This window comes from Sorangium sp. So ce363 (assembly GCF_051520435.1).
Classification (GTDB): domain Bacteria; phylum Myxococcota_A; class Polyangia; order Polyangiales; family Polyangiaceae; genus Sorangium; species Sorangium cellulosum_B.
The window spans coordinates 2,880,194-2,993,748 of the sequence record NZ_CP150333.1 but is presented as its reverse complement, the minus strand read 5'-3'; the positions used below and the strand labels follow the sequence as shown (position 1 = coordinate 2,993,748).

General features: G+C 69.8%; 98 protein-coding genes and 4 pseudogenes (2 of these 102 running past the window's edge). 45 read left to right on the top strand and 57 right to left on the bottom strand.

The features are described from left to right. Positions 1 to 374, bottom strand: the beginning of a protein-coding gene (locus WMF12_RS11675) for a M12 family metallopeptidase (protein ID WP_437870775.1). It extends 1,180 nt beyond the left edge of the window; only the first 374 of its 1,554 coding nucleotides appear in the window; the start codon lies at positions 372 to 374; its stop codon lies off the left edge, out of view. Between the two features lie 466 nt (positions 375 to 840). Further along, positions 841 to 1,755 (bottom strand): helix-turn-helix domain-containing protein, encoded by a 915-nt coding sequence (locus WMF12_RS11670; RefSeq protein WP_437870774.1) that lies wholly within the window; start codon positions 1,753 to 1,755, stop codon positions 841 to 843. Between the two features lie 123 nt (positions 1,756 to 1,878). On the opposite strand from WMF12_RS11670, the gene WMF12_RS11665 reads away from it, so the two are divergent. After that, positions 1,879 to 2,484, top strand: coding sequence for an ATP-dependent Clp protease proteolytic subunit (locus tag WMF12_RS11665; protein ID WP_437870773.1), 606 nt, complete (start codon positions 1,879 to 1,881; stop codon positions 2,482 to 2,484). Positions 2,485 to 2,568: 84 nt separating this feature from the next. Here the strand turns inward: WMF12_RS11665 and WMF12_RS11660 are convergent, their stop codons facing one another. The 4 genes from WMF12_RS11660 to WMF12_RS11645 all read right to left on the bottom strand — a co-directional run bounded on the left by WMF12_RS11660 (position 2,569) and on the right by WMF12_RS11645 (position 7,073). After that, entirely contained in the window at positions 2,569 to 4,206 is a 1,638-nt protein-coding gene (locus WMF12_RS11660) for a basic secretory protein-like protein (protein ID WP_437870772.1), read from the bottom strand. A gap of 931 nt (positions 4,207 to 5,137) precedes the next feature. Beyond that, positions 5,138 to 5,629 (bottom strand): SRPBCC family protein, encoded by a 492-nt coding sequence (locus WMF12_RS11655; protein ID WP_437870771.1) that lies wholly within the window; start codon positions 5,627 to 5,629, stop codon positions 5,138 to 5,140. Next, positions 5,626 to 5,955 carry an ArsR/SmtB family transcription factor gene (locus WMF12_RS11650; protein WP_437870770.1) on the bottom strand — a complete coding sequence of 110 codons (330 nt, stop codon included), beginning with the start codon at positions 5,953 to 5,955 and terminating at the stop codon, positions 5,626 to 5,628. Before WMF12_RS11650 ends, WMF12_RS11655 begins: the two co-directional genes overlap by 4 nt. Before the next feature lie 125 nt (positions 5,956 to 6,080). Further along, entirely contained in the window at positions 6,081 to 7,073 is a 993-nt protein-coding gene (locus tag WMF12_RS11645) for a quinone oxidoreductase family protein (protein WP_437870769.1), read from the bottom strand. A gap of 91 nt (positions 7,074 to 7,164) precedes the next feature. Between WMF12_RS11645 and WMF12_RS11640 the strand changes: the two genes are divergently transcribed. Beyond that, positions 7,165 to 8,103, top strand: coding sequence for a LysR family transcriptional regulator (locus WMF12_RS11640; RefSeq protein ID WP_437870768.1), 939 nt, complete (start codon positions 7,165 to 7,167; stop codon positions 8,101 to 8,103). A gap of 118 nt (positions 8,104 to 8,221) precedes the next feature. Here the strand turns inward: WMF12_RS11640 and WMF12_RS11635 are convergent, their stop codons facing one another. The 3 genes from WMF12_RS11635 to WMF12_RS11625 form a co-directional block, all read right to left on the bottom strand. Then, entirely contained in the window at positions 8,222 to 8,599 is a 378-nt protein-coding gene (locus tag WMF12_RS11635; RefSeq protein WP_437870767.1) for a hypothetical protein, read from the bottom strand. 275 nt (positions 8,600 to 8,874) lie between these two features. Further along, the gene (locus tag WMF12_RS11630; RefSeq protein WP_437870766.1) at positions 8,875 to 9,345 is read right to left on the bottom strand and encodes a dihydrofolate reductase family protein; all 471 of its coding nucleotides are present in this window, start codon (positions 9,343 to 9,345) and stop codon (positions 8,875 to 8,877) included. Positions 9,346 to 9,352: 7 nt separating this feature from the next. Continuing rightward, entirely contained in the window at positions 9,353 to 9,874 is a 522-nt protein-coding gene (locus WMF12_RS11625) for a DUF1552 domain-containing protein (RefSeq protein WP_437870765.1), read from the bottom strand. Positions 9,875 to 10,240: 366 nt separating this feature from the next. On the opposite strand from WMF12_RS11625, the gene WMF12_RS11620 reads away from it, so the two are divergent. Continuing rightward, the gene (locus tag WMF12_RS11620) at positions 10,241 to 12,289 is read left to right on the top strand and encodes a rhamnogalacturonan lyase (RefSeq protein WP_437870764.1); all 2,049 of its coding nucleotides are present in this window, start codon (positions 10,241 to 10,243) and stop codon (positions 12,287 to 12,289) included. A 124-nt stretch (positions 12,290 to 12,413) separates the two neighbouring features. Here WMF12_RS11620 and WMF12_RS11615 read toward each other — a convergent pair whose 3' ends face one another. From WMF12_RS11615 to WMF12_RS11605, 3 genes are all read right to left on the bottom strand, one after another. Then, entirely contained in the window at positions 12,414 to 14,396 is a 1,983-nt protein-coding gene (locus tag WMF12_RS11615; RefSeq protein ID WP_437870763.1) for a sensor histidine kinase, read from the bottom strand. 212 nt (positions 14,397 to 14,608) lie between these two features. After that, positions 14,609 to 16,633, bottom strand: a complete 2,025-nt coding sequence (locus tag WMF12_RS11610; RefSeq protein WP_437870762.1) for a bifunctional serine/threonine-protein kinase/formylglycine-generating enzyme family protein — start codon at positions 16,631 to 16,633, stop codon at positions 14,609 to 14,611. A gap of 205 nt (positions 16,634 to 16,838) precedes the next feature. Beyond that, a complete protein-coding gene (locus tag WMF12_RS11605) occupies positions 16,839 to 19,229 on the bottom strand; it encodes a glycoside hydrolase family 9 protein (protein ID WP_437870761.1) in 2,391 nt (796 codons plus the stop codon). Positions 19,230 to 19,547: 318 nt separating this feature from the next. On the opposite strand from WMF12_RS11605, the gene WMF12_RS11600 reads away from it, so the two are divergent. After that, positions 19,548 to 19,814: a hypothetical protein gene (locus tag WMF12_RS11600; RefSeq protein WP_012234867.1), complete on the top strand. Its 267-nt coding sequence runs from the start codon at positions 19,548 to 19,550 to the stop codon at positions 19,812 to 19,814. 122 nt (positions 19,815 to 19,936) lie between these two features. Here the strand turns inward: WMF12_RS11600 and WMF12_RS11595 are convergent, their stop codons facing one another. Continuing rightward, positions 19,937 to 21,253 (bottom strand): metallophosphoesterase, encoded by a 1,317-nt coding sequence (locus WMF12_RS11595; protein WP_437870760.1) that lies wholly within the window; start codon positions 21,251 to 21,253, stop codon positions 19,937 to 19,939. Between the two features lie 258 nt (positions 21,254 to 21,511). Here WMF12_RS11595 and WMF12_RS11590 point away from each other — a divergent pair, with 258 nt between their 5' ends. From WMF12_RS11590 to galK, 3 genes are all read left to right on the top strand, one after another. Beyond that, complete coding sequence (locus WMF12_RS11590) at positions 21,512 to 22,414, top strand: bestrophin family protein (RefSeq protein ID WP_437870759.1); 903 nt, start codon at positions 21,512 to 21,514, stop codon at positions 22,412 to 22,414. A 176-nt stretch (positions 22,415 to 22,590) separates the two neighbouring features. Then, positions 22,591 to 23,415: a shikimate dehydrogenase gene (gene aroE, locus WMF12_RS11585; RefSeq protein ID WP_437870758.1), complete on the top strand. Its 825-nt coding sequence runs from the start codon at positions 22,591 to 22,593 to the stop codon at positions 23,413 to 23,415. A gap of 127 nt (positions 23,416 to 23,542) precedes the next feature. After that, positions 23,543 to 24,664 (top strand): galactokinase, encoded by a 1,122-nt coding sequence (galK, locus tag WMF12_RS11580; protein WP_437870757.1) that lies wholly within the window; start codon positions 23,543 to 23,545, stop codon positions 24,662 to 24,664. Between the two features lie 76 nt (positions 24,665 to 24,740). Here galK and WMF12_RS11575 read toward each other — a convergent pair whose 3' ends face one another. The 6 genes from WMF12_RS11575 to WMF12_RS11550 form a co-directional block, all read right to left on the bottom strand. After that, positions 24,741 to 25,733, bottom strand: a complete 993-nt coding sequence (locus tag WMF12_RS11575) for an NAD-dependent epimerase/dehydratase family protein (RefSeq protein ID WP_437870756.1) — start codon at positions 25,731 to 25,733, stop codon at positions 24,741 to 24,743. Positions 25,734 to 25,760: 27 nt separating this feature from the next. Then, positions 25,761 to 26,621, bottom strand: a complete 861-nt coding sequence (locus WMF12_RS11570) for an ABC transporter permease subunit (RefSeq protein WP_437870755.1) — start codon at positions 26,619 to 26,621, stop codon at positions 25,761 to 25,763. 143 nt (positions 26,622 to 26,764) lie between these two features. Beyond that, complete coding sequence (locus WMF12_RS11565) at positions 26,765 to 27,847, bottom strand: ABC transporter permease (RefSeq protein WP_437870754.1); 1,083 nt, start codon at positions 27,845 to 27,847, stop codon at positions 26,765 to 26,767. Next, a complete protein-coding gene (locus WMF12_RS11560; protein WP_437870753.1) occupies positions 27,840 to 29,360 on the bottom strand; it encodes a sugar ABC transporter ATP-binding protein in 1,521 nt (506 codons plus the stop codon). The genes WMF12_RS11565 and WMF12_RS11560 overlap by 8 nt, the downstream gene beginning before the upstream one ends. A gap of 9 nt (positions 29,361 to 29,369) precedes the next feature. Continuing rightward, entirely contained in the window at positions 29,370 to 30,398 is a 1,029-nt protein-coding gene (locus WMF12_RS11555; RefSeq protein WP_437870752.1) for an ABC transporter substrate-binding protein, read from the bottom strand. A 906-nt stretch (positions 30,399 to 31,304) separates the two neighbouring features. Next, on the bottom strand, positions 31,305 to 31,721 hold the full coding sequence (locus tag WMF12_RS11550; RefSeq protein ID WP_437870751.1) for a hypothetical protein: 417 nt from the start codon (positions 31,719 to 31,721) through the stop codon (positions 31,305 to 31,307). On the opposite strand from WMF12_RS11550, the gene WMF12_RS11545 reads away from it, so the two are divergent. Then, positions 31,720 to 31,848, top strand: a complete 129-nt coding sequence (locus WMF12_RS11545; RefSeq protein ID WP_437870750.1) for a hypothetical protein — start codon at positions 31,720 to 31,722, stop codon at positions 31,846 to 31,848. The genes WMF12_RS11550 and WMF12_RS11545 overlap by 2 nt on opposite strands. A 306-nt stretch (positions 31,849 to 32,154) precedes the next feature. Further along, positions 32,155 to 33,351, top strand: a complete 1,197-nt coding sequence (locus tag WMF12_RS11540) for a vWA domain-containing protein (protein ID WP_437870749.1) — start codon at positions 32,155 to 32,157, stop codon at positions 33,349 to 33,351. Positions 33,352 to 33,626: 275 nt separating this feature from the next. Here WMF12_RS11540 and WMF12_RS11535 read toward each other — a convergent pair whose 3' ends face one another. Next, positions 33,627 to 34,142: a hypothetical protein gene (locus WMF12_RS11535; protein WP_437870748.1), complete on the bottom strand. Its 516-nt coding sequence runs from the start codon at positions 34,140 to 34,142 to the stop codon at positions 33,627 to 33,629. Positions 34,143 to 34,821: 679 nt separating this feature from the next. On the opposite strand from WMF12_RS11535, the gene WMF12_RS11530 reads away from it, so the two are divergent. Beyond that, a complete protein-coding gene (locus tag WMF12_RS11530) occupies positions 34,822 to 35,580 on the top strand; it encodes a hypothetical protein (RefSeq protein WP_437870747.1) in 759 nt (252 codons plus the stop codon). A gap of 117 nt (positions 35,581 to 35,697) precedes the next feature. On the opposite strand, the gene WMF12_RS11525 is transcribed toward WMF12_RS11530, so the two are convergent. Both WMF12_RS11525 and WMF12_RS11520 read right to left on the bottom strand, forming a co-directional pair. Beyond that, the gene (locus WMF12_RS11525) at positions 35,698 to 36,678 is read right to left on the bottom strand and encodes an alpha/beta hydrolase (RefSeq protein ID WP_437870746.1); all 981 of its coding nucleotides are present in this window, start codon (positions 36,676 to 36,678) and stop codon (positions 35,698 to 35,700) included. A gap of 237 nt (positions 36,679 to 36,915) precedes the next feature. Then, positions 36,916 to 39,387 (bottom strand): DUF3656 domain-containing U32 family peptidase, encoded by a 2,472-nt coding sequence (locus tag WMF12_RS11520; protein WP_437870745.1) that lies wholly within the window; start codon positions 39,385 to 39,387, stop codon positions 36,916 to 36,918. Positions 39,388 to 39,758: 371 nt separating this feature from the next. Here WMF12_RS11520 and WMF12_RS11515 point away from each other — a divergent pair, with 371 nt between their 5' ends. The 3 genes from WMF12_RS11515 (at position 39,759) to WMF12_RS11505 (ending at position 44,704) form a co-directional block, all read left to right on the top strand. Further along, on the top strand, positions 39,759 to 42,527 hold the full coding sequence (locus tag WMF12_RS11515; protein ID WP_437870744.1) for an MXAN_6577-like cysteine-rich protein: 2,769 nt from the start codon (positions 39,759 to 39,761) through the stop codon (positions 42,525 to 42,527). Positions 42,528 to 42,776: 249 nt separating this feature from the next. Further along, on the top strand, positions 42,777 to 43,655 hold the full coding sequence (locus WMF12_RS11510; RefSeq protein WP_437870743.1) for an alpha/beta fold hydrolase: 879 nt from the start codon (positions 42,777 to 42,779) through the stop codon (positions 43,653 to 43,655). Positions 43,656 to 43,810: 155 nt separating this feature from the next. Continuing rightward, on the top strand, positions 43,811 to 44,704 hold the full coding sequence (locus WMF12_RS11505; RefSeq protein WP_437870742.1) for a CPBP family intramembrane glutamic endopeptidase: 894 nt from the start codon (positions 43,811 to 43,813) through the stop codon (positions 44,702 to 44,704). Between the two features lie 111 nt (positions 44,705 to 44,815). On the opposite strand, the gene WMF12_RS11500 is transcribed toward WMF12_RS11505, so the two are convergent. From WMF12_RS11500 to WMF12_RS11490, 3 genes are all read right to left on the bottom strand, one after another. After that, positions 44,816 to 46,282, bottom strand: a complete 1,467-nt coding sequence (locus WMF12_RS11500) for a glucuronyl esterase domain-containing protein (RefSeq protein WP_437870741.1) — start codon at positions 46,280 to 46,282, stop codon at positions 44,816 to 44,818. A 275-nt stretch (positions 46,283 to 46,557) separates the two neighbouring features. Continuing rightward, a complete protein-coding gene (locus WMF12_RS11495; protein ID WP_437870740.1) occupies positions 46,558 to 47,262 on the bottom strand; it encodes a glutathione S-transferase family protein in 705 nt (234 codons plus the stop codon). Further along, positions 47,259 to 48,776 carry an isochorismatase family protein gene (locus WMF12_RS11490; protein WP_437870739.1) on the bottom strand — a complete coding sequence of 506 codons (1,518 nt, stop codon included), beginning with the start codon at positions 48,774 to 48,776 and terminating at the stop codon, positions 47,259 to 47,261. The genes WMF12_RS11495 and WMF12_RS11490 overlap by 4 nt, the downstream gene beginning before the upstream one ends. Before the next feature lie 763 nt (positions 48,777 to 49,539). Here WMF12_RS11490 and WMF12_RS11485 point away from each other — a divergent pair. From WMF12_RS11485 to WMF12_RS11460, 6 genes are all read left to right on the top strand, one after another. Continuing rightward, positions 49,540 to 49,908 carry a response regulator gene (locus tag WMF12_RS11485; protein ID WP_437299247.1) on the top strand — a complete coding sequence of 123 codons (369 nt, stop codon included), beginning with the start codon at positions 49,540 to 49,542 and terminating at the stop codon, positions 49,906 to 49,908. An 85-nt stretch (positions 49,909 to 49,993) separates the two neighbouring features. Continuing rightward, entirely contained in the window at positions 49,994 to 50,671 is a 678-nt protein-coding gene (locus tag WMF12_RS11480) for a GAF domain-containing protein (RefSeq protein WP_437870738.1), read from the top strand. Beyond that, positions 50,668 to 51,192, top strand: a complete 525-nt coding sequence (locus WMF12_RS11475) for a chemotaxis protein CheD (protein ID WP_437870737.1) — start codon at positions 50,668 to 50,670, stop codon at positions 51,190 to 51,192. The genes WMF12_RS11480 and WMF12_RS11475 overlap by 4 nt, the downstream gene beginning before the upstream one ends. 5 nt (positions 51,193 to 51,197) lie before the next feature. After that, positions 51,198 to 52,916, top strand: coding sequence for a chemotaxis protein CheA (locus WMF12_RS11470; protein WP_437870736.1), 1,719 nt, complete (start codon positions 51,198 to 51,200; stop codon positions 52,914 to 52,916). Continuing rightward, entirely contained in the window at positions 52,913 to 54,679 is a 1,767-nt protein-coding gene (locus WMF12_RS11465) for a methyl-accepting chemotaxis protein (protein ID WP_437870735.1), read from the top strand. The genes WMF12_RS11470 and WMF12_RS11465 overlap by 4 nt, the downstream gene beginning before the upstream one ends. Beyond that, positions 54,676 to 55,263, top strand: a complete 588-nt coding sequence (locus WMF12_RS11460) for a chemotaxis protein CheW (RefSeq protein WP_437870734.1) — start codon at positions 54,676 to 54,678, stop codon at positions 55,261 to 55,263. The genes WMF12_RS11465 and WMF12_RS11460 overlap by 4 nt, the downstream gene beginning before the upstream one ends. 93 nt (positions 55,264 to 55,356) lie before the next feature. On the opposite strand, the gene WMF12_RS11455 is transcribed toward WMF12_RS11460, so the two are convergent. From WMF12_RS11455 to WMF12_RS11435, 5 genes are all read right to left on the bottom strand, one after another. Further along, positions 55,357 to 55,893, bottom strand: a complete 537-nt coding sequence (locus WMF12_RS11455) for a hypothetical protein (RefSeq protein WP_437870733.1) — start codon at positions 55,891 to 55,893, stop codon at positions 55,357 to 55,359. Between the two features lie 133 nt (positions 55,894 to 56,026). Continuing rightward, complete coding sequence (locus WMF12_RS11450) at positions 56,027 to 56,593, bottom strand: hypothetical protein (protein ID WP_437870732.1); 567 nt, start codon at positions 56,591 to 56,593, stop codon at positions 56,027 to 56,029. A gap of 96 nt (positions 56,594 to 56,689) precedes the next feature. Then, positions 56,690 to 57,067 (bottom strand): hypothetical protein, encoded by a 378-nt coding sequence (locus tag WMF12_RS11445; RefSeq protein ID WP_437870731.1) that lies wholly within the window; start codon positions 57,065 to 57,067, stop codon positions 56,690 to 56,692. A 106-nt stretch (positions 57,068 to 57,173) separates the two neighbouring features. Continuing rightward, positions 57,174 to 57,374, bottom strand: coding sequence for a hypothetical protein (locus WMF12_RS11440; protein ID WP_437870730.1), 201 nt, complete (start codon positions 57,372 to 57,374; stop codon positions 57,174 to 57,176). A 125-nt stretch (positions 57,375 to 57,499) separates the two neighbouring features. Beyond that, entirely contained in the window at positions 57,500 to 58,045 is a 546-nt protein-coding gene (locus WMF12_RS11435) for a hypothetical protein (protein WP_437870729.1), read from the bottom strand. A gap of 153 nt (positions 58,046 to 58,198) precedes the next feature. Here WMF12_RS11435 and WMF12_RS11430 point away from each other — a divergent pair, with 153 nt between their 5' ends. The 4 genes from WMF12_RS11430 to WMF12_RS11415 all read left to right on the top strand — a co-directional run bounded on the left by WMF12_RS11430 (position 58,199) and on the right by WMF12_RS11415 (position 63,629). Continuing rightward, positions 58,199 to 58,819: a glutathione S-transferase family protein gene (locus WMF12_RS11430; RefSeq protein ID WP_437870728.1), complete on the top strand. Its 621-nt coding sequence runs from the start codon at positions 58,199 to 58,201 to the stop codon at positions 58,817 to 58,819. 65 nt (positions 58,820 to 58,884) lie between these two features. Beyond that, a complete protein-coding gene (locus WMF12_RS11425) occupies positions 58,885 to 62,298 on the top strand; it encodes a DNA methyltransferase (RefSeq protein ID WP_437870727.1) in 3,414 nt (1,137 codons plus the stop codon). 293 nt (positions 62,299 to 62,591) lie between these two features. Beyond that, complete coding sequence (locus WMF12_RS11420; RefSeq protein WP_437870726.1) at positions 62,592 to 62,981, top strand: hypothetical protein; 390 nt, start codon at positions 62,592 to 62,594, stop codon at positions 62,979 to 62,981. Between the two features lie 3 nt (positions 62,982 to 62,984). Further along, the gene (locus WMF12_RS11415) at positions 62,985 to 63,629 is read left to right on the top strand and encodes a hypothetical protein (protein WP_437870725.1); all 645 of its coding nucleotides are present in this window, start codon (positions 62,985 to 62,987) and stop codon (positions 63,627 to 63,629) included. 10 nt (positions 63,630 to 63,639) lie between these two features. Here the strand turns inward: WMF12_RS11415 and WMF12_RS11410 are convergent, their stop codons facing one another. Together WMF12_RS11410 and WMF12_RS11405 are read right to left on the bottom strand one after the other, a co-directional pair. Then, complete coding sequence (locus WMF12_RS11410) at positions 63,640 to 64,500, bottom strand: hypothetical protein (protein ID WP_437870724.1); 861 nt, start codon at positions 64,498 to 64,500, stop codon at positions 63,640 to 63,642. A 10-nt stretch (positions 64,501 to 64,510) separates the two neighbouring features. Further along, on the bottom strand, positions 64,511 to 64,717 hold the full coding sequence (locus WMF12_RS11405) for a hypothetical protein (RefSeq protein WP_437717130.1): 207 nt from the start codon (positions 64,715 to 64,717) through the stop codon (positions 64,511 to 64,513). A 1,171-nt stretch (positions 64,718 to 65,888) separates the two neighbouring features. Here WMF12_RS11405 and WMF12_RS11400 point away from each other — a divergent pair. Then, positions 65,889 to 67,019 carry a hypothetical protein gene (locus WMF12_RS11400; RefSeq protein ID WP_437870723.1) on the top strand — a complete coding sequence of 377 codons (1,131 nt, stop codon included), beginning with the start codon at positions 65,889 to 65,891 and terminating at the stop codon, positions 67,017 to 67,019. 115 nt (positions 67,020 to 67,134) lie between these two features. On the opposite strand, the gene WMF12_RS11395 is transcribed toward WMF12_RS11400, so the two are convergent. Beyond that, positions 67,135 to 67,833: an alpha/beta hydrolase family protein gene (locus WMF12_RS11395; protein WP_437870722.1), complete on the bottom strand. Its 699-nt coding sequence runs from the start codon at positions 67,831 to 67,833 to the stop codon at positions 67,135 to 67,137. A gap of 455 nt (positions 67,834 to 68,288) precedes the next feature. Here WMF12_RS11395 and WMF12_RS11390 point away from each other — a divergent pair, with 455 nt between their 5' ends. Next, positions 68,289 to 68,999, top strand: a complete 711-nt coding sequence (locus WMF12_RS11390) for an L-type lectin-domain containing protein (RefSeq protein ID WP_437870721.1) — start codon at positions 68,289 to 68,291, stop codon at positions 68,997 to 68,999. A gap of 378 nt (positions 69,000 to 69,377) precedes the next feature. Further along, a complete protein-coding gene (locus WMF12_RS11385) occupies positions 69,378 to 70,724 on the top strand; it encodes an endo-1,4-beta-xylanase (RefSeq protein ID WP_437870720.1) in 1,347 nt (448 codons plus the stop codon). Between the two features lie 317 nt (positions 70,725 to 71,041). On the opposite strand, the gene WMF12_RS11380 is transcribed toward WMF12_RS11385, so the two are convergent. From WMF12_RS11380 to WMF12_RS11370, 3 genes are all read right to left on the bottom strand, one after another. After that, complete coding sequence (locus WMF12_RS11380) at positions 71,042 to 72,181, bottom strand: hypothetical protein (protein ID WP_437870719.1); 1,140 nt, start codon at positions 72,179 to 72,181, stop codon at positions 71,042 to 71,044. Between the two features lie 156 nt (positions 72,182 to 72,337). Next, a complete protein-coding gene (locus WMF12_RS11375; RefSeq protein WP_437870716.1) occupies positions 72,338 to 73,579 on the bottom strand; it encodes a FecR domain-containing protein in 1,242 nt (413 codons plus the stop codon). Next, positions 73,576 to 74,274, bottom strand: coding sequence for an RNA polymerase sigma factor (locus WMF12_RS11370; protein WP_437870714.1), 699 nt, complete (start codon positions 74,272 to 74,274; stop codon positions 73,576 to 73,578). Before WMF12_RS11370 ends, WMF12_RS11375 begins: the two co-directional genes overlap by 4 nt. A 480-nt stretch (positions 74,275 to 74,754) precedes the next feature. Between WMF12_RS11370 and WMF12_RS11365 the strand changes: the two genes are divergently transcribed. Next, positions 74,755 to 75,327, top strand: a complete 573-nt coding sequence (locus tag WMF12_RS11365) for a hypothetical protein (protein WP_437870712.1) — start codon at positions 74,755 to 74,757, stop codon at positions 75,325 to 75,327. Positions 75,328 to 75,405: 78 nt separating this feature from the next. Here WMF12_RS11365 and WMF12_RS11360 read toward each other — a convergent pair whose 3' ends face one another. The 4 genes from WMF12_RS11360 to WMF12_RS11345 are packed head-to-tail and all read right to left on the bottom strand — an operon-like array spanning position 75,406 to position 78,821. Further along, on the bottom strand, positions 75,406 to 76,569 hold the full coding sequence (locus WMF12_RS11360; RefSeq protein ID WP_437745614.1) for an NAD(P)/FAD-dependent oxidoreductase: 1,164 nt from the start codon (positions 76,567 to 76,569) through the stop codon (positions 75,406 to 75,408). Beyond that, complete coding sequence (locus WMF12_RS11355; RefSeq protein WP_437870708.1) at positions 76,566 to 77,300, bottom strand: methyltransferase domain-containing protein; 735 nt, start codon at positions 77,298 to 77,300, stop codon at positions 76,566 to 76,568. The genes WMF12_RS11360 and WMF12_RS11355 overlap by 4 nt, the downstream gene beginning before the upstream one ends. A 4-nt stretch (positions 77,301 to 77,304) precedes the next feature. Continuing rightward, positions 77,305 to 78,420: a type III polyketide synthase gene (locus WMF12_RS11350; protein WP_437870704.1), complete on the bottom strand. Its 1,116-nt coding sequence runs from the start codon at positions 78,418 to 78,420 to the stop codon at positions 77,305 to 77,307. A gap of 29 nt (positions 78,421 to 78,449) precedes the next feature. Beyond that, positions 78,450 to 78,821, bottom strand: a complete 372-nt coding sequence (locus WMF12_RS11345; RefSeq protein WP_437870703.1) for a hypothetical protein — start codon at positions 78,819 to 78,821, stop codon at positions 78,450 to 78,452. 568 nt (positions 78,822 to 79,389) lie between these two features. Here WMF12_RS11345 and WMF12_RS11340 point away from each other — a divergent pair. Next, positions 79,390 to 80,865, top strand: a complete 1,476-nt coding sequence (locus WMF12_RS11340; RefSeq protein WP_437870702.1) for a basic secretory protein-like protein — start codon at positions 79,390 to 79,392, stop codon at positions 80,863 to 80,865. Positions 80,866 to 81,182: 317 nt separating this feature from the next. On the opposite strand, the gene WMF12_RS11335 is transcribed toward WMF12_RS11340, so the two are convergent. Together WMF12_RS11335 and WMF12_RS11330 are read right to left on the bottom strand one after the other, a co-directional pair. Then, complete coding sequence (locus WMF12_RS11335; protein WP_437870701.1) at positions 81,183 to 82,088, bottom strand: hypothetical protein; 906 nt, start codon at positions 82,086 to 82,088, stop codon at positions 81,183 to 81,185. A gap of 263 nt (positions 82,089 to 82,351) precedes the next feature. Then, positions 82,352 to 83,074, bottom strand: coding sequence for an SAM-dependent methyltransferase (locus WMF12_RS11330; protein ID WP_437870700.1), 723 nt, complete (start codon positions 83,072 to 83,074; stop codon positions 82,352 to 82,354). A gap of 363 nt (positions 83,075 to 83,437) precedes the next feature. Between WMF12_RS11330 and WMF12_RS11325 the strand changes: the two genes are divergently transcribed. Both WMF12_RS11325 and WMF12_RS11320 read left to right on the top strand, forming a co-directional pair. Then, positions 83,438 to 83,794, top strand: coding sequence for a YciI family protein (locus WMF12_RS11325; protein WP_437745607.1), 357 nt, complete (start codon positions 83,438 to 83,440; stop codon positions 83,792 to 83,794). A 102-nt stretch (positions 83,795 to 83,896) separates the two neighbouring features. Continuing rightward, positions 83,897 to 84,397 (top strand): annotated as a pseudogene (locus WMF12_RS11320) (RNA polymerase subunit sigma-70); the annotation flags it as partial. A gap of 182 nt (positions 84,398 to 84,579) precedes the next feature. Here the strand turns inward: WMF12_RS11320 and WMF12_RS11315 are convergent. The 3 genes and pseudogenes from WMF12_RS11315 to WMF12_RS11305 all read right to left on the bottom strand — a co-directional run. Next, positions 84,580 to 84,669, bottom strand: a pseudogene (locus WMF12_RS11315) (flavin reductase); the annotation flags it as partial. Positions 84,670 to 84,672: 3 nt separating this feature from the next. Continuing rightward, on the bottom strand, positions 84,673 to 85,146 hold the full coding sequence (locus WMF12_RS11310; RefSeq protein ID WP_437870697.1) for an SRPBCC family protein: 474 nt from the start codon (positions 85,144 to 85,146) through the stop codon (positions 84,673 to 84,675). A gap of 41 nt (positions 85,147 to 85,187) precedes the next feature. Next, positions 85,188 to 86,057 (bottom strand): SDR family oxidoreductase, encoded by an 870-nt coding sequence (locus tag WMF12_RS11305; RefSeq protein ID WP_437870695.1) that lies wholly within the window; start codon positions 86,055 to 86,057, stop codon positions 85,188 to 85,190. A gap of 103 nt (positions 86,058 to 86,160) precedes the next feature. Here WMF12_RS11305 and WMF12_RS11300 point away from each other — a divergent pair, with 103 nt between their 5' ends. After that, positions 86,161 to 87,054 carry a LysR family transcriptional regulator gene (locus WMF12_RS11300; RefSeq protein ID WP_437870692.1) on the top strand — a complete coding sequence of 298 codons (894 nt, stop codon included), beginning with the start codon at positions 86,161 to 86,163 and terminating at the stop codon, positions 87,052 to 87,054. Between the two features lie 21 nt (positions 87,055 to 87,075). Here the strand turns inward: WMF12_RS11300 and WMF12_RS11295 are convergent, their stop codons facing one another. Continuing rightward, a complete protein-coding gene (locus tag WMF12_RS11295; protein ID WP_437870691.1) occupies positions 87,076 to 87,429 on the bottom strand; it encodes a hypothetical protein in 354 nt (117 codons plus the stop codon). A gap of 177 nt (positions 87,430 to 87,606) precedes the next feature. Between WMF12_RS11295 and WMF12_RS11290 the strand changes: the two genes are divergently transcribed. Continuing rightward, entirely contained in the window at positions 87,607 to 88,116 is a 510-nt protein-coding gene (locus tag WMF12_RS11290) for a hypothetical protein (protein ID WP_437870690.1), read from the top strand. Positions 88,117 to 88,326: 210 nt separating this feature from the next. On the opposite strand, the gene WMF12_RS11285 is transcribed toward WMF12_RS11290, so the two are convergent. From WMF12_RS11285 to WMF12_RS11265, 5 genes are all read right to left on the bottom strand, one after another. Continuing rightward, on the bottom strand, positions 88,327 to 88,788 hold the full coding sequence (locus tag WMF12_RS11285; protein ID WP_437870689.1) for a DUF4440 domain-containing protein: 462 nt from the start codon (positions 88,786 to 88,788) through the stop codon (positions 88,327 to 88,329). 244 nt (positions 88,789 to 89,032) lie between these two features. Continuing rightward, on the bottom strand, positions 89,033 to 92,017 hold the full coding sequence (locus WMF12_RS11280; RefSeq protein ID WP_437870688.1) for a penicillin acylase family protein: 2,985 nt from the start codon (positions 92,015 to 92,017) through the stop codon (positions 89,033 to 89,035). A gap of 713 nt (positions 92,018 to 92,730) precedes the next feature. Then, positions 92,731 to 93,822, bottom strand: a complete 1,092-nt coding sequence (locus tag WMF12_RS11275; RefSeq protein ID WP_437870687.1) for an SDR family oxidoreductase — start codon at positions 93,820 to 93,822, stop codon at positions 92,731 to 92,733. Positions 93,823 to 93,983: 161 nt separating this feature from the next. After that, positions 93,984 to 94,568 (bottom strand): malonic semialdehyde reductase, encoded by a 585-nt coding sequence (locus tag WMF12_RS11270; RefSeq protein WP_437870686.1) that lies wholly within the window; start codon positions 94,566 to 94,568, stop codon positions 93,984 to 93,986. Positions 94,569 to 94,626: 58 nt separating this feature from the next. Then, positions 94,627 to 95,055, bottom strand: a complete 429-nt coding sequence (locus WMF12_RS11265; protein ID WP_437870683.1) for a DoxX family protein — start codon at positions 95,053 to 95,055, stop codon at positions 94,627 to 94,629. A gap of 77 nt (positions 95,056 to 95,132) precedes the next feature. Between WMF12_RS11265 and WMF12_RS11260 the strand changes: the two genes are divergently transcribed. Further along, a complete protein-coding gene (locus WMF12_RS11260) occupies positions 95,133 to 96,119 on the top strand; it encodes a LysR family transcriptional regulator (RefSeq protein ID WP_437870682.1) in 987 nt (328 codons plus the stop codon). A gap of 102 nt (positions 96,120 to 96,221) precedes the next feature. On the opposite strand, the gene WMF12_RS11255 is transcribed toward WMF12_RS11260, so the two are convergent. Both WMF12_RS11255 and WMF12_RS11250 read right to left on the bottom strand, forming a co-directional pair. Beyond that, the gene (locus WMF12_RS11255; protein WP_437745598.1) at positions 96,222 to 97,124 is read right to left on the bottom strand and encodes an SDR family NAD(P)-dependent oxidoreductase; all 903 of its coding nucleotides are present in this window, start codon (positions 97,122 to 97,124) and stop codon (positions 96,222 to 96,224) included. A 31-nt stretch (positions 97,125 to 97,155) separates the two neighbouring features. Further along, positions 97,156 to 98,145 carry an AraC family transcriptional regulator ligand-binding domain-containing protein gene (locus WMF12_RS11250; RefSeq protein WP_437870679.1) on the bottom strand — a complete coding sequence of 330 codons (990 nt, stop codon included), beginning with the start codon at positions 98,143 to 98,145 and terminating at the stop codon, positions 97,156 to 97,158. Between the two features lie 475 nt (positions 98,146 to 98,620). Between WMF12_RS11250 and WMF12_RS11245 the strand changes: the two genes are divergently transcribed. The 3 genes from WMF12_RS11245 (at position 98,621) to WMF12_RS11235 (ending at position 100,537) form a co-directional block, all read left to right on the top strand. Then, the gene (locus tag WMF12_RS11245; protein ID WP_437870677.1) at positions 98,621 to 99,352 is read left to right on the top strand and encodes a hypothetical protein; all 732 of its coding nucleotides are present in this window, start codon (positions 98,621 to 98,623) and stop codon (positions 99,350 to 99,352) included. A 462-nt stretch (positions 99,353 to 99,814) separates the two neighbouring features. Further along, positions 99,815 to 99,964 (top strand): hypothetical protein, encoded by a 150-nt coding sequence (locus WMF12_RS11240; RefSeq protein WP_437870676.1) that lies wholly within the window; start codon positions 99,815 to 99,817, stop codon positions 99,962 to 99,964. 144 nt (positions 99,965 to 100,108) lie between these two features. Continuing rightward, on the top strand, positions 100,109 to 100,537 hold the full coding sequence (locus WMF12_RS11235) for a rhodanese-like domain-containing protein (RefSeq protein ID WP_437870675.1): 429 nt from the start codon (positions 100,109 to 100,111) through the stop codon (positions 100,535 to 100,537). A 530-nt stretch (positions 100,538 to 101,067) separates the two neighbouring features. On the opposite strand, the gene WMF12_RS11230 is transcribed toward WMF12_RS11235, so the two are convergent. Continuing rightward, positions 101,068 to 101,640, bottom strand: a complete 573-nt coding sequence (locus WMF12_RS11230; protein WP_437870671.1) for a TetR/AcrR family transcriptional regulator — start codon at positions 101,638 to 101,640, stop codon at positions 101,068 to 101,070. A gap of 99 nt (positions 101,641 to 101,739) precedes the next feature. On the opposite strand from WMF12_RS11230, the gene WMF12_RS11225 reads away from it, so the two are divergent. The 7 genes and pseudogenes from WMF12_RS11225 to WMF12_RS11195 form a co-directional block, all read left to right on the top strand. Then, on the top strand, positions 101,740 to 102,648 hold the full coding sequence (locus WMF12_RS11225) for an NAD(P)H-binding protein (protein WP_437870667.1): 909 nt from the start codon (positions 101,740 to 101,742) through the stop codon (positions 102,646 to 102,648). A gap of 764 nt (positions 102,649 to 103,412) precedes the next feature. Next, positions 103,413 to 104,003, top strand: a complete 591-nt coding sequence (locus WMF12_RS11220) for a VOC family protein (protein ID WP_437870665.1) — start codon at positions 103,413 to 103,415, stop codon at positions 104,001 to 104,003. A gap of 4 nt (positions 104,004 to 104,007) precedes the next feature. Further along, positions 104,008 to 104,211, top strand: coding sequence for a hypothetical protein (locus tag WMF12_RS11215; protein ID WP_437870664.1), 204 nt, complete (start codon positions 104,008 to 104,010; stop codon positions 104,209 to 104,211). Between the two features lie 259 nt (positions 104,212 to 104,470). Next, a pseudogene (locus WMF12_RS11210) lies at positions 104,471 to 104,685 on the top strand (IS3 family transposase); the annotation flags it as partial. Between the two features lie 114 nt (positions 104,686 to 104,799). Then, a complete protein-coding gene (locus WMF12_RS11205; protein WP_129576712.1) occupies positions 104,800 to 105,000 on the top strand; it encodes a hypothetical protein in 201 nt (66 codons plus the stop codon). Positions 105,001 to 105,702: 702 nt separating this feature from the next. Then, complete coding sequence (locus WMF12_RS11200; RefSeq protein ID WP_437870663.1) at positions 105,703 to 106,125, top strand: transposase zinc-binding domain-containing protein; 423 nt, start codon at positions 105,703 to 105,705, stop codon at positions 106,123 to 106,125. A 116-nt stretch (positions 106,126 to 106,241) separates the two neighbouring features. Further along, a pseudogene (locus WMF12_RS11195) lies at positions 106,242 to 106,793 on the top strand (transposase); the annotation flags it as partial. A gap of 131 nt (positions 106,794 to 106,924) precedes the next feature. On the opposite strand, the gene WMF12_RS11190 reads toward WMF12_RS11195, so the two are convergent. The 3 genes from WMF12_RS11190 to WMF12_RS11180 are packed head-to-tail and all read right to left on the bottom strand — an operon-like array spanning position 106,925 to position 107,964. Beyond that, positions 106,925 to 107,419, bottom strand: coding sequence for a hypothetical protein (locus WMF12_RS11190; protein ID WP_437873990.1), 495 nt, complete (start codon positions 107,417 to 107,419; stop codon positions 106,925 to 106,927). Next, positions 107,409 to 107,831, bottom strand: a complete 423-nt coding sequence (locus WMF12_RS11185; protein ID WP_437616374.1) for a transposase — start codon at positions 107,829 to 107,831, stop codon at positions 107,409 to 107,411. Before WMF12_RS11185 ends, WMF12_RS11190 begins: the two co-directional genes overlap by 11 nt. Further along, entirely contained in the window at positions 107,764 to 107,964 is a 201-nt protein-coding gene (locus tag WMF12_RS11180; protein ID WP_437328969.1) for a hypothetical protein, read from the bottom strand. Before WMF12_RS11180 ends, WMF12_RS11185 begins: the two co-directional genes overlap by 68 nt. A gap of 47 nt (positions 107,965 to 108,011) precedes the next feature. On the opposite strand from WMF12_RS11180, the gene WMF12_RS11175 reads away from it, so the two are divergent. Then, complete coding sequence (locus tag WMF12_RS11175) at positions 108,012 to 108,302, top strand: hypothetical protein (RefSeq protein WP_437747501.1); 291 nt, start codon at positions 108,012 to 108,014, stop codon at positions 108,300 to 108,302. Between the two features lie 722 nt (positions 108,303 to 109,024). Further along, positions 109,025 to 113,555 carry the 5' portion of an amino acid adenylation domain-containing protein gene (locus tag WMF12_RS11170; protein WP_437870660.1) on the top strand. The gene runs 692 nt beyond the window's last position, so only the first 4,531 of its 5,223 coding nucleotides appear in the window; the start codon lies at positions 109,025 to 109,027; the stop codon falls past the right edge of the window.

Here is a 113,555-nt window from a genome sequence, read left to right as displayed (position 1 = left end):
CCGCCCGCGGTGAGGTGGACGACGAGATAGCCGTTCGTGTTCGAGCCGCAGGGGCCCCAGTCTTCGAGCTTGATGTCTGCCGCGCGCTGCCACGAGTCGTCGACCGCGCCGCGGGCCCGAGCGAAGTACTCGAAGCGCCGCTGCCGCTCGCCGCTGGATACCAGATCGTCGATGCGATAACACACCGGCACCCAGCCGCCGGGCCAGGGGGTGCCGACCAGCTGGAGCGCGTCGAGGGTCGACGCGATCAGCTCCTCGTTCGCGGCCGCTTCGTCGCCCGGCTCGCTCGGTGCGCAGCCGGCCATGGCGGCGGAGACCGCGGCGATGGAGGCAGCTGAATGGCGTAGGACGAGCGATGAGAGTCTGCGTTTCATCGAATGTGTTCCTTCGTTCTGCTGGCGGCATGAAATGTCGAATTGAATCGCACGGACCAGCGAGCGCTCGGATGCGCTCCGCGCCGCGGGCGCCTCGCCGTCGTCGAGAGAGGCTTATGCGCGCCGCGAGCGCCTCGCCGTCGTCGAGAGAGGCTTATGCGCGCCGCCCGCCGCCGCTGACATCACGGGTCGTTTCGTTCATCGCTCGCTCCCCGGTGGCCGCGCCGCCGCAGGCCCGAGGCGCCCCGTCGGAAGGGGGGTATCCCCGGCGGGGTTGCGCTCGCAGGTTCCCTTACGGTCCCCAGATGCGCGGCTGCCGCAGGCCCCCGGCTCGCGGGTCGCAGCCAGCGCGCTCCGCTCCGCCGCCGCGTGGATTCGTACGCCGGGTCAGCGATCCCTGGCGGGACGGTTCAGCGGCGTAAGTAAGGCAGCCTTCCCTACATCCCGCTCCGCCCAGGCGGAGCGCTCACGCCGCCGCGCGGACCGGCGGCAGGCGGAACGCGGCCCCCTCGGAGCGGCTGCGCCGGCGGAACGCGCCCGGCGCCTCGCCCGTGTGCCGCTTGAACGCGCGGCTGAACGCGAACTCCGAGTCGTACCCGACCTCGGCCGCCACGGCGGCCAGCGAGCCGTCGCCCTCGGCGAGCAGCTCGGCCGCCCGCTGCATGCGGAGCTCGGCGAGGTAGCGGAGCGGCGGGACCCCCAGCTCGGCGAGGAACCGCCGCGCCAGCGCGGCGCGGGAGAGGCCCGCCGCCTTCGCGAGCGCCTCGACGCTCCAGCGCTCGGCCGGCTTCTCCTGCATGAGCCGCAGCACGCGCGCGACGCGACGGTCGAAGGCGCGCGCGCCGCGCCGGTCGAGCGCGCGCGACGCGCGCCCTTCGCGCGCATGCTCGTGGCAGTGCAGCGCATAGGCGAGCAGCGGCTCGAGGAGCGAGCGCGCCAGCTGGGCCTGCCCCGGGGAAGCCTCCGCGAGCGCGGCGCGCAGCAGGCCCACGACCGCAGAGAGCCCCGGCGCGCGCCGCACCTCGCCGGCAGGCAGGTGGACCAGGGGCGCGAGCGAGGCGAGCGCCCCGCCGGGCGCGGCGGCGTAGGTCGCCGAGATCAGCTCCGCCTCGGCGGGAGAGCGCCCGGGCGGCGGCGCGACGCAGCGGAGGCTCTGCTCGCGGGGCCCCGCGCCGCGCGGGCCGAACCCGAGGAGCACGACGTCGCCGGCGTCGAGCTCCAGCGCGCACACGCCGTCCTGCGAGAGGCGAAAGGCGCCCTGCACGACGACGTGGAGGCTCGGCGGATCACCCGCGCCCGCGCGCCAGGGCGCGCCGGGATGGCCGTGATGCCGGGAGACCACCACGCCGCGGGGAAGCAGCCGCTCCAACTCGTCCGCCATGCCCCATGGTTGCCCGCGCCGAGGCCGCTCGTCCAGCGCTCGCTCGCGGATCGAGACGCGCGAGCATGACTCCGCGCCTCGCGGTCATGGCGCGCGGGCGAGGGCCGCCGGAAGCTCGGGGCCATGACACGCCTCGATTCCACGCCGGATTCCACGCCGAACGAAGAGCCGCACCCGCGCGCGCTGTCCGAGAAGGTCCAGAGCAGCCTGCTGAGGAGCCGGACCGTCCTGATCTTCGGGGAGATCACCAGCGAGCTGGCGCAGGTGACCACCGCGCAGCTCCTCGCCCTCGCGAGCGATGACGGCGAAAAGCCGATCCGGATCCTGATCCACTCGCCGGGCGGGCACGTGGAGTCGGGGGACACGATCCACGACGTGATTCGCTTCATCCGGCCCGAGGTCAAGGTGATCGGCACCGGCTGGGTCGCCAGCGCGGGCGCGCTGATCTTCGTCGCCGCGCGGCGGGAGAACCGGTTCGCGCTCCCGAACACGCGCTTCCTCCTGCACCAGCCGCTCGGCGGCGTGCGCGGCCCCGCGTCGGACATCGAGATCGAGGCGGCCCAGATCATGGCCGCGCGCGAGCGGCTCAACCGCATCTTCGCGGAGGCGACGGGGCAGACGGCCGCGAAGATCGCGCGAGAGACCGAGCGCAACCTGTGGATGACGGCGCCCGAGGCCCAGGAGTACGGCCTCGTGCATCGCATCGTCGAGAGCGCGCTGGAGGTCTGAGCGGGCCGACGTGCTGGTCGCGGAGGATGGGTATGCTGCGCCGCGCGCCGTGAGGGCGCGCGGCGCGGTCAGGGGAGGTATCCCTCAGAGGCTGCCGGGACCGGGGAAGTCCACGCCCCACCAGTAATGGTCGCGGAACTCGTTCCAGAGCGCCGCGCGCGTCTGCCCGGTCTCCGTGACGAAGACGCTCTCGTCGTACGGGAGCGCGTCGTAGGGCGCGAGGCTCCTGTTGAAGGCCGGGATGAACCCGGGCTTCTTGAACTGCTCGATCCAGAGGAGGAACGTCGCCATCTCGCCGTCGTTCTGCACGAAGTTCCCGGCGGTCCGGACGGTGAGGTCGTGATGCCCGGCGCGCAGGCGCAGCGAGTCTGCGAGGCCCTCGATGATGTATCCGTTGCCGGTCCCCACGTCGTCGAGCTGATAAACGTGCGCGAGCTCGTGGTAGAGCGTGCCGATGATGACGCGCCGCACGTCGTCGCCGCTGTTGTACACATCATTGATCCAGAACGCGCTGAACGACACCGTGGCCACATCGCCGCTGTACTCCGCCCAGGCGTACCCCGACTGGTCGACCACCCTGACGTTCAGGGTGTTCCTCCGCTTCCAGAAGGCGCCGGGCTGTGTATAGAGCCCCTCGACCACCTCGCGCGAGATCTCGCGCACGTCCCGCACGAGGGTGCTGCCGATCGCGTCGTTGAAGCGCTGTCCGCCCGTGGTCGTGGACTGGTTCTGATACTGGACCGTCTGCGGGAGGACGGCGCGGTACGGATCGTCGGTCCGGAGGAGCTCGATCTCGCTGAGTTGCAGGACGGAGGTGTCGCTGGTGAAGTTGAACCGGTACTTCTTGTACGCCGTGGCGTTGTTGATGAAATAATGGTTTCGCTGGAACCTGTTCGTGAAGCTCTGGCCCGCGCGGGTGTCGAGCGTTGTCCAGGTCACGCCGTCGTTGGAGCCCTGGAGCGTCCAGGACCTCGGGTCGCGCGCGGGGGAGTCGTTCGCAGAGGAGATGGCGTACCCGTCGATCGTGAACGCGTTGGGCAGCTCGTAGCGGATCCAGCCGGTGCTGCTGAACGTGAGCCACTTGCTGATGGGGCGGCCGTCGAAGGCCCTCGCCGCGGTCTCCTGCGGGCCGTTCTCCCCGCTCGCGGTGATCACGGGCGGCGTCGGCAGGACCGGCGTGCCCGGCGACCCGAAGAGCGCGAACTCGGAGAGCTGGATCTGGGCCCAGCCCCCGAGGTTCTGCTGGATCTCGAGGCGGAACTTCCTGTACGCCTGCGCGCCGGCGACCGTGTACGATTTCGTCTGGAAACGCGCCGAGAAGCTCTCGTTCGAGCGCGTGTCGAGCACCGTCCACGTCATGCCGTCGTTCGAGCCGAGGAGCTGCCAGGCGCGCGGATCGCGCTCCGGGAAATCGTTCGCCGAGGAGATGCTGTACGAGCCGAGCACGTACGCCTCATTGTTCGGCGAGTCGTACTGGAGGAAGCCCTGGCCCGCGAAGATGAGCCATTTCGTCCCGACATCCTCGTCGAAGGCGTTGTCGAGCCGCTCGCCCGCGGGAGAGTCGTAGGTGCTTGCATAGAAGGTGCCGCCCTCGAGCCGCGCATCCACGAGCGCCTGCTCGGCGGCCTCGATATCGCCGTCGCCGAGCTCCTCGCCGAGGGCGCACGCCGAGAGCGCCGCCATGGCTACCAGGGCCGCGGTGTGTTGAAGAATCTTCGTCATCGCGTTTGCCTTCCTTTCCTGTTCGGATCGCTCGGGGCCAGGACGAGCGACGTCGTCGCACGCCACGCCAAGAGCGCCGGGCTGCCTCAGGTCAGCCAGACACGCCCCGCGGGCCGCGCCGCCTCGACGAGGCTCGCAGATCCCTGGGATTGTCCCGTGGATGCATGCCCACCGGGCGCGACGAGCTTCAGCCGTCCCGTGTTCTCCCGGAGACGCCTCTCGAGCTAACGAGATGATCGCCGCGCTGCGCGAAGCGCGCTGTCCAACCTGGCAGGGCGGCAATATGGCACCTCTTGTCGGGGGCGCAAGGCGACACCGGCGCGAGGCCCGTTGAGCCACACGATCTCGGCGCGAACGCGCGCCGATCCCCACGTCTCATACAGCTCTTGACAAACCAGCTTCACACTTCTTAATGCGAGCACCAGATAAAGAGAGTAGAAGTCCCCCGCCGTTCGGCAATACTCGGCGCCCTCATGACGCCGCTTCCTGGAATGGAGTACCGCGCTCGACGAGATGTACGGAATCCGGGATCGGGGGAGGGCTGGACTCCGGCGCTCGCGGCGAGGCGTCGTGGAGGAGCAGCTCGCAGGGGCGAGACCCCTCCCGCCATGGCGGAGAGCCCTGGCGGGAGCGTCCGGCTCACCAGCCCGTGGTACTCGTGGATCGCTGCATATCCCCCGCTGTGGCCGCCGGCGCCTTGGCGACGCTCGATCTCGAGGGCGTGCCCGTATGGATTCACGTGGACCGGCCACCGGCTCAGCCCTTGTCTTACTCGTCGTGGCGGCGAGACAAGGCGCCCGTCTCGTTGCGTCCCCTGGGGGCGCGGTCGAGCCCCTGCGCGGGAGCCTCAGGGCCGCTCGGACGCGGCCCTCACCGAGGCCAGGCTCAGGCGGCGAACGGCGGGGCCCAGCGGAACCCCTTGACGGTGATCCTATCCATTCGAGGCCTCGGCCGGCGCGGCGCCGTTCTCGCCGGTGATGGCGTCGATCTTCTGGAGAACCTTCGGCCATCCCCCACTCATGTTGCGGAACGCATAGTCGTTCTTCGGGGTCTGGAAGCCGGAGTGCACGAGGCGCAGCCGGGTGCCGCCGCTGACCTTGGTGAGCGTCCAGGTAACGACCGTCTCCAGACGCGAGCCATAGTCGGCGTTGGCGACGTGTCCGCCCTTCCAGGTGTAGACCAGGCGCTCGTTCGGCGTGACCTCCAGCACTTCGCACTGGATGACGCCATCCCACTCGCCGGCCGGCGTGGTCTGGTAGGTGAAGCGGGCGCCCTTGGTCGGCTCGAAGCCGATCGGCGTCATCAGCCAGCGGCCCATCAATGCGGGCGTGGTCAGCGTCTTCCACACCTTTTCGGGCGTGTGGGGAAACACCTCGTCAACGACTATCTCTCGGCTGTCGGCCACGATGGCGGCACTGTTCATGGATCAATCTCCTTCAGGAGGGTTCTGAGGTCGGCGAACCGCTCGCGCCAAAAGACGCCGTAGTGGCTCATCCAGTCGACCAGCGGCGCCAGCCCCTCCGGCTGGGCGCGGTAGTAGACCTTGCGCCCCTCCGGGCGCTCGGCGACCAGGCCGGCCTGCTTCAGGGACTTCAGGTGCTGGGAAATGGCGCCCTGGGTCACGCCGCTGCCCCGCGTCAGCTCCACCACGGTGATCTCGTCGGAGCTGACGATCCGCTCGAACACGGCCCGCCGAGTGGGATCGGCAAGCGCGCGCATGACGGCGTCGAGCGCGGCGGCTTCGGCCATGCCCCATACATTAGTCACGACTCATCAATTAGCAAGCGCTAATTGATCGTGTCACACCCCAGGGCGCGGCCTGAGCCGGCACCTCTGCGCCTCGGCCCCGGCGCGGTGCCTCCGTCGCCGCGTCCTCAGGCAGCGCAGCGCAGCAGGATCTTCCCCTGAACAACGCGCGCCCGCAGCGCATCGAGCGCGTCGGCGGCGCGCTCGAGCGGCCATGTCGCGTGAACGACCGGCTCGAGCGCTCCGCCCTCGACGAGCGAGAGCACCTCTTCCATCGTGCGCGAGAACCGCTCCGGCGCCTCATCGACCACCGTGAACAGGTCGCTCATGGCGAGCGATACGCTGCGTCCGAAGCCGTCCGCGAGCGCGGCGCCGAGCTCGACGCCTGGCGGCCCTTCGAGGAAGCCAAAGGACACGAGGCGGCCGAAGGGAGCGAGCAAGCCGAGATCGCGCGCGAGCGTCGCGCCGCCGGTCGCGTTGAGCGCCGCGTCGACGCCGCGCCCATCGGTCAGCGCGCGCACCCGCGCCGCGACGTCCTCGCGGCCGTGGACGATCGCAGCGGCGGCGCCGTTGCGCGTCGCATGATCCACCTTGGAGGCGTCGCCGACGAGCGCCACCGCGCGCACGCCGAGGTGCCGCGCGAGCTGCAGCGCGGCGGTCCCAACGCCGCCGGCCCCGCCGTGCACGAGCACCGTCTCGCCGGAGGCGATCCGGGCGCGCTCGCGCAGGAGCACCCACGCCGTCGCGTAGTTGACGATCGACGCGGCGGCGCGGTCGAGCGGCACACCGTCGGGCACGATCGCGGCGCGGCGCGCCTCGACGTCGGCGAGCTCAGCGAACGCGCCGGTGTGCGGCGTGCCCATCGCGACGACGCGCGCGCCCACCGCCGGCCCGCGCGCGCCCTCGCCAAGCGCCTCGACCGTGCCCGCGAGCTCGAGGCCGAGCCCCACGGGCCTCGGCGTGAGCGGGAGCTTCCCGTCGGCGAGGAGCAGATCGATGTGGTTCACCCCGGCGAACGCGACGCGCACGCGCACGTGCCCGCGTGGAACGGGGCCGAGCTCCCGCTCGCCGATCACAGCGCCGCCCGCGCCCGGGCCCGGCCCCAACAATGCAGCTCTCATCCGTGCTGTCCCTCCGCGTTGAACAGGCCCGAGCGTGCGGGCGCGCGGTCCGCCGGTCCAATGGATGCACCGGATGCTATGCATTCACGCCGTGAATCTCTCTGCGCTCGACCTCAATCTTCTCGTCGTCCTGGAGGCGCTGCTCGAGGAGCGCAGCGTGACCGCCGCCGGCAAGCGCGTGGGCCTGAGCCAGCCCGCGACGAGCAACGCCCTCGGCCGGCTCCGCGCGCTGCTCGGCGATCGCCTGCTCGTCCGGCGCGGCCGCGCGCTCTTCCTGACGCCCCGCGGGGAGCAGCTCCGGCGCGACGTGCGCCCGGCCCTGGACCGCCTGCGGGCGGCGCTCGCCCGCCGCCCGGCGTTCGACCCCGCGGCGCTCTGCGACGAGCTGCGGGTGGGCATGAACGACTACGCCGCGTACGTGCTGCTGCCGCGGCTCGTCCGGCGGCTCCGGGCGCGCGCGCCGAGGGCCAGGCTCGCGGTGCTGGCGTTCGAGACGCGCGACGCCGCCCGGGCGCTCGACGCGGGCGAGGTCCACGTCGGCCTCGCGGTGGAGGGGCCCGGGCTGACCGGGCTCGAGTCCCGGCCGCTCCTGCGCGACGACTTCGCCCTCGTCTGCCAGCCGCCCGCGCCGCGCACGCTGCGCTCGTTCCTCGCGCGGCCGCACCTGCTCGTCTCACCGCACGGCGGGCGCGTCGGGGTGGTCGATCGCGCGCTCGCCGCCCAGCAGCTCGAGCGCGACGTCCACGTCACGCTGCCGCACTTCCTGATGGCGCCGCACCTGCTCTCGGGCACCGATCTCATCGGCGTCCTGGCTGGCGAGGTCGCGCGGGACATCGCCCCCGCGCTGAAGCTCGTCGTCGCGCCGCCGCCGCTCGCTCTCCCGGGCTTCACGCTCTCGGCCGTCTGGCACCCCAGGCTCACGGACGATCCGGCGCACGCTTGGCTGCGCGAGCAGCTCGCGGAGGCCGCGGCCGAGCAGCAGGCGTCGCGGCCGGCCTCCGCGCCCGCCCGGCGGTCGCGCGACGCCTGACGCGGCCCTCCACGCATCGACGATGAGGCAGCCTTCACTCCACGGCCCGCGGGTACATCGTCTCGGCGCGCCCGGGCGGCCCGCGTCGGCGCGGTGACGCCGGGCAGCGCGACGTCGCCTACAGAGGGGCGAACGTGCACGCACCGCCGGCGCAGACGGGCCTGGATGCGAGGCACGCAGGCGTGCCGTAGGGGCAGCCCATCCTCCGATGCTCGCGACATACGGTCGCGTCGAGGTGGACGATGAGGCGCCTCATCTGCTGGACGCCCGCCCGGTTGACCACCTCACCACAGGTGCCGCCGCAGTCGGTGCTCGTATCGACCATGACGCAATCGTTGTCGGTACCGCATGCCCGGTAAGCGGCCCGGACACGCTCCACCTGGCCGGAGGCGCGGGCATGCAGCTGTTGACAGGCCCTCCAGTCCACCTCTCTCTCGTCCTCCGTGCGTTCCATCGTGTCGGTGAAGCCCGCGATCGCGAGCCCGAATGAAGCCATGGCAAAGAGCGCAGAGATCCCCAGACGAGTCCGGTTCGTTTTCATGCTGCCTCCATCGCGCGCGTGCTCGCAGTCGCCGGCGACGCGGGCGCATCGCGCGGCTACTCGCCTGTCATGAGGCTCCACCCGCGGGAACGGAAGGCGCTCGATGGCGCGTGCCCCGGCACAATCCGGGCGGCCAGGAAGTCCAAGCGCTTTTGTGGATGTCAGGAAACTTCGGTCTTTCCGGGTTCAACTGGATCGATGTCGCCGGTGAACTCGAGCGGCCCGGGTGGCTACCTTCTCGGCTCATACCGCATCGCCACCGCCCCCGAGGCAAACTCCAGCCGGCTCACGAGCTTCAAGTCGACATGCTTCGATAGCCCCGCGAGCAACGTCGGCCCATGGCCCGCCAGCCTGGGATGCACCACGAACTCGTACTCATCGATCAATCCCAGCTCCGCGAGCGCCAGCGGGAGCTTCATGCCTCCCACGAACAGTCCCTTACCCGATTCCCGCTTGAGCTGCTGAACGGCCGTCCCCAGATCCCCGCGCACGAGCTCCGCGTTCCAGTCGACCCGATCCAGGGTGCTCGATACGACGTACTTCTTCGACGCGTTGATCGTCCGGGCGAAGGGTTCCGTCCAATCAGGCCTCGCCGCCTCCGGCGGCGGCCGCCGCCACGCTGCCTCCATCAGTTCGTATATCACCCGGCCAAAGAGGACGGCATCGGCCTGGGCGAGGTTCTCGACCGCGTGACGATGCAAGTCTTCGTCAGCGGGTATTGCACGATGATCGCAGCACCAGCAGGTACGCGATCTGCTCCGAGTACCAGGCGTCGATCTGCTGGAGCTCCTGGCGTCGATCCCGCCCGTCGTGGGACATGGTGTGGTGATCGCTGGTGTGTCCGAGCCACGAGTGCAGGATATGGCTGAAGGCGTAGCTGAGCTGGAGGCTCATGACGCGCGTGATGTCGCAGGAGAACGCGGCCACCGCGATGTCCATCATGCTCCTGATCTCGGTCGGATAGTCCGAGCCGCGGCCGCTGGTCTCCACCGGCGCCTCCGGGACCGTGCAGCTCAGCGCCGGGTCGGCAGGCTCCGCCGACTGGTTCAGCCTGCGCTCCATGGCCAGCAGCCCCTCGAGGTGCGCGTCGAGCTTGTGGTAGTCCTCCTTGCCCACCCGCCTGCGGATCCTGGTGAGATCGTTCTTGAGCAGGTCGACGATCGCCTTGCGCTCCGTCCGCTCCTGCTCCGCCCCCTGATCGACCGCGGGCGCCTCGCCGCTCGACGTCACCCCGGCGAACAGCCGATTAATATCAGGAAATGGTAAAAATACAGGAACAGACCACTAGAGTTCCCGAGGCTCGCCAGACCACAAAGTTGCACTCCTGTGGTTCTTCCAGGATGCGCCATCGAAAAAAAGCGAGTGGACGCCTCAGAGTGGTGACCGAAAGCCATCACCTCATCCCACATACCCGTCGAGCTCTGGAAACGGTGATCTCGGACGTTCCGTAGCGGCGGCTCAGCGGCCGCTCGATTGCGGGGTGATCCGCGACCAGCTCACGCACGCCACGTCCGGCAGCGCCGGCGTCGGCGTTCGGCTTACTTTCGACTGGCTTGAAAGGCGAACACTACAATGAGAGACATTGCGTATGGGACGATGGCCCTGGTCGTGGCGGGAGCCCTGAGTGCGTGCAGCGGGTCCGAGTCGGGCGATGACGGTTCCGGTGGCGCTCCGAATGCAAGCGGCGCGTCGGGGCAGACTTCCAGCGGCGCGGCGGGGCAGACTTCCAGCGGCGCTTCGGGGCAGACTTCCAGCGGCGCTTCGGGGCAGACTTCCAGCGGCGCTTCGGGGCAGACTTCCAGCGGCGCTTCGGGCGGTGGAGCCTCCGGCACGGGCGGCACCGACAATCCAGGCGAGTCGATCTGCGGAGTGACGCCGGCCGCCGCGGCTGGCCACGTCACGCTGGAGAACCTGTGCCGCGGCGTGGTGGCCGTGCGCTCGGGCGAAGGCAACTTCATCAGCTGGCGGTTGATGGGCTACGAGGATCCCGAGATCGGGTTCAACGTCTACCGCGACGGCGCCAAGGTGAACGACACGCCCATCACCGACTCGACCAACTACTTCGACCCGGGGGCCCCCGGAGACGCCAAGTACACCGTCCGCGCCGTGATCGATGGCGCCGAGCAGGGCGACTCGGCCAACACGCGCGACGGGGACGCGGGCACACCCACGTGGGAGCGAAACTACCTGACCATCCCGCTCAAGACGCCCGACAACTACGAAGCCGGTGACGCCTCTCCCGGCGATCTCGACGGCGACGGCGATTACGAGCTGGTGGTCAAAGAGCAGAACAGCCCGCGCGATCCGTCGCAAGACGGCCGCACCGGCCAGCCCAAGCTCGCGGCCTACGACACCGACGGCACCTTCTTGTGGCGCATCGACCTGGGCATCAACATCCGCGAGAGCGAGCACACGACGCCCTTCGTCGTGTACGATCTGGACGGCGATGGCCGCGCTGAGATCGCCGTCAAGACCGCGCCCGGCACACGCGATGGGAAGGGAGCGTTCCTGCACACCGGTCCCGCCGCCGACGATGACGACTCGCGAGACTACCGCAACAGCGCGGGCAAGATCTTGAGCGGGCCGGAATATCTCACGATCTTCAGCGGCGTCGACGGCTCGGAGCTCGCGACCATCGCGTACCACGCCCCCATCACGAGCGGCAGCTTCGGCGACAACAACGGCAACCGCTCGGATCGCTACAACGCCACGCTGGCGTTCCTCGATGACTCGGGCCAACCGAGCGTCGTCATGCAGCGGGGCTACTACGCCCGAACGACGTTCGGAGCGTACAACTACCGCGACCGCAAGCTGAGCCTCGCGTGGAGCTTCGATTCGTCCGCGGACGGCAACGGCGCCTACGCCGGCAAGGGTGCTCACAGCATGATGGTGGCGGATACGGACGGCGACTTGAGGCAGGAGATCATCCCGGGTGCCGCGACGATCGGTCCCGACGGCAGGGGCAAGTGCGCCGTCAACCGCATCGGACATGGCGATGCGCTTCACATCGCCGACCTGGTCCCCTCACGCCCCGGGCTCGAGGTGTTTCAGCCGACCGAAGCTAGCGGCCAGCCCGCGTACTACGTTCGGGACGCGGAGACCTGCGAGGTCCTGTGGCGCGGCCCCAACAGCGACGGCGAGGGACCGGGCCGCGGCGCCGCCGACGACATCTCTCCCGACAACCCCGGAGGTGAGGCCTGGACCAACACCGCCGGCCTGTTCAACGCGGCCGACGGTCGCAACATCGGATCCCGTCCCCGGCAGGTGAATTTCTTGATCTGGTGGGACGGCGACGAGAGCCGCGAGCTGCTCGACGGCAACACCGTCACGAACTTCGACGGCGAAGGCCGGGGCTTCACCGCGAGCGGCTGCACCGCGATCAACGGCAGCAAATCGGTGCCGACGCTCAGCGCGGATCTGTTCGGCGACTGGCGCGAGGAGGTCGTGTTCCTGTGTGGCAACAGCCTGCGCATCTACACCACCGATCAGATCACCGAACGCCGCATCTACACGCTGATGCACGATCCGCAGTACCGCGCGAACGTGTCGGCGCAAAACGCGACCTACAACCAGCCGCCGCACACCAGCTTCCACATCGGCGACGGCATGAGGGAGCCCCCCAGACCCGACATCACGGTGCGGTGATGCCCGAGCGCCGTCGTGCGGCCGGAGCGCTGCCGTCGGCGGCTTCGCTCCGCCGCATCGACGGGGTGAGCAAAAAAAGAATAAATTCGTGCCGTAACGCGTGAGAGCATCAGCGCCGGGCAAGCTATGGTGCCTGCGCGGGTTGAGCCGCCGGAAACCACAGCCGGAAGGTCGAGCCCTGGCCCGGCGGGCTCTCCACGGCGATGCTGCCGCCGTGCGCCGCCATCAGCCCCTTGACGATGTAGAGGCCCAGGCCGAGCCCCGTGTTCTTCTCGCGCGCCCGCGGGGCCTGAAAGAAGCGATCGAACAGCCTGCCCAGATCCGCCGCCGCGATACCCGGGCCGCGATCCTCGACCGTCAGCGCCGCGCCTCCCGACTCCGGACGGAGGGTCACGCGGATCGGCGAGCCGGCACCGGAGTACTTGGCGGCGTTGTCGAGCAGGTTCGTGAGGATCTGCGACAGCCGGGCCGGATCGACGAACACCTCCGGCACACGCCCCTCCACGTGGAGGGTCACCGGGTGCTGCCCGAGGGTCGGCTCGATTTCGGTGAGCAGCGCGCGCGTCGCCTCCTCCAGCGACACGGACTGGCGCTCGAGCGAGAGCCGCCCGAGCTCGATGCGAGAGACGTCGAGCAGGTCCTGGCTCATGCGCGAGATCCGGCTGCCTATCCGGCGCAAGCATTGGAGTTGCTGAACCGACACGACGACCGAACCGTCCTCGCGTTTCGCGAGCAGCGCGTCCAGGAGCAGCGTCATGGCGGCGACGGGATTGCGGAGATCGTGAGCGATGACGGCTGCGAACTCGCTTCGCAGGCGGTCCATCTCGCGATGGACCTCCTGCGTGCGCTCGACTTGCTGGGCGTAGGCGATGGCCAGCGCCGACTGCGCGGCGAAGAGCCGGACCATCCGCTCGTCCTCCTCCGCGAACTCGGCGCCGCCGTCCTTGTCGCACAGATAGAAATTTCCGAACACCTTCTGCCCGATGAGCAGCGGGACGCCGAGGAAGGACGTCATCGCGGGGTGATGCGCGGGGAAGCCGACCGACCGCGGATCGGCGTGGATTTTCGCCACCCGGCTGGGCCGCGGGTCGTGGATGAGCGCGCCCAGGAGCCCGCGGCCCTCGGGTAAGCGGCCGATGTCGCCGGCGACCTTCTCGGCGACGCCCACATAGATGAAGTCGGAGAGCCCGGTGCCCTCGGCGTCGAGCACCCCCAGAGCGCCGTAACGGGCGCGGGTCAGCTCGCAGGCCTGCTCCACCAGGCGACGCAGCAGCGCGCGCAGGGGCATGGCGGCCTCGATGTCCATGGCCACGTCGCGGAGCAATCGCAGCCGGCGGGCCTCGCGGCGCTCGGCGTCGCGCAGCCGCGCTTGCCGCAGCCCGAGCGCACAGGCGCCCGCCACGCCCCGGAGCAAGCGGCGCTCGATCCTGCTGAGTTTCCCCGGCTTGCGCCGCGCGAGCCCCAGCACCCCGACACGCTCGCCCACCGCGCTCAGGGGGAACGCAAACACCGCGTGGAGCCCGAGCTCGAGCAGGCGCAGGGTGCCGCGGAAGGCGCCCTCTGGCAGATCCTCGATGCGCGCGACCTCCTGGATGTCGCCGGTCTCGACGGCCAGCGCCATGACGCTGGCAGCCAGGTTCAGGTTGCAATCTTGTGCGAATGCCTCGGGAAGGCCGACCGAGGCGACCAGCCTGAGGCGTTCGCTTCCCTCGGTGGCGACGAGAAATACGGCGTCGGCGCGAACGGCGGCGGCCACCTCGTCGAGCAGCCCATGGGCCAGGGCCGAGGGCTCGTCCGCGCTGGGCAGCGCGGTGCCGACGCTGGCCACGAGATCGGCGAGCCGGATCGCGAAGGGCTGATCTGCGACGTTTTCGAACACGAGCAGCGCCTCGCCGGCCGACGCGCGGCAGCGCACGAGCAACAGCAGGCTGCGGCCGGTCGGTCGATCGTACCAGACCTCCTCGTCGCTGAAGGACTCGCCGTGAAGCGCGCGCCGCCACGGCAACTCTCTCTCGGCGAGGACCGCCTGGCTCCCGAGCCGTGATATCTCGAAGCGCTCCGACAGGCGTTCCGGGGTCGGTGACTCCATCTCCAGGAGCTCGCTCAAGGACGCGCTCGCCTGGACTCCACCCGTGCTGGTCAGCCTCATCGCTGGCCAGGGGAGCAACGACTCCACGATCATGCGGAAGCTCTTGGTGCGCCCGCGGGCGACCGTCGAGGTCACGCCGGCTGGGAGCGCTGGGCGCATCGAGATCGATGAGGTGAGGTCGAGCGGCGGCTCCGCCAGGTCGCGCTCGGCAGGAGCTCCGACCCGCGGACCTACGGTGCCTTGGCGCAGCGGAAGCCGATGCTCCAGCCGCGCGCCGTGGAAGCGCTCGGACGGCGGTGCGCGGAGCGCACATACTGGCTCTCGACCGTATCCCACCCGCCGCCGCGGAGCACACGGCGGGAGTCGTCGCAATCGTCCCTGTCGTAAGGGCAATAATGGCTCTCGGTCCACTCCCAGACGTTGCCGGCCAGGTCCAGGGCGCCGGCGGGCGATTTCCCGGCCGGCGATCGCCCGACGGGGGCGGTCGCCGGGGCCGCGTCGCCGTCGTTGTACATGCGAGGCCACGGCCCCTTCCCCACCTTCTCCAGCCGCTCCGTCAGCATCCGGCTGCACTCGGGCCCGCAGGCGTTGAGGCGCTCGCCCGAGGGAGGCGCGTGGCCCCAGGGGTAGGTCCGAGCGTCCTTGCCGCGCGCCGCGAGCTCCCACTCCGCCTCGGTGGGCAACCGCTTGCCGGAGGCGGCGCAATACGCTTTCGCCTGGTACCAATCGACGCAGTTGATGGGGTGGTCCAGCGCCTCGGGGCCGTTGCAGAACTGGCTCCAGAAGGAGCGGCCGCTGGGCGTCAGCCCCTCCGACTCGACGGTCTTCTGCGGGCGATCGCAGGCCTTGCAGTCCGAGTAGGCCTTCACCGTCACCTCGGTGACGTCGAGGCAAAACCGACCCACGGTCACGCCATGTCGCGGCGTCTCGTCGCTGGGCGTCTCCGCGTCCGCGTCGGAGCCCATCTGGAACTCGGTGCCTTCGACGAGCACCATGCCGGCCGGGCAGCCGCCCGATCCGGCCGACGGCTCGCGCAGGAAGAGGTACACCCCCGCGCCCGCGGCGCACGCGGCGGCGGCGAGCGGCGCGGCGCGGCGGAGGCGCCTTTCGCGCGCGCGCGAGCCGCCCCCGCGGCCCCGCGCCGCGGGCCGCTCCGCGGCGCGCTGGTGGAGCACGGTGTGGCCGGCCGCGGTGTCAGGGACAGGGGCTGCCGTCACAGGGTCGCCCGCGAGCGCGCTCGAGCTCGCGAGCGCGCCTGAGGTGACAGGCTCTCTCGCGAGCTCGTCGGCGCCTTGGGGCGCGCCCAGAAGAGCGACCGGCGCGGCCACGGTCGTGGCGAACGCGGCCGGGTGATGGCGGCCCGCGGGGGCGTCGACATCCGCCGTCCGGACCTCCAGGCTCAGAAACGCATCGACCATCTCGCGCGCCGACTGGAATCGGCAGGTCGGATCGACGGAGAGCGCCTTGGAGAACCAGTCGTCGATCGACGCCGGCAGGCCCGGCCTCTGCTCGCTTGCGGGGCGGAACCTCCCCCTCAGGACCGCCGCGCCGACGGCCACGAACGAGCTGCCCTGGAACGGCTGCGCGCCGGTCAACGCCTCGTAGAGGATGACGCCGAGCGACCAGAGATCGGAGCGGAGATCGACGTCCTTGCTCCCCTCGAGCTGCTCGGGGCTCATGTACGGGGCCGATCCGATCACCATCCCGGTCTCGGTGAGCGCGGGGTTCGCCGCCGGCACCGCCGCGTCGCCCGCCACCTTCGCGACGCCGAAGTCGAGCACCTTGACGAAGAGCGGGTATCCCTGGCCCCCCTCCGTGATGAAGACGTTGTGTGGCTTGATATCGCGGTGCACGATGCCGAGCTCGTGGGCGCTCTCGAGCGCGCTCCCCACCTGCCGCGCGAGCGACCTCGCTGTGGCGAAGCTGAGGCGGCCTCCGCGCTCGAGGAGCTCGGCCAGCGAGAAGCCGCGCAGGAGCTCCATCACGAGGTACGGCACGGCGCCGTCGACGACGCCGTAGTCCATGACCTGCACCACGTGCGGGTGCGCGATCCGCGCCGTGGCCCTCGCCTCGCGCTGGAAGCGCGCGACGAGGGCAGGACGCTCCGCCGCCCGCTCGGGGCGGATGAACTTCACCGCGACGTCGGTGTCGAGGGCGAGGTGCCGCGCGGCCCAGACGACGCCCATCCCGCCCTGCCCGAGAGGCCTCAGCAGGTGCAGCTTGTCCGCGATGACGGCGTCGGGTCGGAGCTCCACGATGTGACCGGGCGATGGTACCACCGGCGCGCCAGCGGCCGCATCGTGGCCGGCGGGAGCCTGCCCTCAGGCGGTGGGGGAACTCCCCCACCCTGCCGGAAGGTTGGAACCGCCAGGGCGCCATCAGACGCCACTATTATTGTGTTTTACCTGGCGTCCTTGGCGCGCTTGGCGGTTCAAACGACCCCGCCTTCGGCCAACGCGGCTACGGCTTCGCCTTCTCGTCGAGGAAGCCGGTCACCCACGCGAACGGCGCGTTCCAGTTGATCGTGATCTCGTTCACGCTCCAGGCCTCGATGTTGTCCACGAAGCACCGCTGCGCGACGCACCCCTTGAGGCCGGCGCTCTGGACGTGAGGATCCTGGAGCGAGGAGTTCGGGCCGCCGGAGACGGCGCCGGGCGGCGCCTTCGGGTACTTGCTGTTCGCCTGGTGCGACCAGAACCGGTGGTGCGGGTTCTCGAGCGGCTTGTCGCCGTAGCCGGTCACGTACGACTGCCCGAGCGGGTTGCGTCCGAGGAGGTAGTCCATGCCCAGCACCACGCCGTCGAGGTACTTCGGCTGCTTGGTGAAGTCGTGGGCGAGCGCCACCACGAGCATGTTGTTCAGCACGCCCGAGTTCGAGCCCCAGTCGTACTTGCCTTCACGCGTCCGGGCGATGAGCGTCCGGTACCCCTCCTTGTCGGCGATGGCGAGGTACTGGTCGGCCGCCTTCGCGATGCGGCCGCGGATCTCCTTCTGCCACGCCGCGTCCACGTGGCCGGGCACGATCGCCATCGAGATCTGGCCGAGCCCGTCCGTGACCCGCCAGTTCATCGACGCCGCGCCCCCTTCGATCTCCGTCGGGAACCGGGCGTTGAGCGGCGAGGCCTGCAGGAACTGCTTGTACTCCGGCTTCCCCGTCGTGACGAACAGCTCCGCCGCGGCCCAGTAGAACTCGTCCTTGGCGTCGGTGTCGTCGTAGGGCCCGCCGCCCTTGTCGCCGCCGGGCGGCGCGTAGAGGGCCGGGTTCTGCTTCGCCGCCGCCCAGGCGCGCTCGGCGGCCTTCAGGCACTTGGCCGAGAACGCCGCGTCGACCGTCTTCCAGATGCGCGCGCACTGCGCCCCCGTGGCCGCGACGTTGAGCGTCGCCGCGGTGCTCGGCTTGTGGAGGAAGCGCGCCAGCTTGTCCTCGTGCGGCGCGAGGCCGAGGCCCGTCCACGACTCGTCGTGCATCTTGTGGTGGACCATGCCGGCGAGCGGCTTGCCTTCCGGCACCTGCATGCCCATCAGGAACTCGAGCTCCCAGCGCGCCTCGTCGAGGATGTCGGGCACGCCGTTCTTGCCCTCGGGGATGTTGAGCTTGCCGTCCGCGAAGTCGGCGCTCGAGGCGCCGACGTGCTTCGTGCGCTCGTACCAGTTGAGCAGCGTCCACACCGAGATGCCGCCGTTGACCACGTACTTGCCGTGGTCGCCGGCGTCGTACCAGCCGCGGGACGCGTCGAGCGCATAGTCGCAGCCGCTGTCCTTCAGGCAGCGCGTGCTCTTGTCGTGGAGGTGCCCCGCCGGGCGCGCCAGCTCGGGCTTGCCGGCGAACGGCATCTTGATCTCGATGCCGCTCCGGTTGTGGTAGAAATACGCGAGCGCGTCGTACTTGAGCTTCTGGTAAAGGCCCGTTCCAATGTCGAACGGGAAGCTCTTCTCCTCCCCCACCTTGAGCACGTAGCCCTGGCCAGGCGCCTTGAAGGCCGTGAAGTCGACGAGGTGGACGTGATCGCCGGAGGCGCCGTCCTTCCCGAAGACCTTGGTCTGGCCGCGGGCGACCGACTTGCCGGAGGCGTCGAGCAGCTCCCAGGCGACCGGCGCGGTCGCGGCGCTGTTCACGCTGGCGATCTTGATGGCGCCGGGCAGATACCCGACCTGGTTCACGGCGACCTTCGGCGCCGCCGCCTCGGTCACGGGCGCGGCGGCCTTGAACTGCGGGTCGTCCAGGCGGATGTCGTCGATGCAGACCTCGAACGGCTCCTTGGCCGACGCCATGGCGCCGCCGATGTGGAACGCGAGCTCCGCCGTGGCGTCATCGGCCTTCCCCATCGTGAACTTGCCGGAGAAGGTCTTGGGCTCGGTCCCGAGGATCACGGTGTCCGACCAGTACTCCTCGTAAGGCGGCCCCGACATGCCGACCTTCGGGCGTGCCTTCGTGGGCGAGGACGCCCACGCCTTGTACTGAAGGGTGTAGCTGTGCCCCTTCTGGATCACCATCTCCCGGTGGCGGAACTGGGCGTCCCAGTTGTTTGACCCCTTGTTCGTCACCGTGACGCAATAGGCCCCCTTCTTCACCTCGGCGCTGCCAGCGCCAGGCGCGGTGAACGAGGTGGTCCAGGGCAGGCTCTTGTTGTCGTCGAAGTTGGATGCCTTGAGCAGGTTGGTCTGCGCGGGCCCTTCGCCCCCCGCCGCGCTCGCGTCAGCGCCCGCGCCGGGGCTCGCGCCGGCAGGAGCGGCCCCCGCTCCGGGGCCCTGCGTGACCACGCATCCAGCGCTCAGCCCGAGCGCGAGCGCGAGCGCGGACACCCGCCCCGCTCGGCGAAGGATCGACTGCTTGAGAAAAAGGTCGTTCATAAGTCCTCGGTTCACGGCTGGGAGCAATCGGCGCATAGAAAGCGGCGATTCCGTCCGTCTTGTCAAGCGTAATCCTTACGGACGCGGGGGTTCGAGCCGTCGCGGCGGCCGTCCCGTCGACCTTCGCCAGCCAGCGGCGCGCGACCAGCCATCACCCGCCATCCGGCGCGACCCTGCGTCGCGCAGCGATCCTGCGTGATCTGCGGCGCGCGGAAGGCCCAGCAAGTTCGCGCTGGTACCCGTGGCGAGGCCGCACTAACCTCCGCCGCACCTCGCGCCGTACCAGGATGGCGATCGAGCACCCCACCAGGAGACGACATGGCAAAGCACAGCTTCTCAGTCCCCTTCAACGGTCCCTCTCAAGACATCGTCGCGAAGGCCAAGGCGGCGATCGAGAAGGCCGGCGGCAAGTTCACGGGCAACGAGGGCAAGGGCGACTTCTCGGTGCCGACGCCGGCGGGGACCGTGAAGGGGACGTATGCCGTCTCGGCTCAGAGCTTCTCCGTGGACATCACGGACAAGCCCTTCATCGTGCCCGGCAGCGCGATCGAGTCCCAGGTGCGCAAGTTCCTCGAGACGGCCTGAGCCCTCTCGGAGCGCACGCGGGCGAGCGCGCCCGCCCCGGAGCGGGGGCGCGGGGGCCCGGAGCAGGAGCGCGGTGACATCGAGTCGCGACAGCCGCGTTCAAGGCGGCGGCGCCTGGCCCGTCATGCGCCGTCGCCGGCGAGGTGGACCTTGAGAACGCTCTCTTCCGCCGGCACGCCGAGCCGAAGGGGAAACCCGTAGTGTCCTGTCCCGCGGTGCACGTAGAGCCGATCGGGGCCGCGGGCCCACAGGCCATGATCGGGCATCTTCACGAAGAGCTGGAGGGCGGTCCAGGAGCCTCCGAGGCTGACCAGGCCGAGCTGCCCGCCGTGGGTGTGGCCCGAGAGCACGAGATCGCCCTCCCCCTCGCCGAGGTGGCGGAACGCGCCCGGATCGTGGAGCAGGACGAGCCGTAGCGCGCCCTTGATGCGCGGGTGACGGGCGCAGACGGCCGCCATGCGCTCGGCGCGATCGCGGTAATGGAAGTCCATCCCGAGGACCTGGACCGGCCCGGCGGCGGTCTCGACGAGCGCCGCGTCGTCCACGAGCAGGCGCGCCCCTGCGCGCTCCAGCGCGGTCGCGACGTGGCGGGGCGACTCGTGATCATGGTTGCCGTGGCACGCGAACACACGCCCCTCCAGGGCGCGGAGCGGGGACAGGGCCTCGGCGAGGTGATCCGCGGTGTCCTGCGATTCCATCGTCAGGTAATCGCCGGTGAGCACGACGAGATCGGGATCGCGCTCCACCGCGCGCTCGCAGATGCCGCGGAGCCGAGCGACCGACATGAACGGACCGAGGTGCGGATCGGTGATCTGGACGATGCGGAGGGCCCGCCGCGCGCCGGGCGCCCCCTCGCGCGGGAGCGGGTGGCGGCGCAGCCCGTCGACGGGGGCGCGGTCGACGACGAGCTCGATCTCCTCGCGGCGGGCGGTGAGCGACTGGAGGATACCGACGACGGCGAGCGCGAAGGGCACCCAGAGGCCGTACGGCGTGGCCCCGAGCCCGCTCGCGATGGCCCACGGGAACGACAGGAAGATCGCCGCCACGAAATAGGACGCGGGGATGCTCACGAGCGCGCGGTAGGCGAGCGGCCGCATCCGGGGGCGCGAGAGCAGGAGGAAATGCAGGTACACCGCGCCCTGGAGGTAGGCGAACCCCGGCGCGAGCGGGCCGACATGGCGGAAGAGCGCGCACGAGATCAGGGTGTGGATGCCGAGCAGCACGCCGACGAAACGCGCGTAGAGCCCGCCCCGGCGGCGCCTCGCCGCTGCCACGACGACGAGCCAGGCCAGGGCGGAGGCCGCCCAGAACAGGACGATGGGGGACACGAACTTCAATCGACGGCTCCAGGCGATCCAGGCGCACAGGACCACCGTGGTCTGCTCTGCCTGGACGGACGCGGAGTGTCCCGCGTCCAGCGCGTCCGCGCCAGGCGCCACCGGAGGCCGACCGCCTGGCGTGTGACGCGCGTGCGCCCGCGCCGCCCGGCGGCGTTGCGGCACAGGCACCTCGCTGGTAGGGAGGCGCGATGCTCCTCTTCGTGAGCCACGCGCTGCGCGCGCTGGATCCCGGCGATCAGGGCGGCGATCCTGACAGGGCCACACGAGGATTGGCACGTTCGATGAAAGGCTGAAGCCTCTTCACGTCCATGGCTCCTTCCGGTGCTCCGGGAGGGCATCGCCACGAGGGTCGCCCCGATGATCCCCTACACCAGGCGCACTTGGCTTCAGATGCTGGTCTCGCCGCGGGGCTCCCTGTCGCCGGGCGTGATGCGTCGCGTGCTGGCCTTCGGGGTCATCGCCGCCGCGCTCTGGCTCGCGCACAGGCACATCCCCCGCGTGTCGCTCTCGATCGGCATTCACGAGGTCGCCGGCGCGGTGATCGCGCTCATCCTCGCGTTCCGGACGAACACGGCCTATAACCGCTTCTGGGAGGGTCGCACCCTCTGGGGCTCGATCGTGAACGCGAGCCGCAACATCACGCGCATCGTGAACGCGCACGCCGCGGTGGACCCGGGCGCGGCGCGCGAGGTCGCCGTCTGGGTGGTGGTGTTCGTCCACGCCGCGCGGCGCTCGCTGCGCGGGCAGGCCGAGCGCCCGGAGATCGAACGGCTGCTCCCGGCGGAGCAGATCGAGGCCCTCGCGGAGCACCCTCACCCGCCGCTCCGCGCGGCGCAGCAGGTCTCCGAGCGCCTCGCGGCCTTCGTCCGGGCCGGGAGCCTCGAGCGCAACATGGCGGTGTGCGCCGAGGAGCAGCTGAGCGTCCTGGTCAACTGCCTGGGGGGCTGCGAGCGCATCCTCAAGACCCCCACGCCGCTCGGCTACATACTGCTGTTGCAGCGGGGCGTGGCGCTCTACCTGGCCACGCTGCCCCTCGCCCTCGTCGAGGCGCTCGGGGTGCTGACGCCCGTCGTGACGATGATGGTGGCGTATCCCGTCCTGATGATCGAGGCGCTCGGCGGGGAGCTCGACGACCCGTTCGGCCACGAGCCGAACGACCTGCCCCTCACGCGCATCTGCGACACCATCGAGCGCGACCTCCTGGGGTCGTCTCCGCTCAATCTGGTGATGGCGTCGAAGGCCGAGAGCTACCAGGACTGAGCGCGGCGCGCCGATGGCGGCGCCTTTCTCGCCTCTTCCCGGGGAGGACGGTGGAAGGCGCTCTGCACCTCTGCCGCCATGGCGCCGCCGCGCGCTCCTGGCAATTGGCTGGACACTATCGTAGATCTGCTGCGCTCGCGGGCGTGGCCCCGCGTCGCTGAGGCCTGGACGCACCCATGACCGATCGCTACGCCATCATCGGCAATCCCATCTCCCAGACCAAGTCGCCGGCGCTGCAGACCGCCTTTGCCAGGCAGTGCGGGCAGGACATGGTGTACGGCGCGATCCTCGGCGAGCTGGATGGCTTCGCCGCCGCCGTGCGCGAGTTCCAGAAGAGCGGCGGCAAGGGCATGAACATCACCATGCCCTTCAAGCTCGAGGCCTTTGCGCTGGCCGACGAGCTGACGCCGCGCGGCCGCGCTGCCGGGGCGATCAACATGTTCACCTTGCGCGCCGACGGCACCGTCCTCGGCGACAACACCGACGGCTTCGGCATCGTGCGCGACATCACCCATAACCTCGGCCGCCGCCTCGAGGGCGCGCGCGTGCTGCTCCTCGGCGCGGGCGGCGCGGTGCGCGGCACGTTGTTGCCGCTCTTCGATGAGCAGCCGGCCGAGATCTTCGTCGCCAACCGCACCGCCAGCAAGGCCGTGGAGCTCGCCGCCGAGTTCGGCCCGCATGCCGGCGCCGTCCGGCTCGCCGGCGGCGGCTTCGCCGACATCGCCGGGCGCTTCGACGTGATCATCAACGGCTCCGCCTCCTCCATGACCAACGAGGTGCCGCCCCTGCCCGCCGGCGTGTGGAGCGAGGGCTCGCTGGCCTACGACATGGCCTACAAGAAGGAACCGACCGCCTTCGTGCAGGCCGCGCGCGCGGCCGGCGTGGGTCAGACAGCCGACGGCCTCGGCATGGTGGTCGAGCAGGGCGCCGAGTGCTTCACCCTGTGGCGCGGCCTGCGGCCCGACACCGCGCCCGTCATCGCTGCGCTGCGGGGAGCCTGAGCGGCGCGCCCGGCATGGATGAGCGAGCCCATCGAGCTCAACCAAGGACGGCGATCTCCCGCAGTTGTGGCTTGACGTCTCCGAACCATTTGGGTTCCCTGTGCCCCGTGAACATGGGTGCGCCGCGATGACGGTGAAGGGGAATGGCTTCGAGGTCGTCTTCGGCCGTCCGGCGAAGGTCCTGGCCGAGGCGCCGGGGCGCGTGAACCTGATCGGCGAACACACCGATTACAGCGGCGGCTACGTGCTGCCGACGGCGATTCCGCAGAAGACGCGCGTCGAGATCGCGCCCCGGGAAGACAGGCTCATCCAGGTCGCGACGGCGAACGTGGGCGGCGGCGCCCTGCTCTCGTTCCGCGCCGGCGAGGAGGCGCGCCGCGGACTGTGGCTCGACTACGTGCAGGGCATCACCGCGGTCCTCCGCAGCCGTGGCGCATCGATCCCCGGCTTCGACGCGAGGATCAAGTCGACAGTACCGCTCGGAAGCGGCCTGTCGTCGAGCGCCTCGCTGCTCGTGGCGCTCGCCCGCGCCCTGCGGTCGATGCTCGGCCTGTCCATCGACGACGTGGAGATCGCCCGCATCGCGCACGCCGCGGAGCACGACTTCGTGGGCGCGCCGGTCGGGACGATGGATCAGATGGCCGCGAGCCTCGCCGACGAGAGCACGGCGCTCTTCATCGACACGAGGACGCTCGCGTTCGAGCGCATCCCGCTGCCCGCGGAGGCCGAGCTGCTCGTTATCGACTCCGGGGTGGCTCACCAGCACGCGAGCGGCGACTACAAGACGCGGCGCGCGGAGTGCGAGCGGGCGGCCGCGGCGCTCGGCGTCCCGGAGCTCCGGGACGTCGATGCGACGCGCGCGTCGATCGAGCCGCGCATCGCGTCGCTGCCGGCGCCGCTCGACCGGCGCGCGCGCCACGTCGTGACCGAGAACGCCCGGGTGCTCGCCGCCGTGGCCGCGCTCCGCGCCGGGGATCTGGGCCGCCTGGGCGAGCTCTTCGACGCGTCCCACCGGTCGATGCGCGACGATTTCGAGGTGTCCGTGCCGGCGGTCGACGATCTGGTGGAGAGCGCTCGGGCGCAGCCGGACGTCTTCGGCGCCCGGCTGACCGGCGGCGGCTTCGGCGGCGCGATCGTGGCCCTGGTGAAGCGCGGGCGCGCAGCGAGCGTGGGGCGGGCCGTCGTGGAGGCCTACGCGCGCACGCCGGGCCGCCGGGCGACGGTGCTTGTAGGCGGGCCCGTCCCCTAGCAGCGAAGCTCGGCGTCGGCGTGATCGCCAGGCTCGCCCGCCACGGGAAAGGGCCGCCGCGGGGAGGCAGGGCCCATCAACCAGGGTACCAGGTGACGCGCGGGTCATCGGGCGCGCGCACGTGGTCGAAGGCGGCGTCCGTGAGCCGCGCCAAATCGTACTGCGGCCGCCAGCCGAGCAGAAACTTCGCCTTCGAGTTGTCCAGCCAAGTCGAATGGAACGGCGTCTTCACCCTCACGCTCGGCAGGCCCCGCGTCGCCTCCAGGTAACGCGCCAGCTCCCCGTAGTCCACCGGCTCGTCCATGCAGATGTTGAAGGTCTGCTGGCGAGCCTTCTCATGATTGATGGCCTTCTGGATCGCGGTGACCAGATCGTCCACATGCACGAAGTTACGCTTCACCGGCTCGCCGCGGCGGTCGAGCATCACCGGCACGGCGCCCGAGCGGACGTACCCCTCTGCCGCCTCGGTGCCGACCAGATCGCGCCACCTCGGCCCTCCGAACACGTCGTCACCGAAGGATAGCTGCGCCTTGAAGTCGTCTTTCTCCATGATCCACGGCGCGCGCAGGCAGCATCCGTTGAGCTCATATTGAATATAGTACTGCTCGAGCATGACCTCCTCGAGCACCTTGGACAGCGCGTAACAGCCCGGGTAGGCGCTGTGCCGCTGCGCCTCCGTGACGGGGACGGGGTGCGGATAGAAGAAGTGGCCCATCCCGGCGTCGCCCCCGACCAGGATGAATTGCTCGAACGCAGGGCTGACGCGGCAGGCCTCCAGCAGCCAGAACATGCCTTTGACGGCCACGTCCATGATGCTCTCGGGGGTCTCCTTGCTGGTCGCCAGGTGCAGCACGTGGCTCACCCCCTCCATCGCCTCGTTGACGACGGTCCTGTCCTCGATGGCCCCACGCAGCACCTCGACGCGCGCCGACCGCTCCAGCATGCGGTTGTGGCACAGCGCACGGACCTTCCACCCCTCGAACGCGGGGTTCGACAGGAACCTGCGGATGAATGCCTGGCCGACCTTGCCCGCCGCCCCGGTGACCAGAATTCGCTTGGTCTCGTTCATTCTATCGCTCCTCGCTCTCCACATTCATCAATGACGACCGTACTCTACCCCCCTGGCTGCGGGGGCCGAGCGGATCAGTACCTGCTGCATGACGATGAAGACGAGCAGCAGCAGCCCGATGCTGATGTGGTGCCAGGGCGACGGCAGCCGTCCATCCAGGTTGATCACCGCCCGCACGATGCCCGTGATCATCACGCCCATCACGGTGCCGACGACGCTGCCAGCCCCCCCGGTCAGCAGCGTTCCGCCGATCACCACCGAGGCGATGGCCTCGAGCTCCAGGCCGGCGCCGATGTTCGGCTTTCCGGCGCTGTCGATCAGCGCCGTCGTGACCCCGCCGAGGCCCGCGCACAAGCCGCACAACGCGTACAGACCCACCGTCGTGGCGCCCAGCGGCACCCCCATGAGCAGCGCCGCCTGCCTGTCCCCGCCGATGGCCAGGACGTTCCGGCCGAAGCTCGTGCTACGGCCGAGGATCACGCCGAGCACGAGGACGACCAGGAACAAGAGCGCCGTCGCCGGGACCCAGGTTCGGTCCAGGCCCGGGATCGTCAGCGCGAAGCCGAGCTCATCGACGATCCAGTCCAGCACAGGGTGATCGATGCCGATCGGCTGCATGCTGACGAGGAACGCCGCGCCACGGGCGAAGAACATGCCCGCGAGCGTCACCAGGAACGGGGGCAGAGAGAAACGATGGATCAGGTGCCCCGTCATGGCGCCGAACGCGACCGACACCGCGAGGCCGATACAGAACGCCAACAGCGGGTGGCAACCACCGGCCACCAGCGTACCGACGAGCACGGTCGTGAGCGCGACGACGGAGCCGACCGAGAGGTCGATCCCCCCCGACAGGATGACGAAGGTCATGCCCACCGCGCAGAGGCCCATCGCCGCGTTCCCCTTGATCAGGTCGACAAGGAAACGCAGGCTACGCGCCGTGTCGTAACAGACCAGCACCCCCGAGTAGAGCGCGATCAGGAGGACCGCGGTCACCATGAGCGGCAGATCCCGCCGATCCCAGCTGAGCATCGCTACTGCCACCGCTTGAGCCCGAGGAGCTCGACGAGCCGCCGGCGCGACTCCTCCGAAACCAGCAGACAGCTGAGCAGCATCACGCCGGCCTTGGGCATCGGCTCGATCTCCGAGGGGACATGCTGGATGTACATCGTGGTGGAGAGCGTTTGTATCAACAACGCTCCTATCAGGGTGCCCCCCAGATAGAAGCGCCCGCCGGTGAGCGCCGTACCGCCGATCACCGCGGCGAAAATGGCGTCCAGCTCCCGCAGGCGCCCCACGCGATCGGGGTCGGCCGTGGAGATGTACGAGGCGGCCACGAGCCCGGCGATGCCGGCGCACAGGCCCGAAAAGCCGTACAACCAGAGCTTGATGCGGCGGTCGCCGACGCCTGCGAGCCGGCTCGCCCGCTCGTTGTCGCCGATCGCTTCCATGAACAGACCGAGCGCCGTCCTCCGGCAGAGCAGCGCGGCGACGACGAACACGGCGGCCACAAGCACCATGGAGAACGGCAAGCCACCGACGTGACCGTTGCCGATGAACGCAAACGTCGCATCCGTGTGCGTCACGGGCTCGGCGCGGGTGATGAGCATGGCGACGCCGCGGACACCGACCATGCTGATCAAGGTCACGATGATGGGCTGGATGTTCAGCGCCGTCACCAGCGCGCCGTTGAACAGACCGACGCCGCCGGCGACGGCGAGGGACAAGAACGCAGCCAGGAGCGGCCCGCAGTGAGCCTCCTTCATCAGGATCACGCAGGTGGCCCCGGACAACGCCATGACCGAGCCGACCGACAGGTCGATGCCCCTGACGGCGATCACCAGGGTCAGGCCGATCGCGAGGAGCATCACCTCCGAGCCCTGGTTGAGCAGGTTGATGGGCGTCCCGTAATAAGCGCCGTCGCGCTCGACGATGGAGAAGAAATTCTTGGACAGGACGGAATTGAACAGAAGGAGCGCCAGGAGGCCGAGCAAAGGCCAGGCCTCGCGGCGCCCGCGCATGAGCAGCAGGGCGCCCGCGCACCCGATGAAGAGGAGGATCCCGATGCCCGTGGGGTTGGCGTTCGTGCGCGCCGCTTCCGTGATCTTCTCAAGCATCGGGCGGCGCCTCCTTCTGATGGGCGATAGCCTGGATGATGGACGAAGGCGTCACGGACTCTCCCGCGAGCTCGCCCTGCTGCTTGCGGTCTCTCAAGACCACCACCCTGGAGCAGTTGCGCGCGATCTCCTCGAGCTCCGACGAGATCAAGACCGTGGCGACCCCCTTCTCGCTGAGCGACCTCACCAGCGCCTCGATCTCCAGCTTGGCGCCGATGTCCACGCCGCGCGTGGGCTCGTCGAGCAGCATGATCCGTGGCTGCATGGCCATCCAGCGCGCGAGCAGCACCTTCTGCTGATTGCCGCCCGACAGCAGCTTGACGGGCGTCTCGGGGGACGGCGTCTTGATGCTCAGGGCCTTGATGTAGTGCTGGACCAGACGATCCCGCTCGTTGCGCGGGAGCACCCGCAGCGCCCCCTGGGAGGCCTGCAAGGCGAGCACGAGGTTCTCTCGCACGGAGAGGTTCGGGATGATGCCATCCACCTTGCGGTCTTCCGGGCAGTACGCGAGGCCGGCCCGGATCGCGTGCCGTGGCGTCTTGATCTCGGTCGCACGTCCGTTCACCGCGAGCTCACCGCGATCGGCGGGCTCGATCCCGAAGAGCATCCTGGCGGTCTCGCTTCGGCCAGAGCCGAGCAGCCCCGCCAACCCCACCACCTCGCCGGGCCGCAGCGCGAGCTCGATCGGCCCGATGACCCCCGTTCTCTCTAGGCCGCGCGCGGCGAGCGCCGGCTCCGCGGCGCTCGCCGCCCCTCCCGGACCGGCGGCGCCGCCTGGCGCGGCGCTGTCTTTCGCGCCGAGCTCGACGCCCAGCATCGCCTGAACGAGCTCCAGGCGAGGCAGCGCGCTGCTCGCGTACTGCCCGACCAAGCAGCCATTCCTGAGCACCGTGATCGTATCGCTGACCGCGTAGACTTGATCCAGGAAGTGAGTCACGAAGAGGATCGCCAACCCCTGAGCCTTCAGGCTCTGCATCACGTCGAAGAGCCGCAGCGTCTCCGCTTCATCGAGGCTGGAGGTGGGTTCATCCAGGATCAGGATCCGCGCGTCCACGGCGAGCGCGCGGGCGATCGCGACCATCTGCTGCAGCGCGGTGGGCAGCGCCGCCACCGATCGCGACACGTCGAGGTCCAGCGAGAGGCGCGCGAGGGCCTGACGAGCCTTCGCGCGGACAGCTCGCCTGTCGATCAGGCCGAAGCGCCGAGGTTGCCGGCCCAGCATGATGTTGTCCGCGATCGAAAGGTGCGGGATCAGGCTGATTTCCTGGTGCACCGCGCTGATCCCCAGCGATTCCGCGTGGCGGGGAGAGGTCGGCCGGATCACCGCACCGCCGAGGCGCAAGGTCCCGGCGTCGGGAGGATAGACGCCGGTGAGCAGCTTGATCAGCGTCGACTTGCCGGCTCCGTTCTCCCCCATCAACGCCTGGATCTCGCCGGCGCGCGCTTCGACGTGCACGTCGTGCAGAGCGCGAACGCCGGGGAAGGACTTGCTGAGGCCCTCGACAGAGAGCAAGGCCTTCCCTCAGTAGGGCCGCGAGCCGATGGCCGTCGCTGCCTGCTCGCGTTCGAAGATCTGGCCAGGGACGATCGTGCGCTTCGGCACCTTCTCACCACGCACGATCTTGTCGATCGTGTCGAAGAGCAGGGGGCCGTGCATGGGGTTGCACTCGACCGTCGCGTTCAGCTTCCCCTCCATCATGGCCTCGAACGCCGGCTTCACGGCGTCGATCGATATCACCAGGATATCCTGCCCGGGCTTCAACCCTGCCGCCTGGATCGCCTGAATCGCCCCGAGCGCCATGTCGTCGTTGTGAGCGTAGACGGCGTTGATCTCGCCCTTGTGGGCCGAGAGCAGCGTCTCCATCACCGTTTTTCCCTTGGTGCGCGTGAAGTCACCGCTCTGGCTCGCGATGATCTTCATGTCCGGATGCTTCGCGATGGCCTCGGCGAAGCCGGTCTTGCGCATCACCGCCACGTCCGCCGCCGGCGTGCCCACGAGCTCGATGATCCGCGCGTTGCCGTTCGTCTGCTTTGCGAGCCACTCCCCTGCCCGGCGCCCCTCCCAGACGAAATCCGCGACCATCACCGTCTCGTACAGATCTTCCTCCGCGTCCACGCCCCGGCTCGTGAGCACCACCGGGATCCCGGCGCGCTTGGCCTCCTTCAATGTGGGCTTCCAGCCCACGGATTCTTGCGGCGCAATGACGATGACGTCGACGCCCTTGGTGATGAACCCGTTGACGGCGTTGACCTGGTTGTTGTGCACGTTCTGACCGTCTGCGAAGAGGAGCTGCACGTGGCGCTTCTCCGCCTCCGCCTGGATCGACTTGCTGTGCGCGATCCTCCAGGAGCTCTCGGCGCCCGTCTGCGAGAAGCCGACAACGATCTCGGTCAGCGTCTTCGGCTTCCGCCCCGCGGTATCGGCGCCAGGCGCCGGCTTCTGGGCGGCGCGCGCGGCCTCGCTCTCCTCGCGGGAGCAGCCGGCGACGACGGACGCCGAGCCCAGGATGGCCAGGAACATCCTCCGTGACACGTGGTTTTGTGGGTTCATGCTCTTCAACATAGATCACGCCGCCCCGACGGTTGTCATCCGGCAGCGTCGCCAGCACCGCCGGATCTTTGAAGGAATCATCTCCGGTGAACAGCACTCGAGATTTCACGACAGCCGCCGAACAAGCGCGGGATGCGGTGTTCTCTGGTGGAGCACCCTCGGCCAGATGCCAATCCCCATCGTTCGGCGATCGCTTCCGCGACGACCGAGCGAACGGAGCTGGTGCAAAAATCGATCAGACGAAGAATGCCTCGGTACGCGTGGTGACCCGAGCAAGGCGCAGCAACAAGGATACCCCTGGGCGGTAATGTGAACGATCACATGGGCAGCGTCAATTCCAATCGACCGGTCCGCAAGGTTCCCGAGCCCGAGGGAGCACGAGGCTGGCGGGGCTCCTCCGGAGCGCCGCGGCAAGAGGCGCGGACGCCTTCCGCGATCATCGCCGTCCCTCTCGACGAACTCGAAGCCGATCAGCGCATCGGCGGCTGGCGCGCGACGCGGGGTGTGGCGTCCGCATCACCAGCTCGAGGTCGCTCGGCCGCGCGCCGGTGGTGGCGGCGCTGCAGCGCCTGTGTGACGGCGGCCCGATGCCCGCCCCTCTTGACGCGGGGCTCCGGAGGAGACCTGTCTGCCATCAGGGCGCAAGGACGGTCGCTGGCGGCCGTTTCGAGTTGACATCGAGAATGTGAACGTTCACATACCGCCTTCGAGCCCCGCCTCGACCCGTTCGGCCACGAGCCGGATGACCTGCCCCTCACGCGCATCTGCGACACCATCGAGCGCGACCTCCTGGGGTCGTCGCCGCTCCACCTGGTGATGGCGTCGAAGGCCGAGAGCCGCTAGGACTGAGCGCGGCGCGGCGACGGGGGCGCCGTTCTCGCCCCCTTCCCGAGAAGGGCAGCGCCACTACCAGACGTTGCTCGCGCTGTTCGACGCGACGCTCAAGTCGGCACCCCCGAAGAACTGAACGCTGAACCCCGAAGGTTGACGACGAGCGTGGTGTTCTCCAAGGCGTTTTTCGACCTGCAGCTCTCGTTCGCGGAGAAGGTGCGGGCCTTGTCGGGGATGTCGCTGGGAAGCGCCCTCTTCGAGTACACGAACCTCTATGTCCGGTTCGGCCTCGGGCGCGAGTTCGACGCGCAGAACGAGACGTGGCAGGCCTATGTAGCCGGCCTGCCCAGCGCAGAAGGCGGGGAAGCCGGCCGCGAGTGGACGTACCGTTTCTATCTGAAGGATCCCGAGGCGACGACTGCGCCGCCCGTCGTCGCGACCTGTGGATGTTTTTCCTACGCCCTGTCGAGCGTCGATCGCGCTCGAGTCCATGACGCGTCCATTCCTGAGGTCTCTTGCGCAGCGCGCGAGCCTCGATCGCCTGGAGGAGTGCTTCCCCTTCCAGGTGCTCGCAGTCCACGCTCCAGCGCAGGAGTTCTACGATTTCTACGGGGTCTAGCGCGGGGAGCAGGTCCCCCGCGTGGCGCCAGGCCGGGCGGCTCGGGCTGTTGACCGGTGTTCGCCGTGCACCCACCCCGCGCAGCGCGTCACGTCGACATCACCCACGACCTCGGCGGCGATCCCAACGACGCGCGCCTGCTGCTCCTCGGCGCGCTCCGGCGCGCCTTGGCACAGAACGCACCACGTGTAGTCACGTAAGTACCTAAAATCACTCGACTCTGTCCCGGTACGCGCCGTGCATCGCAGCATCCCCGGCCGCGTCCGACGTCGGCGCGTGACGACCCTGGCGGCCAAGGAGATCCCGATGCACACCCGTTTCCGCTTCGCTTTCATGGTGGGAGGCCTTCTCGCGCTGGGAGCGTGCTCGGGCGGATCGAGCTCTGCAGAGGGCGGCGACGGGGAGATCCCGGGGAGGGGCGCCGGCGCTGACTCCGGCGCTGTCCCCGATGCGAGCTTCGGCTCAGGCGCTGCGGTCGGCTCAGCCGCTTCGGGAGGTGTGTCGGATGGAAGCGATCCTCCGAGCGAGGGCTCCCCCGGCGGAAGCCTGGGCACAGGAGGCGGCGGAGGCGCAGGCGGCGCAGGCGGCGCAGGCGGCGCAGGCAGCGTCGAGGCTGGCACGCTCACCGTGGGCGTCTGGGACGACAACCGCAACTTCGACTTCTTCCTCTCGTACCGGAGCACGCTCTATTCGCAGCAGCTCCCGGGCGTCCTGCCCTTCACCGAGGCCGACCACCAGGCCGCGCACAGCCTCTTCGCGGCGCCTCCAGAGAAAAAGGAGACGCTCGACGTCTCGCTCGTCATCGACACGACCGGCAGCATGGGCGACGAGATCACGTATCTCCAGACGGAGTTCATCGCGCTCTCCGACTCCATCTTCGCCAAGTACCCGAACGCCCAGCAGCGCTGGTCGCTCGTCCTGTACAAGGACACCGAGGACGATTACATCGTCCGGTGGTTCGACTTCCGCTCCGATCCCGACGAGTTCCAGGAGAAGCTCGCCGAGCAGGCAGCCGGCGGCGGCGGCGACTTCCCGGAGGCGCCGGACATGGCGCTCTCCAAGACAGCCGACCTCTCCTGGCGCACGGGCGGCGACACCGCGCGCCTCGCCTTCTGGGTCGCGGACGCGCCCCACCACGACAGCAACGCCGCGGCGATGGCAAGCGGGATACGAGCCCTGAAGGACCTCGGGGTGGCTGTCTATCCCGTCGCGTCGAGCGGCGTGGATGAGCTCACCGAGCTCAGCATGCGCTCTGCCGCGCAGCTCACGGGCGGCCGATACCTCTTCCTGACGGACGACTCCGGGGTTGGCGGGGCGCACAAGGAGCCGACGATCCCCTGCTATTTCGTCACCAAGCTCGATCGCGCGATCCTGCGCATGGTCGACATCGCGCTCTCCGGCGTCTACCGCGAGCCGGAGCCGTCCGAGATCCTCCGCACCGGCGGTGATCCCCAGGACGGCGCGTGCCAGCTCGCGTCAGGCGGCGAGGTGCTCGTGTTCTGATCGAACCGCCGCTCGTCGCCCCCGCTGGTAGAGCCCATGGCGGGCGGCGAGCAGCGCGCCGTCGCGCCCCGCGCGCAATCCCGGATCGCGTTCCGCTCGACGATCGTATCACGGCTCCCTGTGCCGATCTTCGCGCCCGCATGTCAGGGGACTCTACGGGCTATCTGCTGGGTTGAAACTGGCGGCCGGGGGTCCGAGGCCGCTCCGCAGAGCCGAGCGCACGGCGCGGCGCCAGGCCGGGCAGCTCGGTCTGTTGACCGGTGTTCGCCGTGCGTTCACTCCGCGCAGCGCGTCACGTCGCTCGTGTCGGCCTGGAAGCAGGTGACTTCCTCGCCGCTCCCTTCTGTACCGCAGTTGTGATAGTAGTCCGCCACGTAGCCGTAGCGGTCGTCGAAGCGAATGTCGCGGAGCTCGCAGCTCTCGCTCTCGCGCTCTGCTCGGTCGAACAGGGCTTCCACCGGATCCGCTTGCTCGGGCGCTTCAACGAACGTCCAATCGCTGTGCGGAGCGACGAACCCGCTGTGAGCGGCTGCGACGACGGTATCACCGGAGACCGCGGCGAGCGTGCAGCCGGGGGCGATGCCGGTGCCGCAGATCGAGATGACATACTCCTCTGGCCGGTCTGCGCGCCACTTCGCGCGGTTTTCATCGAAATCGGGACCGCTGCAGCCAGCGAGCAACCAACACCCCAGCGCCACCACACCCCATGTTTTCATGCCGGCGGAACTCAGCAACTCCCATGCCAGCGCGAGAAGCGAGCGGGGGTGGCCGACGAGGAGACGACCGACCATGACGCTCCGATCATGGCCGCTGACGTTGTGTCAGGAGCGCCGTCCGAAGGTTCGGGTATCCCCTCCCTCAAGCGAGGATCGGATCGACGAGCCCGCCTGCGAGGCTCTCGTCGCCGAAGTCGTCGAGCGGGCCTCCCTGGCCGCTGGTGCAGCCGACCGTCGCGCTGATGGTGTTGGGCAGCTTTTGTTGGTGATCTTGACGTCGACGAACTGGCCGGTCGGATGGGGAAGATCTCTGCGCCCTAGTCGCCCTACGCACGTCGAAGCAAAAGGATGCTGCTTCTGAGCCGCTCCGTCATGGTCACTCACGTGTGTCTGGATCAGTGATCGACCGGCCAGCCGCGATCGTGGCAACGCACCACGATATCACCCCCACGACCGTCCGGGCTCTCGGGGCTGCCTCGCACCCTGCTCTGCTCACCGCACCTCCAAGGCGCCTTGCCCGTCGAGTTCAACCAATGGACCGCCATGGCGCTTCCATCGCAGACCGCATGGATTCGGCCAGGGATCTGTCCAGCGCGGGTTTCGAGTTGCGGATTGTCATGGCGCGATTCCGCCTCGCACACCGTTACAGCTTCGCGCAAATTCCACTTGGACCGGCGCGCGTTATGAGCTAAGCCACGGCCTCGGCGAATCGCTATTATCTGGCGAGCCGTCTTTTTACGGAGGGGGGAGAACCATGAGATCGCAATCGTTCGGTGCGCTCACAGCGTTTCTTTTGTTCAGCGGCGCCGCCAGCGCAGACGTCACGAATGAATGCGGCATGCCTACCATCGAAACCGATGACGTCGGCGCGACGCTCATACTGACCTACGACGCTGCGGTTCAAACCAAATTCTGCAACGGAACCGCAGGCTTCAGCTCCAATGTATTCGTTGACACGTCCTATCTTCCCACATCTCCGATCTACTTCGCCACTGGCAACGTCACTCCGGTCGGCAACATCGTGAACATCGGCGCCTTCCCGAGCGGCTCCGAGCTCATATTTTTCATCGAGGTGACCGACACCGGCGACGTTTTCTACTCGGGGCCGGGCTCACGCAACCCGGACGGCCTCGTGCACGCATTCGTTAAGGCGTTGAGCACTCCGATCGGTGATGAATTTTACATCGGATTCGAGGACCTGTTCGGTGGAGGCGATGGGGACTTCGATGACATACAATTCATCGTGCGCCTTGAGCTCGACGAAGATGGCGACGGCGTGGGAGATTTGACCCAAGATCTTTGCTTGGACACCGAGGCCGGGGATGTGGTGGATGCGGACGGCTGCTCGATCGCCCAGCTCTGCCCTTGCGACGATCCCTGGAAAAACCACGGCGCGTATGTGTCGTGTGTGGCACACGCCGCAGAGGAATTCGTCGAAAGCGAGCTGATCACCGACGACGAAAAGGACGTAATCGCTTCCGCGGCTGCTCAGAGCTCCTGCGGTGCCAAGTGAAATGAAGCGAGCGCCTCCACGTGGCGAGCCCATGGTCGGAGGCGCAGCGGTATGCGTGTGAGCCATCGGGGGAGTTGACACAGCGCGCTCCTCCAGGAGAGGGGTGGGGTGAAAGACCTAGTCCCCGAGCGGCGGGAAGCGCTCGTCGAGCCAGCCGCGGATCGCAGCGTACGCGGTGGGCGCGTTGATCTGGAGGTTCAGATCGTGGCCCGAGTTGGGCACGACCACGATCTCGAGCTCCGCGGCCGGCGAGTAGGCGGCCGGCTCCAGCGTGGTCCCGCCAAGCAGGGTACCGCACGGCGCGATCCCGCAGAATATCGTGTCGTGCCGTCCCACGACGGTGAGCACCGGCGCGTCGACCTGGAGGCTCGTGAGCGCGGTGTTGACCAGCGCGAACTCGGCGAGCTCGCCGGACGTGCCGAGCCCCTTGGTCGCTTCGTCCAGCGCAATCACCGCCGGATCCGCGTTCGGGAGGTAATAGAACGTCGGGCCGCGGGTGCCCGGCTGCGTCGTCAAGTAGCCGAGGTCGAGGCCGGAGCCCGCGAAGCTCGGGTCGAGCGTGGCCGGATAGACGTTCAGGAGCAGCTGCGGCAAGCCGGGGCCGTAGGTGTGCAAGAACCCCGTGGCCACGACGCCATCCACGTCGTGGTACGTCGCAGCCTGCTGGACGGAAATGATAGATCCCAGCGAGTGGCCGACGAGCACCACCCGGCTCCATGCGTGCCCGAGCTCGCCGCTCCGAAGCGCCTCCGCGAGCTGATGGTGAACATAGGCCTGCGCGGTCGGTGTGACCTGAAGGGAGAGCGGTCGGTCGCTGTCTCCGGTGCCAATGCGGTCAAAGTTCAGCGTGGCATAACCAGCCGCGTTGGCGTAGCGCACGAACGAATAACGCTCCGGCTGGTACGGGAAATCCCAGTACGCGCTCGAGTACGTGGCGCCGTGCACGGTGAGCAGCACCGTGTCCCGCGGGCTCTCCTGCGGCACGCAGAGCTCGGCGGCGACCTCGTAGTCTGGCGGCGCCCCAGGTGCGAGCGCGACCGCATACCGGAAGCTCGTACACACCCGCGAGAGGACCGCGGCAAGAGGAGCCATGTCCATGGTTCCTGCGTACCATGCCTGCTGGCGCGCCGGAAGCCCGCGGCGGAGAGGATGGCGGTGTCGTCAGACTGTCCACGAGAGCTGGGAAGAGCAGCGGTCGGGGAGGTCCCCCATCGTTCAAGCGAGGACGGCACCGTCACCAACCGCCCCGCGCTATGAGGTGTGCATGCGGAGCCGGTCGATCCCGCTGTGCTTCGAGCGACGGGCAACGAGGTCTCCTCGCAGGGTGGCTCCCCCTCACGCCTGCAGCACGCGCAGCGACCCGCGCACCACCCCGTAGCTCCCCTCGGCCCGCAGCCCGCGCGCGACCTCGGCCGGCGCCACCTCCCCGGCGAGCAGCCGCCGGTACGCCTCCACCACCCGCCGCGCCCCCTCGGCGTCCTCCCGCACCAGCTCGATCCGGAACCGCCGCACGCCGCAGCTCGCGAGCCTCGGCACGAGGTGCGCCGCGCTCTGCGGCGCCGCGTGGAACACCGTGTTCCGACACCCCACGTCCGCCTCGAGCGGGTGATCCATGCCCGCCCGGTCCCGCAGCGACAGCGCGTGATGGTCGCACGGGCGGCCGCAGGTGCGGTGATCCTTGCCCTCGGACAGCGTCGCCGCGATCACGCAGTGCTCCATGTGGAAGAGCGGCATCGGGTGGTGCACCACCACCTCGGCGAACGGCCCGAACGGCGAGTCCAGCAGCGACTCGAGCTGGGCGGCGTCGAGGTCGAACGACGGCGTGAACGCGGCGAGCCCCCGCGAGAGCACCTCGCGCGCGGCCAGCTTGTTCGTGACGTTCAGCGAGAAATCGCCGATCCGGGGCACGCCCGGCGTGGCGTCGAGCAGCGCGCCGAGGCTGCGGACCAGGATCGCCGCCGGCCCGAGCGAGAGCAAGTACCGGTCGATCTTCTCCTCGCCCGGCTTGCGGATCCGCGGCGGCGCCACCCCGACGGAGGCCCCGGCCGCCATCAGCTCGCGCGCCGCGGCGCCGAGACCGACCATCTCCAGGAAATCGAGGTAGACGCCGCTCGCGCCGGCGTCGAGCGCCGCCCGCGCCTGCGCCACGTTGCGGCACAGCACGAAGAGGCCCGGCGCCGGCGGCGGCGCGTCCGGCGGAGCGACCCCGGCGACGAGCCCCTCGGCCGAGAGCGGCGCCGACGGATGGGGGCGGTGCGACGCCTCGATCAGCGCCGCGACGAGCGCCCGGCGCGCGCGGTTGAGCGCCGACGGCGGCACGAGCGCAGGCCCGTCGAGCGACAGCCCGACGCCGCGCAGGGCGAACGGCGTGTCGCCCAGCCGATCCAGCTGCTTCCGCAGCGTGGCCTCGTCGAGCGGCGATCGATCGGCGCGGCCGAGCGGGGCGTCGACCTCGACCGAGGCCGACGCCCCGCCCTCCGTCGCCGCCGAGAGCCGCGGGCGCTCGCCGAGGCGGCCCTCGAGGCGGACGTCGATCGCCACCCGGCGCGGGGCGCGGTCGAGCGCCTCGCGGACCGCGCGCGTGGCGACGGGGTCGCTCGTGCGAAAGACCCGGCGCCCGCGCAGCCCCCGCGCGCCGCTCAGCACGTCCTCCGGCAGCCGCCGGTCCGGGCCGAGCCACACCTCGACGTCGCCCCCCGCCGGCGCGCGCTCGACCTCGCGGCCAGCGGCCCACAGGCCCCAGATGCGGCCGCCGATCTCGCCCTCGCCGGCGAACCCGCCCTCCACGAGGATCCCCTCGCCGCGCGCGAGCGGCCGGGCGGCGCGGACGACCACGACCTCGTGGCCGCGCCGGCGCGCGGCGCCGCGCGCCTCGCCGACCTCGATGCCGCGGTGATCGCAGGTGCGGCCGTCGACCAGGCGCTGGTGGTCGACGCCGCGCAGGAAGCCGGGGCCCGAGCCCCGCGAGAACGCCTGGAGCGCCGCCTCCCGGTCCGTGGCCCCGGGGCCCGCCCCCTCGCCCAGCGCCGCGTCGATCGCGGCGCGGTAGAGCCGCGCGGTCGCGCCGACGTACTCCGGGCCCTTGAGGCGCCCCTCGATCTTCACCGAGGCGACGCCCAGCGAGATGAGGTCGGGGATGACGTCGGTGGCGTCGAGGTCCTCCGGCGACAGGAGGTAGGCCGCGTCGCCGAGGTCGCGCAGCGCGCCGTCGACGACGAGGCGGTACGGCAGGCGGCAGGCCTGGGCGCAGGCGCCGCGGTTGGCGCTGCGGCCGCCGATGGCCTCGCTCGTCAGGCACTGCCCCGAGTAGGCGATGCAGAGCGCGCCGTGGACGAACACCTCGAGCTCGACGTCGGTCGCCCGGCGGATGGCGGCGATGTCGTCGAGCGAGAGCTCCCGGGCGAGGATGACGCGCGCGGCGCCGAGCGATCGCGCGAGCTCGACGCCGGCCGCGTCGGTGCAGGTCATCTGCGTGGAGGCGTGGATCGGGAGCCCGGGCGCGAGCGCCCGCGCGAGGCGCATCACCCCGAGGTCCTGGACGATGACCGCGTCGACGCCGGCCGCGGCGCACGCCTCGATCGCGCCGCGGACCGCCGGGAGCTCGTCGTCGAACACCAGCGTGTTCAGGGTGACGTAGCCCTTCACGCCGTGGGCGTGGAGGAAGCGCACCGCCTCCTCGAGCTCCGCCGCGTCGAAGTTCGCGGCCCGCGCGCGGGCGTTGAAGGGCGACGCCGCGCCGCCGCCCGCGGCTCCCCCCCGGAGGCCGAAGTAGACGGCATCGGCCCCGCCGCGCACGGCGGCTTCCATGGCGGCGCGATCACCGGCGGGAGCGAGGACTTCAGGGCGCGCGGGCCGCGACATGCGGGCGGTTCTAGCAAGGGGTGGCGCGGTTGTCGCTCTCTACCTGGCGCGGGCTCGCCCTCCCGAAGAGCCTGCCGGACGGCGCGCCTTGACCTCGCTTCGCGACGTGAGGCACGATCGTGCAGCGGCCTACCCGGCCGAAGTGCCGCCGGGTCGCCGGCCGGCGCAGCGAGGCCTCGGTGGCAGGGTCGGATGAGCGGAGCGGCCACGTCAGCCATTAACGACCAGCGCGGAGCCCGGGAGCCGAACGTCGGAGAGGCGCTCGCATTCTCCGCCGGCTCGCGCGCGTCGACGGCGCGTGCCGCAGGGGGATGTCGATGAACAGACACGGATTTCGCTTCGGGCGCGCGCTCTCGAGGGCCGCGCTCTGGCTGCCTGCCGCGCTCCTCTCGGCGGCGTCTGCGTGCGGCGGCGACGACGACGCCCCGGCGCCGCGCTGCGAGGCTCCCTACTCGGTCTGCGGCGGGGCCTGCGTGGCGCTGCACGCCGATCCGGAGCACTGCGGCGCGTGCGGCCAGCAATGTCCGGCCGGGGAGGCGTGCTTGCAGGGCGCCTGCGAGCCGCTGGGGACCGGCGGTGAGGGTGGCGGCGGCGGTGACGGCGGGGGTGACGGCGGTGGCGGTGACGGAGGCGGGCCATCGGAGTGCCGCGAGGGCCGCTACGTGAAGCGCTGCGGCGACGAGTGCGTCGACACGCGCACCGACCCGGACCATTGCGGCAAGTGCGGCGCGCCGTGCCCGCCTGGCCGCGCGTGCTCCGGATCCGTCTGCAGGCAGACCTGCCTCCCGGGCCTCACCGACTGCGCCGGCAGCTGCGTGGACCTCGCCGCAGATCCGCAGCACTGCGGCCGGTGCGATCGCGCCTGCGACCCCGGGCGCCCCTGCGAGGGCGGCACCTGCGCGTGCAGCGCGGAGCCCTCCCAGGACATCGGCTCCGCCGTCCCGCAGCGGGTGAGCGGCACGACGATCGGCGCCGACGACGGCCGCTGGCTGACCTGCTCGGAGCCTGGCGCGGCCGATCAGGCGTTCCTGTTCACGGCGCCTCACGCGGGGACGTACCTGTTCGACACCTTCGAGGCCTCGTACGACACGGCGCTCGGCGCGCTGCGGGCGGACACGTGCGAGGAGCTGGCCTGCAACGACAACGCGGGGAGCGTCCAGTCGCAGATCTCCGTCGATCTCGCCGAGGGCGAGCGCATCCTCGTGGTGGTGAGCGGCGCGCGCGGCGCGCAGGGCGACTTCACGCTCCGCGTGGCCGAGCCCGGGCCGGTCCAGTGCGCGCCGACCGCCCTCGATCCCGTCGTCCCGCAGACGGTGACGGGCACGACCGTCTTGCGCGAGGACACGGTGTCCGCCGACTGCGACATCAGCGCGACCCCGGACGCCACGTACACGTTCACGGCCCCGTCGGACGGCACGTACGTGTTCAGCGGGCGCGCCCCGTCGGACCTGATCGTCGAGGTCCGCGACGGCGGCACGTGCACGGGCCGCTCGCTCTACTGCCGCTACGGCGCCGGCGAGTCGAACGCGTTCGCGACGCTCGAGGCCGGTCAGACGGTGCTCGTCGCGGTGGCGGATCCGGCCGGCCCGCTGGCGAGCTTCACGCTGGAGATCGTCGAGGCCCCTCCGTGCCCGGGCGTCCAGATCGGCGCGACCCTGCCGCAGACGGTGACCGGGAACAACGAGCACCTCCGCAACCTGATCTCGGCCTGCGCGACCTTCTCGACCGGGGGCGAGGCGACCTACGGCTTCACCGCGCCGCGCGAGGGCATCTACACGTTCGACGCGACCGGCTCGAGCTTCCCCGTCCTCATGGAGGCGCGCCACGCCTCGTGCGCCGGCGATCTCATCGCGTGCGTCGACGGCCTGTTCGAGCCGGCGCTCATCACGCTCTCGCTCGCGGCCGGCGAGACGGTCATCCTCGTGGTGGACACCGCTGGCCCGACGGGCGACTACCGGCTCGAGGTCGACGAGGTGCGGTGCCCGCTCATCGATCTCGGCTCGACGGTGCCGCAGACGGTCACGGGCACGACCGCGGATCTCGCCGATCACCTCGCGCCGGACTGCGCCTCTCGCGGGGCCCCCGAGGCGACCTATCGCTTCACCGCCCCGGCCGACGCGCTCTACATCTTCGACACGGACGGCTCGGCGCTCGATACGGTCCTCGAGGTGCTGGACGGCTCGTGCTCTGGCCCCTCGCTCAGGTGCAATGACAACGTGGACCCGGCGGGGGTCGTCACCCACTCGCGGGCGAGCCTGTTCCTCTCCGCCGGCCAGACGGTGATCGTCTCCGTGGACAGCGCGTCGACGAGCGGCGATTACACGCTCAACATCACCCAGCGGGAGGCGCCGCAGTGCCCTCTCTTCGCGCTCGACGCCGTGGTCCCGCAGTCGGTCACGGGCAGCACCGAGGGTTATCCCGATCTCCTGGCGCCCTCCTGCGCCTCGGTGCCCGGCGGCGAGGCGACGTACAGCTTCACCGCGCCTGCAGATGGCTTCTACCGCATGAACACCGTGGGTTCCACGATCGATACGATCCTGTCCGTGCGCGACGGCGGGTGCGAAGGCGACGAGATGGCCTGCGTCAACGATAGCAGGGACTCGAGCAAGCTCGTGTGGCTCGACGCCGGCCAGACCGCCCTGATCAGCGTCGACAGCCACGGCGCGGAGGGCGACTACATGCTCAACGTGGACCTGTTCGACGGTACCGGCACCTGCGATAAGCCCATCGAGCTCGCGCCCCTCGCCTCCCAGACCGCGACGGGGACGACCAAGGGGAGCCTCGCCAAGGTGGACCCGAGCTGCGGCGGCATCGACGCGCCTGAGGTGGCCTATCTGTTCACCGCGCCGGAGGCGGGGACGTACACGATCGATACGGTCGGCTCCGACTACGACACCGTGCTCGCCGTCTTCGACGGGGACTGTTATGGCGAGGAGATCGCGTGCAGCGACGACGTGCTCGGGGAGGACCTGCACCTGTTCACGTCGGAGGTCACGGTGTCGCTCGACGCAGGGCAGAGCATCGTCATCGTGGTCGACGGCGCGATCGATGAATCCGGCGTTTACGAGCTCAACATCCACCCCTGACCGCGCACCGTCGAGCAGCGTCGCGAGTCTCCTCGAGAGAGGGAGGCTCCGCCGGACGAGCTGCTGTTCAGGAGCAACGTCCCGCAGGAGCGCTGCTGGTTCCGGCTTCCCTTGAGCCCCGCCGGGGGCTGGAGCCGATAAACGGATGGGGCGACGCATCACACGCGGGTATCCGTCCTCGATCTCGGCGCCTTCCCGACACGCGTGGAGCGCCTGGCATCCTCGGTGCAGGTCAACTACCTTGGGGCCATGATCAGCGGCGTGGTGGAGCCGGTCCGGCTCGGGGAGACGGCGCTTCCAGACGGCCGGCGGCTGGGCTGGGCGGAGTGGGGACCGGAGGGCGGCATCCCCGTGCTGCTCTGCCCCGGCGGCGCCACGAGCCGGTCGATGGGGTTCGGGGGCGACGTCGTCGACGGGCTCGGCGTGCGGCTGATCTCCGTGGATCGCCCGGGGCTCGGGGCGTCAGACCACGCCCCGGGCCGCACGCTCGGCGACTGGGCGCAGGACATACGGCGCTTCCTCGAGGCGCGGCAGCTGTCCGGCGTGGCGGCCGTCGGGTTCTCGGCGGGCGCGCCGTTCGCCCTGGCCTGCGCGGCGGCCAGCGTCGTGGCTGGCGTGGCCGTTGTCGCGGGGACCGATGAGCTGGCGAATCCGGTGTTCGCCGATGCGCTGGCGCCCGACGTGCGGCGGCTCGTGGAGCTGGTGGCGACCGACCCTGCGCGCGCGGAGGCGTTCTTCGGCGGGTTCAGCGCCGAGGCGATGTGGAGCTTCGTCCTCTCGACGCTCGCGGACGTCGACCGCGCGGTGTACACCGCCCCGGTGTTCGAGCGCGCTTACCGGCGCGCGATGGATGAGGCGTTCTCTCAGGGGCCGGCCGGCTACGCGCGCGACACGGTGCTGACGATGAGCCCGTGGCCGTTCAATCCGGGGAGCATCCGCGCGCCGGTCGACCTGTGGTACGGCGCGCGGGACACGAGCACGGTGCACTCACCGGACTTCGGGGCGTCGCTCGCCGGGCGGCTGCGCGCGGCAGAGAGGCGCGTGCTCCCGGAGGCGGGAGGGTCGCTGCTGTGGACGCATGCAGAGGAGATCCTGCGCTCGCTGCTCGGGCGCACGCGCGGGCGGTGAGCCCCACGCGGGATGCCCTTGGGGAGGAGGGCTACTTTGGCCGAAGGTGGGGTCTTTTGAACCGCCAAGCCGCCACGGACGCCAATAGAATCACGAAATCTTGGCGCTTTATGGCGACTTCGCGGTTCCATCATTTGACCCGGCTGGTTCGCCCGATGGGTGAAGCGGGGACGACCCCGCGCTGCCCGGCCGCGGCCACGGGGAACAACCTGCGCTCGCCGCTGTCCCGCCGATCCATGCCTCGTTCCGTGGCCCGGTTCTTCCTCCTCGCGTACGCCATCACATGGCTTTGCCAGCTGCCCCTGCTGCTCCAGCAGTGGGGCGCCGGCATCCCTCCCGGCGTCGCCATGGCGCCGCTCGTGCTCGGCGCCGTCGGCCCCTCGCTCGCGGCCGTTGTGTGCGCCTGGAAGGAGGGCGGCCGAGCAGGGCTCTCGGGGCTCCTCTCGCCCCACCCCGCCCCGGCGGGCTGGGGCTACGCGCCGCTCGCCCTGTGCATGCCGGCGGCGCTGCACCTCCTCGGCCTCGCGCTGCTGGCGCTCGCCGGCGGGAGCCTGCCGGCGACGCTCCTGGTTACGCCTGTCACGCCGGAACACCGAGGCATCGCCGTCCTCGCCCCGCTGGGTGAGGAGCTGGGATGGCGCGGCTATGCCCTCCGGCGGCTCCTTCCGGCGCAGGGGCCCGTGCGCGCCAGCCTCGTCCTCGGCGTCGCGTGGACCTTCTGGCACCTGCCCGCCCTGTGCCTGCCGGGCGTCCCGTGGTGGTCGTGGGCGCTCAGCCTCCTGTTCATCACGTCGCTCAGCGTGCTGATGACGGCGCTGCACCTCCGATCCGGCGGCAGCGTGCTCGTCGCGTGGGCGGCGCACCTCGGCATCCACCTCGACAACGTCTCTCGCGCGCACATGTCCGGCGACGGCGCCGCGCCGCTCCTGGTCACGACGATCGTCGCGCTCGTGGCCGCGGTCATCACCGCTCGGCGGATGCAGATGCAGACACGAGGCGCCGGACCGCGAGCCCTCGGAGAGCGTCAGTTGCCGCTGGAATCACCATAAAGCTCTCCTCGAGGGGCGTCCGCCTTCATGAGATCCAGGAGCGCGGGCCAGAACGCAGCCTCCGCGTCGATGCCGGCGTCTCCTATCGCCGCGCTCCCCGAAACAGCGCCATCATTCCAGCGCTGGGGCTTGCCAGTCCACCCAGTCCGCCATGCTGAGGGAGCCGCCCGAGCCCACGACGAATTCTCCGGGCGCCTCGCCCTCGTGCTTCAGAAACCTGGCGATATTCTTGGCGAGGAGATCGGTGTATTCGTTCTTGTAAGAGCAATGCGCCGTCTCGGCGACCTTCGAGTGGTAGCTGACATTCTTCTCGACGCCCAGCGCCTTGTAGACCTCTGCTCCGGCCGCTGTCGCCGTATGACCGGCGGGGGCGCCCATCTGAGCCTGGTGCGGGTTCTCGAGGACGAGCAGCCCGCGCGGCGCCATCATCGCGATCAGGGCGTGGGTGTCGATCGGGAGCTTGACGGCGTTCGAGGCATTGTTCTTGAAGACGAATGGCTCGAAATTGTTGCTGAGCCAGTTCAGCCCGAAGTAGTTGTGGTCCGTCCGCTCCTTGCCCAGCACGTCGGCGATGCGGTAGGCCGGGACACCGGCGGTGCTCGTCTCGTGGGGGATCGTCAAGGCGATCCGATCATCGAAGACGCCGATGGCAAATGCTCCCTTGCCGTTGCGCGAGCACCCCGTGACGCCGATCCCGGTCGGATCGATGATGTCGCCTCCCGACGCCTGGATGACGTCGAGGATCCGACTGGCGCCCCAGGCCCATGCCATCAAGAGGCCCGCGGAGTGATTGCCGCCGTAGATATCATAGAACTTTCCCGGGTTCGGCTTTCCTCTGGATTGCTCCGCGGTGCCCTCCCTGCCGATCTCGTTGTGGTTGTAGTAGATGACGGCGACACCTTGATCCAGGACGCGGCTTTCACCTAGCGTGATGCCGCCGAACCCGCCTTTCCCGCCCACGTTGATGATCGCGGGAAAGGGCGCTTCCCCCTTCGAGGGCAGCACGATGTCGGCGCTGAAGTCGATCTTCTTGCCCTGGGCTTCCACGTGCACGGAGATCTTGTTCTCGGTGACGGTGCCGGTCACCACGTCGGGCGTCGGCTTCTCGCCGTAGATGTACTTCTCGGCCTGCTTGCGTATCTCCTGCCTTCGGCAGTGCCATTCTGCTCTGGTGGAAACGCTGGTTCCGTCGAGCCTCTTGAACGGGTCGGGCAACTTGGAGATCTTGGGTAGAGCGCTTGCTTCCGGCAGGGCAGCGACTTCGCAATCGGCGCTCTCGTTCTCGACAGGTGTGTCGTCCGGACCCGTGCCCGAGCTCGAGCTGGACGTCGTATCGACGCCCGAGCTCGAGCTCGACGTCGTGCCGCCGCTCGAGCTGGCGCTCGACGTCGTATTGACGCCCGAGCTGGCGCTCGACGTCGTGTCGCCGCTGCTGGTCGCGCTCTCGCCGCCCGAGCCGTCCGAGCCGCCGCCCGCACCTCCTTGCCCGGAGAGGTTCGGCTCGGACTGCCCGCAGGCAGCGGCTGTGAGGCAAAGACCGAGGGCAGCGCGGGCGGCTCGAGTGGCAAGCGTTCGCATGGATGGACCTCCTGGAGCGAGCATAATCAACGTTCATCGGTTGGATTTGCACTCACCGGAACGGCAGCTGGGATCGCGGCGCAATGAGACGTCCAAAGGCGCTTTCATGTCAAGCACAGGGTGGTGCAACTATTCAGCTCACCGCGCAACAGACGGCGGTCGATCCTGTCCGATGAGTCCCGGTCGAATGACGGCTCTGGAAGGTTCAGTGATAATGGCCAACTTCAGCCCGGATGACGTGCCGCGTTCACTCCACGGCCAGCGGGGCGGCCGCGTTACGTCGCGGCGGCGAGCGCACGCGCCTGCGCGAACAGGTCGGGGCGCGCCCGGTCGTGGGACCAGCCCTCGGGGTACGAGGCAACCGCCGCGGGGCGACCGCGCACGCGGCGCTCGTAGGCGTCGAGCGCCGGATAACCGGCGAGCGACAGCCCGCGCCGCTGCATGTAGGCGAGCACCGGGTAGAACGCGCAGTCCGCGAGCGTGAAGGCGTCCGACGCGATGAACCGCGTCTTCTGGGCCCGCGCATCCCACAGCGCGAGCTCTCGCTCCACGCCAGAGAGCGCGCCCAGGATGGCTGCTCGCCGGTCCGGCGACACGGCCTCCGGGCCGGCCTCGAAGAGGCCCTCCAGCGGGTCGTAGACACACGCCGTGGCCTCGGACTCCTGCGCGAAGGCGAGCGCGCGGGCGAGCGCGCCGGGCTCGGCGAGCGGCGGGAGGAGCGGCGGGTCGGGATACCGCAGCTCGAGGTACGTCAGGATGGCCAGCGACTCGTTCATGACGGTGCCGTCGGGCTCCACGAGCACCGGGGCCTGGCCGCGCGGGTTGAGGGCCAGGAACTCCGGGGTGCGCGTCTCGCGGGGCTCCCGCATCACGCGCAGGCGGCGCGGCTCGAAGGCGAGTCCCTTCTCGTGAGCCGCCATCAGGACGCGCCAGCTCGAGATCGAGCCGTTCACGAAATACACCGCGCGCCGCGCGCTCATCGGTCGCCCCCGGGCTCCTGCGACGCGCGGAGCGTGCGAAAATTGAGCGCCTCGAAGCCGGGGCGGTACGCGGCGACATCGAAGGTGGGGTCGATGTTCTCGGCGCGGAAGAGCTGCAACATCCGCTCTGCCTCGCAGCGCTCCTCCGCCTCGCGCTCCGGCTCGGGGACCGCGGATCGGGCTCGGGCGCGCGCCTCGGCGTCGGCGCGCTCGGACGCGGGCGCGCCGACGCCCCAGACAGCCCCGGTCGCCGGATCGTGAAACGTGCCGATGTGCCGGAACGTCAGCGAGATGCGCGATGGCGGCGTCGGGCCGCCGCCCTCACCCTCCGTGTCCCCCTCCTGGCGAATGGCGTGATAGAATCGGCGGTTCGTCTCCAGGTCCATGACGAGCAGCGAGCCGTGCGGCAGAGGGACCTTCTGGATGGCATCCCCGTCCTCGGCGCGCTTGGGCCGGAGCACCATGGTGCGCTGTCGTCCGAGCGAGACATTGACGATGAACGACGGGCGCACGAGGTCGAGCGTCTTGTCGGAGTGCTCGCTGATCCAGTCGCGCCCCGTGCGGTAGAGCTGGAGCAGGCAATGGTTGAGCGGGTGTCCCACGCGGCGCTCGACCTCCCTGCGAATGCGGTCGACGGCGGGGGTGAAGGGGCAGAGCTCGGGCTGCTCGTCGACCGGGTGTCGATAGAGCGGCATCGCGCCGTCGGGCGAGCGCTCGCCCTGGATCGCGACGAGGCGGGGCACCTCCCCTCCGCGGTGGCGCATCGTCGTCCAGGCGACCTCGCGCTCGACGGCGGCGAAGGCGCCGGCGTCCCCGGCGAGGCGCTCGTCGAGGGCGCCGCACCACAGCGCCGTCTCGCCCGCGCCGATGCCGGCGATGTGCACGGGCCCCGGTCCCTCGGAGAGCAGGTCGGCCCAGCTGCGGCGCCGGCCGCCGAGGCCCTCGATCTCGCGCAGCGCCACGGCGTGTTTGCCCGCGGTCCCCGCCGCGGTCGCGTCCCCGAGGATGTCGACGTCATAGCCGAGCCGGCGCGCGTCGCGGGCGGCGGCGAGGACACACACGTTGGTCGCGACGCCGCACAGGACCACGGCGGTCACGCCCGCCTGCGCCAGCCGGGCGTGCAGCTCGGTGTCGCGAAACGCCGAATACCAGCGCTTCTCGACGTGCCATTCCGCGGTCCCCGCGGGGCGCTCGGCGCGCACCGGGACGAGCGCGGGGAACAGCTCGGCGCCCCACGTGCCGCGGGCGCAGCACGCGCTGCCGGTGTGCGTCTGCCCGCGGAGCGCGTCCGGCGCCGCGTCGATCTCGCCGTAGGCCGAGGTCACCCACACCACGACCCGCCCCTGCGCGCGCGCCGCGCGCGCGAGCCAGGCCACGGTCTGCGCGAGCTGGTGCGGATCGCAGTGGCGCTTCGAGAACGCGCCGCCCTCCGCGAGGAAGTCGTTCTGCATGTCGATGATCAGCAGCGCCGTGCGCGCAGGATCCCGGGAAGGCGCCCCAGCTCTCACGTCCATCGTGCCCTGGTACCACCGGCCGGTCGCTCGGCCAAGCTCCGGGGCCGCGACGCGGGGCGCGGAACAGAGCACGCCAGGCCGAGCTCACCCGGGATCACCGAGGTGCCAACGTCGAACAGGGCAGCGCGGGCACCCATAACGATCGAAGAGGTCGAAGCTGAGACGATCGAAGAGGTCGACGCTGCGACTCGACAGCTCGTCGAGAGAGCCAACGCTGCCAGGCCACTGCCCTGAGGCGACGCAAAGCGCGCCTGCTCTATCGCCTCCGCCCCTGACGGCTCGCCGCGCTTCGATCTGGCCACGGCGCACGTGCGCCGCGCGGGCACGTCCACGTCGAACACCACAACTGACCGCCTGCGCTCACCAGAGAACACCGTCTCCCGACCCATGGGAGCCCGGAGCTCTGGCGTGTCCGCCCACGTCGTAAGCGGCCGTACAACACGATGGCTTTGTTGTGTCCCCTTCCAAAGGGTCTCTGCACCTCCGCCAGACACAGACGCTCTCGCCGTGGCGTCCGGCCCTCGCACCCGCGCTGTCGAGAAGGTCGAGGCCGGCGGGCCGATCTGCCGGCCCGTTGGCCCGCCGGCCCGCCAGCCCAATAGAAAGATGCTGTATGTCCGAGTGTTCTTGCCTCGATTGATGTTTACTTGAGGCGTGACCCGAGCGTACCTTGGGCAAAGGCGACGCCCCTTGGGGAGAGGGGGCGTTCGAGCCGCGCGGGCGAGCGCTCGAGTGGCCTTCGTTGCCTGCGAGGGAGGCGGTGGTGTCTCGAAAGAAGATCCTGCTGGTGGACGACTCGGAGACCGTCCTGATGATGGAGCAGATGATCCTCCGGAAGAGCTATGACGTGGTCACTGCCAAGGACGGCAGCGCGGCGGTGGCCAGGGCGCTCGCCGAGCGACCTGATCTGATCCTGCTCGACGTGATCATGCCGGCCATGGATGGATTCGAGGCCTGCCGGCGGCTGCGATCGGAGGAGGCGACGCGGGAGACGCCCATTGTCCTCGTCACGAGCCGAGGCGAGGTCTCGCACAGGGAAGAGGGGTTTCGCTGTGGCTGCTCCGACTACATCACGAAGCCCATCGACTCCCTGGAGCTCCTCGAGAAGGTCAAGAGCTGTCTCGGCGAATGAGGTGAAGACCGACATGTCGCGTGATGGACAAGCGGAACGCGGGGTGGAGCGCGCGGTGCGCCGCGAGCGATCGTCACGAGCGCACGTGAGCGCGCTCGAAGGGCAGAAGAAGCGGCTCGCGCGGCGCGCCCGCGCGCTCGGCCGGCTGCTCGTCCGGGTCCGGAGGGCCCGCGGGCGCCTCGAGGCCCGCGCCGTCCGCGCCGAGGCGGCGCTCGCGCTCGCCGCCGAGCGATGCGCCGAGGAGGAACAGCAGCGCTCGCAGCTCGCGAGCCTCTATGTCGCGAGCCGCCGGCTCCTGCCGCTCCGGACCCGTGAGGAGGCGTGCAGCGCCCTCCAGGACATCATCGCGAACCTCGTCGGCTCCGAGGAGATCGCCGTCTTCGAGATCGACGGCGGCGGGGCGGCGAGGGTCGTCGCGGCCTACGGCGTCGCTCCGTCGTCCGCCGTCCTCTTGGCGCCGGAAGAGGGCATCGTGGGGCGCGTGGCGCGGCGGATCGAGCCGTATTTCCGGCAGGGCGCCGCGCTCGGCAGCGACCCGGCCACCCCCCAGGCCCCCTGCGCGCGCGGCGAGGGCGACGTCATGGCCTGTGTCCCGCTCACGATGGACGAGCGCGTGGTCGGCGTCATCGCCGTCTTCCACCTGCTCTCGCAGAAACCCGAGCTCGGGCCGATCGACAAGGCTCTTCTCGAAGCGCTCGGCACGCTGGCGGCCGGGCCGTTCTGCGCGGGGCGGGAGCGCTGCGGCGCCCTGGAGATGCGATGACGATGCTCAAGCCCCCGTCGCAGCGGTACGGCGCTGGAGGAGCGCGGCTGAGCGCGCCCCCCCCGCGCAGCCCGCAGCCCCACTACCTCACGCCGGGCAACGTCTTCGCGTCGGGCGAGCCGACGATCATCACCACGATCGTCGGCTCGTGCGTCGCGATCTGCCTCTGGGAGCCGGCGCTCGGCGTGGGCGGCATGAATCACTACGTGCTCCCCAGCTGCCCCAACCTCAAGCTGCCGCTCGGGCGCTTCGGAGACACCGCCTTTCAGCAGCTCCTCGATCGTCTGGCGGCCCTCGGCGCCACGCCCCGCTCGCTCCAGGCACGGATCGTCGGCGGCGCCTGCATGATCTCCGCCTTCCGGGAGCGGGACTCGCACCTCGGACACCAGAACGTGGCGGTCGGGGTCATGGTGCTGCGCGCCGCCGGGATCCGGGTCGTCCAGCAGGACACGGGCGGCAGCCAGGGCCGGAAGCTCATCTTTCGCACCGACGACGGCAGCGCCGCCATCCAGCCCCTGTGATCGCAATGGATGCCGAGCGGGCTGCGCTCATGCAGATGTTCGCCGCCGAGACGGCCGAGCACCTCGACGAGCTCGAGAGCGCGCTCCTCGAGCTCGAGCGGCGGCCCGACGCCGGCCACCTGCTGGAGCGCATCTTCCGCGTCGCCCACACGATGAAGGGCAATGCCAGCTCCGTCGGCGCCCACGGGCTGAGCGAGCTCACCCACGCCGCCGAGGACGTGATCGAGGATCTGCACCGGGGCACGCTGCCGGTGACCGGCATGGTGGTCTCGCTGCTCCTCGAGACGGTCGACTCGGCGCGCCGCCAGCTCGCGGAGATGGACGCCGGAGAGGAGCCCTCGGGGTCGACCTCGCTGCCCGCGGCCGTGCTCGAGCGGCTCAGGAGCGCCCGGCGCGCCGAGCGCGAGGGGACCTCCTCGACGCCGAAGGGGGCCACCTCGAGCGCCGCGGACGAGGGCGACCGGAGCTCGGGCGCGAAGACCGTCCGCATCACCGTCGAGAAGCTCGATTGCATGGTCGATCTCATCGGCGAGGTCGCGATCACCCGGAACCGGATCGCGCGCGAGGTCCAGCTGGCGGGCGGCGCCGTCGGCGCGGCGCTGCGGGACGGCCTCGAGGAGCTCGACCGGCTGAACACCAAGCTCGAGGAGGCGATCCGCCGCGCGCGGATGGTGCCTGTCGGCCCCTGGTTCCGGCAGTACGAGCGCGCCGTGCGCGATCTCGCCCGGTCGCACGGCAAGCTCGCGCGCCTCGTGGTCGTGCACGGCGACGTCGAGGTGGACACCGCGGTGATCGAGCGCCTCCGCGACGTGCTGACGCACCTCATCCGCAACGGCATCGATCACGGCCTCGAGCCGCCCGAGGTGCGGAAGGCGTGCGGCAAGGACGCGCGCGGGACGATCACCCTGCGCGCCACGCACGAGGGCGGCGGCATCGCGCTCCGCGTCTCCGACGACGGCGCCGGGATGAACCGCGCCCAGATCGCGGCGCGGGCCAGCGCGCAGGGCAGGTGCACGGACGCCGACGCGCTCTCCGACAGCGAGCTCTATGACCTGGTGTTCGAGCCGGGCTTCTCCACCGCCACGACCGTCTCCGATCTGTCCGGCCGGGGGATGGGCATGGACGTGGTGCGGCGCCGCGTCGAGTCGCTGGAGGGCTCGATCGGGATCGAGAGCGCCGCGGGGGTCGGCACCACGCTGATCCTCCGGCTCCCGCTCACCCTCGCGACGATCGAGGGCTTCTCGGTGAGCGCCGCCGGCGAGCGTTATGTCATCCCGCTCGGCGCGGTCGTCGCCTGCGTCGGGCTCCCGCGCGGCGCCCTCGCCGCGGGCCCGGGCGGCGTCCTTCACGTGCACGGGCGCGCGCTGCCGTGCGTGCGGCTCCGCGACCTCTTCGGGCTCTCCGGGCCTGCGCCGGCCCGCGAGAGCGTGGTCGTGGTGGCCCACGAGGGGGGCCAGGCCGGCCTCGTCGTCGACTCGCTCGACGGCGAGGGCAGGACGGTCATCAAGCCGCTCGGCCGGCTCTTCCGCCGCACCCGGGGCATCACCGGATCCACGGTCCTCGCCGACGGCAGGCTCGCGCTGATCCTCGATGTGGACGCGCTGATGCACGACCTCACCCGCGGCCGCGCCGGCGGCGGCGCGCTCGCGCCCAGGGCTCGATGGCGGGCTCCCCCCTCGGAGGCGCGGGGAGGGGCGATGGATCCGGAGGGGAGGACACGATGAACCGGCTCAGGATTGCGCTGCGTCTCTCGCTCTCGCTCGCGTTCATGGCGATGCTCATGGTCGCCATCGCGATCTCGGGGCACCTCGGCCTGACCTCCGTCGCGGAGAAGACACACGAGATCCTGGTGTCGGACGTCCGGGAGCTCGCGATCGCGATGCAGCTCGAGCGGGACCTCCTGGAGCTCCGCCGCTACGAGAAAGACTGCTTCCTCAGCATGGGCGATCGCCCGATCCAGCAGGGGTATCAGGAGAAATGGAACGAGGCCGAGGCGCAGATCCAGCGCCGGCTGGACGAGCTCGACCGCCTCGTGACGCTGCCCCACGAGCGGGAGTCGGTCGCCGCGATGCGGCGCGATCTGGCGAGCTACATCGTCGGCTTTCGCCGCGTGATGCAGGACGTGCTTTCCGGGCAGCTGCCCACGTCCCAGGCGGCGAACAACGTGATGACCGGCTTCAAGGACGAGATCCATCGGTTCGAGGAATCGGCCGAGGGCTTCGCCCAGGCGAGCACGAGGCACATGGAGGCGATGCAGGCGTCCCTGAGCGGCGACGCGCAGCGCGCCTCGCGGGACATGGGCCTCATCGCCTTCGTGGCGCTGGCGGTCGGCGTGCTCGTCAGCGTCCTCCTCTCGCGCAGCATCACGGGTCCGCTGAGCTCGGCCGTGGGGCTCGCCAGGCGGATCGCCGACGGCGATCTGCGGCACCGGGGCGTGGCCGCGGGCCGCGACGAGCTCGGGCAGCTGGAGGAGGCGATGGGGGAGATGGCGGACAAGCTCTCGACCGTCCTCCTGGAGATCCGCACGGGCGCCGAGTCGCTCGCCGCGGCCTCGACGCAGATCTCGGCCACCTCGCAGAACCTGTCGCAGGGCACGAGCGAGCAGGCGGCCGCGGTGGAGGAGACGTCGGCGAGCCTCTCGGAGGTGAGCGGCTCGATCCAGAAGAACGCCGAGAGCAGCCAGCAGACCGGCGAGCTCGCCACCGGCGCCGCGGCCGCCGCGGAGCATAGCCTCGCTGCGGTCCAGCGCACCGTGGCCGCGATGCGCGACATCGCCGAGAAGGTCTCGATCGTGCAGGAGATCGCGTACCAGACCAACCTGCTCGCGCTGAACGCGTCGATCGAGGCGGCCCGGGCCGGCGAGCACGGCCGCGGCTTCGCCGTGGTCGCGAGCGAGGTCCGCCGCCTCGCGGAGCGGAGCCAGGCCGCCGCCAAGGAGATCGGCGCGCTCGCGTCGGCGAGCGTGCAGGTCGCCGATCGCTCGGGGCGGCTGCTCGAGGAGATGGCGCCCTCGATCCGGCAGACCTCGGCGCTCACGCAGGAGGTGGCGACCGCTTCGCTCAACCAGGCCGACGCGGTCGGCCAGGTGAACAGCGCCATGCGCCGCGTCGACGAGGTGACGCAGCGCAACGCCGCGATCAGCGAGGAGCTCGCCAGCACGGCCGAGGAGCTCGCGGCCCAGGCGGACGCGCTCTCGGGCATGCTGCGCTTCTTCCAGGTGGGCGACGAGCTCGCGTTCCCCGAGCGCACCCGCGTGCCGCGCGCCCCCGGCGCGGGCGACGCGCGGCGCCCCCCGCCGCCCTCCCGGGAGGGCTCCCCGGCCTCGCCGGGCGCCTCGAACGGCGCTGGCGTGCTCACGACGCTCGCCCGGGCCAGGACGAACGGGGCCCTGCGCTCCCCCGCGGCGCTGCACGAGGACGCCGAGTTCGAGCGCTTTCCGCCGCGGGGCGCGGATCGGGCCGCCTCTGCGCGCACGGAGGTCCCGTGAGCGCCGCGCCGGAGCCACGATCGTCGCAGTACATCTCGTTCTTCGTGGGCGGCGACGAGCTCGCGCTGGACATCCTCCGCGCGCGGGAGATCGTCGAGATCACCGCGATCACGCGGGTGCCGAGGATGCCGCAGGCCGTGCTCGGCGTGCTCAACCTGAGGGGGCGCGTGATCCCGGTCATCGACCTCGCCGTCCGGCTCGGGCTCCCGGCGTCGGTGATCGCGCGGCGGAGCTGCATCCTCATCGTCGAGACGGAGTTCGACGGCGAGCTCACCCGGATGGGCCTCTTCATCGACGCCGTGGGCGACGTCGTGGACCTCGACGCGGCGGCGATCGAGCCGCCGCCGCCGTTCGGCACGCGGGCCCGCCAGGGCCACCTCGTCGGCCTCGGCAAGGTGGGCGACAGGCTCCTCCTGCTGCTCGACATCGACCGGATCCTCTCGCCGGAGGAGCTCTTCGCGGCCGCGTCGCTCGAGGCCGAAGGCGGCGCCCGCGCGGCGCTGCCGGGCGCGCCGCCGCGGGGCGAGCCCGCGGGGGCCGGCGCGCTCGGCGCCGGCGAGGGCAGGCCGCGGCCTTCCCCGTAGGCGTCCGCTGCCAGAGGGGGAGAGCAGCCGTGGCTGCTCAGTTGCCGAAGCCGTGGCATGCGCGCCGCTCATCGCGAGCGACAACGTTCGCGCTCAGCGGCGAGGGCGGTGCAGGGCCCCGGCCTCGTCCGCCGCAGCAGGTTGTCCGGCCACGCCGGCCGCCGCGGCGCGCAGCTCGGACATCGCTTTGTTGTATGCAGGACTGCCGGGGGCGCAGAGCGCTACACTTCGCGGCCCCGACAACGGATTGCTCTCCAGCGCGCGGATGGCGCTGTCGATCGTGTCGAAGTGAGAGAACCACCGCTTTGCGGCTGCCACGACCCGAGGGGCGAGTAGGCGAAGGACCTCGACCTGCTCCGATTCCGACAGGCGAAACGACCAGGGTAGTTCCTCCCAGTTGAACGAATGCCCCGGCTGCGTGCGGAACTGGCAATGCCAGGGAGCCGGATTGTTTCGGACGGCTTGGCGCAGCCCACAACCAAACTCGACCTGGAAGATGCCGGCGCGAGGGCAGTGAAACCAGACGACGTCGACGAAGTACGGGCGAAGCCGCCACATGGCACGGCCTGGGTTGTGGAACCCGAGATCGGCAAGTCGCGGGCCGACGATCTGCGAGATCAGAGGCTTCACTTCAGCCCATGAAAGCATCGCCTCCCCTTTGCTGCCGAACGGGGCCTCTGCCGCGAGCGGGGACGCGTGCTCACCCTCTCATCGGCAGCAGGCCCAGGTCGGCCAGCGTCGGCGACACCGAGAGCCACCGCGATCACGGGTCGTCTCCGGGCTGGAGCGGAAACTCAAGCCAATCGAAGCGTTCGAGCAGCGCCGCCTCAGCATCGTCATACTCGGAATTGAAGCAGTGATGGTGCGGGACAGGGATCTCGATCGCGCGCCGTGCCAGGCCGCGCGCCTCAGCATGGCCGACAAACTGCTCGAGCGGGCCGTAGGCGTAGACAATGTTGTGGTTGTCGTAGACGATCGTGCTCTGCGAGGGCAACGATGTGACCCAGACGTGATGGCGGCCATCGCGCTCGAAGAACTCTTCGAATTCGCGAAGAAAGCCGGCCACATCTCGCAACTGCATCGGGGCTGGTTCCTGCCGCCGAGCAGCCGCGTTGCCGCAGCGGGACACCACGAGCACGTGGAGAACACCGAACGGCGCCGGCAACGGTCGCAGGAGATCGAGGATGAGGTCGATCTGGCGTTCGGCCGGCGCGAGCACCAGGCGATCGGGGCCCGTGGTGCGCTGGAGATCCCACGCGTCCGGGTATCGATGCTCGACCCAGCGGCTATCAGGTGCCAGCGAACCGAGCTTGTAGGGTTGTACCTTCATGGCGAACGGCCTCAATCGAGCACCGCCGGGGCGCTCATGTGGACGTGCTCGACCGGGATGCTGCGGGCCGCAGACCGTCGTCAGGCGCTCCACCCGTCAAGTCTGTGGCTTCTGGCATCGCGGATCCCACCTTCGATCCTCTGTTCCGTCGAGGTCGGCTCTGACCTCTCCGGACTCGTCGAATTGCCAGGCTGAATATCCATAGAAGAACCACTTCTTGATCGGTATCGGTCGCATCCCGCGAAGCTCCTCTGGCGTGTGATGCCAGTGAGGTGGAATCACCGAGAAGAAGAGGTCGTTCGCGATTCGCTTCGCTCGAAGGGACATCGACAAGAAACAGTGCTTGACCGTCCCTCGCGGCGCGACATCATCACAGTCCGGATGAGAGTAGAAGTACCGGACGCCTTGCATCACTTGCCCGACGTTGAGCGCCGTGTGCTTCGCGTACTCCTCCAGAAAGATTGTCAGCCTCATTTCTCTATCCTCGGACAAGCGGCGTAAAGGTCAGCAGATTCGACCGAAGCCGCGGGACCTGCGCTGTCCAGTTCGTCGCCTTTGGGGACCTCCCCCACACAAAATCTCACAGACCGGCTCTGCGCCGCAAGGCCCAAATGCTGTCCAGCGCGGTCGCGTAGATGCGCCTGACACCGGCGGCGATCGCCGCCTTTCCGGTGGCCGCGAGCGCCGGCTGGGCGGCCGGGCCGGAGGAGCCGCCGCACGCGTCGAACGCCGGCGCTGCGGCGCGCAGCGGGGGCGAACAGGAGAGCGCGCGCCGTGTCACGGCTCCCGGTAGCTCTCGTACTCCCAGGCGAAGTAGCGCCGGAGGTTCTCGACACGCGTGTTTCGCCGGTGAGGCGCTCGACTCGACCTGCGCGCGAGGCGCGGAGCGCGGAGCCACTCCGGGAGTCAGCCAGCATCGATCCAGCCGCGCGCGTCGCACTCGTTGCAGGGGAACTCGATTCCGAATCCGGGGGCCGGTTCAGCTACGCGTTTGCCATTGCACTTCGAGCAGACCGACGACCCCGGAGGTGGCTGCGGGATCAACTCGAGAAGCTCGACGATGCCCGTCTTCCGGGCGCCGACGATCAGCGCGGAATGTGCGTGCAAACCGCCGACCTCGACGATCTCATCGCCGTCCCAGCCACGGAGGTCCTCGAGGACGCGGCCGTCGGAGGTCAGGTAAGTCATCGGTCCCATGCCGGGGTCGAGCAAGAACGCGTCGTACTTGTCTTCAACCTCGTCCTGCCAAGAGTTCATGGCCGCGACGTACTGCCCGGCCGCCTGATCGACGGAAGAAGCTCCAGAGAAGAGGTGTCGAATGGAATCGATGAAGTTACCGCCCGCCTGCTCGCGCGGCGCGCCGGCAGCACTGCGGGTTGCCCGCAGCTGACGTTGTTCAAGACGTCGAGCGCGCAGGCGTTCGAGCAGGGGCGGTGGGATTTCGAAGGGCATGCGAGGACGGTTCGCTCGGGTGAAATCGACGTGCCGCGCGAGGGGGAGCGCGAGGACCTCAGCCCTCGCTTGACCTCCGCGGGTCACCCGAGGACCATCCCCGCGGCTACCGGGACGGGTGCCGGGGCCACCGCCGATGGGAGGGAGCACCAGATGATCGACCTGTACACGTGGACCACGCCGAACGGCTACAAGCCCGTCATTCTCCTCGAGGAGCTCGGGCTCGCCTACGAGATCAAGCCGATCGACATCGGGTCCGGCGCGCAGAAAACGCCGGAGTACCTGCGCATCAACCCCAACGGGAAGATCCCCGCGCTCCGGGATCACGACCACCCGAACGGGCCAGTGACCGTCTTCGAGTCGGGCGCGATCCTCATCTACCTCGCCGAGAAGACGGGCAAGCTCTTGCCCGCGAGCGAGCCGGGCCGGTCGCGCGTCATCGAGTGGCTGATGTTCCAGATGGGCGCGGTGGGGCCGATGCTCGGCCAGCTCGGCCATTTCCGCAGCGCCGCGCCCGAGAAGATCCCCTACGCGATCGAGCGCTATCAGAACGAGCAGGACCGCATCTACAAGGTGCTCGACGGCCGCCTCGCCGAGTCCGAGCACCTCGCCGACGAGTACTCGATCGCGGACATCGCCACGTTTCCGTGGATCTCCGGGGCCGCGCGCATGGGGGTCGCGATCGAGCCGTATCCGAACCTCGCGCGCTGGGAGAAGGCGATCAAGGCGAGGCCGGCGGTCACACGAGCGCTCGCGGCGAAGATCAAGCCCTGAAGGCCGCGCGCAGGTAAAACCTGCAGCGGATCGCGCGGCGCTGGCGTACACTCCGGGCGCTCGGCATGGATCAGCCCGTCCCCGGGGACAGCAGGGCGCAGCAGGCAGGCGTCGCGGGCGCGCTCGCGGATCGGGCCTTCGACGCGCTCGGTATCCTGCTCCGCGGCTTCGAGGACGCGGCCGAGCGCGACGGGGCGGGCGCGCTCGAGGACGCGCTCGCCCGCGGTCCGGAGCACCTCCACGGCGGCCTGCTCACCGCGATCCTCCGGCTCGTGTTCCTGCTGCACGCGGAGGACCGCGGGCTCCTGCCGGCCTCGGACCCGTACTACGCGGCGCACCTCGGCGTGCGCCCGCTGTTCCAGGAGCTCGCGGCGGAGCGCGGCGCGCGCCCGGGCGTGCTGCGGCGGCGCTTCGGGGCGTGGCCGCGGCTCGTCGCGCTGTTCCGCGCCATGTTCCACGGACTCCGCCGCCCCGAGCTGACCCTGCCGGCGCGGGGAGGGCAGCTCTTCGACCCCGAGCGATACCCGTTCCTGGAGCCCGCGAGGCCGGAGGAACGCGCGAAGCCGGCGGAGCACGCGGGGCCGCCAGAGGACCGCCCGTGGCCGACGAAACACGCGGCCCCGGACGACCCCGCGGCGCCGCGCGCGCCGTCGGTGGACGACGGCACGGTGCACGCGGTGCTCGAGCGGCTCCTCGTGCTCGATGGGCGCCCGCTGTCGTACCGGGCGATCGACGTCGAGCAGCTCGGCGGCCTCTACGAGGCGCTCATGGGCTACCGGGTCGAGCGCGCCGCCGGACCGACGGTGTGCCTCCGGCCCGACAGGGTCTGGGTGGGCGCGGCCGAGGCGCTCGCGCAGCCGACGGCGCGACGGGCGGCGTGGCTCGCCGAGCGGGCGGGCATCTCGCGGCGGGAGGCGGGGAGGCTCGGGGGGGCGCTCGTCGCCGCGGAGACCGCGGCCGGCGTCCTCGAGGCGCTCGGACCGCTGCGCGCGAGGGACACCGACGTGCTCGGGGCGGGGCGGCTGTTCCTCCAGCCGATCGCCGAGCGGCGGCGGACGAGCTCGCATTACACCCCGAGGAGCCTGTCCGCGCCGATCGTCGCGCGGACGCTCGAGCCGCTGCTCCGGCAGCTGGGCGAGGAGCCCGCGTCCGAGGCGCTCCTCCGGCTCGCGATCTGCGATCCGGCGATGGGCTCCGGCGCGTTTCTCATGGAGGCGTGCCGGTACCTGGCCGACCAGGTGGTGGCCGCCTGGACGCGCGAGGCCGCGCGCGGCGACGCGGCGGCGGCGGCGCGGCTCGCCCTGCCGGGCGAGGGCGCCGTGAGCCACGCGCGGCGGCTCGTCGCGCGGCGCTGCCTGTACGGCGCCGACAAGAACCCCTTCGCGGTGAGCCTGGCGAGGCTGTCGCTCTGGCTCGTGACGCGCGCGCAGGACGAGCCGTTCACGTTCGTCGATCACGCCCTCCGGCACGGCGACTCGCTCGTCGGCCTCGACCTTGCCCAGCTGCGCGGCTTCCACTGGAAGCCCGCGGCGCCGGCGCCGCCGTTCTGCGAGGCGATAAACGCCGCGGTGGCGCGGGCGATCGAGCTGCGGCGGCGGCTCGCCGAGGAGGCGGAGCATCCGGCGAGCCTGCGAAACCCGGGAGGGCCGGGCGTCCCGGAAGGCCACGAAGCGCAGCTCCCGGCTGGCCTGCGAAACCCGGGAGGGCCGGACGTCCCGGAAGGCGGCGACGCCGACGCCGCGCGCCGGCGAGCGCGGCTCGCCGAGGAGGCGGACGAGGCGATCGCCCGGGCGCGGCTGCTCGGCGACCTCGTCGTGGGGGCGTTCTTCGCGCACGAGAAGGACCGTGACCGGCTGAAGGAGCGCGATCGGCGGGCCGAGCTCGCGATCGCGTGGCTCCGCGGCGGCGGTCCGCCTTCGGAAGAGCTCCTGTCGATGCAGCGGGCGCTCCGCGAGGGGACGCCCGGGGGGCCCCCGCCGCTGCCTGCGTTCCACTGGCCGCTGGAGCTCCCGGAGGTGTTCGAGGAGCCGCGCCCGGACGGGCCGCGCGGCGCCCGCGAGCCGCGGCCGGCGCGGCTCGGCGCGTTCGTCGGGAACCCGCCGTTCCTGGGCGGGAAGCGGATCTCGACGGATCACGGCGAGCTCTACGCCGCGTGGCTCGAGCAGCTGCACGGCGCCACGAAGAACACCGATCTGGCGGCCCACTTCTTCCGCCGCGCGGCCGCGCTGCTCGGGCGCCGCGGGACGGTGGGGCTCATCGCCACGAACACGATAGCTCAGGGCGACACCCGGCGTTCGGGCCTCAGGCCGCTCGTCGAGGCGGGGGGCGCGATCATCTACCACGCCGTGCGCAGCGTCCCGTGGCCGGGAGACGCCGCGGTCCACGTCGCCGTCGTCCACCTCGCGCTGGGCATGTCGCCGGGCGACGGTGTGCCGCCGCCGCGGCTCGACGGCGTGCCCGTGGGCCACATCAACTCGCACCTGCGCGCGATGCCCGAGCGCCCCGACCCGCGCCCGCTCGGGGCCAGCCGGGATCTGTGCTTCATCGGCTGCTTCCTCCGGGGCGACGGCTTCGTCCTGACCGAGGGCGAGGCGCGGGCGCTCTCCGCGGGCGATCCTGCGGCCGGCGAGGTGCTCCGCCCGTTCCTCGGCGGCGAGGAGGTCAACTCGTCCCCTTCGCACAGCCCGCACCGTCACGTGATCGACTTCGGCGAGCGCGGGCTCGAGGAGGCCGGCCGGTGGCCCGCGCTGCTCTCGATCGTGCGGACCCGGGTGAAGCCGGCGCGGGATCGCCTGAAGGGCACCGGGATCGACGCCGGCCACCGGGCGCGCTGGTGGCAGTTCGCCAACACGCGGCCTGAGCTCCGGCGCAGGATCGCGCCGCTCGAGCGGTGCCTCGTCGCGGCGCGGGTGACGAAGCACCTGTGCTTCGCCTTCCAGCCCGCGGGCCGGACGTTCTCGGACCAGCTGTGTGTGTTCGCGATCGACGACCATGCGCGCTTCGCCGTCCTCCAGTCGCGCGCGCACGAGACGTGGGCACGGCTGCTCTCCTCGACGATGGGAGAGGGCCTCCGGTACGCGCCGTCGGACTGCGTGGAGACGTTCCCCTTCCCTCGCCCGGACCACCTCGCCGAGGGCGGCCGCGTCGAGGCCGCCGGCGAGCGCCTCTACGCCGCCCGCGCGCGGTGGATGCTGGCGTCGCGGCTGGGGCTGACGGAGACGTACAATCTCATCAAGGACCCAAGGTGCAACGAGCCGAGCATCGTCGAGCTGCGCGGCCTCCACGAGGAGATGGACCGGGCCGTCCTGGCGGCCTACGGGTTCGACGGCATAGAGGTCCCCCCGTACGCGGAGCCCGCGACGCCGGGAGAGCGGCTGGCGCGGAGCGCGTTCGAGGACGCGCTGATCGACCGGCTGTTCGCGCTGAACGAGGCGCGCGCCGCGGAGGAGGAGCAGGCTGGAGCAGAGGGCGGGTCGTGACGGAGAACGCCAAGAAAACGGGGTACGCCATTCGTGTTCTCGGAGCGACGCTCTTGCTCGTCCCTGCCTTCGGCTCTGGCGTACTGGTCGGCAGGTCCCTCCTGGACCGGAGGCCGCCAGCGAAGGAGAAGGGAGCGGAGCCTGCTTCGGATCCCTGGATGCGGAGAGACCGGAGAGCGCTCGCTGCATGTCGAGAAGAGCTGGCAGCGCGTTCGGAACCGCGAGCGACCGCCTCGGCGGCCGAGGCTCCTCCGGGGGAAGAGAGACAAGGTACTCCCGAACGAGCGGCCACCGTGGATGAGCTCGAGGTGGAGCTGAAACGGTGCAGGAAAAGCGAAATCCTGGTCGACGCTGAGCTTTGCAGCGCCGCGGCTCGCCAGTTCAAAGCGCTGATGGCTTTGCCCAAGGATGGATTGATGTGCGGGCCGAAGTCCAGGTCTGCCGATCTCATCGAGAAAAACTTCGAGAGCTGCGCGGCGCTTTCGGATGTTCCCGCGAATTTTCGCTCGAACGAGCTCACCAGGGAAGAATCGAGCCTCATCGCGGAAGCGATCCGGGTTCGTGAGACGCTCACCGAAGACGATCTGCTCCGCAGCCTGAAAGAGTTCGTCTGGACGTGCACGGAGACGCCCCCGAAGCTTCCTCCGATGCTGAAGCAGGCACCGAAGCCTCAGGGAGATTGACGCATGAGCGAACGCCCCAAGAGCGCTGGCCTCATGGTTCGTCTCCTCATCGCGGTGGCCGTGCTCGGCCTCGTCTTTGGTGGTGGCGTGCTGGTCGGCTGGGCGACGAGGGAGCGCAGACCTCCAGCCATGGACAAGAGCGCGGCGTCCATCCCTGATGCGGAGGTGAAGCGAGCGCTCGCTGCGTGCCGACGAGAATTGAGAGCGCGCGCGAAACCGACAGCCATCCCGCCGGCCACGGCGGCGTCTCCTCCGGGAGAAACGGACGACGCCGGATTGGAGAAGACCGCCAAGGTCGAGGCACTGCAAAAAGAGGTAAAGGAATGCATAACACGAGAGACCTTGGCCAATGCCCATGTTTGCGGCACCATCACAGATCACAGCAACTTGCTGTTCGTCTTGACATACAGCGCGTCATGCGTGGACGAGGCGGGGGTTGGAGAGTTTCTCGTCAATAGCCTCGAAAAGTGCTCAAAATTCGAGGGCTTTCCAGAACATCTGAACGAAGACGAGCTAACGCAAGAAGAAAAATTCAGAATCTCACAGTCACAACAAAACCGCGCAATTAAGACAAAGAACAACTTGACCAACGAGGTGCAAGAGACATTCCGCCGATGCCGCAAAAGATTCGGACTGTCTGCCGAATGAACGGAGGTGATCACAATGTCATCTCCCAGGCCGTCTGGGTGGGTGGGGCGGCTTCGACGGGTGAACGGACCAGGTCGAAGGAAGGCCGGTGCGTTTGCGTGTCGCGCGCGTGGTCGTCCAGCTTGTCGAGCGCGAAGGTCAAGGCGCCCCAGAGCCGCCACCGAACGGGTATCGGGCCACCAGAGAACTCGATGGGTGAGCGGAGCTCTAATCCGATCGCAACCTTATGACTCCATATCGCCAGCTCGCTGCCCCGGACCGCGAGCGAGGGGACAGCGTTGACAACAGCATTCTTGCCGCCGACCATGATCCCCAAGTTCGCTTGCGCGTGCTTGTTATGAAGAGCGTAGAACCGCACACCGCCCAAATACGCAATCGACAGGGGAACGTCTGAGGACTGCGGCATGATGGCCGCCGACACAGCCCCCGTGAGCTGGATCAACGGCAGCGAGGTCTCCCAAAGGTTGATGTGGCCCGCGGTGGCGGGTGCGCCCGTGATGACACCGCTCACGGGTTCGTTCGACCTCTGCGAGCCCTGCCCCCGGGCGGCCATTTGCAGAAGCAACCCGCCGCGCCGGTTGTCGAAGAGAGGGACCCCCACGCTGATGCTCGCTTCGCCGACCCCAGGAGGGAACACGGGAATCCCGCTGGCGCAGGGAGAGTATCGTATCTGCCTGAACCATAAGCGTGTCGTGGCGAGGAGCGGAATTCCCGCCACGCGCTCTCTCACTTGAACCTGCCCACCGCCCCAGAACCCGTTGAAGGGCTCGGGGGCCGTGCAGGGGCCCTCGTGGGCAAAGACCTTCGAGGGTCGGACGAAGGCGGAGGCGACGATGATGGCGGTCGCGAGGATGCGCGCAGGCATGACCATCACTACCCCCTCACTCCTCGGGGATGATCTCCACATCCTCCATCGGGTGCGCCGCTGGCTGTCCCCTCGGCGGGCAGACCAAGAAGCTCAACCCCGCATACACGGGCTGTCCATCGGGGCCGAACTCTTTGACGACGTCGGGGGGCTCAACGACTGCACAGTATCCCGACTCGAAGTAGGTAAAGTCCTCAGTGCACCAATTCTGGACGTCCAACATCAGAGAAACGTACTCCGAATAGGCAGCATTTTACTCCGAACGTTCTCGCACTGAGTGCCATACCACTGTCCTCCGTGGAGGAGCGGCTTTCTAGAATAACTCCATCCCTGGCAACATTCGAGCAAGCACTCCGCGGGGATGCAGTGCTGATCGAACCAGTTCCCGACGATGGGCTGCGCCCTCTGCGGGTCATCGCCGAACGTGCAGCCCTCGAGGGCGAGCGCCGCGGCAGCAGCGGCGATGACCGTGGATGCCGACCGAACCGCCGTCCGGGTGATCCAGGCAGCCACCCAGTTCCTCAATTCATGGCGCCACATGAGAAAATCTCCTCGAGGGGACGACACTCTGGACCTTGGCGTGCGTCGCGAAGGGCCTCTCCACGCATCCGGCAAGCGCCGGCCCCCCCCAGAAAGGCCCCTCCCAGACATAAACGACTGGCTCGGTCGCGGCAACGTTTGCGGCAGGTCTCGTCGAGCTCCTCAGCGACATTTCTGTCGAAGCCGAGGCAGATTTCGGGACGAGCTCGGGTCGTCACGCGCCGCCGCGTCGACCGCCTCGCCCTCGGCAGCGCCGCCCCACCTCGCAGCCTGTGAAACACAGACGGGGGTCGGGCATCACAGCCGCTCGTCTCAAGGATTTCGCCCAGATGGAATCCTGCATTGCGTATTCCGGCGTATCCGGCCGCCCGTTCCAACCTGTCCCGGCCACCGCCTTGTCGACACCCTCCAGATCGGATTTCAACTCTCCGGCAAGTTGTCGACCCCCTCCGGGGAGAGCTTCAATTCTCCCGGCAGACCCGGCGCGTCGACGTCTAACGCTGTGTGCCAAACGCAAGCCCTGCGAGAGCTCACGAAACCGCGTAGCACGCTTCCGGCGCCCGCACTCCCGACCGTTCCTCTAACACCGCCTTCTTTCGCCCACACCACACGCACCCGCAGCCACACGTGCGCATAGCTGCGCCCAAGACACCGCGAGGGTCGATCGCCACGCTCGTGCCGTTGCTCGCGCCTGTCCGGCCGGTAGAGCATGGGGCGACTCTCTCGCCGGAGCTATCGCGCAAGGAGCTCGCGCGGCTGGAGCTGGAAATCAAGCACCCTGTAGCGTTTCGGGTGGAGAGCCTCCCCCATTTTGGATCTCCGGCCAGGCGCGGGAAGTGATAGTCTCATGGATCATGACAAGACTTCATTTCGCGACGCGTTGCTGCGCTGTGCTCGCAGCGCTCTGGCTGCCCGTCATCGCCTGTTCATCAGGCGGCAACGGCAACACCACGGGGAATGGCGCGGTCGGCCAGGGCGCCGGCGGCGCCGGCGGCAGCAGCACCAGCAGCGTCAGCAGCACCAGCACCGGCGACGATATCGGCGGCGAGATCGGGCTGACGAGCACAGGGCCGGGCGGCGACCCGCCGCCCGACGCCGGTCACCAGACGACCTGCGACGACGCGGGCAACTGCACCTGCATCAACATCGCGTCGATCGGCCGCGAAGGCGTCTGGGGCCCGTGCAGCAGCGACAGCACCACGGCGCTCCAGGATTGGCTCAACACGCAGAGCACGGCCCAGGTCGACAACTACAACCGAGAGAAGCCCACGCTCACGGCGGAGTTTCTCGCCAAGTACGACGTGATCCTCCTCCAGTGGATGGTGACGAAGGGCGCCCAGAACGACGACGGGGCGCCGTGGCAGTTCTCGCCGGACGAGGTGAACGCGCTCAAGGACTGGGTCAACAACGGCGGCGGCCTCATCGCGCTGAGCGGTTATCAGTGCAATGGACAGGGATGCACCATCCACGACATCACGGCGACCAACCAGCTCCTCTCGTTCACCGACATCCAGTTCAATGCCGACGGCCTCCTGGATCCTGCGCGGAACGGCTGCGCGAACTGCAACTGCTGGGGCGGCTCGCTGCCGCTCGGCGGCGACCTCCCCACGAGCGTGGGCACCTGGAACCAGGACACGCCGCTCGGCAGGAACATCCAGAGCGTGGGCGCCTACATCGCGCGCTCGATCAAATCGACGACCGCGACCGTCGACAGCACCGACGGCAGGAACAATTTCGCGGTGCACGAGGAGATCGGCAAGGGCCATGTCGTCGCGTTCGGCGACGAGTGGGTGACTTACTCGGGCCAGTGGCGCGGGACGGCCGCGTGCCTCAATCCGCAGATGTACACGGACCCGAACAGCCCATGCTACGAGAGATCAGCGGGGCAGGTCTTCCAGATCTCGCAGTTCTGGTACAACGCGATCAAATACGCGGCGTCGTCGGTCGAGTGCTTCACGATCGAGGACCCGGCCATCATCAATTGACGCCGCGCCGCGCCGCGAGCGCGACGACGGCGGCGGCTCATCGGCTCCCCAGTACATAGATGCGAAAGCTCATGCCCTCCAGAGATCCGGCGCGCCGTGCGGCGGGCCCTCGCCGTCACGGCGCCTTCGGGCGCGCGGCGAGGACCCGCGCCTTCAGCCAACCGTCGATCGCCAGGTCGATCTCCTCGAGCACGCTCTCCCTGGTCCGCCCCGCGGACTTGAGGAGATCGAGCGAGTGGTCACCCCCCTCGATCACGTGCAGGCTGGCCCGCTGCCCGAGGCGCTTCAGGACGGGCCGGAGGAGCGCGAGATCACACAGCGGGTCGCGCGTGCCCTGAAGGAACAGGAGCGGCGCGGGGATCGCGGGGAGGTGCGCGTCCCGGAGCGGGGAGCGCTTGCCCGCGGGGTGGAGCGGATAGCCGAGGAACAGCAGCCCGTCCGCGCGGACGCCGCGGGCAGCGAGGAGCGACGCGATCCGCCCGCCCATCGATTTGCCGCCGATCACGAGGCGCTCCGGCGCGTCCTCGAGCGCCCTCCCGATCGCCGCCTCGAACGCCTTCTCGAGGAGCGGCTGCCGATCGGGCGCCTTCCGGCCGAGCTCCTTGTAGACGAAATTGAAGCGGAGCACGGTGTGCCCGCGCGCCAAAAGCCGCCCGGCGACGTCGACAACGAGGGGCGCGTTCATGTCGTTGCCGGCGCCATGGCCGAGGACGACGGCCACGCCGGAGCGCTTCGCCCGCGTCCTCGGGACGTGGATCACGCCCGAGACAGGGCTGCTATCGACGATCGGGATCGAGATGGAGCGCTCGGCCATGAGGCCCATCCATGCCATGGACCGGCGCCGCTCGTCGAGACGCACGCCGGTCGAACGCCCGGAGAGGGCGCGGCCGCGTCGTGCTCGGCAAGATCCCGACCTTCAACCCCCCGGATTCCTGGAGGTGCGCTCGCCTCGATCTGGTAGGCTGCCGCGCAGGCGTGCTGGCGCGAGGGTGTTGCATCATCCACGCGCTCCGCGGTCGCGCTGAGGATCGAGAGCACATGCAATCTTCACAGCCACTCCGCGCTTCACACGCGGCGGCAGGCGCAGGCCGTCGAGCGCGCACAAAGGCACTCTTCCTGCTTCCGGCGCTCGCCGCCGCCGTGTCCATGTGCGGCGGTCGGAGCGACATCCTCCTGGAGCCAGGCCTCGAGGAGCCAGGCCTCGAGGAGCCAGGCCCGGAAGCGCCAGGCCCCGACGAGCCAGGCCCCGGGTGTGTCCCGGCGCCGGAGGTGTGCGACCTCGTCGACAACGATTGCGATGGGCAGCGCGACGAGGGCACGTGCCCCGCTGGAACCGCCTGCGGCGTGAGCCTCGCCGCGGACATGGCCTCACCGCCGGACAGGTGGTCCTTCAATGGGGACGCCTTCTGGGACGCCGACACGCTAACTGGCGTGCTCACCGAGGCCAGACACGGCCAGGCTGGCACCATCATTTACCGGAATCCCCTCCTCGCCGACGTCTTCACCGCGACGTTCGAGTTCCGCCTCGGCAGCGGCGACGGGATGGGGTTCATGCTCCAGACGACAGGAGAGACGGCCGTGGGCGAGCCCGGCGGCGGCCTCGGTATGGCCGGGCTCGCCGGCTACGGCGTCGAGATCGACACCTACCACAACCTCGGTTGCACGGATTCCAACAAGAACCACGTGGGCGTGGACGATCTCACGCAGCCTTGCGACGGAGGCGTCCTCGGCTCGCTGGGCCAGGGGACGAGCGGCGTCGCGCTCGGCGACGGCGCGTTCCATACGGCGCAGATCGAGCTCAACCAAGGCAAGGTGAGCCTGATCATCGACGGCAAAAGCCAGTTCCAGGGGTTCTCCATCCCCGGCTTCCCCGTCGGGTCGAAGTTCTTTTATGGCTTCGCCGCCGGCACGGGAGACGCCACCGCGCGCCAGGAGATCCGGAATGTGAAGATCACTTTCCCCTCTCCCCGCTGCCTCTGAACGCCGGCGCCAAAGGACGTTTCGTCGCGCGATCGTCGAGGTCTGCGGCGACCTCCTGCTCGTTCCGGGGAGCAGGTGCGCCCCAGCAGCAGGTGCACCCCAGGAGCACGGCGAGCCGCGTGTGGGGCGCCCTACCGACTCGGTCTCGGGCGCACATTATCCCCATGTCAAAATTCTCGAACGGCCCTGGAATTCCCTTCCGGAGCCCCTTATCCTTCGGGTCCGCCTCGTGAAGCTGTATGCTTGGGAGACAGCGGCCGATATACTGCCGGTTCGGCACCACCTCGGGTGCCGCCCGCGCGCGACGTGGACCCGCGGATGATCAAGGCACCAGGTCGCGTGAGTTAGTAAATACATTTTACTTTGGAGCATGCGAGCATGAGATCAGCACCCTTTACACTTCTCCTCTCGGCATTCCTGTGTGCAGCCGGCTGCTCGGACAGCGGTGACGGCGATGGAGGGGAGACGACCGGCAGCGGCGGCGCGACAGGCAGCACCACCGGCGGCGGCACGACGAGCGGCACCCCCAGCGGCGCGACCACCGGCAGCGGCGACACGACGAGCGCCAGCAGCGGCGCGACGACCGGCAGCGGCGACACGACGAGCGCCAGCAACGGCGCGACGAGCGGCACCGGCGGCGGCGCGACGACCGGCAGCGGTACCGGCGGCGAGGGCACGGGCGGCAGCGATGGTACGGGCGGCGGCGCCAGCGCCAGAGTCCCCGCGGCGAGCGCCAGCACGCTGAGGGAGGCCGGTGAGAAGGCGAACCCCCCGCTGCTGATCGGAGCGGCCATCTCCGGCGGTGGTCTCGGTAACAACGACTACAAGCGCGTCGCCGCCGCTGAGCACAACTACGTGACGGCGGAGAACGAGATGAAGTGGGACGCGCTCGAGCCCAGCGCGGGGAATTTCAGCTGGGGCTCCGCGGACAACATCGTGAACTGGGCGCGCCAGAACAACATGAAGGTCAAGGGCCACACCCTGGTGTGGCACAGCCAGCTGCCCGGCTGGATGAGCTCCATGACCGGGAAGGCCAACGTCGAGGCGGCCATGCGCAGGCACATCACCCAGGTGATGGGGCACTTCAAGGACCGGCTCGACCACTGGGACGTCGTCAACGAGGCCGTCCAGACCGACAGTGACACCGGGGTCGGCAATCCCCGCATGAGGCCCACGGTGTTCTACAACCAGATCGGGGAATCGTACATCGACCTCGCCTTCCAGATCGCGAGAGAGCAGGATCCGAAGGCCAAGCTCTATTACAACGATTACAGCATCGACGCGCGCAACGACAAGGTCGAGTTCGTCTACAACATGGTCAAGGGGATGGTCGATCGGGGGGTCCCGATCGACGGCGTCGGGTTCCAGATGCACATCGGGCCGCCGAACAACGAGGCCGGTGGAGCGGACGTGGCGGCGAACATGAAGCGCTTCACCGACCTGGGCCTGGAGGTGCTGATCTCCGAGATGGACATCAACCGCTGCGGCGGCGTGGTCACGGCGGAGGAGCAGCTCACGTACTACCACGACATTGTCGCGGCCTGCTTCAAGGAGCCCAAGTGCACCGCCATCACCTTCTGGGGGATCAACGACGGCAGGTCGTGGCTCAACAGCTGGAGCGGGGCGCTGTGCAACGGGCAAAGCTCTCAGTCGCTGCTCTTCAACGACCAGTACGGGAAGAAGGAGACCTACAACAGGGTGATGAACGCCCTGCTGGGCAAGTAGCATCCTCCGCGCGCCGCGGCGGCCACGGCGCCGGGGACCACCAGGTCACATTCTTAGATAATAATTGAACAGGGAGGCGGGGAGACGGGGAGATTGATGGGATTTTGCTCCCCGTCTCCCCGCCTCCCTGTGAATCTTCCCGAATGACTCGGGGGAGAGCGCGAGCCCGATCGCCGCCCTGTACCAGGTGCTCGATACCGAGCTGACCGAGCGGCAGCGCCGGGCGTTGATCGCCGAGCTCAAGGGCATGCCCCAGGCCGAGGCGCTCGTCAGCACCTCCCCGGCGCCGGCGCGCCGGCGCCGGGGAGTTCACCGGCTCACTGCGGGATCACGATCGGCTCGCACACCCCGCTCACGCACACGTCGCTGTCCGAGCAGCAGTCCGCGTTGGCCGTGCACTCCCCACCCGACTCCTTGCATTCCCCGCCTCCACCCGGATCCTCACCTGCATCGCTGCCGCCGCCGCCGGCGGGCGGGTCGTCGCCCTCACACGTCGGCGTGGGGCACGGCCCCGGCGTCACGGTGACCGTGTCCGACGGGTACTTGCTCGGAGAGGCGTGCACATAGCTGATGGTCGCGTCGCCGAAGCCCGCCGCGCCGAACGCCGAGGCGCTCACCCACACGTCGTAGACAACGCGGTAATCCCAGTCCGGCGTCTCCGAATTGGGGGTGTAGTTCTCGTCCGTCTCCGGGGAGTCTTCGAGGTACGCGCCGTACCCGCACGCGTTGAGATCGCGGTCGAGCGAGGTGGTCGCCGCGACGACGGCGCCGGCGTCTCCGAGGAGCATCTTGCCCTCTCCGCCGAGCACGCCGAGCGACGCATAACCCGAGGGGCTCGCCTCGTCGGCCGAGATATAGTCGACGTAGAAGTCGAGCACGAGCTCTCCCTTCCCGTTCGTCAGCTGGAACTGGGCCTTGTCGCTGCCCACGAGATCCTTGAACGTGTGGCCCCCGTGCCCCTTCGGCTTCGGCGCGTCGCCGGGCTTCGGGCCGCCGGGCTGCGGGCCGCCGGGCTCCTCGCCGCCGCCCCACCCGATGGCCGTCTCGCCATACGTGTTGTCGACGAACGCGGGGTTGAGCGTCAGCCGCACGTGCACGAGCTCCTCGCTCTCGGCGATCTCGACGACCCGCTCGACGAAGGCCATCGGGGTCGTCGGGTCGCTGTTCGTGTAATAACAGTCGACCTGGGCGGTCCCGTCCACGGGGACCCCCCGGGCGCTCGCGCCGCACGACAGCGGATCGAGATCCGCGGTGATGGGATCGCCGGCGCCCGACATGCCGGATCCCGGGAAGCTCGGCGCCGGCGCGCTGCCCTCGTCGTCCGAAGGGACGCAGTCTTCCCCGGAGACGATGCGGCCGTCAGCATCTCCTGTGCCCGATAGGGTGCAACCCGAGCCGAAGGCCGCGAGCGACAACAGCCCACCACAGAACCACCCTGTCAACGCGAATGAACGCATCGGGATCCTCCCAATTCGAAAGCAAGCACGACATGGAGCGCAGCCGGCGAACCCGATCGCCGGCGCGATGATCTCCTCGATGAAGTGAAGGTCGCCGGAGGCGCCGGGAGCAGGCAGGGTTTCGTCAAAAATCGAGACGGCCTCGCGCGCGGGCGCTCACGGGCGAGCGCCGCCGGGGCGGGAGGCGGACGTGGCCTCCTCGCGCCCGAAGCCCTGCGGGTAGTCCTTGAGGTACCGGCGCGCCTCGGCCGCCGTCCGGTCCTTGTCGCCGAGCATCTCGATCGCGCGCAGGCGCTCCACGCGGGCGATCTCGGCGAGCGGCGAGTCCGGGTAGCGGCCGAGGAGGAGGTCGAGCCGCTCGATCGCCCGCCTCGGCTGCCCGCGCCTCCGCGCCGCCATCGCGCCCTGGAGCAGCTCGTTCTCGGCCGTGAGCGAGGCGCGCGACGGGGCCTGGCGCGCGTCGCGCGGCGCGCGCGGCTCCCCCGCGCCGCCCTCGCCGGCCCCGTCGCCCCTGCCGCCCTCGCCGGCGGCGCTGTCCTGACCGAGGTCGCGAGGCGGCGCCGGCGCGTCGCCCGGGCGTCCCTCGGCGGGCCTGTCCGACCGGCGCTCCTCGTCGCGGGAGGACCACGTCTCGCCTGGGCTCAGGAAGCGCTCGACCTCGCCGCGGTGCACGGCGACCCGCCCTTCCACGACCGACACGCGCGTCTCGGCGGGCTCTCCCGCGGTATCGGGCCGCCGCTCGACGGAGAAGCGCGTCCCGTGCACCGTGACCACGGCGTCCGACGTGCGCACCGACAGGCTCGTGCCTGCCGGCAGCGGCGGCACGTCGACGGCGATCCTGCCCTGCTCGAGGGCGACGACGTCACCCGCGCGGTCGCGCCCGGCGCCCGCCGGCGCGAACCTCACGCGCGTCGAGGGCCCGACCTCGACGGTGGCGCCCGTCGCGAGCGACGCCTTCGCCCGCGCGCCCTCGCCGGTCCGGAGCTCCTCGTCGCTCGCGAGCGGCACGAGGGCGAGCGACGGCGGCGAGCGGGTCGCGCCCCCGGCCGCGATCTCGACCGAGCCCTGGAGCGCCGTCACCTGCGCCGCGGCGGGCGGGGCGTCGCGCGCCCGGACCACGATGAAGACGCCGGCGGCCGCCGCGGCCAGGACGGCCGCCAGCGCCGCCGCGGCCACGGCGGCCCGCTTCCGCCGGGCGGCGCGGGCGCGCTGCTCCGCCGCGTCGGCGACGAGCTGGTCGATGCGGCCGGCGATCCGCTGCTGGAGGTATCTCGCCTGGATCCTGGGCAGCGGCGGCACCGGCTGCTCGACCAGCGCCCGCAGCGAGGCCTCCACGCCGTCCACGCCGGCCGCCGCGGCGCGATCCTCCCGGGTGGTGTCAACGTCGTCCTGCTTCATCGTGGCTCCTCGGGTCGAGCGGGGTCGCGTCGCGCCGCCGCCTCGGGTTCACAGCGCGCCTGGAGCTCCCGCCGCCCCCGCGACAGCCGCGACTGGGCCGCGGCCACGGAAACACCGGTCAAGTCAGCGATTTCCTTGAGAGAATAGCCCATGGCGTGGAGCAGCAGCGCGGTCGCGCGGTCGCCGTCCATCGCCGCGAGGTGCTGGCGCAGGGCCTCGAGATCGCGCTGCGCGCTCACCTCGCGCTCGGGATCGGCGCCCTGCGAGGGCGGCTCGGGCCCGGCGCCAGGCTCCGGCGACCCCGGCGTGCGATCGATGACCTTCCGCTCGCGCCGGCGGGCGCGCAGCGCGCTCAGCCCGACATGGCAGGCGATGACGGACGCCCAGCCCGCCAGGCTGCACTCCCCCGCGAACCGGCGTTTGGTAAGTGTGCTCACGATCTGCTCGAACGCGCCCTGCACGAGGTCGGCGTGGTCCTGCTCGCGGCAACCCAGGATCCGGTACAGGGTCCGGTCGACGACCGGCAGCAGGTGCTCGTAGAGCCGCAGGCCGATCCCTCGTTCGCCGCGCTGGAAGGCGAGCAGGATCTCCTCGTCGCTGGCGGGCGCGGGCGCGGGCGCGGGCTGGCCCCCGGCGCCCTGGGCGGAGACGAGCCTGAGCCGGCGGCTGGCGGGGTGTGGCTCGGCGGTTCCCATGCTCATGCACAGTAGCCGGTCCGCCCGAAAGCAGGCTGAACGGCGGAGGATCTTCCTCGATCCCGCCGCCCACCCCCCTGTGCGCGCTCCCGGGAGCCCGCTGGAGATGCCGCCGGCGCAGCTCCTTGGCCGCCTCTCGAGGGCGGCCCCCCCGCCGCGGTCGGCCGTGGCGCGGCTCCGCGGCGCTCCGCGGCCGCCCCCTCGTATCGAGCGAACCGAGGGCCGAGAGCATGCCCGCCGAGCAGCTCCGGAGACACGGCGGGTCGGGCGAGCCGCCCGGCAGCAGGACACGCGGACTCACGCCATTACGCACGAGCTGCCACAAGGGTGTCTCTATCACTGCTGCGCAGCGTTGATCGTTCGAATGCACTCCTCGCGGAGCGCTGATATCACGCGTCATTGGCACCAGTGGTCCTGCGAGCCCTGACTGTTTCTCCCCTTTCGCTGCTTTCGTGGTATTCATCAGCGGAGGAGGCTCAAATGTTTCGAACAGCACAATTCGCCATCACACTTTCCCTCGTGCTTGTCGGCTGCGGCTCGAGCGGCGTCAGCTCGGACGAGGACGCCCGGCGCGCCTATGAGGGGCTTGACGACTCGATTGACAAGGCGATCACGCTCGGTTTTCAAGGCTTCAACGCCGCCACGAGCGCGAATGTCGCGCCGCAGACGGCGAATGGTGCGAAAACGGGCACGATCACCATCAGCGGGCAGGTCGATCAGGGTGCCTCGACAAACAAGACAATGAACCTCATCGAGGAGCTCAAAGACTACTCCGATGACGGCGAGATTACCTACAACACGAGCGAAACGCTGCCTGTGCTCTCGATGAAGCTCAGCAAGGTTCCGACCGGTACGCTCGAAGGGAGCCTCAACGGTCGCTTCACGATGGCGGGTGCTCTCGAGGGCGACCTCACCCTCTCGCTCACCTTCACGGGAGAGCTGCAGCCGTCGCCCGTCGATGAGAGCGAGGTCGAGCGAAAGCCGGGGACGACGCACATCACGGGCACCGCCGCGAGCGGCGACGGTAGGTACAACGTCGACCTGACGCGGTAGGTCAGCAGCTCCGGGGCAGCTCCTCGCCCGAGGGCGCTTTACGAGCTTGTCCTCGGGCGCTGAGTCCGGCGTCTGGTGCTAGCGTGTCGCGCAGAGCGGCCCGAGCCCGCCCTCCAACGCGGCGACCGGCAGCCCTCCGCGCACGAGCGCCGCCTCGGACACGCGCGTGCGCCCGGCCACGGCCGCCATGAGGCCCGGGCAAAGGCGCGCCGCCGCGCCGAGCGCCGCCTGGCCGGGCCGCCGCACGAGGCCGTGAGAGAGGCCGGTCGCGAGCAGCACCTGCCCGAGCACGTCGCGCGAGAGCCGGCGCTGGAACGCCTCCGCGCTCGCCCCTTCGAGGTACGCCGTGGTCGCGAGCCGCGCGCTGTGCAGCGCGATCGACATGCCGTCTCCAGAGAAGGAGGGGATGACCGCCGCCTGATCGCCGAGGCGCCATATCCCGTCCGCGCGGCGCTGGACATGGCCGTACGGGATCGCCGAGAGCGCGAGCGGCCGCGCCCGGCACGGCTCCGCGCCCGCGAGCCGCGCGTCGAGGTGCGGCGACCCCTCGCGCATCGCGCAAAGGAGGCGGTCCCAGCGCTGCCCGAGCGCGGCGAAGCGGCTCTTGCGGACGAGGAGGCAGAGGTTCGCCCGGCCGCCCTCGACCGGCTGCAGACCGGCATAACCGCCCTCGAACAGCACGAGCTCCACGTGCCTGTCGAGCTCCGCCGCCTGCCGAGGCGACAGCCGCCAGTGCAGCTTGAAGGCGACGAGATCGTCCTGCAGCCCGGAAGGCCGCCTCAGGCCCCGGACGTCGTGCTTGCCGGTCGCGAGGAACGCGGCGCGCGCCTCGATCGCGCTGCCGTCCTCGAGCCGCGCCCCCCAGCCCGCGCCCGCCCGCGTGAGCGCCTGGACCCGGACGCCCCGCCGGATCGACGCGCCCGCCGCGGCGGCGCGCGCGAGCAGCGCCTCGTCGAGCACGCGGCGCGACAGGCTGAGCGCGGAGAACGGCAGCGCGGCGGCCGCGACCCGATCGCGCTCGACCAGGCGCACGGCCTCGATAGGCACGGCGCCGAGCGCCGGCAGATCGAGCCCGAACGACGCAAGGTAGAGCGCGGCCTCGCGCGACAGGAACTCGCCGCAGACCTTGTCCGCCGGGCAGGCCTCGCGCTCGATCAGCGCGACCTCGCGCCCCGCCTGCGAAAGGAGCAGCGCGACCGCCGCCCCGGCCAGGCCTCCTCCGACGACCACAGCGTCGTTCACGGGACCTTGAGCCTCCCGACGGTGAGCCGGAACGGCATCCACCATCGAACCTCGACGGCGCGCGGATCGAGCCCGGCCTCGGCGATGAGACGCCGCCAGTCGCTCGCCGAGAAGGCGCGGGCGATCGACACCGGGCCATCGTGCTGCACGAAGCGGTGCCAGCCTGCGAGGCGCGAGAGGTGGCGGAAGAAGTGATAGGGCAGCGGGTGGCGGTGCAGATCGTTGATGAACCAGCCGAGCCGCGCCTTCGCCTCCATCCAGGCCAGGAAACGGACGACCACCGGATCGGGGAGATGGTGCGTGAAGAGCGAGCTCAACACGACGTCGATGCCGCCGGGCGGCTCGTAGGCGAAGGCGTCGGCGGTGACCCAGGTGATCGGCCGGCCCGGCGGAGTCACCTCGGCGGCCGACCGGCGCGACCACGGGTTGAGGTCGACGCCGGTGAGCGAGACGGCGATGCCGCGCTCTCTGGCCCACGCGTCGATCCCCCGCAGCATGTCGCCGTAGCCGCTGCCGACGTCGATCACCTCCAGCGGCCGGTCCTTGGGCAGGCCGCGCAGGCCGCGCGCGACGAGGCGCTCGAGGAACGCGAACGTCGGCCGGTGAGCGAGGGTCAGCCGGTTGACCTGCGCCAGATCGACGAGGCAAGCGCGGAAGTCCTCGAAGTCCACGGGCTGGGTATCCATCAGCTCGTCGAGCGTGGATCGACGCGAGAAGTCGAGGGCGCCCATCGGTCTAGTCCGTATGAAACAGCATCGTCTCGGCGGTCAAGCCTGGACCGAACGACATGGCGCATCCGCGCATGCCCGGCCGCGCGTCAGCGACGATCGACTGCAGCACGAACATGATGGTCGCCGAGGACATGTTGCCGAAGCGCGCGAGCACGTCGCGCGACGCCGCGAGCGCCGCCGGCCCGAGCTCGAGCGCGCGCTCGACCGCGTCGAGCACCGACCGCCCGCCGGGGTGCACCGCCCAGAGGTCGATCTCGCCTGGCGCGGCGCCGTCCAGGATCGCGCCCGCGGCGGCCTTGAGCCCCCGGTCGATCGCGCCCGGCACGCGGCCGGACAGGAACATCTCGAAGCCGAGGTCGCGGATGTTCCACGTGATGAGCTCGCGCGTCCCGGGCACCACGACGGCGTGGAGCCGGTCGAGCGCGAGCCCGATCGGCTCGGCGCTGACCACGGCCGCGGCGCAGCCGTCGCCGAACAGGAGGAACGACAGCATCTGATCCATGGCGATGGCCTCCTGCAGGTGCAGCGTGCACAGCTCGACGTTCACCACGAGCACGCGCGCCTCGGGCGCTGACCGCACGATATGCCGCGCGAGCTTCAGCGCGTTGATCGCCGCATAACACCCCATGAAGCCGATCGTCGTGCGCTCGACCGATGGATCGAGGCCGAAGCGCTCGACGAGATCGAGGTCGATGCCCGGCGCGGAAAAGCCCGTACACGACGTCACGATGACGTGGGTGATCCGGCGGGCCGCGCTCCCGAGGTCGAGGCCGGAGACGGCCTGCGCGGCGAGCTCCGGCGCGTGCTTCTCGTACAAACGCATGCGGTCCGCGGTCGTCGGGAAGCTGCCGCGCAGGTAGAACCGCCCCGCGTCGACCGAGGCGCCGCCCACCTCGACGCTCGGGGCCAGCACGGAGAACCGGTGTGAAATCTGCGCCTTGTCCGCCATCCGCCCGAACAGCACGCGGCTGCGCTCGTCGCTGAACAGCGTGCTCGCGAAGCGGACAAAAGAGGAGTGCACGTCGTGCGGAGGCACGGCCGTGGCAATGCGGTTGATGTAGGCGGTTGCCGGCGGCCGTCCCTTCGCGTCCGAGCCTCGGCAGGCATCATCGCCGTGCACCAGGCCTCTTCGTGAGTCGTTAAAATTGGTCACGCTCGCAAGAAGCAGGCACGGAGCATGCCACCTGCGGTGTTGCGCCGCCGACCGACGGAGGGAGAACGTGGCGTCCGCGACGTCGACGCGGCTGGTTCCCGCAGCTGCTGACTGCGGTTTCGTCCGCTTTCCGGGAGGCGGCCGGGGGACGACCGCTCGGGACCGCCGGCGGCGTCGCCCGAGCGCAGCGCTTCTTCGCTCGCGTCAACGCTCTCGCCCGCGGGATCTTCCACCATGGGCTCCTCCGCCGGCGCGGCGGCGCACGCCGGCGCGGCCGCCACGACGAGCAGCGCGAGAACGGACCGGGGACCACGGCGGAGCGATTCGATCTTCAGATTCGTCTTCATGTGTTTCTCCATGGCTGCCATCGCGGCCTTCTCTGGCCGCACGACCCGAGGGCGGAGCCCCGCTGTCGAGGCGACAGCGGCTCTCCCCTCCCCTGCGTCGGGCGCCGTCCAGACCATTGGCGACGGGTGTGCCAGCGCGATCGGGACGAAAAGCCGGGGCATCGCGCCGGCCGTGGCGCGCGACTGCGCAACTGCGCGGGCGCTCGCTCAACGCGCTCGATGTCGTTGCTCTCCCCGCCGCCCTGGCTGCCTGCAGCCACGTCGAGATCCCCCGCACGACCCTGCGGACGTCACGTTCGTAGGATGCTTTCCCCCCTATTTCGTGCTGAGCCATGGGCGCCTTCCTTTCGCCGAGCCTCGGGCTCGCCGGGAACGTAGGCGTCGCCGCAGCGCCGCGGGAGTAACAAAGCTGTCGCGATTCGCGATGTGAAGTAATGTAAAGGGTGCTTGAATCGATGGACCTCGGCAGCATTGATGGGCTGGCGGGAGCCTATCGCGATGGCTCCCGTCCTGGCGTGCTCGCGGCGAGCGCATGAATCCGACGATTCGCTCGCGCGGGTACGCCCTCTAGACGCGCACAACGAGGAACATGACACGATCGATTCATCACAGTACACGCAAGCTGCTGAGCCGAGCGAGTCTGCTGCTGACGTGCTGGGCGCTGAGCGCCTGCGCCGTCGCCGGGGAGCCCCATGAAGAGGCCCCGGTCGAGACAGCCGAGCTCGCGCTGACGCAGCAGGACTCGGTCTTCGGGTTCGAGAACGTGGCCGACTGGACGGCCTCGGACGGGATCCTCGAATCCTCGACACACCACACGGAGGGCGCGGCCGCGCTCGGGCTGCGCGACTTCTCGTACGCGGAGCTGACCTCTTCGGCGCTCTCCACCCTGTCGGGCGTCACGGACGAGCTCGCGCTCGACATCCGGGTCCCCGTGAGCTCGGTCTGGGGTCAGGTGCACATGTACGTGAGCAGCCCGACGCTCGGCTTGAACAGGGCCTGGGTGGGCCTGGCCTCGCTGGAGAACGTGCCGGTAAACACGTGGAGCACGCTCTCGTTTGCGGTGCCGGCTCACCTCGAGAGCGCGTTTCAGCAGCAAGTTTCGGATCTCCGGATCACGCTGGCGCTGAACGTGCCGCGCTCCAGCACGGCCACCGTGCTCGACAACCTCCGCTTCGAGGGGGGCACGCCAACTCCGGCTTGCGGCGACGGCAGCCCCTACACCCTCGACGTCACCACCGTCCCAAACTTCAATGACGTCATCCTCGAGGACATGATTTGCACGTTCTACACCGTGTACCCGCAGCTCGTGCAGCGCTTCAACCCGGCCGCGGCCACCACGGTGGGGCTGCACATCACCGACCAGCCCGGCATCGCCTGGGCGAGCGGCACCAACACCTTCTACAACAGGCAGTTCATGCTCGACAACCCGCTGGGCGCGGACGTGGTCGTGCACGAGACGATGCACGTCGTCCAGCTCGGGTACTGGGGCGAGGTCCCCGGCTGGATCATCGAGGGGGGCGCCGACTATGTGCGTGACGCCTACGGCCTCAAGAACGAGGAGGCCGGCTGGTCCATCCCGAGCGGATGGACGTACGGGTCGCATTACCTCTTCGGCTACGGTGATGCGGCCGCCTTCTTCAAATGGATGGACGCGACGTACCGCGTGGGCCTGCCGCCAGTGGTCGACGCGCTCGACGACATCCTGCGTCAAGGGGAGTACTCGAGCGAGACGTGGGTCGACTTGACGGGCTACGATCTGGAGACCCTGTGGCAACAGTACTCGAACTACAACGCCCCGCCGCCTGCCACCTCGGGCATCACCGTGTACGAGCACGATGGCTTCGGCGGCAGGGCGGTCGTGCTCGACCGCGGGCAGTACGACGTTCTCGACATCCGCGCTCGCGCGATCGCAAACGACTGGATCTCCTCGATCCAGGTGCCCCCCGGCTACACGGTCACGGCGTACTACGACGCGGGGTACACCGGCACCTCGGTGCAGTACACCTCCGATGCGCCAACCCTGGGCGCCATGAACGACAAGATCTCCTCCATCGTCGTCGAGTGATGGCCTCGGGCGTTATCGCCGAAGCGCTCGCCTGAGGCTCCGCCCCGGAGCTCAGCAGCGTTAACCAAGCTCGCTCGGTCACGTTCAGGGCACGAAGCCCGCCCCATCGGTCACCAACGTGAACGTTTACGTGGTCGTGGTCGTTTACGGCCTGCCGTTGACGACCACGACCACGACCACGACCACGACCACGTAAACGTTCGGAGGTAGGAGAACGCGGCGCGAAGCTTGGTTAACGCCTATGCGCTACAGAGCTACCCCGTGCCTCGCCTTGTGACGGGTGGTGACGGGCGAAGGCGCGCCAGAACGCCTCCGCCTCATTCGGTGGTGCAGTCGGGCGCCGAGCTCGGGTCGGCCACCCACGCCGCGAGGCGCGCGGTCCCGGCGTCGCCCCACGCATCGTGAGCGAGCTGATTGAGCCGGCACCACTCATGACGCGTCTGCTGGATCGCGAGCGACTTCGCCGCGAGGTGCTGCTCGACGCGATCGGTCAAGGAGGTCTTGTCCTTGCTGAGCTCGTCATGGGTCATCGCCACCGGGGGCGGACAGTAGTCGCCTGGCTCGTAGTCGACCGTGCCCGAGACAAGGCCATAGGCGGTCGTCCGCCGCTGGCGGAAGGTCACGATCGCGTACTCCGGGTACGGCGCATCGTCGTCGCGAGTCACCGCCGCCCCCCTCGGCCTGTGGCCCTGCACGACGATGAAGCCCGTCGACGGCACCGGGGAGTACGGCGCGAGCGCGGGGAACGCCGTGAGCGACTGGTCCACGAGGACGTCGCCGCCGAGCTCCACCCAGTTCGTGTGTGCGTAGAAGTCCTGCACCGCGTGAAGCGAACGGGAGAACGCCAGCAATGCCAGCGCATCACCATCCAGCTGCGCGATGCCCGGGCCCAGCGCCGCCACCGCCTCGGCTTGCTTCTCGGCGATGAAGGCGGCTCCTCCGCTGAAATTGCAGTCATCGAAGTGAGCAGCATTACTGAAGTAGAACTCGGCGTCCGTCGACACGTTGCCGATCTTCAGAGCGCTGATCACTGCAGGCTTCAGGAACGCCAGCGCGGTGCTGGTGATCTCTTCGTGGTTCGGCTCACCCGGCGCCGTTGAAAACGCATCGGCGCTCTCTCCGAGCGCCTCGGCTGTTCCAGGCTCGCCGGCGCAGCCGAGCGTCAGCGAGACACCCAGGACTCCCACGATGAACGCAGCGTGCTGATGCATGTCTTGCAGCATGTCTTGTGTAACTGCAAAGCGCGATCCAGGCGTGCGGGCTGAGCGTTCGTTGAGAGAGACGCGCGGAAGGAGCTCGCGTGAACGCGCTCGCGCCCGATGAGCGCACCTCATCGCCTGTCATTCCCTTCCACGCGCGAACCGCACGCGTGCCTCACTGCGGCATTCCGCCACGCGCTTCCCCTTCTCCCTTACCGCAGCGTCGAGCCCTGCCAGGTTGACCAGGAGCGACATCGGGCGGAGCGGCGGCCCCGCGTGTCGCCGCGTCACGCGCCGAGCGTGGACGGGTCGTAGCGCGTCACCCAGGTCTTGATTTGCAGCTCGCAGAAGATGAGGCGAGGCGCAATGAAGCCTGCCTGGGCCAGGAGCGCGAAGACCTCGGCGTCCGAGGCCGGCATCTTCAACGACGCCATGGCCTTCCGTCGTTGCTCCGCCGCTTCGGGCGGCCGCCCCTCCGCGAGGGCCCGCCGGTCCTCGACGGCGCTCAGCAGCGGATCGTCTCCAGTCCGACAGCCGATCACGAAGGGCGCCCCCGGCTTCAGGCGCCCGGCGACCTCCCGCAAGAGCTCGACGCGCGCCTCATCGCCCGGGACGTGGTGCAGGACGCCGATCATCTGGGCGCCGTCGAACAAGGGCCCGCGCGCGAGATCGCGCAGCTCGCAGGCATGCAGGCTCGTCCGCTCGAGGAGGCCTTCCGCCGCGAGCTTCTCTCTCGCGACGGCGACCATCTCCGGCGAGGGGTCGACGCCCGTGAAACGAACGCCGGCCCCCGCGTAGCGCGCGAGCGGCTTCACCTCGCTCCCGGTCCCGACGCCGACGATCAGCAGCGACGCGGCCTCCTCGTCGGGGAGCGCAGCGGCGATCACCTCGGCGATGACCTGCTGCATGACGCCATAACCCGCCCAGAAGCGGCGCACCTGGTCGTCGTAGCTCAAGGCTCGCTCGCGCCCGAAGTTCACTGCGTGTTTCCCGTGCTCGTCCGTCTTCATCACGCCTTCTCCTCGGCGGACGGTCGCCCGGACCGCCTCCAGCAGGGGAGTATCACCCTTCGTGCAGCCTCGACAGGGCGGGGGTTTCGATCCGATTGGCGGGGCTTTCTGTCGCGACCCCCGCTGAACCACGTCGGGCGGACAGGGCCGAGGTCGCAGCGCCGACCACATAGACCGTTCGCCCGAACCCTGCGTCGGCCGATCCGCCCGGGCGAAGGACGGCCCCCGATCCCACGCGTCGGCTTCGCGCTCTTCTGCGCGCCGCCGCTGTGGAGTAGATTCTTCGGGGGCCGGTAGAAATCCGTGAGGCTCGCCCGTCATTGTCACAGCGGGACATGCGGTTCCGCTGGAGGAGCCAACGACATGCGATTCATGATGCTGATCCACCACGACGAACCCGCCCTCGCCGCGGCCCCGCAGAAGGAGCTCTGGGCCGAATACGCGGCCTTCAACGAGGCGCTGGCCAAGGCCGCCGGCTCTGCTCCGGGTGAGCGTCTGCAGCCGAGCTCGGCGGCGACCACCGTGCGCCAGCACGACGGCAAGACCGATGTGCTCGATGGCCCCTATGCGGACACGAAGGAGCAATTCGCCGGCTACTTCTTCGTCGAAGCCCCGAGCCTCGACGAGGCGATCGCCTGGGCCAAGCGCTGCCCGTCGAGCAAATACGGGTCGATCGAGATCCGTCCCGTCATGGATCCCCAGGCGGGTGGGAAGCGCTGATGGTGTCGGGCGAGGGCATGGCCGCATGGTCGTCTCCCTGCTCCCCGACGAACCCGAGGCGAAGGGCATGCTGGCGCTGATGTTCTACACCGCCGCGCGGCCCGGCGCGACGCGGCCGGCGCCTATGTGCCGCTCGAACAACAGGACACAGGTCTCTGGAACAACTCACTGATCGCGCTCGCCGAAGACCTGCTACATCAGGCGAACGCTGCGGGGCCGAGCGGTCGCTACCAGATCGAGGCGGCGATCCATTCCGCGCATGTCGCCCGCCGCCTGGCCGGCGTCTCCAGCTGGCCGGCGGTGGTTGCGCTCTACGACCATCTGCTGGCGCTCACCGGCTCGCCGGTGGTCATCCTCAACCGGGCAGTCGCGCGCGCCGAGGTGGACGGCCCGCGCGCCGCACTTGCCGATCTGACGCCGCTTGAGGCCGATAACCGCATGCTCTCCTACCAGCCCTACTGGGCCGCGAAGGGTCACCTGCTCTCCCGCGCCGGCGACACGGCCCCGGCCGTCGAGGCGCTGACCATCGCCGTCGGACTCACGACCGACGAGGCCCTGAAGGCATACCTCCTGAAACGGTTGGCGTCGCTGCGAGCGACCTGAGGCTCCTCGGCATCAGGTAGGCGACGATTGTCGGGCGTGTGGCGCCCGCCGCCGTCGCTTGAGCTTCGGTGCTGCGGCGAACATGGCACGCATCGCCTGCATGGCCTGCGTCCGACGAGCTGATTTCGTGCTTCATCACGGAGAACGACAGGTCTGATCGCGCTGAGTTGCTTTCACCAGGTCAGACGTGAGACTTGCTCGATCTTCATTGCGCTCACGAGCGCGCGCATCGCGGACGAGAGGAGGGTCACCTCGCGGAATGGGCTGGCGGGTGCTCAGAGCCGGCCCTCCGCGAGCAGTTCGCGGGTGCGCTTCAGCGTTGACAGCAAGGCGCTCTTGTAGCCCTTATCGCTGTCCATCCACTCCTGCTCGGCCTGCTCCTCGGGGCCGTTCGGCTCTTTGCCGCGCAGGCCGAGGTAGCAGTAGAAGCGGAGCTGGAGCGTGCCGTCGGCGTCCTCGAACAGCTCGTTGATGATCGCGCCCTCGCGGGGACCGGTGGCCTGGAAGAAAGTGACCTTGCTCTGCGGCTCGAACGTGATGATCTCGCGCAGGTCGCCGCCTGCGATCGTGGCTTCACGCACGATGTGAGAACCGCTCTCCTCGACGACGTCGCAACGGGTGCAGAGGCCGGGCGGGAGGAACAGGCGGGCGTCGCGGGCCTTGAGGACCAGGCCCTCCCATGCCTGCGCGCGGGTCAGCTCGGTCTCGCCTTCCGGGTTCACAGGGACAGTGGCGGTCGAATAGATCATGATGATATTCCTTGTCGTGAGTGTCGAGCATCGCTCGGCCGTCAGGCCGAGGTCGCGATCTCGGCGGCGAAGTCGCGGTAGGAGCGCAGGGGGCGTCCCAGGAGCGTGGTGAGACGTGCTACATCGCCGGCCTCGGGGAGCATGCCCTCGGTGAGGAAGCGCTCGCTCATCAGGCGCATGTCGAAGGCCATCCAGCTCGGCATGAACCGCCGGAGGTTCTGCTCGAACCCGGCGGTGTCATCGCCAGGATAGGAGATCGGGCGCCCGAGGACCTCCGTCCAGATGGCCGCGGCGTCCGCACCGGTCAGCGTGTCGGGACCGACGAGGTTGATCCGGTCGAGGGGAAGCGGGGCGGCGGCCTGCTCGCGGCGGATCAGCTCGACGGCCGCGATCTCGCCGATGTCGCGCGCGTCGATCATGGCGAGCCCCTTGCCGCCGATCGGCATCGGGTAGACGCCGTATCCGGTCACCACGTCCTTGATCGTGAGATCGTTGTTCATGAAGTACGCGGGACGCAGGATGGTGGCGCTATAGCCCATCTGCTCGATCATGCGCTCGACGGCGAACTTGCCCGCGAAGTGCGGCACGTTCACGTAGAGGTCGCTGTGGATCACCGACAGGTAGACGATCCGCTCGATGCCGGCCTCGCGGGCGAGGTTGAGCGCGATCAGGGCCTGGGTGAATTCGTCAGGCACCACGGCGTTGAGCAGGAAGAGTGTGGAGACGCCCGAGAAGGCGCTCCGCAGCGAGTCGACGTCGAGCAGGTCGCCCTGCGCGACGGCGACGCCCGCCGGGAAGTTGGCTTTGGCGGGATCGCGGACGAGAGCGCGCACGTCGGCGCCGCGCTTCGCGAGCTGTTCGACAACTTGGCGGCCGACCGTGCCGGTCGCGCCGGTGACGAGGATGGACATGGGGATCACTCTGGTTGGGGTCAAAAGACACCCTGTAAATTAGTGGTTTACATTCGCGCCGATAGACGTTATTTTGAGACAGACCGTCTCACCGGTGGAACGCATGGATCTGCTCGCTCTCGCTGATTTCAGCCTCGTCGCCCGACACGGAGGCTTCGGACGAGCCGCACGCGCCGCGGGGCGCCCGAAAGCGACCCTGTCCCGCCGGGTCGCGGAGCTGGAGGCCGCCCTCGACCTGCGTCTCTTCGAGCGCGGGGGGCGCACGCTGAAGCTCACCGAGGAAGGACGGGCGCTCTTTGAGCGAACGGGGGCATTGCTTACCGAGCTCGACGAGACTGCGGCAGCGATCGCCTCGGGTGGGGATCGGCCGCGAGGCAAGTTACGAATCAGCGCGCCTTTGCTCTTCTCGCAGGCCGCGATGGGCAAGCTTGCGGCCGGGTTCGCGCTGAAATATCCGGAGGTCCGGCTTGAGGTCACGACGGAAGATCGGACCGTCGACATGGTGGAGGAAGGTTACGACCTGGTGATCCGGGTCAATCCGGATCCGGATGAAAGCCTTGTCGGACGAATCTTGCTGCGCGATCGGCTGGTGGTCGTCGCGAGCCCGGGCCTCGCTCGACCGGCGGACAATCTCGCTGTTCCGGCTGTAGTGCGGGGGGCAGGCGACCGGACTGCAGCCTGGGATGTCGTGGCGCCAGCCGGAAGATCGCGCATCGTGGTTGATCCAGTCCTGCGCCTATCGTCGCTCTTCATGGTCCGCGATGCTGTCCGAGCGGGCGTCGGCGCCGGACGCCTCCCCATTTCACTTGTAAGTCGCGATCTGGCCGCTGGAACTCTGGTGCATTGGGGCGATGTGGACGGCCCAGACATCGCCGTGTGGACGCTCTATCCGTCCCGGCGGCTGCTGAGCGCTCGTGTGTCCGCCTTCCTCGACTATTTGAAGGAAGCCTTTCCCATGGGAAAGCCTGACGAGCTGGCGGCCTATATCGGGGCATAAGGCGGCTAACCCCGCCGCCTTCTACGCTACGGCACTTACTTCCACTGCGATCCACGGCAGCCTCTTTTCCAGAGCGAGGCGCCCGCGCCAGCTCGAGTTGCCGGAGGGTGAGCATGGCGCGGGCGAGAAGCGCTGGAGCAGCCGCCGGAGGCCGGTCTCGTCGAGCTGCCCGAGGGGGCCCTCGATCGGCATGCTCGCTCGTGCGAGCGCGTCCTCCCGCCGGGCGATGCGCTCCGGGTGCAGCCGGGCCCGCGTCTGGCGCCACACCTGCTGGCGATCGCGCATGGGCGGCGACGATACCCCGGCGCGGCTCCCGTCGGCCGCCTCGCGCGAACGGGCGTCGCCCTGGCCGAGCCACGCGCTCTGAGCGATCATGCCCTCGTGGAAGCCCTGCTCCTCTCCGCGTTGGGTGTCGCTCTGGCGCTCGGCCTCGGCGGGGCCGGGCTTCGATGGGCGCTGCGGCGCGCCGGGCGAGAGCGCCTGCGCCGGGCGTGCGTCGAATCGATCGCGCAGCTGCGGCCAGCCCGCTTTACCGCCGCGAGGGGCCGAGCGATGCCCGTCGGCGAGCCGCTCGTTTCGCCCTTCAGCGGGCGCCCGTGCGTCGCCTTCCGGGTCGTACGCTGGCGGCAGGAGCGCAAGGGCGGCTTCGGCCTCAACAACCTGGGCTTCGTCTGGGTCGTCGACGACGACGCCGAGTGGGCCCCCGACTTCGCCCTCGACGACGGCACGGGCCAGGCGCTCGTCCGCCCGAGCGGCCACGTGCGCTTCGACCTCGCGGACGCCGAGCCGCCCCCGGACGCCGCCGACCACGTCGACGCCTTTCGCAAGCGCTACGGCCTCGAGCGCGCGTCGTTCTTCGCCGGCTTTCACGGCGCGGTGCGCTATCGGGAGACGGTCATCGAGGTGGGGCAGCCCGTGCTCGTCGCGGGCACCGCCGCCGTCTCGATCGGGCTCGACGCGAACGACGAGCGGGACGGCCATCGCGCGTCGCCGCCGCCGATCGAGCTTCGGCCCGACGACGAGCCGCTCTACATCGGCGACGGCCGACGACCGGACGCGTGATCCCCGATGTCCACCGCGGTGGACGACCTCGCGCAGGGGAGCGCCCGCGTCACGCGCGCAGGTCGACGGCAGCGGGAGCAGCCGGCCAGGGATGCTGGCAGAGCCCTTCTCGCCCACGCGCCGCGCGCCGCAGGCCTCGTAGAACCGCCGGCATTCTAGCGACGGGCTTCTGATCTCGCGATGGCCTTCCGAGGAGCGAGCGCCTGTCGGCTACAGGCCGCGTCGTGTGACGTCCTGAGCCGGAGGGACGCTCAGCCCTTCCCGCTCGTCGTCCCAGGCAACCGCGCTGATCTTCCAGCCGGCGGGCGTCTTGACCAGCTGGATGGACTTCGTGCCCTTCGCCTCGAAGCGCTGCCCCGAGAGCAGCCCGGACTTGCGATAAACACAGAAGCGCTGCGCGATGTTCCCGAAGAGGTCCGTCCTCCCCCAGACCTCCTCCTCGGAGAAATCGACCAGCTCCCCGCTCGTCAAGAGCTTCTCCCTGGGCTCGATGAACGAGCGGAGGTCGTAGATCGTCGGTGGTTCTCCGCAGGTCTTGATGATCACGCCCTCCGCGAGGAAGAGCGCGCGCAGCGCGTCGAGGTCCGGTCGGACTCCACCCTTGTTTCCAAAGGCCTGAAAGAACGCGTGTACGACGGCGTCGATGGCGCGCTCGTCCTCGCTGCGGGTCATGGCAAGCCGGCCTCCATCAAGGGGTCTTCAGAGGATAGCCCGCGCAAAGGCATGCCGACCTGTCAAGAGTTTCCCGCCAACGGCCGGCAGTTGACATAACGTACAACAGCGGCTCCAACGCCGTGGCGCTCGCGACCGGCGACGTGAACGATGATCGACGACACCCGAGGCCTCGCTTCGATCGCGTGCTCGGATCGTCACGTGACAGATACCGGCCCGGGGTGGGCCTCGGAGGACGCGCCGGCTACGGCGCCTCGACCACCGTGCGCGACTCCTTCGCCTGGATCACGTCGGGGAGCAGGAACGGCACCAGGCGCGTCTGGTTCTTTCGCCAGAGCTCCGCCTGATCGCGGAAATGTGGGCTCTCGGCGTCCCAGACATTGCCTCCGGGAATGGCGTTCCACGCCTTCGGCCCCGCCGGGTCGAGCTCCACGACGAGCCGTTGCGACGGGCCGTGGACGTACCGGAAATCCGGTGATTCGTCGAGCGCCCACGAGAGGCGATAATCCGAGGAGTCCACCGCGAACTCGTCGCCGCCGCGCGGAAAGCCGCCGCTCCAGAGGGGATCGCTCGACGGAGGGATGCTGAGGCTGCTGAAGAGGGGGACGAGCGCGTCGAAGGTGACCGTGTGAAAGGCGCCCCAGCGGGGCGCCGCAGCCCCGGAGCCGCCCTGTCGATCGAGCCAGGCGAGGGCGTCGAGCAGGGCGCGCAGCACGCGCTCGTCCCTGGACTCGACCGCTGGCGTGCCCATGTCGTCCCACAGCGTGCTGTCCTGCACGGCCGGATCGAAGGTGGCGAGCTGCTCCCGATCGGCGGAGAACAGGTGGAGGAGCGCCTTCGCCGACAGCTCCCGGGAGAACGACGAGAAGCCCATCTGGCCGAGCTCGTCGCCCAGCACCCGGCGCACCACCCGGACGAGCCAGAGGTTGAAGACCAAGGTCGCCTCCGAGGCGCGGGCGTCGATCGCGCCGGGGCCATCGCCCTCGTCCGCGAGCGGCATGGCGGTATCGAGATCGATGCCGGCGGCCGCCTTGTAGTCCGCCTCCTTGCCCCAGCCGTCGAGGAGCGCCCGCAGGGCGGCGATGCGCTGCAGGTCGTCGGCTGTGGCGTCCGCGACGAGCGCGCTCAGATCGGCGTGAGTACCGGGCGTCGCGCGCTCCTCGTCGGCGCGGTCCACGGCGCGGAGGAGGTGAGGCACGAGCCTCGCGCCGAGCGCCGACTTGATGTCGCCCTGGATCGCCGCGCAATCCTCCGGCGACAGAGGTCCCTCGTGGGCATCGATCCGCTCCTGGATGCGGCCCTCGCGAAACCCGATGTCGAAGCTGCAACCCAGGTACATGGGGGTGCCGTCGGGGAGCGCGCCGTTCGATGGATCGTTGTCCAGGGAGTCCCCGATGGGGTCGTTGTTCGCCGTGGCGATGTATCCCGCCGGCGGGTTCTTCGCCCGGGGGATGAGGTGCTCGGGGAGCGTCCCGGTCCACTCCGCCGTCCCGTCGCCGGGGAGCACCATGCAGGGGAGGACGCCCGTATAGGTGGCCGCGTCCCAGGCGAACGCCTCGCGAGACCGCGTCGGGATCGCCGCGTGCGTCGTCCAGAGGATGTCGCCCGCGGCGTCGCCCATCACCCAGTTCTGCGCGCCGACGCTGAATTTCGAGAGCGACTCCTGCGCATCATCGACCGAGCGAGCGCGCAGCAGGCCGAAGATGGCCTCCAGCTCCTTCGTCGGCTCCAGCCCCGTCCAGCGGACGCTGAGCGCCCCCACGGCCGGGTCCGGATCCACCACCGCGTGGTCGACGATGGTCGGCAGGAGCGGGCCGTGATGGGGCACGATCGGGACACGGTAGGTATAGGGCTCCCTGCCGGCGATCGCGATGACCTCCTCGACCGTCTGGAGGGGCACTGGATTGCCCTTGAAGAGCACGGCCTTGCCGTCGGGCGTGAGCTTCTCGGCATAGACATCGGTGACATCGTACATCGCGACCGTCGCTCCCCACGCGACGTGCTCGTTGTGGCCCAGGATGATCCCCGGAATCCCGGGGAAGGTGACGCCCCCGACGTGAACATCGCGGCTCGCGTCCTTGCCCTCGGGCGCGGTGACATGGATCGAGACGGCATACCAGACGGCCGGCGCGCTCAGCGACAGGTGGGGATCGCTGGCCACGAGCGCGTGCCCCGTCGCGCTCCGGCTCGCGTGGATGGCCCAGTTGTTCGAGCCGAAGCCCTCCGGGGCGACCTTGCTCCTGGCGCGCTGGACCGCGCTCAGGTAGCCGGTCAGCGACGAAATGAGCTTCGCGCGGCCCGGCGCGGCGCGGCCCGGTCGTCGCGCGCGAGACGCTCTCTTCGCCGCCTTGTCCTCCGCCTTTTGCGCCTTCTCCCGCGCCGGGGAGGCGGGATAGCCGCTGCTGGTCACCGCGGGCTCGGAGGGGGCGAACCTCAGGAAGTCCCGCTCGAAGCCGGCGCGCTTCTGCGCGAGCGGATCGGCGCTGCTCGACGCGAACGTCGTCCGGGCGGCGTCGAAGAACTGCTGCATGGTGATGTCCAGCTCGGCGTCGAACGACAGGAGGTAGCTCTGGAAGCGGCTGATCACGAGCGAGTCGACGCCGCTCCAGTCGGTGAACGCCTTGACGGGTATCCCCGTCGCGCCTTCGGGGAGGAGGATGTCCCCGGAGCGGATCTTCCTGAACACCTGGGTCACCCCGTCCGCGTACGCGTCGAGCATCTGGCGGAGCTCCCCCTCGGGGAGCGCGTCGTACTGGGCCCTGGCGATCCGACCGAGCCCTACATGGCGGAGAGCGATGTCCTGATCGATGGTGGTGGGATCGAGGTCGCCGAAGAGCTCTGCGAGCCTCCCCTGGGCGGTGCGCCGCAAGATCTCGAGCTGAAGCGCGCGGTCGCGCGCCGTCAGATACCCTTCGACGCGCATCGCGTCCACGAGGTCCTCGGCATAGATATGGGGCCTACCGTCCCTGTCCTGGACGACATCGACGGCAGAGAGCAGGCCGTCGATGGTGAGCCGCCCGTCGACGGGCAGATCCGGCCGATCGCCGAGTGGACCGAACGTCGCGGAGGAGGGCGGGCTGCCGTCGGGCGCGCCGGCGTCGGGATCGCTGGGCGCGCCCGCGTCGGGCGCGCTGCTGCCGGGACCACGGTCGTCCGAGCACCCGAGCATGCCCGTGAGCCCGGTGACCAAGGCGAGGACGCAATGTGCCGAAGATAATGACAGTCGCATGAACGCTCCTTGGTGGGATGGAAGCGAGCCACCGCGGCGGTGTCGCCGCGCGACGCGGTGGCTGGAACAGCACGTCGTCAAGCGAGGTAGGGTTCGGAGCTCCTTTCGCGGCAACATGGGCCTGGGCACGACCGGCAAGAGGGAGCGTGCCTTGGCGCGGTGTCTGGGCCAGCATGACACGCAGACGCCGCCGCGGCCCGTACCGGACCGCCGCCGCGCCAAGCCGTCTGAATCTTACCTTGGTCCCCCGGCTCGCCGAGGAGGCAAGGGACTGCGGTCCGGGAGGCCCTTTCAGTCAGGACGAGGTCGACGAGTGTGCGGAGCCACTTGAGACGTGCTTCCTCCCGATCGGACGCGTTGACCGAGCTCGCCCCCCTTCGTCACGCTGTAGCGGGAAGCTCATCAGCGTGTCAGCGCGACGGGCGTGCGCTGCCCCCCGTGGCGGCGCGGACAGGGAGCGGAGGATAGGCGCCTCGTGGCAGCGGTGGATATTCCGCTGTCTTATCGGAGCTATCATGGCTTCCTGATTCGCGAGGGGATGCGGGCAGACGAGGCCGGAAGGCTGGAGCCGTCCGATCTCGATCTCGAGCGCGGCGCCGTGGTGCTCGACGAAAACAAGACGGATGACCCACGCGCGTGGGCACTCTCACCCGACGTCGTGCGCGCGCTTCACGGGCGCTCCGCTCCGGGCCGGCGGCGGCCCCGATCGCAGATCAGGCGACGGAGGACGCCGGCCGGCGGCCGGGCGCGTTCCCGGGTGTGGCGCCGAAGCGCGTCGTCACCAGGTAGTCGCACCAGCGCTCCACGCTGGTGTGGATCGGCGGCATCACCAGGCCGACCGCGCGGGCGTGGGCGTCGGCCGCGCTGGTGTCATACGCATCCTCGGCGAGGAACGACAGGCTCTCTCGCGTCACCCCGGTGAGCGCCTCCGGCAACAGGCGCACCAGGCCGAGAGGCAGCACCCACGCCGGGGGGCTGCGCCTCAGGTGGGCGGCGATGCCGCGGACCAGCGCCGGCAGCCGCGGAGTCGCCTGGTCGAGGACGCAGAGGTCCTGTTCCGCGGTCTCCGGGCGCTCGGGCACGCTCGCCAGGAAGCGCGCCAGGTAGTCGACCGTCACCAGGGGCAGGAAGGTGCGCTCGCTTCCGACCAGGGCCGGCAGGCGGCCCCGCCAGAGCTGCTCGACCATCTCGCCGACGCCCGTGAGCTGCGTGGTCTCGCCGGTGCGCGAGTCGCCGATGACGCTGCTCGGGTGCACGGCCGTCCAGCGCAGCCCGCGCTCGGCCACGAAGCGGCGCACGGCGAGGAACGACTCGTGCTTCGACCCCTCGTACGCGCCGTGCTGGCGGTAGAGCCGGTCCCGCGCTCGCTCGGTCAGCACGCTCTCCGCGCCCGACCGGGCGCTCGCGTGCATCATGCGGTAGCCGCCGAGGTAGACGAAGCGCCGCAGGTGGGGCCGCCCGAGCGCCCACTCGGCGGCGTGCAGCGAGCCCTCGACATTGCAGCGCCGCGCCTCCTGCACGCCGAGCCCGAAGGCGAAGCGCGCCGCCAGGTGATAGACGTCGCGCACCTGCTCGAAGCGCTCCGACAGACCGAGCGACGCCGCCTCGACATCACCCTCGACCACCAGGAGCCGCCGCGAATCGCCGCCGTGCGCGTCGACGAACGCGGAAAGCTCGGCGGCCCGCTGCCGCGCCCGGCGCACCGGCGCCGCCACGGCCTTCGTCCGGGTCAGCTCGGCCAGCAGCCAGCGCCCGATGAATCCCGTACCCCCCGTCACCACGACCTCGACATCGCACGCTCTCATAGGCCGCCCAGCATGCGTCGCTGGACCCATGAGGAAAATGGGATCTATCTCATGCCAGGCATGAGCGAGATCGAACTACGGAGCATCAACCTGAACCTCCTCCCCGCCCTCGTGGCGCTGCTCGTCCGGCCTCCGTCTGCTTTCCGGCGGGGACCGGTCGACTACGCGATACGGCAGGCCTCTTCGAAATCGAGGCGGGGGTTGCGCGGGTAGAGCTTCGCCGGATCGCCGTGGCCCAGGTTGATGAGGAGGATCGATCTCCACGGCACGTCGGCGAAGAACGCGGCGTCGACCTTCTCCCGGTCGAAGCCGCCCATCGGCCCGCAGTCGAGCCCGAGCGCGCGGGCCGCGAGGATCAGGTAGCCGGCCTGGAGCGAGGCGTTCTGGAGGAGAAAGAAGTCGCGCTGCTCCGGCGGCATCCCGGCGAGGGCCTCGCCCATCGTCGGGCGCGCCGGGAAGAGCTTCGGCATCTTCTCGTGAAAGCGCGTGTCGTAAGCGATGATCGCGGTGACGGGCGCGCTCATGGTCTTCTCGACGTTGCCCTCCGCGAGGCAGGGGCGCAGGCGCTCCTTGGCCTCAGGGCTCTTTACGAAGACGAGCCGCGCCGGCACGCTGTTGGCCGCGGTCGGGCCGAGGCGCAGGGCCTCGTAGAGGCGGTGCAGGGTCGCGTCGTCGATGGGCTCGGGGAGCCAGCCGTTGTGGGTGCGGGCTTCGAGGAGGACTTGCTGGAGGAGTTGGTCGCTCATGATGCTTGCTCGGTGGTACGTGGGTGAGGTGGGGCGAGTCGTTCCGTGAGATTCCGCCTCAGGTCGCGAGCGCGTGCTCGCCGACGCCGGCTTCGGTCTCGGGCTTCGGGGCGCTCGCGAGCCTGCGGCTCTCGGGGCGCAGCGCCCAGGAGGCGGCGGCGACGGCGACGAGGAAGAGGGGCGTGATCACCTTGCCGGCGCCGTCGCCCACGGCGGCGTGAGAGGCGGCGGCGCCGGTGAGATCGAAGAAGATGCCGGCGTACGCCCACTCCTTGAGGCGCGGGAAGCGCGGGGCGAAAAGGGCGACGGCGCCGAGCACCTTCCATACGCCGAGGAGGGTGGCGAAGTAGGCCGGATAGCCGAGGTGCGCCATGCCCTCGAGGACCTGGGGGGAGCCAGAGAGATCGGCGAGCCCGCCTGCGGCGAAGGCGAAGCCGAGGAGGCTCGTCGCGATCCAGTAACCGATGGTGCGTGCCTTGTCGTTCATGAGCGGGCATTCTGAGGCCTGGACACGCCTTTAACAATGCATCAACAGTTGGAAGCACCTGCCAGGATTTGATCCAAATGGACGAACCCCTCGAGACCTCCGAGCTCCTCGCCTTCTCGAAGACCGTGGAGGCCGGATCCCTGTCCCGCGCCGCCGCCGAGCTCGGCGTCCCTCGCGCCACCATCAGCCGCCGCCTCGCGCGGCTGGAGGAGCGGCTCGGCGTGCGCTTGCTCCGCCGGACGACGCGCAGCCTCGCCCCCACCGACGCGGGCGAGGCGCTCTATCGCCACGCCCGCGTCGTGCTCGACGCCGTCCACCACGCCGAGGCGAGCGTGCGCAAGGCCGACGGCGCCGTGCGCGGCGAGCTGCGCGTCTCGGTGCCGCCGATGGTGGACACGAGCTTCAACGCGATGATCTGCGATTTTGCGCGGCGCTACCCCGAGGTCCGCCTCCACGTCCACAGCACGACCCAGTACGTCGACCTCCAGCGCGGCGGCTACGACGTCGCGCTCCGCGCGAGCAGCGCGCTCGAGCCCGGCCTCGTCGCCCGGACGCTGGCGCGCATGCCGCTCCTCGCGGTCGCCTCGCCCGCGTACCTCGAGGCCCGCGGCACGCCGCGCACGCGCCGTGATCTGCGGAGCCACCGCTGCATGATGGGCTTCGCCCGGGGGGAGCTGCCGCAGACGCACTGGCCGTCCTCCAACGGTAAGTTCCAGGTCGAGGGCGCGCTCTTCACGAACGACCTCCTCCTGCTCTGCGACGCCGCGCTCCAGGGCCTCGGCATCGCGCTCTTGCCGCAGCAGATCGTGCGCCCTCACCTCGAGAGCGGCGCCCTCCTGCACGTGCTGCCAGGCGCGATCCAGGCGGACTCGCACATCGCGGTGGTCTACGTGGAGCGGGAGTTCATGCCGCCGCAGCTCCGCGCCTTCATCGACGCGGTGATGGCGTGGGGAGGGGAGAATCTCCTCCCGCGAGCGGACGCGCCGAAGCCGAAGCGGGCGGCGAAGAGCGGCCTGCGCCCGCGCTCGCGCTCGCCCGGCGGCGCCCGGCGCGCCTCCGGATAGCCTCGCCCCGCAGGCTGTGTAGGGAACGCGGTCCTTCGATATAGCCCCTCACGACATCCGGGGGTGAGTGAAGTTCCATGGTGTCCTCGCTTTGCGCTCTCGTCAGTTGTGGTGCAGCTTCAGCATCGCTCGCCCCACGTCGGTGTCGGCGAAGTCGGGTATGCCGTCGGCGTCGGTGCTCGCGCTGAGGGCCCGGTGGGCATCATCGCTGGCACCGAGCTCTTGCAGCGTCAGCTTGGCGAGCACGTACGCGTCGCTCCCCAGCAGCAGGCGCCGCGGCTGCCTGTCCAGCGACGCGAGCTCGAGCAGCGCCTTCGCGGCCTTCTCGGGCACCCCGCGCGCCGCGCCGGGGTTGCCCCGGAGCCGCTTGTTGGTCGCGCCCACGGTGGCTTCGTAGTCGAGCTGCGACGGGTAGATCGTCATCGAGCTGCCAGCCCAGTCGGTGCCAAAGCCGCCCGGCTCGACGATGGTGACCTGGATGCCGAGCGGCGCGACCTCGTTGAGGACGACCTCGCTGAAGCCCGCGACGGCGAACTTCGCCGCCTGGTACGCGCTCAGACCCGGCGTGCCGCCACGCCGTCCGCCGATGGAGCTGATCTGCAGGATACGCCCGCTGCGCTGCTCGCGCATCACGGGCAGCACCGCGCGCGTGACATGTACGACGCCGTAGAAATTGGTGTCGATCTGCGCGCGGAAATCGTCGAGCGGGATATCTTCAGCCGAGTCGACGTTCGCGTAGCCCGCATTGTTGACGAGCACGTCGATGCGACCGAAGGCGTCGACCGCTTCCTTGACCGCGCTCACGGCCTGCTCGGGCTGCGTGACGTCGAGCGCCACTGTCTTCACGCGGTCGCCGTGCTGTTTCACGAGGTCATCGAGATCGGCGGGCTTGCGCGCCGAGGCGACGACGCGGTGCCCGGCGGCGAGCGCGGCGAGGGCGATGGCGCGGCCGAGCCCCCGCGAGCTTCCGGTGATGAACCATACTTGCGAGTTGTTCTCCGTCATGCACGAAACATCGTGCGCAGGGCGCCAGCGATCAAATCCGATCGCGCCACAAATGAATCGAATCGCGCCAGCGGTTCGGGGTCGTCCCCTCCCAGGCTCGGAACGCCCGCGTGAAGGAGTTGACCTCATCGAAGCCGAGCAGGAAGGCGATCTCGTTGACGTCGACGTCGTCGGTGCGCAGGAGGCGCAGCGCGGCGCGGTGCCGGACCTCATCGAGCACGCGCTGATAGCTGACCCCCAGCTCGCCCAGGCGCCGCTGCAACGTGCGCGTGCTGAGCGACAGCTCTCGCGCCACCTTCGCGATGCTCGGCCGCTCGCCCGCCATGCGGCGAGCGACCACCGCGCGGACCTGCTCGACGAACGAACCATGCTCGAGAGGCGCGAGCTTCTGGTCGAGGCTGGGGACGAGCACCTGCAACAGGTCGGCGTTGTGCGTGATGAACGGCGTCGTCAGGAGGCGCTCCTCGAGGACGAGCGCGTCGCGCTTCGCGCGGAACCGCAGCGGACAGCCGAAGAATCGCAGCAGCATCGGCTCGTCGCTGCGCGCGCGAGAGAGCTCGACGCGCTTCGGCGCGAGCGCGAGCCCGCTGCCTCGCTGCAAGAGCACGAGGAGCGAGGCGAGCGATGCGTCGACCAGACGCGGGGGCATGGGGCCTGGCGCGTGCAGGTAGGTCGTGTGGATCACCACCTCTTTCCCCGCCGTGTCGATGGCCATGTCCTTCGGCCCGCAAAGCCGCTTGTAGCGGGCGAGCTTGGTCAAGGCGGTGCCGAGGTCGGGAGAGTGCAGCGCCGCGAGCGACGAGATGTCGTACTCGTGCACCTGCGTCTCCATCGCCAGACGAAGCCCGACGTCGTGCGGCGACGACGCACCGAGCGCTTCCCAGAAGGTGAAAAACTGCGCGGTGCTCAGCTCGCCGCTGGACGGCGCCCGCGCGGCGGCGGTCGCGTGGGGCACGTTCGCGCCGAGGCGCGCGAGCCGAGCGCGCACCGCTGACGAGAGGCGGACGACGTCACCGTTCATCGCGAAGAACCTACCGAGATCGAGCCGTCACGACCAGTCCGAGCGCGCCAACCCGAGGGCGACGGCGCGGCTCAAGGTGCCAGCAAGCTCGCCGTCAGGGGTCGCGCGTCCGTCGGACGTTGGATGGGCCGGTCCTGCGACTGACAGCCGGTGTTCCCGAGCGAGGCAGCCAACGTCGAGCCCGCCGCTCGGGTCGACTCGTTGTCGGAGCTTTGCCGCTCGCCAGCGCCCGCGGGCTCTGCTGAGATCGCCCGTGCGCAGTGGTTGCGTGCCGAAGCGCCCCGGAGGCGCGTCAACCAGTCATCGAAGGGAAGTGCGCGTATCGCATGGCTCTCCTTGCGGCGCCTGGTATCACGCTGTGGGTTGAATCGGCGTTCGCCGAGACATTGACGCGTGCTGCTGCCATAACGCCGCATGTGGTGTGCCTGAGGCCACAGCCTGCGCCAAACGTGTGCCTCCCAGGAGCGTCAAGGAGATGAACATCATGGAGCAAGCGTGGAGACCCGGGCTGATCACGTTTCTCATCGCCTTCGCGCCGGCATGCATCGCCACGCCGGCGGACGACGGGCAGCGGGCAGAGGACGCCGATGATGCTGCGGAGATCGGCCTCGAACTGCCGCGGCCGGGCGCGCTTGGGACGGTGACGCCCGAGGGCGTCGCGGCGGCGGAGAACGTCCTCGCTGTCGTCAGGACAGCCAACGGGGCAGAGGTTCGTTTCTTCGAGTCGGCCGCCGGGGAGCTTTCCATCGAAAGCACACCTCCCAGCGGCGGCGCGGATCCCCTGGCCCAGCTCGACCTCGACGCGCTCGATGCGACCGAGGTCTACGAAGCGCTCGCGGGCCAGCCGGCGCCGGAGGCCCTCAGGACCGCAGAGCTGCGCGCCGCCCTCTCCGAGCGTCAAGGGCTTCATCTACGCCGTCCGTGGGACGGTCGTCCTGAGCATTCGCCGCAAGAAGCACGGGTGGCATCAAGTGCTCTCGAGAGAGGTGCATCCGGGGGGGTCGAAGCCGTTTCCCTTCGACGAGCACTGGGGAGACCTCATTCGGCGCAGGATCAAGCTCGAGGTGAAGAACGCCACTGGCGACCAGTACCACCTGGCTTTCTCGTGGATCTCGCCGCGCGACTGAACCGCAGGGAGCGGCAGGCGGGCGAGATCGGCCGGCTGCCGCACGACGACGCCGCCCTCGCGCCCGCTGCCCGAGGGTAACAGCGTGTTGACGCTCAGACCAGCTGATGGTCCGCCGAGCAGGCTCATTGATGGCCATTGCGCGCGTGCTCGGCTGCGGTCGAGCAGCGCGATGGCCATTTCTCAGGTGCGCGCCGCCGACGACTTCGTGATGGCCGTCCTCGCTCTTGACGATCGACACGATCGACGCCGGCGAAGTGTGCGTCGCCGACGCCGAGTGCTCGACTCATGCCTCTCGGGCCCACGCCATCGAGACCTCGGCCGGTCGAACCTCAGCTGGAATCCATCGAAATTATTGATCTTTGCGCGGAGCGCTCTTCGATCCCAGGAAAGATCCGGCGGGACGATTCCGCGGGGGCGAACCGTCGCGATCCGTCGCTTTCCCCGGAGTTTCCGGGCGACATCACGACGGCTCGGTCCTCCTCGGAAGGCATGGGCCCAACCCGGGCCCAATGGTCAAGCCCCGGGCCTGGGGAGCTCGCCGTGACCGATCCGTCGCCTCGGGCGGCCGTGGTCGCCTCGCTCGCCCGCTCCCTGAGCCGCGCCATCGCTCTCGGGGATGAGGTGGCGGCCCGGGTCGTTCACGGGGCGATCGGTCGGCTGCTCGGGCCGCCGGTGGCACCGGAGGCGTGAGCAAGCTTGGACCGAATGTCGAGCCCGCCGCTCGGGTCGACTCATATCCTCGTCCGTGGCGACCAGGCGGCCCGACTGACGCTGGCAAAGTTGGGGAGTGCAAGCGCACGCTTGCGGGTGTTCGGGGCAATGGTACACGGGTTCATGACGGTCATGCGCACGCTCGTCGCTGTTCCCTGCGCCGTATCCCTCATGCTCGCGCTCGCTCCGGCGTTCAGCAGCGAGCCCGCCGCATGCTCGGCAGATACGCTGACGTCGGCCGCCTCCGTGCTTCCCGATCACGATCCGGCGCTCGCCCGGAGGCTGGTCGCCTCCGGGGGCCTGTTGCTCGACGTGCGGACGGGCGAGGAGTATGCAAATCGCCATATCGAGGGCGCCGTCAACATCCCCATAGGCGAGCTCAAGGGTCGCCTTGCAGAGATCGAGAGGTTCACGGGCAGCGACAAGCGCACGCCCATCGTTGTTTACTGCGCGTCAGGGAGGCGAGCGCAGCAGGCGAAGGACGTGCTCCTCGAGGCTGGTTACGAGCAGGTGACGAACCTCGGCGGTATCGACGACTGGAATCGAAGGTAGACACCCGGCGCTCGGCGGCAATCCGTCGCTCACCGTTCAGTCCAACACGGAGGTGGCGATCCTCCGAAGCCGATTGAGGGCTGGAGACGGATGGGCAGGTCGCGCTGGCAAGCAGTGGTCCGGGCTGAATCAGGCAGCGGCAGGACCCGATGGGCTGTATGGGGAGACGCGTGCTCGGCGACCGCCGTCCCCGGCGGCCCGGGGGTGGTGAACCCGTGCGCGAGGGTGGACTCCCGAGCACCGGCGGTAAAGGAGGCGACGACCTTTCCGATCTGCTCCACAAGACGCTCCAGAGCGTCGGCTGCCACGCGCCCGGCGCCGCCGGCGGCCCACGGCCCTTTCCGCGGATCCCGCTTATCGACGAGCGCACCGCCGACGCCGCGTCCGGCGCGCTCCCCCATCTCATCGATCCCAGCGGATCCGGCAGGCCGGCGGGCTTCGGGCCCGAAGGACGCTTGGAGCCGCCTCCATTCTTCGCTCGAGAACAGGGGCGTGTGCTTCGCCTCGTATCGCCGGAACGCAGCGTCGGACTATCTGCTCTCCAAATACGCGAGCACGGCCGAGACCGCCTCGGCCTTGGCGGAGCTCAGCGTCACGCCGTTGGGCCGGCGCAGCGCGGCGGCGTGACCGAAGGCGTCGATCATCGTCGCCGCCGTGAACACACGCGCCTCGTCGCCCTTTTCGCTGTGCAGCGCCAGGCGCAGCGCGCCCGCGAGGCGGCTCGCGAAGGAGGGCGCGGTCTTGTTCTTCAGCGCCGGCGCGAGCGCGAGGACCGCGTTGCACTCGGGGTGCGCGGCGTTGGCCTCGATCAATGCCTCGATCAGTGCGCGTAGGAGCGTCGCGCGCGGCGCGCCTGCGTGATCGATCAGCGCGCGCTCGACGACTCGGCTCAGCTCCTCGACGTGGCGCTCGTGCAGCGCGGCCAAGATGGCCTGTTTGTCCGGGAAGTACTGGTAGACGGAGCCGATGCTCACGCCCGCGATCTCGGCGATGTGATTCGTCGTCAGCGCGGCGATGCCTTCTCTAGCAGCGACACGCACGGCGGCGTCGAGGATTGCGGCCACAGTGTCGCGCGCGCGGCGCTGCTTGGGCTTACGTGTCATAAATCTGAGCAAGTATACATTATTTTTATGAGGCAACGGCAAAATGTCGTCCTCAAACGCGAGCTGACGCCTGCGCCATGCGCATATACAGTTCTGTTCATGAGCAAGCTTACAAAGAACCTCATCACCGGTGCCACCGGCAACATCGGCGGGCTCGTCGTCGAACGGCTTCTCGCACGCGGGGAGCGACCGCGCGTGTTCGTGCGCGACGCGGACAAGGCGAAGGCGCGCTGGGGCGACCGCGTGGATATCGCCGCCGGCGACTTCGGCGACGCGAACTCGCTGCGCGCCGCGCTCGAGGGCGTCGACACGTTGTTCCTGCTGACCTCGCACGAGCACATCGCCGAACTCGACGCGAGCGCCGCGGACGCCGCGAAAGACGCGGGCACGCGACACGTCGTGAAGCTGTCGTCGATCGACGCGAGCGAAGGCATCGGCACGGGCGTGTGGCACGCGCGTGGCGAGGAGGCGATCCGCGCGCGCGGCCTTCAGTACACATTCGTCCGCTCGACCGGCTTCATGTCGAACGTTCTCTACTGGGCGCACGGCATCAAAGCAGCAGGCGTGGTGCGCTCGCTCACCGGCGACGGCAAGGTACCGTTCGTGCACCCGCACGATGTCGCCGACGTATTGATCGCTGCGCTCGACGGCAAGCACATAGGTGAAATCCTGCCGCTCACCGGGCCCCAGGCGCTGAGCTACGCGGAGGCCACGTCGGTCCTCGGCGCGGCGCTCGGTGTCACATTGCGGTGGGAGCCCGAGGACGAAGCGACGATGCGCGAAAAACTGCGTTCGTGGGGCCAGTCGCCGGCGATGGTCGACGCCCTCATCTCGGTCGACCGCGGCATCGCGGCGGGCCGGCTGGCGCACGTGGAACCGACGGTCCATCGCGTGCTCGGTCGTCCACCGCGCGACTTCCCGAGCTGGGTGCACGAGAACTTGGCCGCGTTCCTTCAGGTCGGCGTGCGAGCTGGCGATAAGCCTTTGAGGCTCTCGACCTCGAAGTAGGTCCACGCGCTCTTCGCGGCGGGGCCGACCGGCAACACGGTCGACGCCGCAGATTTTCGAATCTCGAGTAGCGAATAGGAGATCTTCGTGGAGCTCGGCGACGCGGGCTAGGGGGTGTCCCTGGATCCGTGCGCCCGAAGGCCGGATCAAATGATCCGTTGCACGAATGGATTGTCCCGCAGCGTCGCACATGATCCGATGCGCCGACACGCGCTCACCGACGATCCGTGGCGACGCTTAGCGGTGGGCCGACGGGAGCGCGCATCACGAGCATCGTTGCGAGTGGCAGAACGATCTTTGACAAGATCTGGGACGAACACGCCATCACGGCGCTCGAGGACGGACGAGACCTTCTCGCGTTCGACCTTTCATATCGTCTACGAAGTCACGAGCCCCCAAAACTTCATGAGCATTCTCCAGCAAGATCATCGATCGACGGCCGCGAGCGCCGAGCCCGTCCTCATGATTTGTTACGCGAGCGACAACGCCTGCTTTCCCGAAGCGAGCAAGACGCAACTCGACGCGTCGTCAGCGCTGGACAAGAGGTTGGAGTTCGTGGCGACCGAACACTCCGGGCGACCGCTCACGGAGCGAGAATGCACGATATCGATTGCGCGTGATTGGCTTCACAAACACGTGCCGGCAAGAGCGCGCGTTTCGTGAAGCGCCGGGGATGCGAAGGCATCACGAAGTCTCGCAGCTGAGGCCATTCGCCTGTATCGACGTGCCGACCAGAGAGACAAGAACAAAAGGGAGAGAACGACATGATCGCGACTAAAACGTCAGATGCACCCAGCACAAGCACACCACCCTCTCGACTGCATCACTACAATTTCGTCTGCCAAGACCCGGAAAGAACCCGTGAATTCTACGAGGGGCTCTTGGGCCTTCAGCTTGCCGCATTCTGGTGCGAGGTCGAACCCAGCAATCTAAATGATGGCAAGGACATTGTCATGGGCCATTCATTCTATGCATTAGGCGACGGGAGCATGGTGGCTTTCATGCACTATGCGAACCCCGAACTGCGTGCGAAACTCGCGGCCCCCGAGAGCCCCGAGATCATACATATCGCACTGAAAGTGACGGAAAAGGTTCAGAGCGATACAGCAAAGAAGCTGCGTGCCGCCGGTCACAAGGTCATGGAGATCGATCATGGTTTTGTAAAGTCCATCTACTTTAAGGATCCAGATGGGCTGACGATTGAATACGCGGTGGATCCGGACAATGCGGATGAGATTTACAGCGAGCAAAAGGGCGGTGTGGCTGATGCCAATATGAAGCGCTATCTGTCCGGTGACTACACGAAGACGAACAGGTGGATGCCGGAAAAAGAGCAACATTTCGAGTTCAGATAAGCTGATGGACCGCAACGCACAGGAGAGATTCTCGATGCGTGTGCGCGGACGAGCAGAAGCAGGAGAACAACGACGGCAGCTCGGCATGGCCGTCCGGCTGGCCACGCGGGGGGAACGAGGCTCGTCGCCGATCATCGGCCGCTTTATGCGCGCCGCTGAAGCGAAAGCGCGTGCTTCCTATCTGTCGCGGCCCCTCGCGGGCGATTGATAGTTCAGCGAGGCCGTTCAATCCGCTCATGAATAAAATGAGACGCTTGGGAGGACGACTTCAATGGGCGTTGAATTCGGGTACAGGAGAATAGTGGACGGACCTGACTATCTATCGTTCGAACCAGCATGACGGGCGGCGCTCGGCTTGGATTTAACTCATCGTAGTTTCTGCGTTTTCAGGTGCCTTTGCCCGTTCGGCTCGCATAACCGGTCCATTATGTCAGCTCGTCGAGGCCTTCGACGCCGGCGAGCTCGTCGAGGCCTTGCAACGGCTGCGCCGCGACGTGAAGCGGCTGGAGATGGAGCGCGGGATCCCAAAAAAAGCGGCGGCCCTCTTCGCGAAGGAAAACGAGTGAGGTTCGCATTCATCGACGCGGAGAAGGCGCACCATCCGGTGCTGATGCTGTGCGCGGTGCTACAAGTCTCGCGCAGCGGCTACTACGCATGGGCCAAGCGCTCGGAGTCCGCGCGGGGAAGACCACAGGAATCCTGGCGGGACGAATCCGTGGGGGCGAACCGTCGCGATCCGTCGCATCGCCAGGGATTCTGGGAGGGCGTGACGACGGATCGCACCCCCTCAGGAGGCATGGACCCAACCCCGGCCCAACCGCCGAGCCCTGGGCCCGGAGAGCTCGCGACGGTCGATCTATCGCCTCGATCCGCCGTGGTTGCGTCGCTCGCCGGCACGCTGAGCCGAGCCGTCGCCCTCGGGGACGCGGAGGCAGCCTGGGTCGTGCACGAGGCGATCGGTCGGCTGCTCGGGCTGCCGGTGGCACCGGAGCGGTGAGCAAGCTTGGGCCGAACGTCGAGCCCGCCGCTCGCGTCGACTCGCTGGCGGAGCCTTGCCGCTCGCCAGTGCCCGCAGGCTCTACTGGGATCGCCCACGCGCGGCGGTTGCGTGCCGAAGCGCCCCGGAGGCATCCGGAAAGTGATGCCGGCAAGCACCATGCCTGTGCCGGGAGGCAAGCGCGGCGGCGTGCGCAGGCGACGACCCTCTCTCGCCGCGATGCTGCATGGCGACGCCATGGCGGAACTGCGGACGCCGCGGGGAGCGGTGGGAAAACGAGTGGCGAAGCGGCTCCTGCATGCTGGCACGAAGGCGGCACGCGCACCACGCCTCGGCGCTAGAGAGCGCAGATTCAAGCACGTGCCTGGCACGCTGCTCATCCATGGTCCCAATGAGAGGCATGACCATCACCTGCTCGGTGATCGGGATCATCGCGTGGACAGCTCCGCTAGCCGGCTCTGCTGCACCCGGATGATCTCCTCCTGCAACGCTGCCCGCTCGCGCTCTGCGTTCTCGCGCGCCGACATATCGAGCGCGAGCCGGGTGCTCGGCGAGCGCCTCCGCCGCCGCGGCAGCGCGCGTCGCGGCCCGCCGCCCCCCGGCCCGCCGCTCCGCCATGGGCGATAGCCCGGCGGGTTGTCGAAATTCGCGGCGAAAACGCGCCGTCACCGCGTGGCGTGCGGCGTGCGGTGTCGGCGCCGTGTGGCCAGCGCGGCTCGCACCACGGGCGTCGTCTACGAGCGCCGTCGCCCCGAGAAGACGACGCTCTACGAGATCGTGCGCGACAACGTGGAGACGCTGTACGGGGCCATCGACGACGGCGCCATCGCCGTCCGGATACCCAAGCACGCGAAGAAGGAGCTCGAAGCCTACCTCGACTGCGGGCTGCTCTGCCGCGGGTTCGCGCGGCTCCGGTGCGAGCGCTGCGAAGAGAGTCGGCTGGTGACCTTCAGCTGTAAAGGACGCGGTTTCTGCCCGTCGTGTCTGGGCCGACGCATGTGTGCCACGGCGGCGAACCTGATCGAGGACGTCCTGCCCGAGGTGGCGCTCCGTCCGTGGGGGGTGACGTCTCCGTTTCCGTGGCGGCGCAGGCTCGCCCAGGACGGGCGTTGTTCGGCGTGCTGACCCGCATCTTCGTCGAGAGCGTGGAGCGGTTCTACGAAGAGCGCGCCGCGCGCCGAGGCGCGTGCGGCGCGGTCAAGAGCGGCGCGGTGACCGACGTGCAACGCACGTCCGGCGACATGCGGCTCAATCCGCATCTGCACGTGGTCTTCCTCGACGGGGCTTATCACGAAGACGGCACCGAGCTCGTGTGGAACGAACTCGGTCACCTGCGAGCGCGAGGTCGGTCAGGTCATAGAGCACGCCGTCGGGCGGATGCTCCGTTACCTCCGGCGGCACGGGCATCTCGAGCTCGAGCACGACGTCGAGGAGGACGACGAGCCCGAGGCAGCGCTCTGTGCCTCCGCCGTCTCGGGACGAGAGCCGCGCCATACGTCGTCGCCCCGCAGTGGCTCCGCGGGCTCTCGCCGTCTTCTCCGAGCGCGCTCGCGTACGACAAGCCGCTGTGCGCTGCGCTCGATGGCTTCACCTCGCACGCAGCGACGCGCGCCGGTGCGCACCATGCCGCGGCGAGGGAGGCGCTGCTGCGTTACGTGCTGCGACCCCCGATCGCAAAGGAGCGCGTCGAGCCGCAGCAGGACGGCCTGGTGCGGCTGTCGCGGAGGCGCGCCTTCGCTGACGGGACTGTCGCGGTGGACATGGATCCGCTCTCGCTCGTGTGCCGCCTCGCGGCCAGCGTCCCGCCGCCGCGCTTTCACACCGTCAAGTACGCTGGCGTGCTCGCCTCGGCAAGTCGCCCACGTTGGCGCGCAAGCGCATCGGACCGCGCCCTGCGAAGCCAGAAGAGCCTACCACTACTGTGTCAGCGCGGCGCGGACACGAACCAATGCGCGCTGCGGCGTAACGGCGGGCGGTGGCACGCAGGGCAACGAGGCAGCCACGCGATCAAGGCGCGAGCGATCGCGCGGCGAACGGTCGCGAGCGAGTCGGCGAAGTGACGCTCAGGCCGCGAAGCGGAGCGGGTGGGCGTGACCTTCGGCGTCTGCCGAGGGAAAAAAGACCGATCACGCTCGGCCACGATGAAGGCGTAACAGCACAGGACGACGGAAACATGGTGGTGCCAGCCTCGGAATCGCCGCCCTTCGAAGTGATCGAGCCCCAGCTCGCCCTTCATCTCTTCGTAGGCCTGCTCAGTTCGGTAGCGCTCCTTGTACTGGCGTACGATCTGCTTCTTGGACATCTTGGTCCCCAGCGTCGTGACCGCGAACTTCGAGGGATCGCTTTCGCCGAACGGCCACTCGATGAGCAGCCACAGCGGTTCGTGCTCCTCGACCGGGATGCCATCGTCAATCGTCATTGGCGAGCCGAACGCGGCGCAAGGCGAACCGCGACGCGAGCTTCTTGCCCGTACCTTCGCGCCATGTGATCCGACGAAACGCCTTTTTGCCAAGCTTGCGCGCGAGCTCGTCGGCTGTCATGGGCGTCTTGTTCCAGCGCCCGCCGGGACCGAGGGCGACGACCATCGTCGTCGAGTCCACACCGACGGGGTAGTCGAAGCCGAGCAGGCGCACGGTGTCGCGAAACTTTGCCGAGCGACCGTAGACGGCGTCCGCAAGCACGAGCTGACCCGGCACGTTGTCGGCCGCAGCGCGCTCGATCGCGTCGAGTGCCAGATCCACCTTGCTCTTGAACTGAATGCCGTCAGGGATCTGCGCTTCGCGCCGGCGACTTGGATCGTTGGCACACTCCCAACGCGGCGATCGGCTCAACGCTCTTGCGTTCCAGATCGCTGAGAAGCCCCAGCGTGTAGCTCGCAAACGCCTCCCGGCGCTTGGGATGACCGAGGACCGTGCCAATGCCGTCAATGTACTGCTGAAGCCGCTCCTCCGCAGCGGCGTCCATGATGTATTCCATAGTCCACCGCGACGCCCGCGGCCTGCATCGTCGTGATGACGCTCGTGATCCTCGGCGGCCTCGGCTTCCCGGTGCACGACGAGCTCCTGCGCCGGGCCAGGCTGCGGCTCCGGGGCGAGCGCCCGCCGCGGCTGTCGCTGCACAGCCGGGTCGTGCTGATCACGACCGCGCTGCTGCTCGCGGTCGGGGCCGCGGGCTTCCTGGCGCTCGAGTGGTGCCGGTCGATGGACAGCCTGTCGTGGCCGGTCAAAGTGCTGGCGAGCCTCTTCCAGTCGGCGATGACGCGGACGGAGGGCTTCAACGAGGAGCGCGTGGGTATCGGGTGAGCGCGGCGCCGGTCCGGGTCGCGGCGCGTCCGCCGCGGAGGCGCGGTGAGGCGGCGCCGGCGATGGACGCGCCGCGGGCCCGCCCCGCGGCAGGGCTCCGCGCGAGGGATGTCTCGGTGCGGTCGGGGCCGGGGCGGACGCTCGACAGCCCCTCTCGGCGACCTCTGAAGATCGGCGATGTTCGATTCATGAAACCCGTACGATCGGCAATCGGGACATCGTCGATCACCACCTGATTACGAGTGCTCCCGACGCCTCGTTCGCGGCGGGCTCCGTCGCGGTGTGCGAGCCCGGCGCGGTCGTCGCGGGCCACGCGGGCCAGGACTGCCGGCCGGGAGCGATCGCCTCATGACGCAGCGCCGCGACCACATGCCCCTCCACGCCGAAAAAAGCCGTACGTCCCGCTTGACCTTCATTCCGCGGTTGTGTGTAATCGGCTGCGCTGCGAATAGCCTTGAATTGTGGACCGTCACCCTGCCACGGCGTCGATGGACTCGCCCATCGAAGCGTGAGTACCAGCGTGATGCAGCATGGTATCCGTGCCGACCGCGCCCCTGAAACGTCGGGGGCGCGCCCGTGTCACCGGCTGCCGCCCTGGAGCTCACTCCGGTGCTCCTGGGACGGTTCTGAACGAGATGCGTGACGCCCTCGCGTCGCTGCTCGGGCTCGCACACGGCGGCTGATGTTCTGCCCCTGAAGAGACTCCTACCACCACACACGACATGACCTATCACGACTTCAGCTCCGAGGACGCCAGCATTCACCGCTCGTTCGAGCTCCAGGCCGGGCGCACGCCCGGCGTCGTGGCCGCATCCTTCGGCCCTGACCGGCTCACCTATCAGGAGCTGAATCGCCGCGCGAACCAGCTCGCGCACCACCTGAGGAGCCTGGGCGTCGGCCGCGACGTCCTCGTCGCGCTCTGCGCCGAGCGCTCCCTGGAGGCGCTCATCGGGCTGCTCGCGGCGCTCAAGGCCGGCGGCGCCTATGTCCCTGTCGACCCCGCGTACCCGCGGGAGCGGGTCGCCTTCATGCTCGAGGACGCCGGGGCGCCCGTCCTGCTCACCCAGGCGCGGCTGCTCCCGTCGCTGCCGCGCCACGGGGCGCGCGTGGTCCTCCTGGACGGCGATCGCGATCTGACCGCGGGCTTCAGCGGCGAGGACCCGCCGGACACCACGGGCCCCGACGACCTCGCCTACGTCATCTACACGTCGGGCTCGACCGGCAGGCCCAAGGGCACGCTGCTGACGCACCGCGGCCTCACCAACCTCACCCGCGCGCTGGCCGAGCGATTCGACGTGGCGCCGGGCTGCCGCGTGCTCCAGTTCGCGTCCCTCAGCTTCGATGCGTCGGTCTGGGAGATCGCGATGACGCTCGCCCGGGGAGGCACCCTGGTGATGGGGGCGCAGGCCGAGATGATCCCCGGGCCCGCGCTGCTCGATCGGATGCGCGCGGAGGAGGTGTCGATCGCGACCTTCCCCCCCTCCGCGCTCGCCGCCTTCCCCGAGGGCGCGGAGCGCTCGCTGCCCGCGCTCCGGACCCTCATCGTCGCCGGCGAGACCTGCCCGGCCGACCTCGCCGCGCGCTGGGCGCAGGGGCGCAGGTTCATCAACGCCTACGGTCCCACCGAGTTCACCGTGTGCGCCACGATGGCCGACGGGCTCGACCCGGTTCGGGACCCCGGCGAGCCCCTCTCCATCGGCCGGCCGATCAGGAACGCGCGCTGCTACGTGCTCGACCATGCCATGCGCCCGGTCCCGGACGGCGAGGCCGGCGAGCTCTACCTCGGTGGACCCGGGCTGGCCCGGAGCTACCTGGGACGGCCCGAGCTCACGGCGGCGCGGTTCGTCCCCGATCCGTTCAGCTCCACCCCGGAGGCCCGGCTCTACCGCACGGGGGACGTGGTGCGCCGCCTGCCCGGCGGCGATCTCGCCTTCCTCGGGCGCGTCGACCAGCAGGTGAAGATCCGCGGCCACCGCGTCGAGCTCGGCGAGGTCGAGGCCGCGCTTGGGCGCCACCCCGCCGTCCGCGCGGCGGTGGCCGTCGCCAGCGAGGGCCGCCTCGTCGCCTACGTCGTCGCGCGCCCGGACGCGCCGGACGCGCCCCCGGACGCCCCCCGGGCCGTCGTGCCCGCGCTGCGCAGCTTCCTCCGCGAGAGCCTCCCCGAGGTCATGATCCCGTCGACGTTCGTGCTGCTCGACGCGCTGCCGCTCGGCCCCAGCGGGAAGGTGGACCGCGCGGCCCTGCCGCCGCCGGACGCCGCCCGGCCCGATCGCGGCGACGGCGAGCCCCTCGCGCCGCGCAACCAGATCGAGGCGGCGATCGCCGCGGCGTGGGCCGAGGCGCTCGGGATCGAGCACCTCGGCGTCCACGACGACGTCTTCGACCTCGGGGCGCACTCGCTGCTCGCCGCGCGGGTGCTGTCGCGGCTGCGCCGCGCGCTCGGCGTCGAGCTCTCCCTGCAGAGCCTGTGCGACGCCCCCACGGTCGCCGCGCTGGCCGAGCTCGTGGAGTCGCTCCCCCGGCCGAAGCAGCGCCCGGCCGCCGCGGCCATCCGGCCTGCGCCGCGCGACCGGCCCATCCCCCTCTCGCACGGGCAGCGGCAGATCTGGCTCCACGCCTCGCTCCACCCGGGCGCGCTGTTCTACAACGAGCCGTTCTCCCTGCGCCTCCGCGGGCCCCTCGACGTCCCGGTCCTGGGGCGCGCCCTCGACGAGCTCCTCAGGCGCCACGAGATCCTGAGGAGCGTCGTCGCGGTCGTCGGCGGCGAGCCCGTGCAGCAGATCCTGCCCCCGGCGCCGCTCGATCTGCCGGTCGTCGAGCTGACCGCGCTGCCGGCCGAGGCGCGGTGGGAGCGCGCCGTCGCGCTCGCCACAGACGAGGCCCGGCGCCCGTTCGATCTCGCCCGCGGCCCGCTGCTCCGGGCCACGCTGGTCCGGCTCGACGAGGCCGACCACGTGCTGTTCGTGGTGGTGCACCACATCCTGATGGATGGAGTCTCCATCTTCGACGCGCTCCCGAGGGAGCTCCACGCGCTCTACCAGGCGTTCGCCGCGGGCAGGCCGTCGCCGCCGCCCGAGCGCGCGATCCACTACGCCGATTACGCGGTCTGGCAGCGGGAGCAGCAGCTGAGCGGCGCCCTCCAGCCGCAGCTCGATTACTGGAGGCGACAGCTCGCCGACCTGCCCACCCTGGAGCTGCCGACCGACAGGCCGCGCCCGGCCGCCCCGAGCCTCGCGGGGGCCCGCCACTGCGTCGCCCTGTCGCGGGAGCTCACGCTCCGGCTGAAGGCGCTGGCCAGGGAGCAGGGCGTCACGCTCTTCGTGGTCCTGCTCTCGGCCTTCAAGGCGATGCTCTACCGGTACGCGCGGCAGGACGAGGTCGTCGTGGGCACGTCCGCGTCGTGCCGCCACCCGCCGGAGACCGAGGACCTCCTCGGCTTCTTCCTGAACACGCTCGTGCTGCGCACCGACCTGCGCGGCGACCCGACGTTCCGGCAGCTGCTCGGGCGCGTGCGGGCGGTGAGCCAGGCCGCGCTCTCGCACCAGGACGTGCCGTTCGCCAGCGTCGTGCAGGCGCTCCAGCCGAAGCGGGTCCCCGGCCAGAACCCGCTGTTCCAGGTCGCCTTCGTGCTGGAGCCGCCCGTGCCGGCGCTCGATCCGGGCTGGACCCTGAGCCAGCTCGACGTGGATACGGGCGCGTCCAAGTTCGACCTGATGCTGGAGCTCGACGAGCGCGAGGACGGCATCATCGGGCGCATCGAGTACAGCACCGCGCTGTTCGACGCCCGCACCATCGAGCGGATGGCGGGCCACTACGAGGCCCTGCTCGAGGGCGCGTCGCGCGACGTCGATCTGCGCCTCTCGGCGCTGCCGCTGCTCACGCCCGAGGAGCGGAGCGCGCTCCGCGCGTGGGGCACCGCCCCGGCCGGCCCCGGGTCGGACGCGTGCATTCACCGCCTCTTCGAGGCCCAGGTCGAGCGCTCTCCCGAGGCCGTCGCGGTCGTCTTCGACGACGGCGCGGGCAACGTCACGTCGCTCACCTACCGGGAGCTGAACCGGCGGGCCAACCAGCTCGCGCACACCCTGCTCGGCCTCCGCGCGCCGGGGGCGCCGGGGCCCGGGGCCGCGCCCGGCCCCGACGAGGGGGCCCTCGCGCGCACCGACGAGGGCGCCCTCGCGCCCGAAGACCGCGTGGCCGTGTGCATGTACCGGTCGATCGAGATGATCGTCGCGCTCCTCGGCGTGCTGAAGGCGGGCCTCGCCTTCGTGCCCCTGGATCCGACCTACCCCACCGAGCGCCTCGCGTTCATGCTGGAGCAGGCCCGGGTCCGCGTGATGCTCACCCAGGTGCGCGTCGGCGCGGTGCTGCCGGGGTGCCGCGCGCGCGTCCTCTGCCTGGACGCGGATCCCGAGGAGATCGGCCGGGCGCGCGACGACAACCCGACGGAGCTGGCGACGCCGGACCAACTCGCCTATGTCATGTACACGTCGGGCTCCACCGGCCGGCCCAAGGGCGTGGCCGTGCCGCACCGGGGCGTGGCCCGGCTCGTCAAGGGCACGACGTACGCGCGCTTCGCGCCGGACGAGGTCTTCCTGCAGCTCGCGTCGATCTCCTTCGACACGTCGCAGTTCGAGATCTGGGGCGCGCTCCTCAACGGCGGCCGGCTGGTCGTCATGCCCCCCGCGCCCGCGTCGCTCGACGACCTGGATCGCGTGATCCGGCAGCACGGGGTGACCACGGTGTGGCTCACCGCCGGCGTCTTCCACCTCCTCGTGGACGAGCGGATCACGGCGCTGCGCGGCCTGCGCCAGATCGTGGCCGGGGGGGACGTCCTGTCCCCGCAGCACGTCAACCGGGTCCTCGCCGAGCTCCCGGGGTGCCGGATGATCAACGGCTACGGGCCCACGGAGGCCGCGACGTTCGCCTGCTGCGCCGCGGTGGAGCGCCCGGTCGGCCACACGGTGCCCATCGGAAGCCCGATCCCCGGCACGAGGGTGCACGTGCTCGACCGGGATCTCAACGAGGTCCCGGCCGGCGTCCCCGGGGAGCTCTGCATCGGCGGAGAGGGCCTCGCGCGCGGCTACCTCGATCTGCCGGAGCTCACCGCGGAGCGGTTCATCCACGATCCCATCGGCGGCGAGCCGGGAGGGCGGCTGTACCGGACCGGCGATCGCGTCCGCCTGATGCCGGACGGGCAGCTCGAGTTCCTCGGCCGCATGGATCAGCAGGTCAAGGTCCGCGGTTACCGGATCG

Coding starts and splice junctions, on each gene's coding strand:
- WMF12_RS11370 (WP_437870714.1), bottom strand. CDS start 74,274: ATGGGAACCGCCGAGCCACACCCCGCCAGCCGCCGGCTCAGGCTCGTC.
- WMF12_RS11365 (WP_437870712.1), top strand. CDS start 74,755: ATGTTTCGAACAGCACAATTCGCCATCACACTTTCCCTCGTGCTTGTC.
- WMF12_RS11355 (WP_437870708.1), bottom strand. CDS start 77,300: ATGGGCGCCCTCGACTTCTCGCGTCGATCCACGCTCGACGAGCTGATG.
- WMF12_RS11510 (WP_437870743.1), top strand. CDS start 42,777: ATGATCAGCGGCGTGGTGGAGCCGGTCCGGCTCGGGGAGACGGCGCTT.
- WMF12_RS11445 (WP_437870731.1), bottom strand. CDS start 57,067: ATGAGGCTGACAATCTTTCTGGAGGAGTACGCGAAGCACACGGCGCTC.
- WMF12_RS11575 (WP_437870756.1), bottom strand. CDS start 25,733: ATGAACGAGACCAAGCGAATTCTGGTCACCGGGGCGGCGGGCAAGGTC.
- WMF12_RS11495 (WP_437870740.1), bottom strand. CDS start 47,262: ATGAGCGCGCGGCGCGCGGTGTATTTCGTGAACGGCTCGATCTCGAGC.
- WMF12_RS11565 (WP_437870754.1), bottom strand. CDS start 27,847: ATGCTTGAGAAGATCACGGAAGCGGCGCGCACGAACGCCAACCCCACG.
- WMF12_RS11545 (WP_437870750.1), top strand. CDS start 31,720: ATGACGCGTCCATTCCTGAGGTCTCTTGCGCAGCGCGCGAGCCTCGAT.
- WMF12_RS11225 (WP_437870667.1), top strand. CDS start 101,740: ATGAGCAAGCTTACAAAGAACCTCATCACCGGTGCCACCGGCAACATC.
- WMF12_RS11500 (WP_437870741.1), bottom strand. CDS start 46,282: ATGCGAACGCTTGCCACTCGAGCCGCCCGCGCTGCCCTCGGTCTTTGC.
- WMF12_RS11235 (WP_437870675.1), top strand. CDS start 100,109: ATGACGGTCATGCGCACGCTCGTCGCTGTTCCCTGCGCCGTATCCCTC.
- WMF12_RS11645 (WP_437870769.1), bottom strand. CDS start 7,073: ATGAGAGCTGCATTGTTGGGGCCGGGCCCGGGCGCGGGCGGCGCTGTG.
- WMF12_RS11250 (WP_437870679.1), bottom strand. CDS start 98,145: ATGAACGGTGACGTCGTCCGCCTCTCGTCAGCGGTGCGCGCTCGGCTC.
- WMF12_RS11550 (WP_437870751.1), bottom strand. CDS start 31,721: ATGGACTCGAGCGCGATCGACGCTCGACAGGGCGTAGGAAAAACATCC.
- WMF12_RS11270 (WP_437870686.1), bottom strand. CDS start 94,568: ATGAGCGACCAACTCCTCCAGCAAGTCCTCCTCGAAGCCCGCACCCAC.
- WMF12_RS11650 (WP_437870770.1), bottom strand. CDS start 5,955: ATGGCCGAAGCCGCCGCGCTCGACGCCGTCATGCGCGCGCTTGCCGAT.
- WMF12_RS11175 (WP_437747501.1), top strand. CDS start 108,012: ATGACGCTCGTGATCCTCGGCGGCCTCGGCTTCCCGGTGCACGACGAG.
- WMF12_RS11325 (WP_437745607.1), top strand. CDS start 83,438: ATGCGATTCATGATGCTGATCCACCACGACGAACCCGCCCTCGCCGCG.
- WMF12_RS11180 (WP_437328969.1), bottom strand. CDS start 107,964: ATGGACGCCGCTGCGGAGGAGCGGCTTCAGCAGTACATTGACGGCATT.
- WMF12_RS11335 (WP_437870701.1), bottom strand. CDS start 82,088: ATGCTGCAAGACATGCATCAGCACGCTGCGTTCATCGTGGGAGTCCTG.
- WMF12_RS11310 (WP_437870697.1), bottom strand. CDS start 85,146: ATGATCTATTCGACCGCCACTGTCCCTGTGAACCCGGAAGGCGAGACC.
- WMF12_RS11600 (WP_012234867.1), top strand. CDS start 19,548: ATGGCAAAGCACAGCTTCTCAGTCCCCTTCAACGGTCCCTCTCAAGAC.
- WMF12_RS11275 (WP_437870687.1), bottom strand. CDS start 93,822: ATGAGAGCGTGCGATGTCGAGGTCGTGGTGACGGGGGGTACGGGATTC.
- WMF12_RS11405 (WP_437717130.1), bottom strand. CDS start 64,717: ATGTTGGACGTCCAGAATTGGTGCACTGAGGACTTTACCTACTTCGAG.
- WMF12_RS11330 (WP_437870700.1), bottom strand. CDS start 83,074: ATGAAGACGGACGAGCACGGGAAACACGCAGTGAACTTCGGGCGCGAG.
- WMF12_RS11285 (WP_437870689.1), bottom strand. CDS start 88,788: ATGACCCGCAGCGAGGACGAGCGCGCCATCGACGCCGTCGTACACGCG.
- WMF12_RS11590 (WP_437870759.1), top strand. CDS start 21,512: ATGATCCCCTACACCAGGCGCACTTGGCTTCAGATGCTGGTCTCGCCG.
- WMF12_RS11190 (WP_437873990.1), bottom strand. CDS start 107,419: ATGACGATTGACGATGGCATCCCGGTCGAGGAGCACGAACCGCTGTGG.
- WMF12_RS11245 (WP_437870677.1), top strand. CDS start 98,621: ATGAACATCATGGAGCAAGCGTGGAGACCCGGGCTGATCACGTTTCTC.
- WMF12_RS11410 (WP_437870724.1), bottom strand. CDS start 64,500: ATGGTCATGCCTGCGCGCATCCTCGCGACCGCCATCATCGTCGCCTCC.
- WMF12_RS11570 (WP_437870755.1), bottom strand. CDS start 26,621: ATGGGCCTCTGCGCGGTGGGCATGACCTTCGTCATCCTGTCGGGGGGG.
- WMF12_RS11665 (WP_437870773.1), top strand. CDS start 1,879: ATGACACGCCTCGATTCCACGCCGGATTCCACGCCGAACGAAGAGCCG.
- WMF12_RS11345 (WP_437870703.1), bottom strand. CDS start 78,821: ATGGCAGCCATGGAGAAACACATGAAGACGAATCTGAAGATCGAATCG.
- WMF12_RS11280 (WP_437870688.1), bottom strand. CDS start 92,017: ATGCGACTGTCATTATCTTCGGCACATTGCGTCCTCGCCTTGGTCACC.
- WMF12_RS11385 (WP_437870720.1), top strand. CDS start 69,378: ATGAGATCAGCACCCTTTACACTTCTCCTCTCGGCATTCCTGTGTGCA.
- WMF12_RS11230 (WP_437870671.1), bottom strand. CDS start 101,640: ATGACACGTAAGCCCAAGCAGCGCCGCGCGCGCGACACTGTGGCCGCA.
- WMF12_RS11415 (WP_437870725.1), top strand. CDS start 62,985: ATGAGCGAACGCCCCAAGAGCGCTGGCCTCATGGTTCGTCTCCTCATC.
- WMF12_RS11525 (WP_437870746.1), bottom strand. CDS start 36,678: ATGGACATGGCTCCTCTTGCCGCGGTCCTCTCGCGGGTGTGTACGAGC.
- WMF12_RS11380 (WP_437870719.1), bottom strand. CDS start 72,181: ATGCGTTCATTCGCGTTGACAGGGTGGTTCTGTGGTGGGCTGTTGTCG.
- WMF12_RS11470 (WP_437870736.1), top strand. CDS start 51,198: ATGGATGCCGAGCGGGCTGCGCTCATGCAGATGTTCGCCGCCGAGACG.
- WMF12_RS11425 (WP_437870727.1), top strand. CDS start 58,885: ATGGATCAGCCCGTCCCCGGGGACAGCAGGGCGCAGCAGGCAGGCGTC.
- WMF12_RS11340 (WP_437870702.1), top strand. CDS start 79,390: ATGACACGATCGATTCATCACAGTACACGCAAGCTGCTGAGCCGAGCG.
- WMF12_RS11300 (WP_437870692.1), top strand. CDS start 86,161: ATGGATCTGCTCGCTCTCGCTGATTTCAGCCTCGTCGCCCGACACGGA.
- WMF12_RS11540 (WP_437870749.1), top strand. CDS start 32,155: ATGCACACCCGTTTCCGCTTCGCTTTCATGGTGGGAGGCCTTCTCGCG.
- WMF12_RS11620 (WP_437870764.1), top strand. CDS start 10,241: ATGGCCCTGGTCGTGGCGGGAGCCCTGAGTGCGTGCAGCGGGTCCGAG.
- WMF12_RS11305 (WP_437870695.1), bottom strand. CDS start 86,057: ATGTCCATCCTCGTCACCGGCGCGACCGGCACGGTCGGCCGCCAAGTT.
- WMF12_RS11290 (WP_437870690.1), top strand. CDS start 87,607: ATGCCCGTCGGCGAGCCGCTCGTTTCGCCCTTCAGCGGGCGCCCGTGC.
- WMF12_RS11475 (WP_437870737.1), top strand. CDS start 50,668: ATGACGATGCTCAAGCCCCCGTCGCAGCGGTACGGCGCTGGAGGAGCG.
- galK (WP_437870757.1), top strand. CDS start 23,543: ATGACGGTGAAGGGGAATGGCTTCGAGGTCGTCTTCGGCCGTCCGGCG.
- WMF12_RS11215 (WP_437870664.1), top strand. CDS start 104,008: ATGGACCGCAACGCACAGGAGAGATTCTCGATGCGTGTGCGCGGACGA.
- WMF12_RS11555 (WP_437870752.1), bottom strand. CDS start 30,398: ATGAACCCACAAAACCACGTGTCACGGAGGATGTTCCTGGCCATCCTG.
- WMF12_RS11660 (WP_437870772.1), bottom strand. CDS start 4,206: ATGACGAAGATTCTTCAACACACCGCGGCCCTGGTAGCCATGGCGGCG.
- WMF12_RS11400 (WP_437870723.1), top strand. CDS start 65,889: ATGACAAGACTTCATTTCGCGACGCGTTGCTGCGCTGTGCTCGCAGCG.
- WMF12_RS11670 (WP_437870774.1), bottom strand. CDS start 1,755: ATGGCGGACGAGTTGGAGCGGCTGCTTCCCCGCGGCGTGGTGGTCTCC.
- WMF12_RS11255 (WP_437745598.1), bottom strand. CDS start 97,124: ATGACGGAGAACAACTCGCAAGTATGGTTCATCACCGGAAGCTCGCGG.
- WMF12_RS11530 (WP_437870747.1), top strand. CDS start 34,822: ATGAGATCGCAATCGTTCGGTGCGCTCACAGCGTTTCTTTTGTTCAGC.
- WMF12_RS11465 (WP_437870735.1), top strand. CDS start 52,913: ATGAACCGGCTCAGGATTGCGCTGCGTCTCTCGCTCTCGCTCGCGTTC.
- WMF12_RS11295 (WP_437870691.1), bottom strand. CDS start 87,429: ATGATCGCTCAGAGCGCGTGGCTCGGCCAGGGCGACGCCCGTTCGCGC.
- aroE (WP_437870758.1), top strand. CDS start 22,591: ATGACCGATCGCTACGCCATCATCGGCAATCCCATCTCCCAGACCAAG.
- WMF12_RS11260 (WP_437870682.1), top strand. CDS start 95,133: ATGGACGAACCCCTCGAGACCTCCGAGCTCCTCGCCTTCTCGAAGACC.
- WMF12_RS11450 (WP_437870732.1), bottom strand. CDS start 56,593: ATGAAGGTACAACCCTACAAGCTCGGTTCGCTGGCACCTGATAGCCGC.
- WMF12_RS11430 (WP_437870728.1), top strand. CDS start 58,199: ATGATCGACCTGTACACGTGGACCACGCCGAACGGCTACAAGCCCGTC.
- WMF12_RS11490 (WP_437870739.1), bottom strand. CDS start 48,776: ATGGACGTGAGAGCTGGGGCGCCTTCCCGGGATCCTGCGCGCACGGCG.
- WMF12_RS11515 (WP_437870744.1), top strand. CDS start 39,759: ATGAACAGACACGGATTTCGCTTCGGGCGCGCGCTCTCGAGGGCCGCG.
- WMF12_RS11375 (WP_437870716.1), bottom strand. CDS start 73,579: ATGAAGCAGGACGACGTTGACACCACCCGGGAGGATCGCGCCGCGGCG.
- WMF12_RS11505 (WP_437870742.1), top strand. CDS start 43,811: ATGGGTGAAGCGGGGACGACCCCGCGCTGCCCGGCCGCGGCCACGGGG.
- WMF12_RS11520 (WP_437870745.1), bottom strand. CDS start 39,387: ATGGAAGCCGCCGTGCGCGGCGGGGCCGATGCCGTCTACTTCGGCCTC.
- WMF12_RS11395 (WP_437870722.1), bottom strand. CDS start 67,833: ATGGCCGAGCGCTCCATCTCGATCCCGATCGTCGATAGCAGCCCTGTC.
- WMF12_RS11435 (WP_437870729.1), bottom strand. CDS start 58,045: ATGCCCTTCGAAATCCCACCGCCCCTGCTCGAACGCCTGCGCGCTCGA.
- WMF12_RS11605 (WP_437870761.1), bottom strand. CDS start 19,229: ATGAACGACCTTTTTCTCAAGCAGTCGATCCTTCGCCGAGCGGGGCGG.
- WMF12_RS11655 (WP_437870771.1), bottom strand. CDS start 5,629: ATGAACAGTGCCGCCATCGTGGCCGACAGCCGAGAGATAGTCGTTGAC.
- WMF12_RS11205 (WP_129576712.1), top strand. CDS start 104,800: ATGGACCCAACCCCGGCCCAACCGCCGAGCCCTGGGCCCGGAGAGCTC.
- WMF12_RS11535 (WP_437870748.1), bottom strand. CDS start 34,142: ATGGTCGGTCGTCTCCTCGTCGGCCACCCCCGCTCGCTTCTCGCGCTG.
- WMF12_RS11220 (WP_437870665.1), top strand. CDS start 103,413: ATGATCGCGACTAAAACGTCAGATGCACCCAGCACAAGCACACCACCC.
- WMF12_RS11265 (WP_437870683.1), bottom strand. CDS start 95,055: ATGAACGACAAGGCACGCACCATCGGTTACTGGATCGCGACGAGCCTC.
- WMF12_RS11635 (WP_437870767.1), bottom strand. CDS start 8,599: ATGGCTTCATTCGGGCTCGCGATCGCGGGCTTCACCGACACGATGGAA.